Annotated in this window: 117 protein-coding genes and 5 pseudogenes (1 of these 122 only partly in view); 68 read left to right on the top strand and 54 right to left on the bottom strand. The window is 68.7% G+C overall.

Features of this window, described 5'->3' with window-relative positions; genetic code table 11:
* Positions 1–347, bottom strand: the beginning of a protein-coding gene (locus ACWEIJ_RS36740) for an ATP-binding cassette domain-containing protein (protein WP_449841861.1). 541 nt of this gene lie to the left of the window's left edge; the window shows 347 of its 888 coding nt (coding positions 1–347); it begins with the start codon at positions 345–347; its stop codon lies off the left edge, out of view.
* Between the two features lie 155 nt (positions 348–502).
* Here ACWEIJ_RS36740 and ACWEIJ_RS36735 point away from each other — a divergent pair, with 155 nt between their 5' ends.
* From ACWEIJ_RS36735 to ACWEIJ_RS36710, 6 genes are all read left to right on the top strand, one after another.
* Positions 503–844 carry a spore germination protein GerW family protein gene (locus tag ACWEIJ_RS36735; RefSeq protein ID WP_449841860.1) on the top strand — a complete coding sequence of 114 codons (342 nt, stop codon included), beginning with the start codon at positions 503–505 and terminating at the stop codon, positions 842–844.
* Entirely contained in the window at positions 841–1,155 is a 315-nt protein-coding gene (locus ACWEIJ_RS36730) for a hypothetical protein (protein WP_449841859.1), read from the top strand. Before ACWEIJ_RS36735 ends, ACWEIJ_RS36730 begins: the two co-directional genes overlap by 4 nt.
* A gap of 225 nt (positions 1,156–1,380) precedes the next feature.
* Complete coding sequence (locus tag ACWEIJ_RS36725; RefSeq protein WP_449841858.1) at positions 1,381–1,842, top strand: universal stress protein; 462 nt, start codon at positions 1,381–1,383, stop codon at positions 1,840–1,842.
* A gap of 13 nt (positions 1,843–1,855) precedes the next feature.
* Positions 1,856–2,725, top strand: coding sequence for an ATP-binding cassette domain-containing protein (locus ACWEIJ_RS36720; protein ID WP_449841857.1), 870 nt, complete (start codon positions 1,856–1,858; stop codon positions 2,723–2,725).
* A 3-nt stretch (positions 2,726–2,728) separates the two neighbouring features.
* On the top strand, positions 2,729–3,898 hold the full coding sequence (locus ACWEIJ_RS36715; protein ID WP_449841856.1) for an ABC transporter permease: 1,170 nt from the start codon (positions 2,729–2,731) through the stop codon (positions 3,896–3,898).
* Complete coding sequence (locus tag ACWEIJ_RS36710) at positions 3,895–4,992, top strand: ABC transporter permease (RefSeq protein WP_449841855.1); 1,098 nt, start codon at positions 3,895–3,897, stop codon at positions 4,990–4,992. The genes ACWEIJ_RS36715 and ACWEIJ_RS36710 overlap by 4 nt, the downstream gene beginning before the upstream one ends.
* Here the strand turns inward: ACWEIJ_RS36710 and ACWEIJ_RS36705 are convergent.
* Positions 4,949–6,259, bottom strand: a complete 1,311-nt coding sequence (locus tag ACWEIJ_RS36705) for a wax ester/triacylglycerol synthase family O-acyltransferase (protein WP_449841854.1) — start codon at positions 6,257–6,259, stop codon at positions 4,949–4,951. The genes ACWEIJ_RS36710 and ACWEIJ_RS36705 overlap by 44 nt on opposite strands.
* Positions 6,260–6,353: 94 nt before the next feature.
* Entirely contained in the window at positions 6,354–7,052 is a 699-nt protein-coding gene (locus ACWEIJ_RS36700) for a CPBP family glutamic-type intramembrane protease (RefSeq protein WP_449841853.1), read from the bottom strand.
* Positions 7,053–7,064: 12 nt separating this feature from the next.
* On the opposite strand from ACWEIJ_RS36700, the gene ACWEIJ_RS36695 reads away from it, so the two are divergent.
* Together ACWEIJ_RS36695 and ACWEIJ_RS36690 are read left to right on the top strand one after the other, a co-directional pair.
* The gene (locus ACWEIJ_RS36695) at positions 7,065–7,634 is read left to right on the top strand and encodes an acyltransferase family protein (protein ID WP_449841852.1); all 570 of its coding nucleotides are present in this window, start codon (positions 7,065–7,067) and stop codon (positions 7,632–7,634) included.
* A gap of 93 nt (positions 7,635–7,727) precedes the next feature.
* Positions 7,728–8,120, top strand: coding sequence for a hypothetical protein (locus ACWEIJ_RS36690; protein WP_449841851.1), 393 nt, complete (start codon positions 7,728–7,730; stop codon positions 8,118–8,120).
* 56 nt (positions 8,121–8,176) lie between these two features.
* Here ACWEIJ_RS36690 and ACWEIJ_RS36685 read toward each other — a convergent pair whose 3' ends face one another.
* The 3 genes from ACWEIJ_RS36685 to ACWEIJ_RS36675 all read right to left on the bottom strand — a co-directional run bounded on the left by ACWEIJ_RS36685 (position 8,177) and on the right by ACWEIJ_RS36675 (position 10,109).
* Positions 8,177–8,641, bottom strand: coding sequence for a hypothetical protein (locus ACWEIJ_RS36685; RefSeq protein WP_449841850.1), 465 nt, complete (start codon positions 8,639–8,641; stop codon positions 8,177–8,179).
* Positions 8,642–8,731: 90 nt separating this feature from the next.
* Complete coding sequence (locus ACWEIJ_RS36680) at positions 8,732–9,856, bottom strand: Gmad2 immunoglobulin-like domain-containing protein (RefSeq protein ID WP_449841849.1); 1,125 nt, start codon at positions 9,854–9,856, stop codon at positions 8,732–8,734.
* Between the two features lies 1 nt (position 9,857).
* A complete protein-coding gene (locus tag ACWEIJ_RS36675) occupies positions 9,858–10,109 on the bottom strand; it encodes a hypothetical protein (RefSeq protein WP_449841848.1) in 252 nt (83 codons plus the stop codon).
* Between the two features lie 164 nt (positions 10,110–10,273).
* Between ACWEIJ_RS36675 and ACWEIJ_RS36670 the strand changes: the two genes are divergently transcribed.
* From ACWEIJ_RS36670 to ACWEIJ_RS36645, 6 genes are all read left to right on the top strand, one after another.
* Positions 10,274–11,425, top strand: coding sequence for a site-2 protease family protein (locus tag ACWEIJ_RS36670; RefSeq protein ID WP_449841847.1), 1,152 nt, complete (start codon positions 10,274–10,276; stop codon positions 11,423–11,425).
* A gap of 388 nt (positions 11,426–11,813) precedes the next feature.
* A complete protein-coding gene (locus tag ACWEIJ_RS36665) occupies positions 11,814–12,635 on the top strand; it encodes a hypothetical protein (RefSeq protein WP_449841846.1) in 822 nt (273 codons plus the stop codon).
* Positions 12,636–12,868: 233 nt separating this feature from the next.
* Positions 12,869–13,123 (top strand): DUF4342 domain-containing protein, encoded by a 255-nt coding sequence (locus ACWEIJ_RS36660; RefSeq protein WP_449841845.1) that lies wholly within the window; start codon positions 12,869–12,871, stop codon positions 13,121–13,123.
* Positions 13,120–13,773, top strand: coding sequence for a LiaF transmembrane domain-containing protein (locus ACWEIJ_RS36655; protein WP_449841844.1), 654 nt, complete (start codon positions 13,120–13,122; stop codon positions 13,771–13,773). Before ACWEIJ_RS36660 ends, ACWEIJ_RS36655 begins: the two co-directional genes overlap by 4 nt.
* 2 nt (positions 13,774–13,775) lie before the next feature.
* On the top strand, positions 13,776–14,708 hold the full coding sequence (locus ACWEIJ_RS36650; protein ID WP_449841843.1) for a DUF2157 domain-containing protein: 933 nt from the start codon (positions 13,776–13,778) through the stop codon (positions 14,706–14,708).
* 125 nt (positions 14,709–14,833) lie between these two features.
* Positions 14,834–15,055, top strand: coding sequence for a hypothetical protein (locus ACWEIJ_RS36645; RefSeq protein ID WP_449841842.1), 222 nt, complete (start codon positions 14,834–14,836; stop codon positions 15,053–15,055).
* 9 nt (positions 15,056–15,064) lie between these two features.
* Here the strand turns inward: ACWEIJ_RS36645 and ACWEIJ_RS36640 are convergent, their stop codons facing one another.
* From ACWEIJ_RS36640 to ACWEIJ_RS36610, 7 genes and pseudogenes are all read right to left on the bottom strand, one after another.
* Entirely contained in the window at positions 15,065–15,415 is a 351-nt protein-coding gene (locus ACWEIJ_RS36640; protein WP_449841841.1) for a CBS domain-containing protein, read from the bottom strand.
* A 49-nt stretch (positions 15,416–15,464) separates the two neighbouring features.
* Positions 15,465–15,605: pseudogene (locus ACWEIJ_RS36635) on the bottom strand (CBS domain-containing protein); the annotation flags it as partial.
* Between the two features lie 54 nt (positions 15,606–15,659).
* Positions 15,660–17,054 carry a DUF4389 domain-containing protein gene (locus ACWEIJ_RS36630; RefSeq protein WP_449841840.1) on the bottom strand — a complete coding sequence of 465 codons (1,395 nt, stop codon included), beginning with the start codon at positions 17,052–17,054 and terminating at the stop codon, positions 15,660–15,662.
* Complete coding sequence (locus tag ACWEIJ_RS36625; protein WP_449841839.1) at positions 17,051–17,536, bottom strand: universal stress protein; 486 nt, start codon at positions 17,534–17,536, stop codon at positions 17,051–17,053. Before ACWEIJ_RS36625 ends, ACWEIJ_RS36630 begins: the two co-directional genes overlap by 4 nt.
* 73 nt (positions 17,537–17,609) lie before the next feature.
* Positions 17,610–18,170 (bottom strand): CBS domain-containing protein, encoded by a 561-nt coding sequence (locus ACWEIJ_RS36620; RefSeq protein ID WP_449841838.1) that lies wholly within the window; start codon positions 18,168–18,170, stop codon positions 17,610–17,612.
* 78 nt (positions 18,171–18,248) lie between these two features.
* Entirely contained in the window at positions 18,249–19,127 is an 879-nt protein-coding gene (locus ACWEIJ_RS36615) for a universal stress protein (RefSeq protein WP_449841837.1), read from the bottom strand.
* A gap of 104 nt (positions 19,128–19,231) precedes the next feature.
* Positions 19,232–20,347, bottom strand: a complete 1,116-nt coding sequence (locus tag ACWEIJ_RS36610; RefSeq protein ID WP_449841836.1) for a lycopene cyclase family protein — start codon at positions 20,345–20,347, stop codon at positions 19,232–19,234.
* Between the two features lie 250 nt (positions 20,348–20,597).
* Here ACWEIJ_RS36610 and pflB point away from each other — a divergent pair, with 250 nt between their 5' ends.
* From pflB to ACWEIJ_RS36590, 4 genes are all read left to right on the top strand, one after another.
* The gene (pflB, locus tag ACWEIJ_RS36605) at positions 20,598–22,850 is read left to right on the top strand and encodes a formate C-acetyltransferase (RefSeq protein WP_449841835.1); all 2,253 of its coding nucleotides are present in this window, start codon (positions 20,598–20,600) and stop codon (positions 22,848–22,850) included.
* A complete protein-coding gene (gene pflA / locus ACWEIJ_RS36600; protein WP_449841834.1) occupies positions 22,847–23,578 on the top strand; it encodes a pyruvate formate-lyase-activating protein in 732 nt (243 codons plus the stop codon). Before pflB ends, pflA begins: the two co-directional genes overlap by 4 nt.
* Positions 23,579–23,600: 22 nt before the next feature.
* Positions 23,601–24,815: a wax ester/triacylglycerol synthase domain-containing protein gene (locus ACWEIJ_RS36595; protein ID WP_449841833.1), complete on the top strand. Its 1,215-nt coding sequence runs from the start codon at positions 23,601–23,603 to the stop codon at positions 24,813–24,815.
* Positions 24,816–25,004: 189 nt separating this feature from the next.
* Positions 25,005–25,268 carry a hypothetical protein gene (locus tag ACWEIJ_RS36590; protein WP_449841832.1) on the top strand — a complete coding sequence of 88 codons (264 nt, stop codon included), beginning with the start codon at positions 25,005–25,007 and terminating at the stop codon, positions 25,266–25,268.
* Positions 25,269–25,511: 243 nt separating this feature from the next.
* On the opposite strand, the pseudogene ACWEIJ_RS36585 reads toward ACWEIJ_RS36590, so the two are convergent.
* From ACWEIJ_RS36585 to ACWEIJ_RS36575, 3 genes and pseudogenes are all read right to left on the bottom strand, one after another.
* A pseudogene (locus ACWEIJ_RS36585) lies at positions 25,512–25,897 on the bottom strand (zinc-binding dehydrogenase).
* Between the two features lie 245 nt (positions 25,898–26,142).
* Positions 26,143–26,295, bottom strand: a complete 153-nt coding sequence (locus ACWEIJ_RS36580) for a hypothetical protein (RefSeq protein ID WP_449841831.1) — start codon at positions 26,293–26,295, stop codon at positions 26,143–26,145.
* A gap of 1,058 nt (positions 26,296–27,353) precedes the next feature.
* A complete protein-coding gene (locus ACWEIJ_RS36575) occupies positions 27,354–28,445 on the bottom strand; it encodes a nucleotide disphospho-sugar-binding domain-containing protein (protein ID WP_449841830.1) in 1,092 nt (363 codons plus the stop codon).
* Positions 28,446–28,612: 167 nt separating this feature from the next.
* Between ACWEIJ_RS36575 and ACWEIJ_RS36570 the strand changes: the two genes are divergently transcribed.
* Both ACWEIJ_RS36570 and ACWEIJ_RS36565 read left to right on the top strand, forming a co-directional pair.
* The gene (locus tag ACWEIJ_RS36570; protein WP_449841829.1) at positions 28,613–29,548 is read left to right on the top strand and encodes an IS5 family transposase; all 936 of its coding nucleotides are present in this window, start codon (positions 28,613–28,615) and stop codon (positions 29,546–29,548) included.
* Positions 29,549–29,626: 78 nt separating this feature from the next.
* Positions 29,627–30,132 (top strand): annotated as a pseudogene (locus tag ACWEIJ_RS36565) (IS5 family transposase); the annotation flags it as partial.
* Positions 30,133–30,498: 366 nt separating this feature from the next.
* Here the strand turns inward: ACWEIJ_RS36565 and ACWEIJ_RS36560 are convergent.
* Together ACWEIJ_RS36560 and ACWEIJ_RS36555 are read right to left on the bottom strand one after the other, a co-directional pair.
* Positions 30,499–31,248: an integrase core domain-containing protein gene (locus tag ACWEIJ_RS36560; RefSeq protein ID WP_449841828.1), complete on the bottom strand. Its 750-nt coding sequence runs from the start codon at positions 31,246–31,248 to the stop codon at positions 30,499–30,501.
* 7 nt (positions 31,249–31,255) lie between these two features.
* A complete protein-coding gene (locus ACWEIJ_RS36555; RefSeq protein WP_449841827.1) occupies positions 31,256–31,570 on the bottom strand; it encodes an integrase in 315 nt (104 codons plus the stop codon).
* Positions 31,571–31,622: 52 nt separating this feature from the next.
* On the opposite strand from ACWEIJ_RS36555, the gene ACWEIJ_RS36550 reads away from it, so the two are divergent.
* The gene (locus tag ACWEIJ_RS36550; protein WP_449841826.1) at positions 31,623–31,757 is read left to right on the top strand and encodes a hypothetical protein; all 135 of its coding nucleotides are present in this window, start codon (positions 31,623–31,625) and stop codon (positions 31,755–31,757) included.
* A 348-nt stretch (positions 31,758–32,105) separates the two neighbouring features.
* Here the strand turns inward: ACWEIJ_RS36550 and ACWEIJ_RS36545 are convergent, their stop codons facing one another.
* The 6 genes from ACWEIJ_RS36545 to ACWEIJ_RS36520 all read right to left on the bottom strand — a co-directional run bounded on the left by ACWEIJ_RS36545 (position 32,106) and on the right by ACWEIJ_RS36520 (position 37,114).
* Positions 32,106–32,582 carry a Wadjet anti-phage system protein JetD domain-containing protein gene (locus ACWEIJ_RS36545; RefSeq protein ID WP_449841926.1) on the bottom strand — a complete coding sequence of 159 codons (477 nt, stop codon included), beginning with the start codon at positions 32,580–32,582 and terminating at the stop codon, positions 32,106–32,108.
* Positions 32,583–32,591: 9 nt separating this feature from the next.
* Positions 32,592–33,233, bottom strand: a complete 642-nt coding sequence (locus ACWEIJ_RS36540; protein ID WP_449841825.1) for a hypothetical protein — start codon at positions 33,231–33,233, stop codon at positions 32,592–32,594.
* A gap of 124 nt (positions 33,234–33,357) precedes the next feature.
* Positions 33,358–33,774, bottom strand: coding sequence for an SbcC/MukB-like Walker B domain-containing protein (locus tag ACWEIJ_RS36535; RefSeq protein WP_449841824.1), 417 nt, complete (start codon positions 33,772–33,774; stop codon positions 33,358–33,360).
* 84 nt (positions 33,775–33,858) lie between these two features.
* Positions 33,859–34,002 carry a hypothetical protein gene (locus ACWEIJ_RS36530; protein WP_449841823.1) on the bottom strand — a complete coding sequence of 48 codons (144 nt, stop codon included), beginning with the start codon at positions 34,000–34,002 and terminating at the stop codon, positions 33,859–33,861.
* Positions 34,003–34,231: 229 nt separating this feature from the next.
* On the bottom strand, positions 34,232–36,031 hold the full coding sequence (locus ACWEIJ_RS36525; RefSeq protein WP_449841822.1) for an ABC transporter ATP-binding protein: 1,800 nt from the start codon (positions 36,029–36,031) through the stop codon (positions 34,232–34,234).
* Positions 36,032–36,562: 531 nt separating this feature from the next.
* Positions 36,563–37,114: a hypothetical protein gene (locus tag ACWEIJ_RS36520; RefSeq protein ID WP_449841821.1), complete on the bottom strand. Its 552-nt coding sequence runs from the start codon at positions 37,112–37,114 to the stop codon at positions 36,563–36,565.
* Positions 37,115–37,764: 650 nt separating this feature from the next.
* Between ACWEIJ_RS36520 and ACWEIJ_RS36515 the strand changes: the two genes are divergently transcribed.
* The 4 genes from ACWEIJ_RS36515 to ACWEIJ_RS36500 are packed head-to-tail and all read left to right on the top strand — an operon-like array spanning position 37,765 to position 41,871.
* The gene (locus tag ACWEIJ_RS36515; RefSeq protein WP_449841820.1) at positions 37,765–40,992 is read left to right on the top strand and encodes an AfsR/SARP family transcriptional regulator; all 3,228 of its coding nucleotides are present in this window, start codon (positions 37,765–37,767) and stop codon (positions 40,990–40,992) included.
* Between the two features lie 34 nt (positions 40,993–41,026).
* A complete protein-coding gene (locus ACWEIJ_RS36510; protein WP_449841819.1) occupies positions 41,027–41,257 on the top strand; it encodes a hypothetical protein in 231 nt (76 codons plus the stop codon).
* Positions 41,254–41,586: a hypothetical protein gene (locus tag ACWEIJ_RS36505; protein WP_449841818.1), complete on the top strand. Its 333-nt coding sequence runs from the start codon at positions 41,254–41,256 to the stop codon at positions 41,584–41,586. The genes ACWEIJ_RS36510 and ACWEIJ_RS36505 overlap by 4 nt, the downstream gene beginning before the upstream one ends.
* 30 nt (positions 41,587–41,616) lie before the next feature.
* The gene (locus ACWEIJ_RS36500; protein ID WP_449841817.1) at positions 41,617–41,871 is read left to right on the top strand and encodes a hypothetical protein; all 255 of its coding nucleotides are present in this window, start codon (positions 41,617–41,619) and stop codon (positions 41,869–41,871) included.
* Here ACWEIJ_RS36500 and ACWEIJ_RS36495 read toward each other — a convergent pair.
* Positions 41,864–42,859 carry a cytochrome d ubiquinol oxidase subunit II gene (locus ACWEIJ_RS36495; RefSeq protein ID WP_449841816.1) on the bottom strand — a complete coding sequence of 332 codons (996 nt, stop codon included), beginning with the start codon at positions 42,857–42,859 and terminating at the stop codon, positions 41,864–41,866. The two genes, ACWEIJ_RS36500 and ACWEIJ_RS36495, sit on opposite strands and share 8 nt — an antisense overlap.
* Positions 42,856–44,193: a cytochrome ubiquinol oxidase subunit I gene (locus ACWEIJ_RS36490; RefSeq protein ID WP_449841815.1), complete on the bottom strand. Its 1,338-nt coding sequence runs from the start codon at positions 44,191–44,193 to the stop codon at positions 42,856–42,858. Before ACWEIJ_RS36490 ends, ACWEIJ_RS36495 begins: the two co-directional genes overlap by 4 nt.
* A gap of 138 nt (positions 44,194–44,331) precedes the next feature.
* Here ACWEIJ_RS36490 and ACWEIJ_RS36485 point away from each other — a divergent pair, with 138 nt between their 5' ends.
* Complete coding sequence (locus ACWEIJ_RS36485; RefSeq protein ID WP_449841814.1) at positions 44,332–44,637, top strand: STAS domain-containing protein; 306 nt, start codon at positions 44,332–44,334, stop codon at positions 44,635–44,637.
* Between the two features lie 4 nt (positions 44,638–44,641).
* Here ACWEIJ_RS36485 and ACWEIJ_RS36480 read toward each other — a convergent pair whose 3' ends face one another.
* The 4 genes from ACWEIJ_RS36480 to ACWEIJ_RS36465 form a co-directional block, all read right to left on the bottom strand.
* A complete protein-coding gene (locus ACWEIJ_RS36480; protein WP_449841813.1) occupies positions 44,642–45,397 on the bottom strand; it encodes an STAS domain-containing protein in 756 nt (251 codons plus the stop codon).
* Entirely contained in the window at positions 45,394–45,783 is a 390-nt protein-coding gene (locus ACWEIJ_RS36475; protein ID WP_449841812.1) for an STAS domain-containing protein, read from the bottom strand. The genes ACWEIJ_RS36480 and ACWEIJ_RS36475 overlap by 4 nt, the downstream gene beginning before the upstream one ends.
* Positions 45,784–45,924: 141 nt before the next feature.
* Positions 45,925–46,272, bottom strand: a complete 348-nt coding sequence (locus tag ACWEIJ_RS36470) for a hypothetical protein (protein ID WP_449841811.1) — start codon at positions 46,270–46,272, stop codon at positions 45,925–45,927.
* 39 nt (positions 46,273–46,311) lie between these two features.
* The gene (locus ACWEIJ_RS36465; protein ID WP_449841810.1) at positions 46,312–47,721 is read right to left on the bottom strand and encodes an amidase family protein; all 1,410 of its coding nucleotides are present in this window, start codon (positions 47,719–47,721) and stop codon (positions 46,312–46,314) included.
* Positions 47,722–47,882: 161 nt separating this feature from the next.
* Here ACWEIJ_RS36465 and ACWEIJ_RS36460 point away from each other — a divergent pair, with 161 nt between their 5' ends.
* Positions 47,883–49,664, top strand: a complete 1,782-nt coding sequence (locus ACWEIJ_RS36460) for an N-acetylglutaminylglutamine amidotransferase (protein WP_449841809.1) — start codon at positions 47,883–47,885, stop codon at positions 49,662–49,664.
* Here the strand turns inward: ACWEIJ_RS36460 and ACWEIJ_RS36455 are convergent, their stop codons facing one another.
* The gene (locus tag ACWEIJ_RS36455; RefSeq protein WP_449841808.1) at positions 49,665–51,047 is read right to left on the bottom strand and encodes a glutamate--cysteine ligase; all 1,383 of its coding nucleotides are present in this window, start codon (positions 51,045–51,047) and stop codon (positions 49,665–49,667) included.
* Positions 51,048–51,193: 146 nt separating this feature from the next.
* On the bottom strand, positions 51,194–51,574 hold the full coding sequence (locus tag ACWEIJ_RS36450; protein WP_449841807.1) for a hypothetical protein: 381 nt from the start codon (positions 51,572–51,574) through the stop codon (positions 51,194–51,196).
* A gap of 172 nt (positions 51,575–51,746) precedes the next feature.
* On the opposite strand from ACWEIJ_RS36450, the gene ACWEIJ_RS36445 reads away from it, so the two are divergent.
* The 11 genes and pseudogenes from ACWEIJ_RS36445 to ACWEIJ_RS36395 all read left to right on the top strand — a co-directional run bounded on the left by ACWEIJ_RS36445 (position 51,747) and on the right by ACWEIJ_RS36395 (position 61,496).
* Positions 51,747–52,955, top strand: coding sequence for a glycosyltransferase (locus tag ACWEIJ_RS36445; protein ID WP_449841806.1), 1,209 nt, complete (start codon positions 51,747–51,749; stop codon positions 52,953–52,955).
* Between the two features lie 45 nt (positions 52,956–53,000).
* Positions 53,001–54,756, top strand: a pseudogene (gene ctaD, locus ACWEIJ_RS36440) (aa3-type cytochrome oxidase subunit I).
* Positions 54,757–54,759: 3 nt separating this feature from the next.
* A complete protein-coding gene (locus ACWEIJ_RS36435; RefSeq protein WP_449841805.1) occupies positions 54,760–55,017 on the top strand; it encodes a DUF3040 domain-containing protein in 258 nt (85 codons plus the stop codon).
* A gap of 142 nt (positions 55,018–55,159) precedes the next feature.
* On the top strand, positions 55,160–56,278 hold the full coding sequence (locus ACWEIJ_RS36430) for a cytochrome P450 (protein ID WP_449841925.1): 1,119 nt from the start codon (positions 55,160–55,162) through the stop codon (positions 56,276–56,278).
* A gap of 70 nt (positions 56,279–56,348) precedes the next feature.
* Positions 56,349–57,083: an esterase/lipase family protein gene (locus tag ACWEIJ_RS36425; protein WP_449841804.1), complete on the top strand. Its 735-nt coding sequence runs from the start codon at positions 56,349–56,351 to the stop codon at positions 57,081–57,083.
* A 16-nt stretch (positions 57,084–57,099) separates the two neighbouring features.
* Entirely contained in the window at positions 57,100–57,399 is a 300-nt protein-coding gene (locus ACWEIJ_RS36420; RefSeq protein ID WP_449841803.1) for a hypothetical protein, read from the top strand.
* Positions 57,400–57,483: 84 nt separating this feature from the next.
* On the top strand, positions 57,484–58,383 hold the full coding sequence (locus ACWEIJ_RS36415) for an SDR family oxidoreductase (RefSeq protein ID WP_449841802.1): 900 nt from the start codon (positions 57,484–57,486) through the stop codon (positions 58,381–58,383).
* Positions 58,384–58,420: 37 nt separating this feature from the next.
* Entirely contained in the window at positions 58,421–58,948 is a 528-nt protein-coding gene (locus ACWEIJ_RS36410; RefSeq protein ID WP_449841801.1) for a hypothetical protein, read from the top strand.
* 49 nt (positions 58,949–58,997) lie between these two features.
* Positions 58,998–60,467: an aminotransferase class I/II-fold pyridoxal phosphate-dependent enzyme gene (locus ACWEIJ_RS36405; RefSeq protein WP_449841800.1), complete on the top strand. Its 1,470-nt coding sequence runs from the start codon at positions 58,998–59,000 to the stop codon at positions 60,465–60,467.
* 1 nt (position 60,468) lies between these two features.
* The gene (locus ACWEIJ_RS36400) at positions 60,469–60,657 is read left to right on the top strand and encodes a hypothetical protein (protein WP_449841799.1); all 189 of its coding nucleotides are present in this window, start codon (positions 60,469–60,471) and stop codon (positions 60,655–60,657) included.
* A gap of 257 nt (positions 60,658–60,914) precedes the next feature.
* A complete protein-coding gene (locus ACWEIJ_RS36395; RefSeq protein WP_449841798.1) occupies positions 60,915–61,496 on the top strand; it encodes a DUF2231 domain-containing protein in 582 nt (193 codons plus the stop codon).
* 1 nt (position 61,497) lies between these two features.
* On the opposite strand, the gene ACWEIJ_RS36390 is transcribed toward ACWEIJ_RS36395, so the two are convergent.
* The 5 genes from ACWEIJ_RS36390 to ACWEIJ_RS36370 form a co-directional block, all read right to left on the bottom strand.
* The gene (locus tag ACWEIJ_RS36390; RefSeq protein ID WP_449841797.1) at positions 61,498–61,785 is read right to left on the bottom strand and encodes a hypothetical protein; all 288 of its coding nucleotides are present in this window, start codon (positions 61,783–61,785) and stop codon (positions 61,498–61,500) included.
* Positions 61,786–61,860: 75 nt separating this feature from the next.
* On the bottom strand, positions 61,861–62,100 hold the full coding sequence (locus ACWEIJ_RS36385; protein WP_449841796.1) for a hypothetical protein: 240 nt from the start codon (positions 62,098–62,100) through the stop codon (positions 61,861–61,863).
* Between the two features lie 25 nt (positions 62,101–62,125).
* Positions 62,126–62,290, bottom strand: a complete 165-nt coding sequence (locus tag ACWEIJ_RS36380; protein WP_449841795.1) for a hypothetical protein — start codon at positions 62,288–62,290, stop codon at positions 62,126–62,128.
* Entirely contained in the window at positions 62,287–63,099 is an 813-nt protein-coding gene (locus tag ACWEIJ_RS36375; RefSeq protein WP_449841794.1) for an MBL fold metallo-hydrolase, read from the bottom strand. Before ACWEIJ_RS36375 ends, ACWEIJ_RS36380 begins: the two co-directional genes overlap by 4 nt.
* Positions 63,100–63,101: 2 nt before the next feature.
* Positions 63,102–63,296: a hypothetical protein gene (locus ACWEIJ_RS36370; protein WP_449841793.1), complete on the bottom strand. Its 195-nt coding sequence runs from the start codon at positions 63,294–63,296 to the stop codon at positions 63,102–63,104.
* Positions 63,297–63,891: 595 nt separating this feature from the next.
* Here ACWEIJ_RS36370 and ACWEIJ_RS36365 point away from each other — a divergent pair.
* Positions 63,892–64,341 (top strand): DUF4383 domain-containing protein, encoded by a 450-nt coding sequence (locus ACWEIJ_RS36365; protein WP_449841792.1) that lies wholly within the window; start codon positions 63,892–63,894, stop codon positions 64,339–64,341.
* On the opposite strand, the gene ACWEIJ_RS36360 is transcribed toward ACWEIJ_RS36365, so the two are convergent.
* Complete coding sequence (locus tag ACWEIJ_RS36360; RefSeq protein ID WP_449841791.1) at positions 64,338–65,162, bottom strand: UbiA family prenyltransferase; 825 nt, start codon at positions 65,160–65,162, stop codon at positions 64,338–64,340. The genes ACWEIJ_RS36365 and ACWEIJ_RS36360 overlap by 4 nt on opposite strands.
* Positions 65,163–65,192: 30 nt before the next feature.
* On the opposite strand from ACWEIJ_RS36360, the gene ACWEIJ_RS36355 reads away from it, so the two are divergent.
* Genes ACWEIJ_RS36355 through ACWEIJ_RS36340 form a run of 4 tightly spaced genes read left to right on the top strand, consistent with a single transcriptional unit; the run spans position 65,193 to position 68,901 of the window.
* Positions 65,193–65,888, top strand: coding sequence for a methyltransferase domain-containing protein (locus ACWEIJ_RS36355; protein WP_449841790.1), 696 nt, complete (start codon positions 65,193–65,195; stop codon positions 65,886–65,888).
* A 3-nt stretch (positions 65,889–65,891) separates the two neighbouring features.
* A complete protein-coding gene (locus ACWEIJ_RS36350) occupies positions 65,892–67,034 on the top strand; it encodes an acyl-CoA dehydrogenase family protein (RefSeq protein WP_449841789.1) in 1,143 nt (380 codons plus the stop codon).
* Positions 67,031–68,068 carry a type III polyketide synthase gene (locus ACWEIJ_RS36345; RefSeq protein ID WP_449841788.1) on the top strand — a complete coding sequence of 346 codons (1,038 nt, stop codon included), beginning with the start codon at positions 67,031–67,033 and terminating at the stop codon, positions 68,066–68,068. Before ACWEIJ_RS36350 ends, ACWEIJ_RS36345 begins: the two co-directional genes overlap by 4 nt.
* Before the next feature lie 11 nt (positions 68,069–68,079).
* The gene (locus ACWEIJ_RS36340) at positions 68,080–68,901 is read left to right on the top strand and encodes an SDR family NAD(P)-dependent oxidoreductase (protein WP_449841787.1); all 822 of its coding nucleotides are present in this window, start codon (positions 68,080–68,082) and stop codon (positions 68,899–68,901) included.
* 20 nt (positions 68,902–68,921) lie between these two features.
* On the opposite strand, the gene ACWEIJ_RS36335 is transcribed toward ACWEIJ_RS36340, so the two are convergent.
* The 5 genes and pseudogenes from ACWEIJ_RS36335 to ACWEIJ_RS36315 all read right to left on the bottom strand — a co-directional run.
* Positions 68,922–69,422, bottom strand: a complete 501-nt coding sequence (locus ACWEIJ_RS36335; RefSeq protein WP_449841786.1) for an MBL fold metallo-hydrolase — start codon at positions 69,420–69,422, stop codon at positions 68,922–68,924.
* A 390-nt stretch (positions 69,423–69,812) separates the two neighbouring features.
* The gene (locus tag ACWEIJ_RS36330; protein WP_449841785.1) at positions 69,813–71,216 is read right to left on the bottom strand and encodes a glucuronoxylanase; all 1,404 of its coding nucleotides are present in this window, start codon (positions 71,214–71,216) and stop codon (positions 69,813–69,815) included.
* Positions 71,217–71,387: 171 nt separating this feature from the next.
* Positions 71,388–71,558: a hypothetical protein gene (locus tag ACWEIJ_RS36325; protein WP_449841784.1), complete on the bottom strand. Its 171-nt coding sequence runs from the start codon at positions 71,556–71,558 to the stop codon at positions 71,388–71,390.
* A gap of 287 nt (positions 71,559–71,845) precedes the next feature.
* Positions 71,846–72,547 carry a cold shock domain-containing protein gene (locus ACWEIJ_RS36320; RefSeq protein WP_449841924.1) on the bottom strand — a complete coding sequence of 234 codons (702 nt, stop codon included), beginning with the start codon at positions 72,545–72,547 and terminating at the stop codon, positions 71,846–71,848.
* A 30-nt stretch (positions 72,548–72,577) separates the two neighbouring features.
* A pseudogene (locus ACWEIJ_RS36315) lies at positions 72,578–72,781 on the bottom strand (cold-shock protein); the annotation flags it as partial.
* Positions 72,782–73,011: 230 nt separating this feature from the next.
* On the opposite strand from ACWEIJ_RS36315, the gene ACWEIJ_RS36310 reads away from it, so the two are divergent.
* Together ACWEIJ_RS36310 and ACWEIJ_RS36305 are read left to right on the top strand one after the other, a co-directional pair.
* On the top strand, positions 73,012–74,271 hold the full coding sequence (locus ACWEIJ_RS36310) for an FAD-dependent monooxygenase (RefSeq protein ID WP_449841783.1): 1,260 nt from the start codon (positions 73,012–73,014) through the stop codon (positions 74,269–74,271).
* A 25-nt stretch (positions 74,272–74,296) separates the two neighbouring features.
* A complete protein-coding gene (locus tag ACWEIJ_RS36305; RefSeq protein WP_449841782.1) occupies positions 74,297–74,971 on the top strand; it encodes a TetR/AcrR family transcriptional regulator in 675 nt (224 codons plus the stop codon).
* A gap of 249 nt (positions 74,972–75,220) precedes the next feature.
* Here the strand turns inward: ACWEIJ_RS36305 and ACWEIJ_RS36300 are convergent, their stop codons facing one another.
* From ACWEIJ_RS36300 to ACWEIJ_RS36285, 4 genes are all read right to left on the bottom strand, one after another.
* The gene (locus ACWEIJ_RS36300) at positions 75,221–75,643 is read right to left on the bottom strand and encodes a hypothetical protein (RefSeq protein WP_449841781.1); all 423 of its coding nucleotides are present in this window, start codon (positions 75,641–75,643) and stop codon (positions 75,221–75,223) included.
* 5 nt (positions 75,644–75,648) lie between these two features.
* Positions 75,649–77,139 (bottom strand): hypothetical protein, encoded by a 1,491-nt coding sequence (locus tag ACWEIJ_RS36295; RefSeq protein WP_449841780.1) that lies wholly within the window; start codon positions 77,137–77,139, stop codon positions 75,649–75,651.
* Between the two features lie 84 nt (positions 77,140–77,223).
* Positions 77,224–80,007, bottom strand: coding sequence for a BTAD domain-containing putative transcriptional regulator (locus tag ACWEIJ_RS36290; RefSeq protein WP_449841779.1), 2,784 nt, complete (start codon positions 80,005–80,007; stop codon positions 77,224–77,226).
* 31 nt (positions 80,008–80,038) lie between these two features.
* Entirely contained in the window at positions 80,039–83,200 is a 3,162-nt protein-coding gene (locus tag ACWEIJ_RS36285) for a BTAD domain-containing putative transcriptional regulator (RefSeq protein WP_449841778.1), read from the bottom strand.
* On the opposite strand from ACWEIJ_RS36285, the gene ACWEIJ_RS36280 reads away from it, so the two are divergent.
* From ACWEIJ_RS36280 to ACWEIJ_RS36260, 5 genes are all read left to right on the top strand, one after another.
* Positions 83,172–83,900, top strand: coding sequence for a hypothetical protein (locus tag ACWEIJ_RS36280; RefSeq protein WP_449841777.1), 729 nt, complete (start codon positions 83,172–83,174; stop codon positions 83,898–83,900). The two genes, ACWEIJ_RS36285 and ACWEIJ_RS36280, sit on opposite strands and share 29 nt — an antisense overlap.
* A gap of 277 nt (positions 83,901–84,177) precedes the next feature.
* On the top strand, positions 84,178–85,779 hold the full coding sequence (locus ACWEIJ_RS36275) for a S8 family peptidase (RefSeq protein ID WP_449841776.1): 1,602 nt from the start codon (positions 84,178–84,180) through the stop codon (positions 85,777–85,779).
* Positions 85,780–85,805: 26 nt separating this feature from the next.
* The gene (locus tag ACWEIJ_RS36270) at positions 85,806–86,402 is read left to right on the top strand and encodes an RNA polymerase sigma factor (protein ID WP_449841775.1); all 597 of its coding nucleotides are present in this window, start codon (positions 85,806–85,808) and stop codon (positions 86,400–86,402) included.
* The gene (locus tag ACWEIJ_RS36265) at positions 86,399–86,866 is read left to right on the top strand and encodes a hypothetical protein (RefSeq protein WP_449841774.1); all 468 of its coding nucleotides are present in this window, start codon (positions 86,399–86,401) and stop codon (positions 86,864–86,866) included. The genes ACWEIJ_RS36270 and ACWEIJ_RS36265 overlap by 4 nt, the downstream gene beginning before the upstream one ends.
* A gap of 32 nt (positions 86,867–86,898) precedes the next feature.
* Complete coding sequence (locus ACWEIJ_RS36260; protein WP_449841773.1) at positions 86,899–89,337, top strand: CHAT domain-containing protein; 2,439 nt, start codon at positions 86,899–86,901, stop codon at positions 89,335–89,337.
* 165 nt (positions 89,338–89,502) lie between these two features.
* Here ACWEIJ_RS36260 and ACWEIJ_RS36255 read toward each other — a convergent pair whose 3' ends face one another.
* Entirely contained in the window at positions 89,503–91,113 is a 1,611-nt protein-coding gene (locus ACWEIJ_RS36255) for a hypothetical protein (RefSeq protein ID WP_449841772.1), read from the bottom strand.
* A 742-nt stretch (positions 91,114–91,855) separates the two neighbouring features.
* Between ACWEIJ_RS36255 and ACWEIJ_RS36250 the strand changes: the two genes are divergently transcribed.
* The 7 genes from ACWEIJ_RS36250 to ACWEIJ_RS36220 all read left to right on the top strand — a co-directional run bounded on the left by ACWEIJ_RS36250 (position 91,856) and on the right by ACWEIJ_RS36220 (position 99,136).
* The gene (locus tag ACWEIJ_RS36250; protein ID WP_449841771.1) at positions 91,856–93,622 is read left to right on the top strand and encodes an alpha/beta hydrolase family protein; all 1,767 of its coding nucleotides are present in this window, start codon (positions 91,856–91,858) and stop codon (positions 93,620–93,622) included.
* Positions 93,619–93,765 (top strand): hypothetical protein, encoded by a 147-nt coding sequence (locus ACWEIJ_RS36245; protein ID WP_449841770.1) that lies wholly within the window; start codon positions 93,619–93,621, stop codon positions 93,763–93,765. The genes ACWEIJ_RS36250 and ACWEIJ_RS36245 overlap by 4 nt, the downstream gene beginning before the upstream one ends.
* A gap of 78 nt (positions 93,766–93,843) precedes the next feature.
* Positions 93,844–95,739, top strand: a complete 1,896-nt coding sequence (locus tag ACWEIJ_RS36240) for a RiPP maturation radical SAM C-methyltransferase (protein ID WP_449841769.1) — start codon at positions 93,844–93,846, stop codon at positions 95,737–95,739.
* Positions 95,723–96,376 (top strand): DUF5825 family protein, encoded by a 654-nt coding sequence (locus ACWEIJ_RS36235; RefSeq protein WP_449841768.1) that lies wholly within the window; start codon positions 95,723–95,725, stop codon positions 96,374–96,376. The genes ACWEIJ_RS36240 and ACWEIJ_RS36235 overlap by 17 nt, the downstream gene beginning before the upstream one ends.
* Before the next feature lie 9 nt (positions 96,377–96,385).
* Positions 96,386–97,570, top strand: a complete 1,185-nt coding sequence (locus ACWEIJ_RS36230; RefSeq protein ID WP_449841767.1) for a cytochrome P450 family protein — start codon at positions 96,386–96,388, stop codon at positions 97,568–97,570.
* Entirely contained in the window at positions 97,563–98,816 is a 1,254-nt protein-coding gene (locus ACWEIJ_RS36225; RefSeq protein ID WP_449841766.1) for an MFS transporter, read from the top strand. The genes ACWEIJ_RS36230 and ACWEIJ_RS36225 overlap by 8 nt, the downstream gene beginning before the upstream one ends.
* Before the next feature lie 62 nt (positions 98,817–98,878).
* Complete coding sequence (locus ACWEIJ_RS36220; protein WP_449841765.1) at positions 98,879–99,136, top strand: methyltransferase domain-containing protein; 258 nt, start codon at positions 98,879–98,881, stop codon at positions 99,134–99,136.
* 65 nt (positions 99,137–99,201) lie between these two features.
* Here ACWEIJ_RS36220 and ACWEIJ_RS36215 read toward each other — a convergent pair whose 3' ends face one another.
* Together ACWEIJ_RS36215 and ACWEIJ_RS36210 are read right to left on the bottom strand one after the other, a co-directional pair.
* The gene (locus tag ACWEIJ_RS36215) at positions 99,202–100,413 is read right to left on the bottom strand and encodes a DUF1501 domain-containing protein (RefSeq protein ID WP_449841764.1); all 1,212 of its coding nucleotides are present in this window, start codon (positions 100,411–100,413) and stop codon (positions 99,202–99,204) included.
* Positions 100,410–101,624: a DUF1800 domain-containing protein gene (locus tag ACWEIJ_RS36210; protein WP_449841763.1), complete on the bottom strand. Its 1,215-nt coding sequence runs from the start codon at positions 101,622–101,624 to the stop codon at positions 100,410–100,412. Before ACWEIJ_RS36210 ends, ACWEIJ_RS36215 begins: the two co-directional genes overlap by 4 nt.
* On the opposite strand from ACWEIJ_RS36210, the gene ACWEIJ_RS36205 reads away from it, so the two are divergent.
* A complete protein-coding gene (locus ACWEIJ_RS36205; RefSeq protein ID WP_449841762.1) occupies positions 101,592–102,092 on the top strand; it encodes a thiazolylpeptide-type bacteriocin in 501 nt (166 codons plus the stop codon). The genes ACWEIJ_RS36210 and ACWEIJ_RS36205 overlap by 33 nt on opposite strands.
* 52 nt (positions 102,093–102,144) lie before the next feature.
* Here ACWEIJ_RS36205 and ACWEIJ_RS36200 read toward each other — a convergent pair whose 3' ends face one another.
* Positions 102,145–102,753 (bottom strand): TetR/AcrR family transcriptional regulator, encoded by a 609-nt coding sequence (locus ACWEIJ_RS36200; protein WP_449841761.1) that lies wholly within the window; start codon positions 102,751–102,753, stop codon positions 102,145–102,147.
* A 282-nt stretch (positions 102,754–103,035) separates the two neighbouring features.
* On the opposite strand from ACWEIJ_RS36200, the gene ACWEIJ_RS36195 reads away from it, so the two are divergent.
* The 8 genes from ACWEIJ_RS36195 (at position 103,036) to ACWEIJ_RS36160 (ending at position 107,914) form a co-directional block, all read left to right on the top strand.
* Entirely contained in the window at positions 103,036–103,581 is a 546-nt protein-coding gene (locus tag ACWEIJ_RS36195; protein WP_449841760.1) for a hypothetical protein, read from the top strand.
* Entirely contained in the window at positions 103,581–103,799 is a 219-nt protein-coding gene (locus ACWEIJ_RS36190) for a DoxX family protein (RefSeq protein WP_449841759.1), read from the top strand. Before ACWEIJ_RS36195 ends, ACWEIJ_RS36190 begins: the two co-directional genes overlap by 1 nt.
* Complete coding sequence (locus tag ACWEIJ_RS36185) at positions 103,793–103,954, top strand: DoxX family protein (protein WP_449841758.1); 162 nt, start codon at positions 103,793–103,795, stop codon at positions 103,952–103,954. Before ACWEIJ_RS36190 ends, ACWEIJ_RS36185 begins: the two co-directional genes overlap by 7 nt.
* 410 nt (positions 103,955–104,364) lie before the next feature.
* Positions 104,365–104,682 (top strand): rhodanese-like domain-containing protein, encoded by a 318-nt coding sequence (locus ACWEIJ_RS36180; protein ID WP_449841757.1) that lies wholly within the window; start codon positions 104,365–104,367, stop codon positions 104,680–104,682.
* A gap of 13 nt (positions 104,683–104,695) precedes the next feature.
* Positions 104,696–106,081, top strand: a complete 1,386-nt coding sequence (locus tag ACWEIJ_RS36175; protein ID WP_449841756.1) for an MBL fold metallo-hydrolase — start codon at positions 104,696–104,698, stop codon at positions 106,079–106,081.
* Entirely contained in the window at positions 106,078–106,650 is a 573-nt protein-coding gene (locus tag ACWEIJ_RS36170) for a rhodanese-like domain-containing protein (protein ID WP_449841755.1), read from the top strand. Before ACWEIJ_RS36175 ends, ACWEIJ_RS36170 begins: the two co-directional genes overlap by 4 nt.
* A gap of 4 nt (positions 106,651–106,654) precedes the next feature.
* Positions 106,655–107,533, top strand: coding sequence for a sulfite exporter TauE/SafE family protein (locus ACWEIJ_RS36165; RefSeq protein ID WP_449841754.1), 879 nt, complete (start codon positions 106,655–106,657; stop codon positions 107,531–107,533).
* Positions 107,534–107,647: 114 nt separating this feature from the next.
* Entirely contained in the window at positions 107,648–107,914 is a 267-nt protein-coding gene (locus tag ACWEIJ_RS36160; RefSeq protein WP_077011095.1) for a metal-sensitive transcriptional regulator, read from the top strand.
* A gap of 368 nt (positions 107,915–108,282) precedes the next feature.
* Here the strand turns inward: ACWEIJ_RS36160 and ACWEIJ_RS36155 are convergent, their stop codons facing one another.
* The gene (locus ACWEIJ_RS36155; protein WP_449841753.1) at positions 108,283–108,690 is read right to left on the bottom strand and encodes a nuclear transport factor 2 family protein; all 408 of its coding nucleotides are present in this window, start codon (positions 108,688–108,690) and stop codon (positions 108,283–108,285) included.
* A 966-nt stretch (positions 108,691–109,656) separates the two neighbouring features.
* Here ACWEIJ_RS36155 and ACWEIJ_RS36150 point away from each other — a divergent pair.
* Positions 109,657–110,034 (top strand): helix-turn-helix domain-containing protein, encoded by a 378-nt coding sequence (locus tag ACWEIJ_RS36150; protein ID WP_449841752.1) that lies wholly within the window; start codon positions 109,657–109,659, stop codon positions 110,032–110,034.
* A 425-nt stretch (positions 110,035–110,459) separates the two neighbouring features.
* On the opposite strand, the gene ACWEIJ_RS36145 is transcribed toward ACWEIJ_RS36150, so the two are convergent.
* A complete protein-coding gene (locus ACWEIJ_RS36145; protein ID WP_449841751.1) occupies positions 110,460–110,690 on the bottom strand; it encodes a hypothetical protein in 231 nt (76 codons plus the stop codon).
* A 113-nt stretch (positions 110,691–110,803) separates the two neighbouring features.
* Here ACWEIJ_RS36145 and ACWEIJ_RS36140 point away from each other — a divergent pair, with 113 nt between their 5' ends.
* Positions 110,804–111,232 (top strand): ATP-binding protein, encoded by a 429-nt coding sequence (locus ACWEIJ_RS36140; protein ID WP_449841750.1) that lies wholly within the window; start codon positions 110,804–110,806, stop codon positions 111,230–111,232.
* 423 nt (positions 111,233–111,655) lie between these two features.
* Here the strand turns inward: ACWEIJ_RS36140 and ACWEIJ_RS36135 are convergent, their stop codons facing one another.
* Positions 111,656–112,261, bottom strand: coding sequence for a hypothetical protein (locus tag ACWEIJ_RS36135; protein WP_449841749.1), 606 nt, complete (start codon positions 112,259–112,261; stop codon positions 111,656–111,658).
* Positions 112,262–112,605 lie beyond the last annotated feature (344 nt).

The following is a 112,605-nucleotide window of genomic DNA, read 5'->3' as shown; positions in this document are numbered from 1 at the left end:
AGCTCTGCGCGGCGGCGCGCGTCCAGCCCGCCGCGCAGCCTGCCGAGCAGGTCGATCACCTCGCCACCGGTGAGGTTAGGCCAGAGCGTCACGTCCCCCGGCACGTACGCCAGGCGCCGGTGCAACGTCGCGGTGTCCCGCCAGGGGTCGCCGCCGAGCAACGTGACGCTGCCCGCGTCGGCGCGCAGCAACCCGAGCAGGATGCGCAGCGTCGTGGTCTTGCCCGCGCCATTGGGCCCGAGGAACCCGTGCACTTCACCGGCGCGGACGGTCAGGTCGAGACCGTCGAGTGCGGTCGTCCGGCCGAACGCCTTGCGCAGGCCGGACACGGAGATCACTGCTGTCATGGCTCGACGGTAGGGAGCCCGCCGCTCGCGCCCGAGTGCCTTCGGACACCACCGGGGCCGAGGCCTGGTCCCTGCCGCCCGAGGACTTGAGGCCCTGTCACGCCACGCGGCCCGGTCCGACGCTGGCAGGAGGAAACGAACTTCCAGGAGCGGTGATGAAGATCGATGAGCTGATCGCGAAGACGAGGGACTCGCTAGAGGCGAAGAAGGTCTACGCCGAGCCGTACGAGAAGGACGGGATCACCTTGATCGCCGCCGCCACGGTGGCCGGCGGCTCGGGCGGTGGTACGGGACGTGACGAGAAGGGCCAGGAAGGCGAGGGTGGCGGCTTCGGCGTCAACGCGAGGCCCACCGGCGCGTTCGTCATCAGCGACGGCAAGGTCCGGTGGGAGCCGGCGATCGACGTGAACCGGCTGGTCGCCACCGGGGGCACGGTCGCCATCGCCGCTCTGTTCGTGGCCCTGCGCATCGTCAAGGCGAAGACCCGGCCGCGATGAAGGCGAAACTGTGGCTGCTTCTCGTCGCCGTGGCACTGGCCGCCACGGCGTGTGCGGCTGGACCGAACGTGATGTCGCATGTGGACGGTGGAATGCTGGCCGGGTTCTGGAAGGGGCTGTGGCACGGCCTGATCTATCCCGTCACGTTCATCATCTCGCTGTTCACCGACCGGGTGAGCATCTACGAGGTGCACAACAACGGGAACTGGTACGACTTCGGCTTCGTCGCCGGCATCGGGCTGCTGCACATGCTTCTCGGCGGGCATCGGCGCCTTCCGAAGCGGCGGCGCGAGCCTTCCGCCGCGTCGTGACGATCGGCCAGGCCATAAGTCCCTGGCACGAACGGGACCCATCCTCGAAGGTGGGTCTCGCGTCGGCGCGCAGGACGCAGATGTCACAGTCGAACACCCGCGCGCCGGCGCCCTCGAATCCCCAGTGGACGATCCCTTCCGCGCACAAGCCAGGGACGAAAGCCCCTGCGCCGCGCGTTCCCCGCACAGGCACGCTGAGTGGCACATCTCACCGAGGAGCCACTCATGAACTCCCCGTCCCGCATCGTCGTCGGTGTCGACGGATCGCCGGCCGCGAAAGCCGCACTCGCCTGGGCCGTCCAGGAAGCCAAGCGCACCAACGCATCCGTACTGGCGTTGTCCGTGTGTCAGCTCAGCCAGTCTACGGGCGCCGGTGCCAGTCCGTTCACCAGCAAGCACCGTCACGAACTCGCCGCCGCCGTGGAGGAGCTCGGCACGGCGGTCTGCGGCGTGCGCATCGACCAGGAGGTGCCGTACGGGCAGCCAGGCCCGACACTCGTGGCGCGTTCGGCCGATGCGGATCTGCTGGTCGTCGGGGACCACGGGTACCGCAAGGCAGGTGTGCTGGTGCTGAGCTCCATCACGACCTACTGCCTCAGAAACGCCCGCTGCCCCGTGGTCGCCGTACCGTCGGAGGGAGCGCGCCATGACGGTCCTCTCATGCTCCGGCCTGAAAAAGCGGTTTGACGAGATTCTGGCCGTGGACGACGTGTCCTTCACGATCGCGGAGGGCGAGACCTACGGCCTGCTCGGTCCCAACGGCGCGGGGAAGACGACCACGATCTCGATGATCACCGGCGTGCTCGAACGCGACGCCGGCGAGGTGGTCGTCGACGGTACCGCGATGTCGACGCACGCCATCGCCGCCAAGCACCTGGTCGGCTACGTGCCGCAGGAGCTCGCGCTCTACCCGGACCTCACCGGCCGGGAGAACCTGCGGTTCTTCGCGAGCCTCTACGGCGCCGCCAGGGAACGGGTCGATCACGTGCTCGACGTCGTCGGGCTGACGGAACGCGCCGACGACCTCAGCCGTGAGTACTCCGGTGGGATGAGGCGGCGGCTCAACGTCGCGATCGGGCTGCTGCACGAACCGCGGCTGCTCGTGCTCGACGAACCCACTGCGGGGGTGGACCCGCAGAGCCGCAACCAGATCCTCGAGAACGTCCGCACCCTCGCCGCGCAGGGCATGGCGATCCTCTACACCACGCACTACATGGAGGAGGCTGAACGCCTGTGCGACCGCGTCGGCGTGATCGACTCCGGCCGGCTGATCGCCGAGGGCACAAGGCGCGAACTGGTCGAACGGCTCGGCGAACGCGACCGGGTCTCGCTGCAGCTGGACGGCGATCTCACGCACGCCACCGCCGTGCTCGGCGCCATCACGAACGTGCGAAGTGTGGCACCGCACGAACACGGCCTCGAACTCGTGGTCGACGACGCGCGGGAATGTCTCCCCGCGGTGCTGTCGGCGATCTCCCTCAACGGCGTCGTGGTGCGGTCGGTCGAGGTGACCGAACCGAACCTCGAAACCGTGTTCCTGCACCTCACCGGCAAAGCGCTGAGGGAGTGAGCCGTGCGCCACGCACTGCTGATCGCCGCACGCGACCTGCGCGAGCGGGCCCGTGACCGCACCGCCTACGTGCTCGCGATCGTCCTCCCCCTCGGGCTCGCCGGCGTCTTCACGCTGATCCTGGGCAACATCAGCGGCGACAGTCAGCTCTTCACCTATGCCGTCGCGGACGGCGACCGCGGTGTGGTCGCCCGTGCGTTCACCGACGACGTGCTGCGGAAGGCGGCGGCCTCCGGTGCGATCGAGCTGCGCACCGTCTCGTCCGAGCGGGAGGCCAGGGCGCTGGTGGAGAGCGGCACGGCCACCGCGGCGTTCCTGCTGCCCACCGGGCTCACCGAGGACGTCCAGGCAGGGCGCGCCGCGCGGATCGAGGTCGTCGGCGACGTCGACGCACCCACCGGCACCGACATCGCGCGATCGCTCGCCCAGGCCTACACCGACCGGCTCGCCGCGGTCCGCACCTCCATCGCCGCGACCGTCCACTCAGGAGTGTCGACGCCGCCCGCCGAGCTCGCCGCGGCTGCGGCCACCTCCTTGCCGCAGCCCGTGGTCGCCGAGGACACCACCGGCCGCAGGCAACTCGACGCGAAAACCCAGTACGCGGCGGGCATGGCGGTGTTCTTCCTGTTCTTCGCGGTGCAGCCGGGAGTGACCGGGCTGCTCGACGAACGCCGCAACGGCACCCTCGCCCGGCTGCTGGCCGCACCGGTGCGCCGCTCGTCGATCCTCGCGGGCAAGCTGCTGACGAGTGTGGCCGTCGGTGTGGTGAGCATGACGGTCCTCATCGTGGCCAGCTCCCTGCTGATGGGCGCGCACTGGGGACATCCCGTCGGAGTCGCGGCGCTGGTCCTTTCCGGTGTGCTGGCCGCGACCGGCGCGATGGCGGTCGTCGCGGCCATCGCGAAGACGTCCGAACAGGCGGGCGGCTGGCAGGCGATCGTCGCGATCGTGCTCGGTGCGCTCGGTGGCGCGTTCTTCCCGGTCACGCAGGCGGGTGGGCTGCTGGAGAAGCTCAGCCTGCTGGCGCCGCACCGGTGGTTCCTGCGCGGGCTCGCGGACCTAGCGGGCGGTGGTGTCGCCGCGGTGCTGCCGTCGATGGCGGCCATGGCCGTCTTCGCCGCGGTGACGGGTGCGGTCGCCCTGCTGTTGTTCCGGAAGGTGGTGCGACCGTGAAGGTCCTCTCGATCGGCTGGATGAACGTGCACCGCGCACTGCGCGACCGCACCGGCCTGTTCTTCCTCGTCGCACTGCCGCTGATGCTGGTGTTCGTCATCGGCGCGGCGTTCGGTGGCGCGACGACACCCGTGGTCGGGGTGGTGGGTGACGCCGGCGCGCTGAGCACCGATCCCGCGGTGCGGGTGCGGGCCTTCCCGGACGAACCGGCTTTGCGCACGGCGGTGGAACACGGCGAGATCAGCGCCGGACTCGTGCGGACAACGGGCGACACCCCTCGGCTCCTCGCCCGCGCCGACCGCACGGGCCAGCAGCTGCGGATGCTCGTGACCACCTCCCTGACCCGCGAGGCCAACCGGCTCGCGGCGGGCGAGTTCGTCGCCGCGCGGACCGGGCTGGACCGCGCCACCGCGCTGTCCCTTGTGGACTCCGCCCGCGTCGCACCGGTCGAGGTGCGCGTGAGCACCGCAGGTCAGGCGCTGTTCCCGGAGGGCTACTCCGGGTTCGACCTCGGTGCGGCGAACCAGCTCATCGTGTTCACCTTCCTCAACTCGCTCACCACGGCGGCGTTCCTCGTCGAGACCCGAAGGCTCGGCGTGACCCGCCGCATGCTCGCCACCCCGACGTCCACACGGGTGATCGTGACCGGTGAAGCACTGGGCCGCGTCGCGATCGCGTTGCTGCAGGGCCTGATCGTGCTCCTCGGATCAGCTTTGCTGTTCGGCGTCCGCTGGGGTGACCCGCTCGCCGCCGCGGCGTTGTTGTCCGCCTTCGCGCTCGTCTCCGGCGGAGCCGGGCTGCTGCTCGGGGCGATCTGCCGCACCCAGCAGCAGACCACCGGCGCCGGCATCCTGCTCGGGCTGAGCCTCGCCGCGTTCGGCGGATGCATGGTGCCGCTCGAGTTCTTCAGCCCCGTGCTGCGGAAGCTGGCGTTCGCGACCCCGCACGGCTGGGCGAACGACGGTTTCAGCGCACTGACCAGACGTGGTGGCGATCTGCTCACCATCGCACCGAACCTGGCCGTGCTGCTCGGATTCGCCGCCGTTCTCTTCAGCTTCGGTGCGTGGACGCTGCGTCGCGCCGTGACGCGGTGAGGAGCTCGGCGAAGGCCTCGTGCACCGCGTCGGCCAGCACGTCCACGTCGGAGGTGCTGGCGCGGTCCGCGGTGATGCCGATCGCCAGCCGATCGGTGTAGGACAGCACCGCGATGCCGGTCCGGATGCGAACGGCGATCGGGACGTACGGCAGGATCTCGACGATCCGGCGCCCCAGCACTCGCAGCGGCTCGCGAGGGCCGGGGACGTTCGTGGTGACGGTGACGATGCTGCGCTGCGGCATCATGGCGCCGAGCCGCACGCTCCACGCGAGCGGCGCGAACGGCTCGTGCCTCGCCAGCTGGACCAGTGCGTGTCCGGACTCGGCCTGATGCCCCCGCTTGGCGTCGGTGAAGCGCTGGTGCACCAGGGAAAGCGCCTCGACCGCGGTCCCGGCGTCGACCGGCAGGAACGCGAGCCGCAGGCTGACCTGGTTGTCCAGCCGCCGGTCACCGCGGACCGACACCGGCACCATGGTCCGGATGCTGTGCGCGGACGGGCGTTCGCCGCGTTCCAGCAAGAGCACGCGGTACGCCTGGCTGACCGCCGCCAGCACGACGTCGTTCACCGTCACCCCGAAGGTGCGGGCGACCTCCTTCACCTCGGGCAGCGAGGCTCGCACCACCCGGTAGAGACGAGGTGAGCCGATCTGCCCGAAGAGCGACGACGGGCGCACCGGCAACAACGACAGCGCGAGCGACAGAATTCCACCTGCCAGTGCCAGCGGTGCGCGAACCACGTTCGCCAGCAACGAAAAAAGGCTCGCGGAGGAACCACCGCCAGGAGGCTCCGGCGCGGGCACCTCGCCGTACATCACGTCGTACATCATCGTGCCGCTCACACCGTCCGCCATGCAGTGGTGCACCTTGGCCAGGACGGCCCACCGCCCCTCGGCAAGGCCCTCGACGACCCAGTACTCCCACAACGGGCGGTCGCGGTCCAGCCGTTGCCCCATGATCCGCGCGACCAGCGCGCACAACTCCGCGTCACCGCCCGGCGTGGGCAGGGCGGTGCGGCGCACGTGGTAGGTGAGGTCGAACGACGGATCGTCCTGCCACGCCGGTGTGCTCAGATCCAACGGCGTGCGCACGAGCTTCTGCCGGGCACGGGGCAGTACCGGCAGCTTCGCGCGCATCAGCGCGAGGAACTCGTCGTGGCCCGGCGCAGGTCCTTCGACGACCGCGACCGAGGCGATCGCCAGTGAGGCGTGCGGGTCGGCGTCCTCCACCTCGAGGAACGCGGCGTCCAAGGGGCTGAGCTGGTCCATTCCTCCAGTGCAGCACCAACGGATTCCGCCGCCCACGGCCCTGCGTCCCGCCGCCCGCGAGCCCTTCGGCCCTGCCCGCGCGGGCCTGCCCCGATCACGCTGAGGACAGGACGTACCAGGCGACGAGCACGCCGCCGGAATTCGTCGCGAGATGCACGAGGGCGGGGGCGAGCACGCCGCGGCCGGTGTGCCGCCACCACAGCAGCACCACACCGGCGATCGCGGCGGCCACCACGGCAACCGACGAGACGAGGACCAGCGACGCATCGCCGAACACCGCGCTCACCGCGGCGTTGTGCGTCAACGCGAGTGAGGGAAGCACGTGCCACAGCCCGAAGAGCGCCGACGCCCCGAGCACCGGTCCCCAGCGCCAGCGGTCGCCACCGCCGAGCAGCGCGGGCAGCACGCCGCGGAACGCGATCTCCTCCAGCAGCACGGTGCCCAGCGGGATGCGGATCAGCACCACCCACAGCACGGAACTCAGCGCGAGGCCGGGCATCCGGCCGTCGTGGAAGAACGACCTGAGCGCCGGTACCACCAGAGCGATGCCGAACCCGAGCGCCACCACGGCGAGGCCCGCCAGGCCGAAGAGGCCCGCCCGTCGCAGGTGCGCGCGGTCCAGCCCGATCGCGGCGGCACGAAGCCCGGACCAGCGCGCGAGCCCGACCAGGCAGGCCGCGGTGACGAGGCCGCACAGCGGATAGGCCCATCCGGGCAGGACGCGGTTGGCGAGGGTGGTGGCCAGGACGAGCAGCAGGACTGCGGCGGTCAGCGCCGCGACGCGACGACTCATGATGAGTCCAGTATGCGCCCGCGCGACGAGTACCTGGACTGGCTGCGGGCGACCAGCCTCGTGGTGGTCGTGGTGTGGCACTGGGCTTTCACGATTCTGCGCTGGACACCGGCCGGTCCGGTGCCGACGAGCCCGCTCGGTTTCCTGTCCGGCGTGTGGATTCTCACGTGGCTGCTTCAGGTGCTGCCGATGTTCTTCTACGTCGGCGGCTGCGTGCACAGCGGTTCGTGGGCCCGCGACCGCGACCAGGGCGTCGGCCACTACGTGTGGCGTCACGTCCGCCATCTGCTCGTTCCAGCGCTGCTGCTCGTGCTCACCTGGGTGGTCCTCGGAGCGGTGTCCTGGGCGATCTTCGGGCTTTCCTGGATCCACGACGTGGTGCTGCTGGTCGTGAGCCCGCTGTGGTTCCTCGGGATCTACGTCGTGCTCATCGCACTCGTGCCGGTGAGCTCCTGGCTGCACCGCCGGTTCGACGTGCTCGTGCCCGTCTGGCTCGGCGGGATCGCCATGGCCGTCGACGTGCTGCGGTTCCGCTACGGCCTGCCGTCGATCGGCTGGGTGAACATGCTCGTCGTGTGGTAACTCGCCCATCAGGCCGGCTTCTTCCACCACCGGCTGACCCGGCGCACGGGATGGGCTCTGCTCCTCTGCGGGCTGTTCGGCCTCGTCGGCCTGGTGTTCTCCGGGCTCTACCCGGGATCGATGGTCGGTGTGCCCGGCGACCGGCTGTCCAACGTCGGACCGCCCACGTTCGTGATCGTGGCGTTGCTCGTGTTCCAGATCGGCTTCGCGGTGGTCACCCGCCCACTGGTCGAACGCGTTCTCGCCGGCACGGCAGCACGGCGGGCGGTCGCGGTGGTGAACTCGATCGCGCTGCCGCTGTTCCTGTTCCACAGCACGGGGATGGCACTGGCCAGGGTGTCCGGGTTCCTCCTGCTCGGCGGGCAGATCTCCGACGACCGCGCCCCCGACCTGATCTGGTGGCTGCAGCGTCCGCTGGCGGTCCTGGTGCCACTGCTGTTCACCCTGCCCGTGATCGTCCTCTTCGGACTACGGAGGCGCACGTGAGCTCACGGACCATCCCCACCTGGCGCAAGCTCGCCTGGGCCGCCTGGCGTCCACCGTCAGATCCCCAGTTCTACGGTGAGCTGGACCTCGACGCGACCGCGTTGCTCGCCTACCTCGACCACGTCCGCGAGGTCAGCGGTACGCGCGTCACGATCACACACCTCGTCGGGCGTGCGGTGGCCCACGGACTCGTGCAGGTGCCTGAGCTGCGGGTGCGGGTGGCGTTCGGGCGGGAGTACGAGCGTGAGACCACCGACGTCTTCTTCATCACCTCGGTGGAGAACGGCAAGGAGCTCAGCGGCGTCAAGATCACCGACGTCGAGCACAAGTCCGTCGTGGAGGTCGCCGACGAGCTCACCCCGAAGGCACGCCGCGATCGCCGCGGGCACCGATCCCGAGTTCGGCAGGAGCAAGGCGTTGCTGGGACGGCTGCCGATCTGGCTGTTGCGCCCGGTGATGAGGTGCGGAGCGGTGAGGTGGTGGCCCGCCCCGTGCTCGGTGTCACGGCGACCTTCGACCACCGGTACGTCGACGGCTCGCAGGCGGTGCGGTTCGCGGCGGCAGCGCGGGAGTACTGCGCCGAGCCGCGCGCATTCGAACCGGTGCGACCGTCAGCTCTGCACGGTCGCCGACGGTTCCGCTGCGCCGGCGAACGCCACCGGCACCGCGGTCGTGAGAACGACATCGCCGTTCGCCGCGGACTCCTCCTGGAACAGGATCCAGCCGTTGCCACCGTTCGGCGACGTGAAGGTGATCTGCCCGGAGAAGGGGCGCAACGCGTCACCGCCACCGGTGACGAACCCGCGGCCGATCTCGGCCCTGGTCTTGTCGGTGAGCACCCGCACGGTGACGTTGCCCTCGAACACGTGCGCCCGGCCGGTGACGGACACCGGCGAGCGAACCACGTCACCGCTCTTGGGCGTATCGACCTGGATGACGTCCGCACGGGTGCTCGTCACGGCCCACCGGTCACTCAACCGCTGCAGCGACACGACCGTCGGCAGAGTCGTGACCGGTCTGGTGTCGTCGTTCGGGCTCGCCGGGTAGCAGACGAGCTCGGCCAGTCCGTTGCCCGTGCGGTGGAACGGCCCGCCGAAGACCACCCGCATCCCGGCGTACTGGATCAGGAAGAGCCTCGCCGCGGCCACCGCCTCGGCCTCGTCGCCCAGCCCCGGCGGGGTCAGCTGCAGCCACTGGTAGAACGATGCGACGTCGCCGTCGAACGAGTACACGGTGGACTTCACCGTCAGGAACTGCCGCAGGGTGGTGTCGAGCTCGGCGAGCAGTGCCGCGCTGCCGAAGCTGGAGCTCGCGTTCGGGATGACGTTGCGGAAGTCGTGGAAGTCCACGTGCGCGACGCCGTCCGCCACCCGCACGCTCTTCAGGGAGTGCGCAGTTCCCGGCACGAACATCGACCAGTAGCCGTCTGCCCGTTCCGCCGCGGTCGGACCCGGCAGCAGCTCGTTCAACGCCGCTGTCGCGACCGCGGCCGTCTTCGGCACCGAACGCGGTACCGCGACGACCTTGCCCGGATCACCCGGCGTGCCTCGGTGGAAGTACACGAGCAGGTTCGTGGTCCCGGCACTCGAGGAGGCCGGTGCGGAGGTCGGGGTCGTGGAGGTCGGCGCCGCCGGTTCCGTTCTGCTTCCCCGCAGGGTGATCAGCACGGCGACGAGCCCCAGGACGACCGCGGTGGCGGCCACTCCGGCGATGACGATCTTCGTTCGCCTGGTCATGTCAGGCCGCCGCGAACGAGCGCAGAACCTGGGCACCGGAGGCGGTGAGCACTGCCGGTGCCGGTGTGCCGAACGCCGCCTCACGAGCAGGGCGGAACAGCCCACCGGTGAACAGCTCGACCGTGGCGGTGAAGTCACACCACAGGCCGTCGACGCTCAGGCTGGGGGTGCGTCCGCACACCAGCTCGCCACGTCCGTCCGCGATCGCCTGCAGCATGGCCCGGTGCCTTGCCGTGTAGCCGTTGGTGGTCATTTCCGCTCCCCTTCCTCCGCGTTTCCGGCGACTGAGGTGAGCCTGCTCTCAGTCACTTCCCAGGGCGCAGAACCCAAGGTGGGCAGCAGTCAGGGACCATTGCCGCGAACACGGCGGACCTCCGTCTCTGCTCCGGCGTGGACCCCGCTCGCGACGCTGGACCCATGAACACCGGACTGCCTTCGGTTCCACTCGGGCGGCTGCGCGGGATCGCGATCGGCGCGCACTGGTCGACGCTCGTGGCGGTGATGGTGATCGCCCAGGTGGTCGCGATGTCCGTGCTCCCGCAGGCGGCACCGGGCCACGCGGGGGTCGTCTACTGGACCGCCGGTGTGCTCTCCGCGCTGGCGTTCATGCTGTCGCTGCTGGCCCACGAGCTCGCACACGCCCTGGTCGCGCAACGGTTCGGTGTCGGGGTCGACCGCATCGACCTGTGGTTGCTCGGCGGCGTGTCGCGCCTGTCGTCCGCGCCGCGCAGCCCGCGAGCCGAGTTCATGATCGCCGTGGCCGGTCCGGCGGCGAGCGTGGTCGTCGCGATTCTCGCGGGTGCGGCCGGCATCGCGCTCGGCACGTGGGGCGCCCCCGCGCTCATCGCCTCTCCCCTGCTGTGGCTGGCGGTCACCAATGGCGTGCTGGCCGTGTTCAACTTGGTCCCCGCCGCACCGCTGGACGGCGGCCGGGTGCTCGCGGCAGCGGTGTGGTGGCGCACGGGCGACGAGCATCGCGGTACCAGGTCCGCAGCCGTCGCGGGCCGGGTGTTCGGTCTGGTTCTGGTGGCGTTCGGGCTGATGCAGGTGTTCGCCGGCGCGTTGTCCGGACTGTGGCTGGTGCTGCTCGGTGCCTATCTGACGGTCAGCAGCGCGGCGGAACAGTCCGCGGACGAGATGACACACCGGCTCGGCGGCGTGCGCGTGCGGGACGTCATGACGCCGGATCCGCCCGTCGCGCCGGGGTGGTGGACCGTGCGGACGTTCTTGGACGGCCTCGTCTCCGGCCCGCACCGGCTGGTGTTCCCGGTGGTGTCGTTCGAAGGTGTCGTCGTGGGCGTCATCGGCCTCGCGGAGCTCGCCCGTGTGCCGGACCCGCTCAACACCCGGATCGGCGACGTGTGCCGCGCACCGTCCGGGACGACGGTCGCGTCTCCCGACGAGCAGTTGCTCGACGTGCTTGGCCGAGCGCAGCTCAGGCAGGGGCGGGAGGTCGTGCTCGTCCTGCGCGACCAGCATCTCGTGGGTGTCGTCGGTTCCGAGGACGTGGCGTGGGCGCTCGAACTGTCGCGCAGCGTGCCGATCGACCGGCGCGAGGTGACATCGTGAGGTTCGGCGATCGCACTCAGGCAGGACGCCTCCTGGCGGCACGCCTCGGCCATCTGCGTGACCAGAACGCCGTTGTTCTGGCCGTACCGCGTGGTGGCAGTCGAGGTGGCGGACGCGCTCGGCGCACCGCTGGACGTCGTCCTGGTCCGCGAGCTCGGACTGCCGTTCCAGCCGGAGGTCGCCGCGGGCGCCATCGGCGAGGGCGGGGTGCGCGTGTTCGACCGTCGCGTGCAGCGGCTGTCCGGCGTGACCAAGTCGGAGCTCGTGACCGTCGAGCACGAGCAACGCCGGGAGCTCCTGCGCAGACTGCGCCGCTACCGGCTCTCGTCGCAGACCCGGCTCAAGGGGCGCACGGCGATCGTGGTCGACGACGGTGTGCCCACCGGACGTGATCAGTCTGCTGCGCCAAGACGCCAACGAGGTCGTGGCGGTCACGACACCACCGGAGCTCGACGCGGTCGGCCGGCATTACGACGACTTCCGGCAGGTCAGCGACGCCGAGGTCATCCGCGCGCTCACGCCGCCCGCCACGAGCTTCCCTCCCCTCGGCCGCGGCGCGCGGCAGCGCTCGATCGAGGTGCCGGTCGGCCGCGTGCGGCTGGAGGGTGACCTGGCGGTGCCGGAGCATCCCATCGCGAGCGTGGTCTTCGCCCAAGCCGGTGTCAGCGCCGGACACAGCTCACGCACCCGCCACCTCGCGGCCGAGCTGAACCGTGCCGGGGTGGCGACGGTGCTGGCAGGGCTGCTCACCCACGACGAGGAGCTCGACCGCGCGGCCGTGTCCGACGTCAACCTGCTCGGCCACCGGCTGACCGCCGTCACGAGATGGGCTCGTGGCGAAGCGAACCACCGGCTGCTGCCGGTCGGCTGCTTCGGGACGGGCAACGGTGCCGCGGCCACGCTCGGGGCCGCCGCCGATCCGCGCAGCGACCTGTGCGCCGTGGTGAGCCTGAGCGGACGGCTGGACCTCGCCGAGCCGTGGCTCGGCGAGGTGCGCCCACCGACGTTGCTCGTAGCCGGCAGCGCCGACGAGCAGGGCATCGCACTGCACGAGCGCCTCGTTCCACGGCTGCGGTGCGAGCACCGGCTCGTCGTGGTGCGCGGCGCAACCGAGCGGTTCGAGGAGCCGGACGCGCTGGACACCGTCGCCCGGCCGGCGCGCAACTGGTTCACCGGCCACCTCGAGTCGTCCGCACGGCCCAGCGCGTGATCGCCGCGCTCCCGCTCGCCATCTGTGGGTTGCCCGATCGTCACCGAAGGGTCCGGAGGGGATTTTCATCGGGGTTCTCGGCTGCACAGGCCGAGTCCGCCGCACGAGTCTGCACAGATCGTCGGCCACCTCGCCCTCACGCGGCAGTGGCCGACGGCCCCGCACACATGACCGAAGGTCACTGCCCTGCGGCCACGCGCAGGGAGATCGTGGTGGTGGAAGGGAGACGAACAATGTCCATCGAACAGAAGTCCGAGACCCGCCTGCGCGGCGACGCACTCGTCGAGAAGGCCAAGCAGCTCATCCACGAGGGCAACGTCCGGCGCCTGATCATCAAGAACGACAAGGGGCACACCGTGATGGAGGTCCCGGTCACCGCCGGTGTGGTGGCCGCGATCGCCGCACCGGTCGTGACGGCCGTCGGTGCCATCGCCGCGCTCGCGAGCGACTGGACCATCGAGGTCGAACGCCAGGGAGAGCAGCTGTGAAACCCGTGCGGCTGTGGGTCGGGCTGGTGCTGCTCGCACTGGGCGCGTTCGGCATCCTCGACGCGCTCGGCGTGCTCGACTCCGGGCCGGTCATCGCGGACTGGTGGCCCCTGGCGGTGGTCGTGCTCGGCCTTGTCGCCATGGTCGCCGAACGGCGGGTGTCGCTCGGCCCGGTCGTGATCGTCGTGCTCGGCCTCGTGCTGCTCGCCGGCACGCTCGACTGGACGACCGGGGACCTCCTGCTGCCCACGGTGCTCGCCGGGGTGGGTGTCGCAGTGCTCATCGGCCTGCGCCGGCACCACGGATCCCGCACTCCCATCGCGATGTTCGGTGGTGCCAGCACGAAAGAGCGGTCGAAGCACCTGCGGCACGCCGACGTCTCAGCCATCTTCGGAGGCGCGACGCTCGACCTCCGAGAGACGCACATCGACACAGACGCGGACGTCGACGCGTTCGCGCTCTTCGGCGGAGTCGACGTACTCGTGCCGGAAGGCTGGCGTGTCTCGGTCGGCGGGCTACCGTTCATGGGCGGCATCGACGACAAGACGAGCAACGACGGGCGCGAGCTTCCCGATGACGCACCTGTGCTGACCGTGAACGGCACCGCGCTGTTCGGTGCCGTCGTGGTGGCGAACCAGCCGAAGGAGTGACCATGGCGGTGACCGCACGTCAGAAGCAGGCGCTGCACGCGCTGACGGTGCGAGGAATGCTGTCAGCAGAGCAGGAACAGGCCGTGATCGCGGCTCTCGAGGACACCGGCGTGCCGCCGCGGTTCGGCGACCGCCTCGCGGAGGTCGCCGCGTACCTCGGCGGCGGCCTGGTGCTCGGCGGCGCCGTTCTGGTGCTCGGGGTGTCCTGGGAGGACCTCACCCGGCTCGCCAGGGGCGGCGTGCTCGGTGCCACCACCGCGAGCCTCGTGGTCGCCGCCTTCGTGGTGGCGGGCGGGATTCCCGCGGTGCGGTCCGTTGCGCACCGTCGACGTCGTGTGGTCAGCACGTTGTTCTCGCTCGCTGCCGTGACCGCGGCATTCACCGCGGGCACGGCGGCGAGCTCACACCAGGTCGTGGTGGGTACCACGACGGGTCTGCTCGTGGCGGTCGCGGCCTACGCCGTAGTCACCACGGCGCTGGGTTACCTGGTCCTGGCGGCGGGAGCGATCCTCACGGTCATCGCGTGGATCACCGAACTGGCGCCCGACAGCGCGCTCTCCAGCGGCGCCGCGCTGTTCGCGCTCGGGTTGGCAGGGCTTTTCCTGTCCCTTGTGGACGTCCTGAGGCCGATCCAGCTCGCGCTCGCCGTCGGTGCCGCCACGGCGCTGTTCGGTGCGCAGCAACCATTGGGAGGCGATGCCCCGATCGCCTACGCACTCACCGCGTGCCTCGCGTTCGTCTGCTTCGTCATCTACTTCGGCGTGCGTTCAACGGTTCTGCTCGTCGCGGGTGTGATCGCGACAACCATCGTGGTTCCAGAGCTGGTGTGGGACCTCACCGATGGCGCTGTGGGCGGTGGTGTGCTGCTGCTCGTCGCCGGCGCGGTGCTGCTCGCGACGAGCATCGGCGGCAGGTGGATGCGTCGCACACGGTGAGATTCGGCCGCTTGGGCAGGTACCGGCACGGCAACGGACTTCTGGCACGAGCAACTCTCGAAGATCAGTGGTGCCCGCTCTCCTCACGGCCGCGGGCCTTCGTCACGCTCCGCAGTGATGATGTCGTGTTCGGTCTCGACGGAAACGACACGGCCTGCCTGGGAAACGACTGGGCCGACGGCGAAGCAGTCGTCGACACCCTCAACGGGAAAGCTGGTGACGACACGCTTCTGGGCGACGACGGCCCAGACCCGTCCGGACTGGACGTCCGCGACGGCGGTGCCGGCCCGGCCGACCGCTGCGACTCGCGGTTCGGGTCGCTGTCCAACCGCGAGATCATCTTCTGAGGGCACGTCTCAGGCCGGGGACGCGCACGGCTGCACCACGACGAAACGTACCCCCGGCACGGATGCCGCGAGGTCTCTCGCGACCAGCTCCTCGCCGTGGTTGTGGAAGACACCCAGAACCGTGGCTGCACCACCCAGCACCACGACATCCCACGGGCGAGCACCGAGGTTGTCGCACAACGAACTCGCGATCGCCTCGTCTTGCGGTGTGAGCGCGCGCAGCAGGTCCTCTCGGCTCACCACACCGACCACCACGCCGTCGCAGACCACCGGCAGTGAACGGTAGTGGTGGCCGCACAGCTGCCCGGCCACCTCCCCCACCGGTATGTCGGCGTCCACGGCCACCGCGCACGGGTTCATCGCTCCGCACCCGTTGTGCGGTACGCCGCGCCCGCAGCTGTTCACGCAACAGGTCTTCTCCGGACACCACACCGGCCAGCTCGCCGTTGTCGCCGATCACCGGCAGAGCGGCGAATCCGTGCTCCGCCACGAGGGCCGCGGCCTCCTCCGCCGTCGTCCGCGGCGACACCGTCAGCGCCGGCGCGGACATCACGTCGAACGCCCGCACCCGAACCACCTCCCGCGGCCAAGCTGTTCACAGACGCTACGGCGTCGGTCCCGTTGGGACCGCAGACGTTCCGTCGCGCCGGGATCGACCGGCGTTCAGCGCAGCCACCAGCATCAAGGCCAGCCCCAGCAACACCATCACGCCGCCACCGACGATCAGCCCGATCGAGACCGGCCGGAGTGCGGGCACCTCGGCCTGCGCCGCGAGACGGGTGTCAACCACCCGTGAGCGGTCGGCGTTCAGCACCACCGCCGTCCAGTTGCCCTGCTCGGCCCGCCAGGTCACCTGGCCGGTGCCGGAGGCCGCCCAGAAGTTCTGTGCGGCGGGATCGGCGGGCGCACCGCCACCGCGGTGCAGGTAGGTCACCCGCGACTGAACCATGCTCACCTCGTCATGCTCCACAGCGGACAGATAACGCGTGACGTCGTCCGTCCTGGCGATCCCGATGAAGACATCGTCGTCCGCCTTCACCCGCACCTCGCCGAGCCAGCTGTCCGCGAGGCCCCAGTCCGCGTCCGTCCAGCGCAGTTCCACCGTGCCGAACTCCAGTGCGTAGCCCGTGCCGTGAAACGACTCCGAACCGGTGCTGAGGAACCCGGCCGCGTCGCGTTGCGTCGAGTCGGCCCAGAGCCCGAACCCGCCGGTGCCGCCGATCGCACCACCGGTGATCAGGAGCAGCGCCCCGATCACCACCGAGACCACGCGCCCCGGTGTCCAGCCGCGGTGCTCGGGGGCGGGCGTCGGCGCCTGGTCGATCGTCGTCGTGCCCGGTTCGTCGCCGCCGGTGTCGAACCGGAACGGCGGGTAGGCGTCGGTCATCAGCCCGGCGTAGGCGGCCACGCGCAGCGCCCAGCGGTCCATGCCGAGCACGAAGTCGAACAGGCTCTTCGGATACCGGCCGGTGAAGAGCAGCGCCACCCCGGCGAAGAAGACCAGCAGACCGATCAGGCCGCCGCCCGAGTTGCGGATCGTCTCGCCTGCCTGGTAGGTGATGTACGTACTGCCACCGACGAAGAACCCCACGATCAGGTAGTGCGGGATCGCGAGCAGCCACCACTTCACCAGCACCAGACCTCGGGACAGGTGTTCCGGGTAGGCGATGTCGAGCGTCGCCGGGTAGTCCGGCTCGGCGCCCAGGCTGAACGGCGGATAGCGGTCCGTCGCCAGCGCGCCGTAGGTGTAGTAGGCGACGCGCCACGACCAGCGCAGCACGCCGACGTTGAAGTCGAACAACACGCGCGGATAGCGGCCGGTGAACAGGATCGCGAAGAAGGCCACCACGCTGAACACCACGAACCCCAGCCACAGGAACGCGAGCACCAGGTAGTGCGGAATCGCCAGGAACCACTTCACCAGCCACAACCATCGGCTCAGGCCTGGGTCGAGCCGTGCGTGCACCTGCACCGGATAGCCGGTGGCCGCCGCAGTCATCGTTGCCTCCCTGCTTCTTGTCGCTCGCCGTGTGCCCGCGGATCGGCACCGGTGGCCTTGACCACGACCACGGGACAGCTCGCGTGGCGCACGCAATAGGCGCTGACCGAACCCAGGAGCAGCTCGGCCGCGGCGCTGTGTCCTCGGTTGCCCACGACGAGCATCCGCGCGTCCCGGGACATCTCGACGAGCAGCCTCTTCACGTCACCTTCGATGAGAACCCGCCGCAGGTCCACGTCGTCGACGTCCGCCGTCGCCGCGCCGAGCACGGACCTGTTCTCCGCCTCGATGCCGGCCGGGTCCAGCCCGGATTCAGCCGCTCCAGGAGCCATCATCACGCCGTAGTCCATGTGCCACACCGAGACGGCGTCGATCGGGCAGTCGAGCCGGCGCGCTTCGTCAACGGCCCAGCGAAATGCCGCCGCGCCGGCCGCGGACCCGTCCACGCCGACCACGATCGGATGAAGTTCTTTGTCGCTCATGTACTTCAGCGTCTCGGGGAGCGTGCTCACCGGTCAGTGGCCCGGGGCCTGCCCTGCTCGGGACCTTCGTCCCTCAGGAGGCGACCCGCGCCGCCCGCACGCCGGGCACCGTGCGCACCAGGGCCTCGACCACCCGGCGCTCGGCCATGTCCGCGAACGGTCCGGACACCCTGACCTCACCGTCGGCCACCGACACCGTCCATCGTGGACTGCCGCTGTAGGACCGCAACGCCGCGTCCACCCGCGCCGCGAGCACGGCGTCCTCCGGGGTGAGGATCCGCAGCAGGTCGCTGCGGCTCACCACTCCGACGAGCCGCTGCCCCTCCGTCACGATCGGCAGGCATCTCAGCCGTTGCGACAGCATGGTCGTGGTCAGTTCCGCCGGTGTCGCCGACATCGGCGCACTGATCACGGACTTGCGCATCACCCGCGCCACCGGCCCGTTCCCGGTCTCCGGGGTCATGCCGGCCAGCAACAGGTCGGCACCGGACACGATCCCCACCAGCCTGCCCTCGTCGTCCACCACGGGCAGGGCCGAGAACCCGTGATCACCCAGCAGCGCACTCGCCGCGCGGACCGTCGTGGCCGGGTTGACCACGACCGCCGGGCTGGTCATCACATCTGCAGCGTTCATACCGCTGAGCCTCGATCGTCGGCGTCGGCTCGGGCAGTGCGGTTGGCCATCACGTGGTGGTGACGTAGGTCCCGGCCGTCACTTCGCCGGGCGGACGATCGCCAGCGGACAAGGAGCGTGGTGCACGAGCGCCTGGCTCGTCGAGCCGATCAGCATGCCCGCGAACCCACCGTGCCCGTGACTGCCGACGACCAGCAACTGCGCCTCTGCCGCGTACCGCATCAACGCCCGCGCCGGCCGATCGCGCAGCACCACGCGACGCACCTCGACATCCGGGTACTTCTCCTGCCAGCCGGCGAGCCTCTGCGCGAGCAGCCTCCGTTCGTCCTCCTCGACCTGCGCCCAGTCGACGGCGATGCGCGACACGTTGTACGCGGTGTCGACGGTGAAGTCCTGCGAGGTCATGACCGCGACCAGCGCCACACCGCGGGTGGAGGCCTCGTCGAACGCGAACGCCAGCGCCGCCTCGCTCGTCGGCGAACCGTCCACGCCGACGACGACCGCACCGTGCGGCGTCTCCGTCCCGCGCACCACGACCACCGGGCTGTGCGCGTGTGCTACCAGTGCCACCGCCGTGGACCCGACGATCAATCCCGTGACGGTGCCGAGTCCCCGTGAGCCGACGACCACGAGCCGCGCCTTCGTCGATTCCTCGACGAGCAGGCCCGCCGCGCCACAGCACAGGATGTCGGTCGTGATCTCCACGTCCGGCGCCGTCGCACGGGCAGCGGCGGCCGCCTCGGTAAGCCAGCCCCGGACCTGCTCCTCGATGGCGTGCCGCACCTCGTCCCCGGTGACCAGGAGCTCCGGATAGTCGCTGGCGGGCAGCATGAAGCCGTGCACCAGGCGCAGCGGCACGTGATGCCGGGCGCACTCGGCCGCCGCCCAGCTGACCGCGGCCAGCGCGGAAGCGGAGCCGTCGACGCCCACCACGATCGGCGCGGAAGGGGATTTCACGCTGTCACCACTGGAAGTTCCTCGCATGTGATACACGATTCGCCCGGCGAGGTGACCTCGGCAGAGCGAACCTGCTCACCCCGTCCGGGCCCTTGGACCCTGCGTCAGCGGGCGAGACGCTGCCGTGCGGCCGCGAGGTAGGTCGCCGCCGGCATCCCCGCGAACAACTGCAGCTCCTGCGGCACAACGGTGTCCTCGTCCAGGAAACGCAGTGCGGGTTCCGCCGTGCGGTAGCGGAACAACGCGCCGAACGCCCGCTCCAGCTGGGCCGGTTCGCGGGTCACGACGTCGAGCAGCACGCCGTCGAACAGCCGGAACCTCGCCGGTGTACGCGGCAGGTCGAACGGGTGACCGTGCCGCTGCATGGAGTCGGCGATCGCCGCGCTGTCCCGCTGGACGCGCTGATAGGCGAAGCCCGTCGAGGCCTTCAGCAGACCGCCGCGTGCTCCGATCGTCAGCACGTGGCCGTGCTCTCGCAAAGTCTGCGCGGCACGCAACGGCAGAACCGCGTGTTCCTCCCGCTCGATCTCGTAGTGGCAGGCACCCGCGACCTCCTTCAGATACTCCGCGATCGCCCCTCGCTGGGCAGTCTCGGCTGATGGCGTTCCCGGAGCGGCGAACGACGTGTGTTCGACCAACGCGTGATGAGCGTCCTCGGGCAGCACGTAGACGAAACTCGCCCCGTGCACCTGGGAGGTGCGGAAGTCGAACAATGTCGGGATCTCCGGGTCGAACACCGGCCGTTCGCTCGCCACCCGCCAGCCGCGGAACACGAGCTCGCCATCCGGTGACGGCTCGTCCGGCGGCCCGATCACGCTGTCGAACACCCACCTCGCACGCAGGAACTGCCCGTCCACGGTCAGCCCACCGTCGGTGAGGCCATCGACGTGCCCTCGCTGGTACGTGAAGTGCCGCAAGGGATCGGTGTATCTGCGGACCACGGCGGCGAGGTCCACACCCCGCACGACGCGATAGCGATACCGGCCGAGCCGCAGGACGGTCGTGCGGCCGTTCACGTGCACCCGGATCTTGTCGAACCACCGGCTGGCCGCCGCGTCGAGCAGACCGGGCCTGGAACTCCACGACGCCCAGGTCATGGCCTCCAGCGGACGACTGCCGTCATCGATCACGACCACCGGGTGCCGGTGGTCCGCGACAGCGAGGTGCGCCGCGAGACTCAGCCCGCTCATCCCTCCGCCGACGATCACGATGCGCGTCATCCCACCACTCTCAGCGCCGATCCCTCGCGCGGAAACGGCATTGCGCCCAAAAAGGTGAGGACCATCGTCCCTGCACGGCAACCGGCAACTCGACGACCCGGCTCCAGGCCGGCTGCGTCCAACGATCTGGCCATGACCCGGGACCTTCGACGCTCGTACAACAGGTCCGCGGCCCCTGCGCGCCGGCGACCACGACGACAAGCATGAAATCGGGATGCACCCAGACGCACCAGAGAAAGGCGCAACTTCGATGACGGCGACAGCGCAACGCGCGACCGACACCGCCTGGCGCGGATTCCGGCACGGGCCGTGGTGCGACGAGATCGACGTGCGTGGCTTTATCCAGGCCAACTACTCCCCGTACCAGGGCGATGCCGAGTTCCTGACCGGCCCGACCCCGCGCACGTCCGCGCTGTGGCAGCAACTGACCGCGATGTTCGTCGAGGAACGCGCCCGCGGCATCTACGACGTCGACGCGCGTACTCCGTCGTCGATCACCGCGCACGCACCCGGCTATATCGACCGCGACCACGAGATCATCGTCGGGTTGCAGACCGACGAACCGCTCAAGCGCGCGATCATGCCCCAGGGCGGTCTGCGCATCGTCGAAGCTGGCCTCAGCACCTACGGCTACGAGCTCGACTCTCAGGTGCGGGAGATCTTCACCCGATACCGCAAGACGCACAACGACGGCGTCTTCGACGCTTACACCGCCGAGATCCGGCGAGCCCGCAAGGCAGGCGTCATCACCGGACTGCCGGACGCCTACGGCCGCGGCCGGATCATCGGCGACTACCGCCGTGTCCCGCTCTACGGCACCGATCGGTTGATCGCGGCGAAACTGGCGGAACGCGAAGCACTCGACGAGTTCTGGTCCACAGAGGACGTCATCAGGGATCGAGAGGAACTCGCCGAGCAGCTTCGCGCGCTCGAGGAACTGCGGCGGATGGCGGCCTCCTACGGTTACGACATCTCCGGACCCGCCACCTCCGCCCGCGAGGCGGTGCAGTGGCTGTACTTCGCCTACCTCGCCGCGGTGAAGGAGCAGAACGGCGCCGCCATGTCGCTGGGCCGCACCTCGACGTTCCTCGACGTCTACCTCCAGCGCGACCTCGACGAGGGCAGACTGACCGAACTCCAGGCCCAGGAACTCGTCGACGACCTCGTGATCAAGCTGCGGATCGTCAGGTTCCTCCGCACGCCGGAGTACGACCAGCTGTTCTCCGGCGATCCGACCTGGGTCACCGAGTCCATCGGCGGCATGGGCTCCGACGGCCGCCCGCTCGTGACCCGGACGAGCTTCCGGTTCCTGCAGACCCTCCACAACCTCGGCCCCGCGCCCGAGCCCAACCTGACCGTGCTGTGGTCGCCGCGGCTGCCCGAGGGCTTCAAGCGGTTCTGCGCGAAGGTCTCCGTCGACACCAGCTCCATCCAGTACGAGAACGACGAGCTGATCCGGCCGCGTTTCGACGACGACACCGCTATCGCCTGCTGTGTCTCGGCCATGCGCGTCGGCAAGCAGATGCAGCTGTTCGGAGCCCGCGTCAACCTCGCCAAAGCCCTGCTCTACGCCATCAACGGCGGCCGCGACGAGATGTCCGGTGCTCAGGTGGCACCGGCCTACCCCCCGATCACGTCCGAGTACCTCGACCCGCGCGAGGTGCGCGCCGCGTTCGACCGGATGACCGACTGGCTGGCCGAAACCTACGTCGAGGCGCTCAACATCATCCACTACATGCACGACAAGTACGCCTACGAACGCATCGAGATGGCGCTGCACGATCACCCGGTCCAGCGACTGCTCGGCTGCGGCATCGCCGGCCTCTCGGTGGTCGCGGACAGCCTGTCCGCCATCGAGCACGCCCGCGTCCGGGTGATCCGCGACGAGACCGGCCTCGCCGTCGACTACGCCGTCGAAGGCGACTTCCCCAAGTACGGCAACAACGACGACCGCGCCGACGCCATCGCGGTGGAACTCGTCGAGACCTTCATGAAGAAGGTCCGGCAGCACCCCGCACACCGCCGCGCCGTGCACACCCAGTCCGTGCTCACGATCACCTCGAACGTCGTCTACGGCAAGCACACCGGCAACACCCCGGACGGCCGCCGAGCCGGCGAACCGTTCGCCCCCGGCGCCAACCCGATGAACGGCCGCGACCAGCACGGCCTCGTCGCCGCCGCCCTCTCCGTCGCCAAACTCCCCTACGACCAGGCACAGGACGGCATCTCGCTCACCGCCAGCATCACGCCCACCGGCCTCGGCCACACCCCGGACGAACAGGTCACCAACCTCGTCGGCGTCCTGGACGCCTACACCGACGCGGGCGGGTTTCACCTCAACGCCAACGTCCTCAACCGCGAAACCCTCCTCGACGCCATGGCACACCCGGAGAACCACCCGCAGCTCACGATCCGGGTGTCGGGCTACGCGGTGAACTTCATCCGCCTCACGCCCGAACAACAGCGCGACGTCATCAATCGCACCTTCCACGAGTCGCTGTGAGCACCACCGGCTCCGTCCACTCCTGGGACATCGCCACCGCGGTCGACGGACCGGGCACCCGCTTCGTGCTCTTCCTGAGCGGGTGCCCGCTGCGCTGCCTGTACTGCCAGAACCCCGACACCTGGCACATGCGCGACGGCCACCGCATGACCGTCGACGAGGTGGCGGCGGAGATGACGAAGTACGTCCGGTTCATCGAAGTCGCCGGCGGCGGCATGACCATCAGCGGCGGCGAACCCCTCCTCCAGCCCGCCTTCACGGCCGCGGTCTTCCACCGCGCCAAGGAACTCGGCCTGCACACCGCCCTCGACACCTCGGGCTTCCTCGGCTCCCACGCGTCGGACCCGCTGCTCGCGGACACCGATCTCGTCCTGCTCGACATCAAGTCCTGGGACCCGACGACCTACCGGCACGTCACCGGCGGCGAGATCACACCCACGCTCGAGTTCGCACACCGCTTGTCAGGGCTGGGCAAGCCGATGTGGATCCGGTTCGTTCTCGTCCCCGGCCACACCGACGCCGTGGACAACGTCGAGGGCATCGCGTCCTTCGTCAGCACCCTCGACTCGGTCGAGCGCGTGGAGGTCCTCCCGTTCCACAAGCTCGGCGCGCCGAAGTACGCCGAACTCGGCATCCCGTTCCCGCTGCAAGACGTACCCCCACCGAACACAGCGCTGATCCAGCGGGTCCGCAACCAGTTCTCCGACTGCGGCGTGCCGGTGCACTGACTCCGACGACAAAGGAGATCCGTTGATCGACCGGACAAGTCCCGACGACGTGATGTCGCTGGACTCAGGCATGCAGGTCGGCGCAGTGATCGTGCTGGAACGGGATCCGGGCGAGCTCGAATCCCTGCTCGCAGAACGCATCCGCACCGTTCCGCGGCTGCGGCGACGGCTGATCAGGACACCGTTCGGCTGCGGCCGTCCCGTCTGGGTCGACGACGCCGACTTCGACCTCACCGAGCACATACACCGGGTGGCCTGCCCTGCTCCCGGCGACGAGACAACGTTGCTGGACATCGCCTCCACCCTCGTGACTCGTCCGCTGCCCCTCTCGTCACCGCTCTGGTCCGCGACGCTGGTCACCGGGCTGGAGTCGAACAGGGCGGCGCTGATCCTGGTGTTCCACCACGTGTTGTCCGACGGCATCGGCGGCCTCGCCGTGCTGGCCAACCTGGTCGACGGCGCACCTCACACCGAGACCGCGCCATTTCCCGTTCCCCCGCCAACCCGCCGCGAACTGGCCAAGGATGCCTGGCTGAGGTTGCCTGGGCACGTCTCGTTTCCCAGGCTGCAGTGGCCATCACTCGGTACCCGCTGCTCCCTGAACCAACCGACCGGCCCACGGCGGCAGCAGACCATGGCACGAACCAGCATGTCCCGATTGCACACCGCCGCACACCGCTGCGAAGGCACGGTCAACGACGCCTTCCTCACCGCCGTCATGGGTGCACTGGGCACGGTGCTGGCCAGACGCGGTGACCACGTCGAGGAGCTGATCGTCTCGATCCCCGTGTCGACGCGCCGCTCGACCACGGCCGCACACCTCGGCAACAGCACCGGCGTCCTGCCCGTCACGCTGCCGACCGGCGGCGATCACTGGTCACGACTGACCCGAATCGCCACCATCACCAAGTCGCACAAGAGATCGGCCACCTCGGCCGCACCCATCTTCCGCACGTTGAAGCTGCTCGGCGCCGCGGACTGGTTCATGAACCACCAGCGCATGGTGCACACCTTCGCGACCAACGTCCACGGCCCCGATCAACCCCTGCGCCTGGGCAGCGTGGCGGTCGTCGGCCTCATCCCGTTGTCCGCCACCACCGGCAACGTCACCGTGGCCTTCGCAGCCCTGTCCTACGCCGACACGTTCACCGTGACGATGGTCGCCGATCCCGATCATGTACCAGACCTGCTCGAGTTCACGACGGCGCTGCAAGCCGAGCTCGACCTGCTCAGGTGACGGTCACCCCGCCGCCGCGGTGCCGGCGACGACGCGGGTGCTGCCGCTCGAACCGGCTGAGGCCGCACCGGCTCGGCGAGCAGGCGCCCGCCGCGAGGGCCCCTGTCACAACGTGACCTTGTGTCCTGGAAGGACTGCTCCACACGACGGAGAGTGTGGGCGTTCACCTGGCCCCACAGGAGGCACCCGATGCAGCAGACCGGCGCGGTCCGGACCCCAGTCGCCATCGCACGGTACTTCGACGAGGTGGTCGACCGGCTCGCCCGCGAGGGAATCGACGTCGCCCATATCGTCCTGGATCTCACCCCCGCCCGGCCGATGCGCGGCCAGCTGGTCATCGATCGCGGTCGTGTGCTGCGCTGGGGTGAGGACCTCGGCTGGAGCAACGGCCTCAGAACCACCAGCCCGTCCGCACACACCCGCGAAGTCGCCGGACTGCTGGAGAACCTGTGAGGTTGCGCCTGTGGGGCACCGGCGAAGCCCAGCAGGTCACGGCGGCAGCCAGACCCTCAGGCCCCCCGCCGGTACGTACTCGGCACCACCCTTGAGGGTGGCGGCCTTCCGGGTACAGACGACTGATCACCGTGCTACCCGCGGAGCCACGTCACAGCTCGAACACCAGCCGGGCGGGCACCCGGCCGTTGAGCACGTCGTCGAAGGATTCGTTGATCTGGTCCAATGAGCGTGTCTGCGTGATCACCCTGGCGCGCCCGGCCGCGTGCAGAGCGAACACCTCGGCCAGGTCCGCGCAGGTGCCACGATCGAGCCGATGACCGAGATGCCGCCGAGCGCGGTGTCGAAGATCGGGACCGTGATGGCGGCGTCGTCCGCGGGCAGCGCGACCACCACCAGCCGACCACCGCGGCGGAGTGACCGGTACGCCTGAGCGAACGGCTTCGGCGCCGATGCCAGCACCTCGGCTACGTCGGCACCGCCACCTCGCGGATGGCCTCGACCGGATCGGTCTCCGCGGCGTTCACCAGGTGGTCCGCACCGAGTTCCCCGGCGAGGTCGAGCTTGCTCTGCTCGATGTCGACGACGGTCACGAGACCACCGACGAGGCGCGCGTACTGCACCTCCATGTGCCCGAGGCCCCCGATGCTCGTTCGTCTCGCCGTGCGTGTTGCTCGCCCCGTCGAGCGTGCGGGCCGGGCCCGCTGTATCACTGAAAGAGGTGAAGGGGTGCCCTTGCGCCCTGTGGCAAACTGCCAGTGCGGCTGGACTTAATGAGTATCGGAACCGCAGGGCACCAGCCTGCCGTGAGCTGGTGAGTACCAGGTCAGGGGGCAACCTGACCTGGTACTCACCTTGAGTGGAGAAGTAGGAACTAGTCGCCGCTGGAGCCAAACCACGGAGCGACGAGATCCATGATCCACTCTGAGAGGAGCCTGACCCCGATCGCGCGGGTCAGGCTTTCCTCATGAAAGCCCTTGTTCCGACGCAGACGTCGCGACTCGGACTTCTTCTTGCCCTTCTTCACGAGCACCTCCCTGACTGACCAGGGGACCTTCCGATGGAAGACCTGGTTCCTCCGGCCAGCTGAGCGGAGGATCCAGCGGTACTTGCCTGAACGTTGTACCCCACGATTCAGCACCTTGGGAGATTTGTACCGCAGCCGGGGTAGCGAAAACCGCCGCCGATCCGGTGCGACTACGCTTCGTGAAGATGACGGTCCGCGTCACCCATGCTTGCTCCCGGAAGCCCAGGCACGCGGACGTCGAGCAGCCTCGCTCCGTCCGGTTCAGTCGCAGTACGTGTCGAATAGCCAGTCATTCGAGTGAACCCGGAAATGAGCAGTACAGCGTTAAGACCTCGGAAACCCGAGGTCATACTGCATTAAGCTACTTCGAACTCGTTCAGCAGCGGCTGCAGACAGCGCTGGCCTCGAGCAAGGGCCAACGTGCTTAACAGCCCGTTCACCGTCTGGGAGGGCGACGAGGTCCATGGGCGTAGAGCGGTGGTCACCGGAGTCTCGGTCCGACTGGACAGCCTGTTCACCCACGCTGGCAGGCCGTTGCCGTTCGGTGCTGGTCCTGCTGGACAACGCGTCGTCTGCGGACCAGGTCCGGCGCTGCTGCCGTCTGCTGGGCCACACGGGGTGCTTGTGACGGCGCGGCGACCGGCCGTGGCTGCGCACGGTCGCGGTGACCGGAACGCTGCTGGCGGTCGGTGGCGCACCGTTCGTCCTCAGTGGACAGTGGTGGGGTCCCGCTCGTATGGCCCGCAGGTGAAGGAGTCCCACGAATCGTCGAGGGACTGGAACACGATGCCCCAGGGCAGGTCCTCGATTGGGGAGCCTTCCTCCGGCTCGCTGATGATCACACCACCCCATGTTGGGTCCTCCTCGGTCCGTGCCGTGTCGGGGCAATGTCTACCGCGCACGCTCAGACCCCCGTCGCCGCCCCTCGGTGTTAACCGGCCCGTTCTCCCGCCGTGGCCGGGGCGTCCGGCTGAATACGTCCGGACACATTTCGGTCGCAAGGCCTGCCAGCGCTCCGGCGCGCTGAGCTCGGTCGGGGCCCAGATCACCAAGCCGGATCAGCTCACCAGCGCGACGAGCTTCGACACCAGCTCCGATGGCAGGGGGCGTGCGGCGTTCTCCGCGCGGAGTCGCTCGCACGCCGCCCTGATCTCCTTGTCCTCCAACAGCTTCGTGAGATGCGAAGCGTCCACGGTGGTGTCTTCGAGCCACAGGCCGATACCAGCGTCGCGGACGAGTGTCGCGTTGTCGAACTGGTCGGCGGCGTGCGGAAGCAGCAACTGCGGCACTCCGGCGGCCAGCGAGGTGAAGGTGCTGCCGGAGCCGCCGTGGTGCACGATCGCGTCGCAGTGCTCCAACAGGGCGTTCAACGGGATCCACTCAACGAGGCGCACGTTCTCCGGCAGCTCGCCCAGTTCCGCGACGTCGGAGTCGCCGAGCGCGAAGATGAATTCCGCGTCGATCTCCTTGGCCGCCTCGACGATCTGGCCCAGCGCGCCGACGGACATCAGGCCGACCGCGGTGCCGAGGGTGACGCACACCCTCCGCCGTTCCCGCTTGGCGAGCAGCCACCCCGGCAGCACCCCGCCCGCGTTGTACGCGACGTAGCGCATCGGCCACCCGATCTGCGGGGTCCCGAGCCCCTCGGTGGCGATGTCGATGATCGCGTCGGCCTCGGTCGGCCGCGTCACGCCATGCCGGTCGTAGGCGTCGGTGTACTTGGCGTACAACGCGAGCTCGTCGGTCCCGCGCGCCGAACCGAAGTTGTGCTGCACGGCGGGAATTCCGAGCTTCGCGGCGATGAACGGGCCCGCGGAGTCCATCTGCCCGAAGACCACCAGGTCCGGCCGCCAACCCTGGGCGGCGGCGAGCATCCCCTCGGTGAGCCGGTCGCCGAGCGCGGCGAACACCCGCGCGACGAGCTCCATCGCCCGCCGCGGGTCCTCCACGAACAGCTCGTGGATCGAGGCGAAGTCCCCGAACCGCTCGTTCTCCCGCACTGTAGTCCCGAAGAACTTCATCATGTCCAGCCCCGGCGCGGCCTCCACCGCGGGCAGCCCAGCTTGCGCGGCGCGCTCGACGACGTCACCGGTGCTGGCGACCAGCACGTCGTGCCCCCCGGTCCGCAGCGCCCAGGCGAGCGGGATCATCGGAAACAGGTGGCCAAGCCCCGGCGATGACGAGAAAAGAACTCGCACGACTTCCTCCCTGGGAGTCTGTTGGCGAATGGTGTGGGCTGGTCGTGAGCGTGAGGGCATGAAGGTGGGGTTTCTGGTAATCGAGATGCACCACCAACTTGATCACCAAAAGCCCCAGGATGTCTGTCTACCGTGTCGAGGCCGCGAAGGCGAGTTGTGGCGTGTCTGGTTGCGCATGTCGTGACCGGACACGTCGGTATCCGTCTGATCTGACCGATGAGCAGTGGCAGGTGCTGGAGCCGCAAGCGCGGGCGGTCATGGCCGAGTTGCGCAAGAGCCCTGCCGGAGCGCCAATGAAGCATGACCTGCGTGCGATGGTGGACGCGATCGGCTATCTGACCCGCTATGGCATCGAGTGGCGGGCGTTGCCGGCCGACTTCCCGCCCTGGGAAGCGGTGTATGCGTTCTTCGAACGGTGGAGGAAACGGGGCCTGCCGCAGCGTCTGATCGACCGGTTGCGGGGACGCATCCGGATCGCATGTGGCCGGGCCGAGTTGCCTGCCGCAGCGGTCATCGACGCCCAGACCGTGCGCGGTGCCGACACCGTGGCAGCCGACGGCGCCGGCTATGACGCGGGGAAGAAAACCAAGGGACGTAAGAGAAACATTGCCACTGACTGCCTCGGACTCCTGCTAATGGTGACCGTCACCTCCGGCGGCATGCAAGACCGCGACAGCGCCCACCGGCTGCTGGCACTGCTGCGCGAACACTTCTCCACCATCACCCTGGTCTGGGCCGACGGCGGCTACGCCGGACGCCTCGTCACGTGGGCCAAAGCCGTGCTGTGCCTGACACTCACCGTTGTCAAACGCACCGACGACATCAAGGGCTTCGTGGTACTGCCCCGCAGATGGGTCGTCGAGAGAACGTTCGGCTGGCTGACCCGCCATCGACGCCTCGTCCGGGACTACGAACGCCGACCAGAACACCACGAAGCCATGGTGTGGTGGGCCACCGTCACGATCATGACCCGCCGCCTAACCCGAGAACTCTCCGGCGACCCACCACCAGCACGCTGGGGCCAGCCCAGACAACCCAGCTCAACCACGGCATGACCATCTACCAACAGGCTCTAAGAACTCATAACATAATGATCTTGGGATGCTGGTGATCGTCGGGGCGTTGACCTTGGTGTGAAGAAGGGTGAGCAGCTTCCGTGGATCGTATCCGACGAGTTGTGGGCGCGGATCGAGCCGCTGCTGCCGGTGGTACCACGCCGCTCCGACCATCTGGGACGCAAGCGGCTTGACGACAGCAAAGTGCTGTGCGGCATCCTGTTCGTGCTCTACACCGGTATCCCGTGGGGGTTCCTGCCCCAGGAACTCGGCTTCGGCTCCGGCATGACCGCCCAGAGGCGACTGCGGGACTGGCACCAGGCTGGCGTCTGGCAACGGCTGCACGAGGACCTGCTCGCCGAGCTCAACGCCGCGGACGCGCTGGACTGGTCGCGAGCGGTGATCGACGGCTCGCACGTACCCTGAAGGGCGGCCCAAACAGGGGCGAGCTCGGTCGACCGTGCCAGAACGGGCTCGAAGCACCACCTGATCACCGAAGGACGCGGCATCCCGCTGACCGTTTCGCTGACCGGTGGGAACGCAGCGACGTCACCCGGTTGATACCGCTGATCGACCGGATCCCTGTGCGTGCCGAAAACTACGTCCATGCTGGTCAAGCGACGTGCCGGCACTCGCGAAGTACTCCACCGAGGACGAAGAGGCTGTCGAACACCCGGACACGGTCGAAGGACGGACGTCGCCTACTGACTCCGAGTCCGAAATGCCTTCAACTGCCATCGTTCTCGTCGCACAACATCACGAACTGTCGGCAGTCGAGTTGGCGACCCAGCGAGCGACAAGCTCTGTCCGGCAACCAGATGGACCAGCTCAACCACGTCGCCTCCACCACCGGCAACAACCCACAACCCGACTCGCTGATCATCCGGCTGCACACCGAAACCGTGGTCCTGTGGGGTGCCAAAATCCGGCCCAGGAGCCTGACCTGCGCATCACGCTGCTGCAGGTTCGTACTCGTTGATCAGTCCACCTAGTACTCGCCGACGACGCACGGACCTGCAGCGTGGCTCTGCGATTGGGTGATCGGGTCGTGGTGGAGTGTGGTGTCGCGCTCGGTGTGGTCGCCGGTGGTTGTAGTGGGAGACGTAGCGGTTCAGCACTGACTCCAGGTGCCGCTCGTTAATGATCATCAGCCGATCCGTTAGCTCTCGCCTAACGGTGCCAACAAACCGTTCCGCATAGCTGTTAGCCCGCGGAGACCTCGGCGGGATCTTCACAGCGTCGATGCCGGCGTCCGCGAGAACGGAATCGAACGACGTCGTGAACTGGCCGGCCCTGTCACGAACCAGGAAGCGAAACTCGCTGGCCCGAGCACCCAGCTCCATGAGGAAGTTGCGAGCCTGCTGTGTAGTCCACCGGCCGTCAGGGTTGGTGGTAGTGCCAAGAATATGGACATAGCGGGTGCCGACCTCCATCACGAAGAACACATACACCCGCTTCAATGTGACCGCGCAGTCGACGTGGAAGAAGTCGCACGCCAGCATGCTCGCCGCCTGAGCACGCAGAAACCGCCGCCACGACGTGTCGGTATCTCGAGTCGGCGAGGGTGGTACCTGTAGACGCTTCAGCACCCGGCGAACAGTCGACACGGCCGTCCGGTGGCCGAGCTTGAGCAGTTCACCTTGGATACGGCGGTAACCCCAGCCGGCGTTCTCCCGCGCCATCCGCTCGATCAATGCCACGACAGTCTCATCGACCCGCGGCCGCCCAGTCCGGTTCAGGTGGGTCCACTTTCTTCGCGACCAAGCGCCGATGCCACCGCAGCACGGTGCCCGGAGACACCAACCGGTGCTCTCGCAGCCACACCGGTAACCGCCGCGCCAACGCGGCCAGCACCGCACGATCAGCCCAATCCAACCGCGGACGGCGCTGACCCCGACGCAACACCGCGACCTCATGCCGCAACACCAGCAACTCGACGTCCTTGACCGCCGAGGACCGGCCGAGCAAAACCAACCAGCCACCCAGCTGAACTAGGACGAGGTACAACAGTCGCAGCGCCACGCCCACGATCATGCCCTCAGAACGACAGAACCTGATTACCGCAGATCAGCGTATGAGTGCGGAGTTCTGGCACGCCCCACAGCTCAACGACCGCGCCACCTACCCGCCGGAACGGCTCACCGCGATGGCGCGCTTCATGGTCAGCACCTTCTTCGACCGCTACCCCACAGTCTCCACGAAGTCATGACCAGATCGGCACAGCGATGCCCTGCCGAGACCGCGATGCCGCCCTTGCACTGTCGTCAGCGCAACCTGGCGTCCCTCTTCGAGGAGTCCAGCCGAAATCCACAGTGGAGGGAAGGTCCGTCATCTCCAGCGCTTCCCTCAGGTGTGGATGACCCTTGTCGTCAATGCGGCGCCTGATCGCACGCAGATCGGCGTCACCAAGAGCGCGGACGGCGAGGGCGAGACGTGGTGCGGTGTGCGGACCGGCCAGAGCCGCCTCTACCTTGCGCACGCCTCAGTCATCGCCTGGAGCGCAAGCGCACCCTGCCCGAGGCGCTGCTCGGGCGACGCGGCAACCAACAGCATTGCGTTAATCGGAAACTGCGGCGAGCCTGGTGGCGAGAGTGGGGATCACACGGTCGTAAACAGCCAGTTCCTCTTGTTCGACGCGCTCGCCTGTAGTCGAAATCGTTGTCGCCAGCGCCCTCAGGCGAGGTGGTCCGGTCCTGCTCAGCTGCACTGCGCGTTGCTGCCAGTCGTGTCGCTTCGCGTCCGAGTCGCGCCGTTTACGCGCAGCGCGCCACAGGTCCGGTTCCATGCCCACTGGGTGCACGTCACGGCCAGTCTCGTTCATGACGTTGGCTATGATCTCGATGCCGCTCGGGTCGAGATCACACCATGCCGCCAACGTCCAGTCGTGCCTGCGGATGAACTCGATCAGGCCGTGGCTGGCGAATCCCTTGATCCATACGCACAGCCAGCTCTCGTGCACGTCGGTGTTGGTGCACACCTGGTTGAAGTTCTCGTCGTTCTCGATCAGCAGCAGCCCGCGTGGCGATCCGTCCAGCTGCCGAGCTTAAGGGCTCCGCGCCGGCAGACTCACCCACGGCGATCCGGTGCGGGCATCGACGACGACGTCCTCGAGCTTCCAGGCAAGCGGACCACGCAACCTGATCTCGGTGTCCACCAGCTCCACCGCCTCGTCGAACGGCAGCGGGATCAGGTTCTGGAACGCCATGCGGCCGGCATCCGTCCAGGTCTTGGCTCCTCCGAATGCGGAGGCAGCAAGACCTTTCTCCGGTGTGATCAGGCCCTTGTCGTGGCGTGGCCACCACTTCGCCGCAGCCCTGATTCCCGATTCGTAGCTGCTCCATGCGCCAGCGAGGGTCCGCGTGCCGGCTGGGACTCTGTACGTGGTGGAAGAGTCCAACTGGGACAGCAGCAGGTACTCGTCCGCGAGTTGGGGCACGGGCCGCATCACGTCGAGCAGAGCCACACGCGCCTGGGCAACGGCCTTGCTCGCCGCCTCGTCCCGCAGGCGCTTGGCCTCCGACCTGGTGACCACGTCTCCGAACACTCCGGTCACCAGGTCCTCGAGCGTCATCGTGAAGCGGCTCGCCACCAGGCGTTGCTGAGCGCGGCGCAGGTTCACGGACACGGCCGTGACCACGCCTTCACCGAACAGTTCGATGACCTCCCGGCGTTCGTCGTCGGTCAACGGGAATCTTTTCAACGAGAGCGCACGTTCTGCTCGGCCACCGTTGACCAAACGGTCACGCAAAGCCCGCAGGACTTTCCGCGGACCTGGTAGCTCCGTCCACTCCCACAGCTCCGGATCGAGCTCACCCATCGAACAGCGTGTCCTCGTCCGAGATGACCTGCGCCGGCTTCAACGCGGGATCCTGGAGTTCGCGGCTGCGATGTCCGTCCCAGACGAACGGCGTCGTCAGGACGCCCTCGACCGCCGGGTCGCGGTACAGGCTGTAGGTCATCAGACCTGGAACCTCGGCGTGGAACCCCCACTCGTCGTGGCTCGCAAGCACGAAGTCGAGATCGAGGTCGGTGAGTAGCTTCATGCAGCTCCCCCGCATCTCCGCGTCGATTCCGGCGAACGCCTCGTCGAGGTACACGGGCCTGGGCGCCGTCGTCGCGGCCGCCTCGTAGTGAGCGGCGGCCGCGACGAACAGCGGCAGTTGAAGCATGACGGCCTTCTCGCCACCGGAACCCTGCTGGTGCTTGCTGTCGGTCAGTCGGCCCACTTCTCGGCGCTCGTCGTACGGACCTGGAGGTGGAACTTTGACCACTTCCGATAGTCCAGAGCCTCACGCAGGTGCTCACGCCAGTCACAGGCCTTGTCCGCCGGTCAGCCGTGGCACGCGGATCCCTTGCAGGACAGGGATGAATTGCGGCCTGCCGTGACGGTGCCCGGCGGTCAGCAGGATCGACAGCGGCTTCTGCCCCTGTTCACGGCTCAGATGCAGTTTCATGGTCCATCCGCCGCGCGAGCGGCCCAGCGCGTGATCGTCGGGCTCGCTGATGATCCCGCCCGGTGGCTCGGCCTGCAGATCCCCAAGCGCGGCTCCACCCTGACGCCGCCGACCTGCGGCAGGACTCCGCGTCCTCGCCTCGCTGTGGGTGTCAAAACACGGCCGCCGCAGCCTGACCTGTACACCAGGCGCGTGGGTTCGTACTCGTTGATCAGTCCGCGAGGACTGATCAACGAGTACCGACCGCCTCGTCGAGGAAGCCACCGGACTGGTGGCGCCACAGCTTCGCGTACGTCCCGCCCACGTCGAGCAGTTCCGCGTGGGTGCCCTGTTCGACGATCCGGCCCCGGTCGAGCACGATCAGCCGATCCATCCGCACGACCGTGCTCAGCCGGTGTGCCACGACGATCGCGGTGCGGCCCTCCATGAGCCGCCACAGCGCCTCTTGGACCAGCACCTCGCTCTCCGAGTCCAGCGCACTGGTCGCCTCGTCCAGCAGCAGGATCGGCGCGTCACGCAGGATCGCGCGGGCCAGCGCGACCCGCTGCCGCTGTCCGCCGGACAGTTTGACGCCGCGTTCGCCGACCATCGTGTCGAACCCATCGGGCAGCGCGTCCGCGAACTCCGTCACGTGCGCGGCATGCGCGGCACGGTAGATCTCGGCGTCCGTCGCGCCTGGCCGTGCGAACGCGATGTTCTCGCGCAGCGTCCGGTGGAACATGGCCGGCTCCTGGGGCACGTACCCGATCAGGCCGCGCAGGTCGGCCTGACTCAGGCGGGCGATGTCCTGGCCGCCGATGAGGACGCGGCCCTGATCGACGTCCATCAGCCGCAGGAGCAACCGGGTGAGCGTGGTCTTGCCGCCGCCGGAGCGGCCGACGAGCCCTATCCGCGTGCCCGCCGGGATGTCCAGGTCGAGCCCGTCGAACAGCAGCTCACCGCCGCCGTGCGTGAACACCACGTTCTCGAACCGGACCTGGGAGTCCTTCACCCGCAACGGTTCCGGGTGCACCGGGTCGAGCACGACCGGCGGGTCGAGCAGCAGTTCGGTGAACTGAGCTGCCTCGGTGAGCGCACTCTCCACCTGCCGGTAGATCTGGTTGAACTCGAACATGATCCGCGTCGCGTTCCCGAAGTAGGCGAACGTCACCACGATCGCCTCCACACCGAGCCCATCACTGACTCCGATCGCGACCACGAGGCCGAGCACGTTGGTGAGCACGGACAGCGGCGCGATCACGGTGTCGATGCGCAGGTTGTTGTAGTCCCACGACCGCAGTGCCAGCGTTCGCTGCTTGGCGGCACGGGTCCGGTGCTCCGCGCCCTCGCGCCGCTCGGCGGCGAACGCCCGCACCGTCTCCATGTTCGTCAGCGTGTCCGAGACGTGGCCGGACACCTGGGCGATGGCGGCCTCGCGCTCGTCGACCAGCCGCTGGCGTTGGCGGATGAGCGGCGCAACCACGCATCCCGTGACCAGGATCAGGCCGATCAGCACCGCGACGAGCATCGGGTTGTAGCGCCACAGCACGATGCAGGCGAAACCCAGCGGGATGATGTTGGCGAAGATCTTGAAGGCCAGTGTGTCCACGAAGTCCTCGAAGCGGAACGCGAAGCTGAGCACCCGTTTGGTCAGCGACCCGGCGAAGTTGTCGTGGAAGAACGCCGCGTCCTTCTCCAGCAGTTCATCCATCGCGAATGCGGACAGGTTCTCGATCCCGCGGCCGTCCACGCGGTTGAGGCAGTGCAGGCCGATGCGCCACAACAGTTCCGAGAGCAGCATGAAACCGGCGAAGGCCAGCACGTACGGCAGGACGGAGCCGAGGCTTGTGCCGCCACCGCCCGCAAGCTTTCCCACGAGCCCGCCCACCGCCAACGGCGCGAGATAGAGCTGACACGTGACGCCCAGCGCGGGCGACACGAGTGCGCCCGCGGTGATGAATCCGTGGCGCCGCAGTTCCTTCCCGTACAAGCGCAGGGCGAGCGGCACCGCGTTCTTGCGGACGGGCCTTTCCGAACCTGGCACTACCATCCGCCCCCTCCGGCACCTCGGCTTCCTCATGCTGCCGCAAAGGGGCGGATGGCAGCGATCGAATATCGCCGCGTGGACACGGCCGCCGGAGTGACTCGCGACGATGCGGTCGCGATCTCTGCGAGGTTGCCGGAAATCGCGTCCGCAAAGGTCAAGCGGCATGCCGATACTCGTGGAGGACTCCACCGAGCCGGTCTCGTCGGAGTACCGCGAGCCGTTCGATCCGGTCAGGTCCAAGGGGGTTGGAGTCGGGCTCGCAGGGCGCTGCGGCGGCGAGGGACCTGTGGGTGCGGTGCCGGTTGTAATACTGCTCATACTCGCGCAGCGCGTGCCGGTTCGGCCGGGGACCTCTCTTGTCCCCAGAGGCTTACCTCCGACCACAGCACCACGCACCCAGGCGGCTTGTTTGAATTCTAAAGTATGCTGGACCGGGTGCGCCGATCGACGATCTGCGTGTGCACCCGGTCCAACTTACTACCGCCCCAGTACTGTGGTTCGCGAGGATTCAAACGAGTGCCGCCATGGGGGGTATTAGCAGTTTTGCGGGAACTGGGCGGGACGCAAGACCTGCCAGTTGCTCCACGAACCGCCGTTCCAAGCGCGATAATAGTCGTTGAGAACTCCGTTGACGGGGACGCCGAGAACGGCTATCTCCGGCCGATCGACCCCGTTCTGGTAGAACCAGACCCGACTGTTCGCGACCCCGCCAAAGTCGAACCAGGGGCTCCATGACCAGTCGTCCTGCTGGTAGATCACGTACACGTGATGACCGCCACCGATGACGAACCAGGCGTTACGACCGTTCGTCCAGTGCCACATGGACATGGCACATCCGCGGTAGAACCACCCCTCGCTTGCCGACGAGCTCGGCCTCCAGGTGCAAATGCTGCCGGGTGAACTGCCATCGCAGTGCGCCCCCATGTCCTCCACGCCGTTCGGGTAGATGTACACCCAGTAGTTGCTGTCGGCCGCCTGAGGGGGCGTCGCCGCGAACGCGGTTTGCGCGCCGGTCACGGTGACCATCGACGCCAGGAAGGCAATCACCAAAAACCAGCTGCCCCGGCCGATCCGTCTCAGCATCATTGTCGATCCTCCATTGTCTCGTTCCAGTCACTTGAGTACAGCCCACGGCGACCACATACTCCGGCCCAATGGGGCTCGTAGCGGCCCACCTGGCCGCTTCCGTAGACGACAATCTGTGGCTACCAGGGATTATCGCGATCCATCGTGACACCACTCGCTGCGTAGCCGCCCATTGAGCGTCAACCAGTCCACGAACCCGGCGCGAGCTCCTCGCTTGCATAAATCCTATGATCAGTTCCTACGCAGAATAGGGATTCTCGACCGTCAGGCCAATGTGCAGTAGCGCCACGACACAAAAATGTCAGACGTGTGGAGATGGCCCAATTACACCCGAGAAGAGGTTGGTTTCGAAATCATCAATCGATCCCTTCATGACTTGGTCACGGGAGACGTCCAGCTGCTCACACTCGGCGCTGTCGGGGTTGGCGCAGGCGCTCTCGCGGCGGCCTGCGGCTCTGACCAGGTGGTTGAACATCCCGCGACTTCTGCTTTCCGTGCTTCGGAAGGCAAAGCTCACAGCGCGACCTTGAAAAAACCTTGCTTGCCTGGGTTCTCCTGCTTCGGGCCACGTCTGCGACCCAACCCCGGTACCGTCGACACGTCCGGCGGTCGTGGGCTGCCGCGACGAACTCACGACCGGGGGGCCGCGGGTGATCGAGTTCCGCTTGTTGGGGCCGGTCGAGCTGCGCAGTGGTGACGAACAGCTCGACCTGGGCGCGGCCAAGCAGCGCTGCGTGCTCGCGGTGCTGCTGATCGCCGGCCGGAGCGGTGCGACCGTTGACGCCCTGATCGAGCGGGTGTGGGGAGACGAGCTTCCCGACCAGGTCCGCGCGTCGCTGTACAGCTACCTCGCCAGGCTGCGTGCGATCCTGCGGAAGGCTGATCCTTCGGGGGCCACGTCGGTGCGGCGTCGCCCAGGTGGTGGGTATTGGCTCGATCGTCCCTGCGCCGTGGTGGACATGGACGAGCTGGCCGACTTGGTCAGCGCCGCTGGCCGGTGCGATGATCCGGCCGAACGGGCTCGCCTGCTCGACTCCGCTGTCGAGCTGCGTCGCGGAGTCCCGCTCGAGGGGCTGAGCGGGTTGTGGGCCGAACAGGTTCGCGAGCATCTCGATCGTCAGCACCTGGCCGCGCTGTCGGACTGGGCCGACGCGGTGAGCACGGCGCGCAGCAGTGCCGAGGTCGTCGAGCGGCTGTCGGCGGGTCTGATCACGCACCCGCTCGCCGAACCGCTGGCCGAACGGCTTCTGGTCGCGCTGCACGCCACGGGGCGGACCGGCGAGGCTTCTCACTGGTACGAGCGGTTCTGCGCCAGGCTCGACGCGGAGTTGGGCGCAAAGCCCAGCGCACGGCTGCGGGAAGTCCACGAGCGGCTACAAGGTTCACGCTCCGGCCGCGGCGCACCCGCTCGTTCGGCCGGGCCGCCGATCCCCGCGCAGCTGCCACCGGTTGTGGGCACTTTCACCGGCCGGGCGGACTACCTCCGCGAACTCGACCGGCTCCTCGGCCGGAACACCGGCACCGCGGCGCGCGGGTCCCCGTTCCTCGCCGCGATTTCCGGGATGCCGGGCGTGGGCAAGTCCGCGCTCACGATCCGCTGGGCGCACCACGTCGCCGACCGCTTCCCGGACGGGCAGCTGTTCGCCAGCCTCGACGGTCACGGCCCCGGACGGCCACGGGCGCCGGTCGAGGTGCTCGCCGGCTTCCTGCGGGCGCTCGGTGTACCCGCGCATCAGATCCCGGAGGACGAACCGTCCGCAGCCGCGCTGTACCGGTCTCTCCTGGCCGGCCGGCGGATCCTGGTACTCCTGGACAACGCCGTCGACGCCGCGCAGGTCCGGCCGCTGCTGCCCGGAGCGACCAGGGCCGCTGCCCTGGTGACCAGCCGGGCAGCCCTCACTGGTCTGACGGCCACCCACGGCTGCACCCTGGTCCGCCTGCGGCCGATGTCCGCCGCCGAGGCCACGGCCCTGGTCTCGGCCATGCTCGGCGAACACCAGGCAAAGCAAGAGCACCAGGCGATGCAACGGCTGGTCGCGTACTGCGCCGGACTGCCGCTGGCCCTGCGGATCGCGGCCGCCAGCATCGTCGCGGACCCCGATGAGGGCGTCGCGCGCTACGTGGCCCGGCTCGACGAGCCGGAAGCCCTCGCCAACCTGGCGGTGCCCGGCGACGACGAGGTAGCTGTGCGCGTCGCGTTCGATCGATCCTACGAGGCACTGGACGACGCCGTCCGCAGGGCGTTCCGCAGGCTCGGCCTGTTCGCCGGCCGATCGATCGGCCTGGCCGCGGCGGCGGCGCTGTGCGGCACGGGCGTGGACGCGACCGAGCGGCTGCTTCGTCGTCTGGTCGAGGCGCAACTCGTCGAGCGTCTGCCGAAGGAACGATTCGCCCTGCACGACCTGCTGCACCGGTACGCCGCCGAGCGAGCGGCGCGCGAAGACACCGAGACGGAGCGTGGTGCGTCGCTCGCCCGGCTCTACGGCTGGTATCGCGGGACAGCGGACGCGGTGGCGCGCATCGCCTATCCGGTCATCGTCCGGCTGGCTCTTCCGGAACCTCCGGCGGACGCGCCTGCGCCGCTCACGTTCGCCACTCCCGCCGCCGCGCTCGACTGGACCGACGAGGAGTGGCCGAACCTCGTGGCGCTGGTGTCCAGGGCGAGCTCCGACGGTCTGCCCGACCAGGCATGGTTCCTCGCCGACGCCATGCGGGGCTACCTGATCCGGCGCAAGTACCTACACGACTGGGCCACGGTGGCGAGTGCCGCGTTGGCTGCCGCCGAATCCTGCGGCGATCAGCGGGCCGCGGTCGCCGCACACGCGTCGCTCGGTGTCCTGGCCAGCGTGCGATCGGACGGGCAGGCGGCGACGCGCTCATATCGCCGGATGCTCGAGGGTGCGCGGGCAACGGGCTGGCGTGATGCCGAGGCCGGGGCGCTGGGCAACCTCGGCTTGACCTTGCATCACCGCGGTCGTCTCCACGAAGCCGCCGCACGCCATCGGGAAGGACTGCAGCTCGCGATCGAACTCAGGGAGCCCACGCGGGAGAGCGGGTCCCGTCATAATCTCGGGCGCGTGCTGCGGGAGCTGGGGCAGCCGAAACAAGCGTTGCGCGAGCACCTCGCGACCCTGCGGCTACACCGTGCCACTGGCGTCGAAGGCTACGCCGACCTGCTGCTCAACCTCGGCCTCGACCACTGGCAGTTCGGGGGATACCGGCGTGCCGAGTACTGGTTGAGCCTCGCACTCACCGAATTTCGCGCGCTCGGCGATCAGGCGAGCGTCGTCGTTGCCAGTGGCCGGCTCGCCCAACTTCTGGGCGAAACGGGGCGGATCGCCGAAGCGACCGGCCTCGCCGACCAAGCCATGGACCTCGCTGCTCGTTCGGACATCGAGGACAGCAAGGTGGTCGCGGTGCAGGCGCGGGCCGACTGCCATCGATATCGCGGTGAGCCGGACGCGGCCCGGCACGCCTATCGGGAGGCGGCGCAGCTGGCCCGCCAGATGAACTATCCGCTCGGCGAACTCGAGGCGACAGCCGGGCTCGCATTCCTCGACGGCGCTCCTGACGGTTTCCGTGCCGCGTTGCCGAAGGCGGCGGAGCGGAGGATCTGGGAGTGCCGGCTCCGGCTCGGGCTCGCGGCCGCGCTGCTGAGCCAGGCCGACGTGGCCGCCGCGGAGGCCGAAGTCTGGACCGCGGAACTGCTCGCCGAAGAGACCGGCCATCTGCCGGGTACAGCCCGAGCCCACATCATCAGCGCCGCGATCGCGCAACGACAGGGCCGGCACCAACTGGCCCACGAACACCAGCACGCGGCCCAGGCATTGTACGCGGCGATGGCGATAACACCCAACGCGCCGAGCACATCGTGGTAACCGCTTACGACCGCGCAAACACCACGAATCAGCTTTGGCCAGCGGGTTTGTTTCCTGGAGCCTGCCAATCAGCCCCGGCTCCGGGGCGCTCGGCGCGCAGCACGCGCGGTTCCGGAGCGACTACGGGCACCACACGGTCGAGGCGACCCGCCCCGATCTCGTCCGGCAGCCGTTCGAAACGATCATCCCGATCGGCTGGGCGGCGGTGGTTGCGGCCCTGACCGTTCGTTTGCTCGGTGTTTCGGCGGGTAGCCAAGCCGCGTGAGCACAGACGAACTCCCTCTGCCCGACTACGACCAGCTCGCTCTGGGAGACCTGAGGCACCGGATCCGCTCGCTCACCGAGAAGGATCTTCGTGCGGTCCTCGGTCACGAGCGCGAGCACGGCAACCGCCTGCCGGCGCTGCAGCTGCTCGAGGCACGACTGGCTGAGCTCGCCGACGGCGCCACTCCCACGGGAGTCGACCAGCGCGGCGCGCCCGGCGCCAGGCAAACGCCGACCGAGCCTTCGGCGTCTCCCGCGCACTCGCCCGACGACCACACTCCGCTGCGACACGGTGTCCACGGACAGACTCCGGCACGCGGACGCGACTGACGCCGGTACCGACAACGTCCACTTGAGACGATGGACTCCGCCATGCCTTCGACACCTTGCCCCGACCGCGGTTCGGTCGTCACCTACCTCAATCCGGATGCGCTGCATCCCGCCGCCGTCCTCAGCGGCGTGGTTCTCGGGGCGCACGTGACCGATCCGGAGACCTCTCATCTGTGGGTGCCGGTGATGTTGCCCGACAGCACCGTTCTGGTGCTGGACACCGTGCACATCATGCAGGTCGAGCCACCGGCCCGTCCCCGCCGAGGGCCGGAGCCCGCTACCTGACGGACCGTTGGAACAGCACGTAGAGGTAAGCCAGCGAGGGAACCAGGACCAGTGCTCCCGCGCCCAGCGCGACGAGCAACGCGACGAGGGTGGTGCGGCCGGTTGCGGCCTGGTCGACGGTCAGGGATGGCAACAGCACGTACGGGTACTGCCCCACCGCCCAGCCGATCAGAATCGCGGTGACGGCGAGAGCCGAGGCGATCCTGGCGACGGTGTAGCGGCGCACCAGCAGGAGAGCGAGTGCGCCGAGCCCCGCGACGACGGACAACACCACGGCGGGCAGACCGCGTCCGGTCAGTCCGGTGAACAACAGCGGTGCGTCGGCGTGGAGTACTGCGATCCCTGCCAAGCCGACCGCACCTGTGACAGCCGCGGTCACCAAGGCGCGCAAGCGAAACACGTCAGCCAGGTCGTGTTCGCCGTCGCGGCGCGCGTCGCCGCACAGGAACACCGCTGCCAGATAGGCGCAGACCAGCACGGCGAGTGTGCCGCCCAGCAGCGAGGTGGGGTTGGCCCAGCTGGCCAGCACGTCGCCCTCGGCGATGCCCGGCGGCACGCGGCCGGAGGCGACACCGCCGACCACGGCGCCGAGGAAGAACGGTGTCAGCAACGAGGACAACGCGAAGGCCGCGCCGAAGAAGCGGCGCATTCCCGGTGTGCTGACGCTCTTGCGGTAGGCGAAGGCCGCGCCGCGGGCGATCATGCCGAACCCGGCCAGCGTGAGCGGGATGTACAGGGTGGTCACGGCGGCGGCGAACGCGCCGGAGAACCCGGTCCACAGCACCACCAGCACGAAGATCAGCCAGACGTGGTTGGCCTCCCAGACCGGGCCGATCGAGCGCTCGATCCGGTCCCGCACCCTGTGCCCGCGTTCGGTGCCACCCGCCAGCAGGTCCCACACGCCGCCGCCGAAGTCCGCACCGCCGAACAACGCGTAGGCGACCAGCCCCGCGAACGCCGCCCCGAGCACCACTTCCGCGAGTGTCACCGCTGCTCCTGTGGCACTGGTGTGTCCTGGTCCCGAGCGAGCCTGCGCAGCACGACCACCGTGAAAGCGGTGAGCACGGTGTACACGCCCACCACCGCCACCAGGCCCCAGCCGAGACCTGGCGCCGGGCTCACGGCGTCGGCGGTGCGCAGGATGCCGTAGACGACCCACGGCTGCCTTCCGACCTCGGTGGTGATCCAGCCCGCCTCCATCGCGATCACCGCCGCCACACCCGATGCCGCGACGGCTCGCAGGAACCACGCTGTGTCCGGCAAACGACGCCGACGCCACCACACCAGGCCGTACCACGCGGCTAGCAACAGCAGCGCGGTCCCGATGCCGACCATGGCGTTGTAGGCCAAGTGCACGACGTTGACCGGTGGCCGTTCGTCGGCCGGCACCTCCTCCAGACCTGGCACCACACCGTCCGGGTCGTGGTGGATCAGCAACGACAGCGCGTACGGGATCTCCACGGCGTAGTGCAGCTCGTCGTCGCGGTAGATGCCACCGATCGACAACCCGGCACCGGAGGTCGTCTCGTACTGGCCCTCCATCGCGGCGAGCTTCGCCGGCTGGTTGTCCGCGACCACGTTCGCGATCCAGTCCCCCACACCGATCTGCACCGGTGTGGCGATCGCGGCAACGGTCAGCGGGATCAGCAGCCCGGCCCGGTGGTAGCGGTCGCGGCGGCCGCGCAACATGCCCACCGCGTACACCGAGGCGATCAGGAAGCCCGTCACCATGAACGCCGCCAGCCACATGTGCACGAACTGCGCCCAGGTCGACGGGCCGAACATGGCGGCCCACGGCCGCGCGTCGACCACGTCGCCCTGCTCGTCGAGCCGGAACCCTGTGGGGTTGTTCATCCAGGCGTTGGCGGAGACCACGCAGAACGCGCCCACGACACCCGCCGCCACCATCGGCAGCGCGCTGAGCACGTGTGCCCGCGGCGACAACCGGTTCCAGCCGAACAGGTACACGCCGACGAAAATCGCCTCCACGAAGAACGCGAACCCCTCCAGCACGAACGGAAAGCCGAACACCTCACCAAAACGGCCCATCAGCCCCGGCCAGAGGATCCCCATCTCGAACGACAACAGCGTGCCGGACACCGCACCGGCGGCGAACAGCACGCCCATCGCCTTGGCCCACTTGTGCGCCAGGGCCGTCAGCGCTTCGTCACCGCGCCGGTGGCCGCGCCACTCGGTGAACACGACGACCGCCGGGAACGCGATGCCGAAGCAGGCGAACACGATGTGCCAGCCCAGCGACAACGCCATCTGCATGCGCGCCGGATACAGGTTTCCGCTCGCGTCGGCCAGGAACTCCAGCACGCCCCTCCTCGGATCACCCTTTGACCCGTGCGGCATACCCGCCGTCGCAGTTCTCAACCTCGCTGCGCCGAAGCCATATTCGAGCGAACACCGGGTATTCAGCGCCATCGCGTCTCGCGCGACCAGGGGTGGTGCACCATGTTGAGGATCCGTGTCACCGGTACGTCTGCGGCGAAGACCGAGCTGGAGGTGACCGGGCTGCTGGACGTGACGGGTTCGGCCGCGCTGCTCGCGAAACTGGACCGGTTGATCAACGAGGGGCGGCACCACCTCGTCCTCGACGTCTCCGGAATCACCTTCTGCGACTCCACCGGGATCAGCGCGCTGGTCCGCAGCCGCGCGAGGGCCGTCGAGATGACCGGGTCCCTGCGGCTGGCCTCGCCCAGCCCGGAAGTCCGGCGAGTTCTGGGCCTCACCGGCCTCACGCGCATGTTCGAGAAGTGAGCGGCTAGGCCCTGCCGCCGGAGGTGACCAGGACCGCCCACACCGTCTTCCGGTGTTCGATCTCGTCCGCGACGCAGCCCCACGTCTTCGCGAGCTGTGCGACCATCCGCAGACCTTTCCTCGCCCGGACGGGGTCTAGTCCGGGATCGGCGAGCACGACAGGAGCCGGGCTGTCGTCGCCGACGGCGACGGTGAGGCGGTCGTGCCGCAGTTCCAGGCGAAGACGTGCCTCGGAACTCGTGTGCTGGATCATGTTCTGCACCAGCTCTGAGGCGACGTGCACGGCGTCGTACGTCAAGACGTCCGGCAAGCCCCATTCACCGCACGTCCGGCGCACGAAACGGCGGGCGTCGTGCGGGCCTCCGGGATGGTGTGCCAGCACGACGAGCGCACGTTTGCGAGGTGCCGGGCGGTCGACGTTCGCCAGCGCCTCGTCGACGTCGGCGAACACCGTCACGTACCGGCGGATGGGTGCGCGGCGGAGAGTTGCGGCATGAGCGGGACCGGTCGCCACGAGCACGGGCACCGCGGGCCAGTCGCTGATGCGCAACGACACGGTCGTGAAGACGCTCAGGACGCTCGTGGTCCCGATGGTGACGTCGCTGAGGTCCACGATCAACGCCCGCGGTACCTCGACCGCGTGTTTCAGCATGCAGTCCCGGAGCCGCGCGTAGGTGGAACGATCGAGCACTCCGCTCGGCCGGATCACCACGCAGTGGCCGAGCAGGTCGGCGTCGAGCGTCAGTTGGTCCGCGGTCATCGGTCCGCGTCCGCCGGGACGACGATGCTGGTCACCGCCTCCGAAATGGACCGGCTCATCGGCAGGTACGTGTCCAGGCCGCTGATCTCCATGGCCCGCAGCACAGGGTGCGTGCTCGCGACGACGCGGAGTGCGATGGCGCGCCTGAGCGCTGTCTCGCGGGCCCGTACGAGGATGTTCAGGCCGGTCGAGCCGATGAACTCGACGTTCGTCAGATCGACGACGACCGGGTTCGACGCCGTGTCGAGGCACGAGAACAGTGGATCGCCCACCAGGTCTCCCGTGCTGCCGTCGATTTCGCCGGTCATCCGCACGACGACGACTGCCCCGAGGTCTTCGATGCTGACGGAAGCCAGGTCGTCCGGGGTGAAACGTGCGTCAGCCATACGGCCCTTCTCCGGGAAGCGGAGCACATGAGCCGGGCTGTTTGTTCAACCCAAACCGCAGCAGGTCTGCTGCGACTCCGACCATATTCCTCTGGTGCGGGTACGTCGACTCCCCAGACGGGTCAGTCGGACGGACCAGCCTCACAGGTCGGCGGCACGCCTGCGGTCAGCCTCGGCGGCGGCGCGGTGCTGAGCAGCCGCGGCGCGGTGCTCCGCCGCACCGCTGCCACCCCGTTCCGCCGCCTGCGCATGGACCTCCGCTGCTCGTTCGTGTGCGGCAGCGGCGCGGTTGAGGCTCTCGCCGAGGCTCTCCCGTGCTTGAGCAGCGTGGGCCTTGGCCTCGGTCAGTGCGGCCACAGCCGTTTCGGCGTCTTCCGGGGTCGACGCCCTGCCGACTCGTGTTCTGAGCTGGGCGCGACGTGACGCCAGCTCGCGGATGCGCTCCGCCGCGCCGTGTGCCCTCGATCTTGCCCGCTCCCCGGACGCCATGGATCAGCGTCTCGCCCTTCCGGGCGCGGCACAAGTGCGTCAGGGTGTCGTCGGCAGGTACGCCGGCGCTCGCCGGGCCTGCGCCGCGTCTTCGAAGGCCGCCGCGATCCGCAGCAACGCCTCGTCCGTCCCGTGCCCGCCGATGAACGACATGCCGATCGGCAGCAGACCGGCGAACCCGGCCGGGACGGTGATGCTCGGGTAACCCGCGACCGCCGCGGGCAGAGCTGTGCGGGGACCGGCCGGGTCGCTGCCGCGGGCCGGCCACGCCGGACCGTTGGTGGGCGCCATGATCACGTCCAGCCGGTGGGCCGCGAGCACCTCGTCGACGGACCGGCGCGCCAGGGCGATCGCGGTGCGCCGCCGGCCGAGGTAGGTGGGATCGGTGAGTGGCGGTGCCTTCTCGGCGTCGTGGAACAACTCCTGGCCGAACAGGGCCAACTCGACCGGGTCGGTCTCGTTGAACTCGATCAGCTCGCGCATCGTGCGCGGCGCGCCTGGCCGGGTGCGGAGGTACTCCTCGAGGTCGTGTTTGAACTCGGCGAGCATCGCGGGCCGGTCGGCCGCCTGGATCTGGTCCTGGTACGGCAGGTCCACGTCGACCGTGGTCGCGCCGTGAGCGTGCAGGACGTACACCACCGACGCCACGAGCCCGTCGAACCCGGCCCTGCGCCACACCCCGACCCGCTTGCCCCGCAACGAGTCCGGCGTGAAGGAGTCGATCTGGGCGCCTGCCATGACCGCCGTCAGGATCGCGGCGTCCACGACGTGCCGCGCCATCGGGCCGGCCGTGTCCCTGCGAGTGGTGATCGGCACGATGCCGGCGTTGCTGATCCGGCCGGGCGTCGGTTTGAACCCGACGACACCGGCGTGTCCGGCCGGGGACACGATCGAGCCGTTGGTCTCGGTGCCGACCGCGACCTGCGCCAGCGACGCCGCCACCGCCACGGCCGATCCGGACGACGAGCCGCACGGCGTGCGGTCCAGCACGTGCGGGTTGGCGGTCTGACCGCCCGCCGCCGACCAGCCCGACGTGGCCCACGGGGAGCGGAAGTTGCCCCACTCCGTCATGTTGGTCTTGCCCAGCACGACAGCCCCTGCCGCGCGGAGGCGCGCGACCACCTCGGCGTCGGCGGTGGGCGGCACGCTCAGTGCCCGTGACCCAGCGGTGGTCGCGAGGCCAACGGTGTCGATGTTGTCCTTGAGCAGCACGGGAATGCCGTCCATCGGCCCGTGTGACCGTCCGCGCGCCCGCCTGAGGTCGCTCTCCTGCGCCTGACGCAACGCGGTCGGGTCGACCGCGAGCACCGCGCGTAGCAGCGGGTCCACGTCCGCGATGCGGCGCAGGTAGGCGCGGGTCAGATCGGCCGACGTGAGCGCACCGGCCGCCATCCAGCGCGCGAGCGACGGGATCGTCGCTCGGTCCAGGTCGGTGGCCAGGAGTTCCACGGCTCCATTGCCGGGTTCGCGACCCGCGCGCGTCAACCTGCAAACGAGCGACACAAACGTGCTTTTGCTCACACACGCGCTCAACTGCAGGTCAAACATGATCGTCGGCATTCGGGGTATTCGGACGGCACCTTGTCAGCCGAGTCGTCCGAGGAGAGGCCATGTGTGGAATCGCCGGAGAGGTCGTAGCCGACCAGGCGAATCAGCCGGACGTCGGCGCGGTGGAGCGCATGACCCGGTCCATGTGGTCGCGCGGACCGGATGGTTCCGGCCACTGGTCCGAAGGACGGGTGGCGCTCGGGCACCGAAGACTGTCGATCATCGACCTGTCCGACGCCGGCACGCAGCCGATGGTCGACGACGAGCTCGGGCTCGCCGTGGTGTTCAACGGCTGCATTTACAACTACCAGGAACTGCGGGACGAGCTGTCGGACAGGTACCGCTTCAGGTCGACCAGCGACACCGAGGTGATCCTCAAGGCCTACGACCGCTGGGGTGAGCGGTTCGCCGAGCACCTCGTCGGCATGTTCGCCATCGCGCTGGTCGACCGGCGGCGCGACCGAGTGCTGCTGGTCAGGGACCGGCTCGGCATCAAGCCGCTCTACCTGACCGAGGTACGTGGGCGAACGCGGTTCGCGTCAACACTTCCCGCGCTGCTGGCGGGCGGGGGCGTCGACACCGAACTCGACCCCGTCGGACTGCACCACTACCTGACCTGGCACTCCATCGTTCCCGCACCGCGCACTGTCCTGCGCGGAGTGCGCAAGCTGCCGCCCGCCACGATCCGCGTGCTCCAACCGGGACGGGCGCCGCGCGACCACGTTTATTGGCAGCCCTCGTACTCAAGGCGGCCCGAGCATGCGAACTGGACCGCGCAGGACTGGCAGCAGGCGGTCCGGGAGGCGTTGCAGCTCGCGGTCCGGCGCCGCACGGTGTCCGATGTGGACGTCGGTGTGCTGCTCTCCGGCGGGCTGGACTCCAGCCTCCTGGTGGCGCTGCTCGCCGACGAGGGGCAGCAGCCCAGCACCTTCAGCATCGGTTTCCGCGACCGCGACGGTGTGGACGGCGACGAGTTCGCCTACTCGGACGTGGTCGCGCAGAAGTTCGGCACGGACCATCACCAGCTGCGCATCGGCGACGAGCAGATCGCCGCGGCGGTCGAGCACGCCGTGGGGGCGATGAGCGAGCCGATGGGCAGTCACGACGTCACCGCGTTCCACCTCGTGTGCCGCGAGGTTTCCCGGCACGTCAAGGTCGTGCAGTGCGGCCAGGGCGCCGACGAGGTGTTCGCCGGCTACCGCTACCACCAACCCGCGGCCACTGCGGCACGCCATCAGGCCGCCGGCGTGTTCGTGGACGCGTTCCACGACCTCGGCCACGACGAACTCGCGCAGGTCCTGCACCCGGACTGGTTCGCCGACCACGACGTGAGCGGCGACCTGATCACCCGGCACCTCGCGGCTCCCGGTGCGGAGACGGCGCTGGATGCCGTGCTGCGAACCGACACGCATCTGCTGATGCCCGACGACCCGGTCAAGCGGGTGGACAACATGGCGATGGCGTGGGGCGTCGAGGCGCGCGTGCCGTTCCTCGACCAGGACCTCGTGGAGCTGGTCGCGGCGTGCCCGCCGGAGCTGAAGTCAGGTCAGGACGGCAAGGGGATCCTCAAGGACATCGGGCGCGACCTGCTGCCCGTCGAGGTGGTCGACCGGCAGAAGGGGTACTTCCCGGTGCCGGCCCTCACCCAGCTCGACGGCGAGGTCCTCGACCTGTTGCGCTCGGCCATGAGCTCCCCCGCCGCACGTCGTCGCGGTGTGCTGCGCCGCGAGTACGTCGACGCTCTGCTCGCCGACCCCAACGGCAGCGCCACCAAGGCAGGCGGGAACGAGCTGTGGCACCTCGGTGTGCTGGAGCTGTGGCTGCAGCAGCACGGCATCGGCTGATCAACCCGCCGTGGGCAGGGACGTCTCCGGACGCACGCGCAGCGGCAGGAGGTTGTCCATGGCGGTCGCGTGCAGCATGCGCGCGACCGTCGCACTCGCCACCACGCTGATCGGCACTCCCCGATCGAGTCCGAGCTCGCGGATCCTGGCGAGCGCGGTGATGCCGGACGAACCGAAGAACACGACCTCCGACAGGTCGACCACGACCTCCTCCGCGCCCGCCTCCAACGCCTCCGCACAGCGCCGTTCGAGCTCGTCGCTGTTCGACATGTCCACCTCGGCGCCCATCCTCACCTCGACGACGCCCTGTGCCGGCCGATCCACCGCGTCAAGATCGAGCAAACCCAGCAGAGCCTCCGTCTCGCCGTCGCGGAACGCTCGCCGCTGCCGGTCCGCACCACAGCCGTGCCTGTCCAGCAGCTGCAGGCCTCGTTCCACCGCAGGTAGATCACCGTTGGCTTCGAGAATCGGCTTCAGCTGCGCCATCAGCAGGTCGAGTTGCTGCCTCAGCGGCAGCGACTGCCCCGACAGCACGTCCAGAGCGTGCCCGGCGAGGCCGTCCCTGGCCGCTCGCCAGCAGGACTGGCGCAGGATCTCGGCGGGAACCGGCACCGCCTCCACACCGCGTTCGGCATCGGCCACAGCCTTGGTGACCAGAGCACGCACGACGGCCGCCAGCAGCACCGCGTCGTCCACGCTCGCAGCGACGTCCGAGACACGGACCTCCACGGTCGGCCATTGATCGGAGGGCCGGACGTCCCAGTAGATCATCGCCGGATCCAGCGCGGTACCCGCTTCCAGCACCGTGCCGCACACGGCCTGGTAGTGCTGCCACGACGTGAAGAACGGCGGCGGGCCCGACACCGGCCAGCGCGACCACACCATCGAACGCCAGCTCGCGAACCCGGTGTCCACGCCGCGCGAGAACGGCGAGTTGGCGGTGATCGCACCGAGCAACGGCAGCCAGGGCCGCACGTGGTTGCAGACCTGCACCGCGGTCTCCCGGTCGGGCACGGCGACGTGCACGTGGCATCCGCAGATCAGCTGCTGCGCCGCGAGGGCGCCGAACTCACGGGCGATTCGCCGGTAGCGCAGATCGTCCGTGACCACGCCGGTCGTGTCGCCCAGCGGTGGAGCGCCGACGGCGATCGCCCGGCAGCCGGCTTCGCGAGCGGCCCGCGCGACCGTCCGCCGCAAGCCCAGGAGTTCACGACGCACCTGCTCAACGTCACCGCACACCGACGTCTTGGTTTCGACCTGCGTACCGGTCAGCTCGTGCTCCAGCTCCAGCCCGAACACGTCACGCGCGACCGCGACGACCTCGTCCGCGCGGTTGACCGCGGCCCCGGTCACCGGGTCCACCAGGAGGAACTCCTCCTCCACGCCGACAGTCGGACCGCACGCGGCCGTCGATGATGTCCGTCCCACGTCTCACCGCCTTCAGTGACCGCCACCCGAAGTGGCGCCGGCGCACTGCTTCACCGGTGGATGCCCTGGCCGAATACCCGCACCTACCTGCACGAAACGTGTCAGCCGCGACGGTCCACTTCGGATCGGAGGGCAGCATCGCCGGAAGCGCGCGACCACGCGTAGAGCCACGCGGCCTCCATCGCGGCATCGAGCAGATAAGTCTTCGCGATGCGCCCCTTGGGCACGTAGACGAGGTCGATCGCCAGCAACGTGACCGCTGTGGCCAGCCCGAGCGTCCGCGCATGTTGCCATTGACCCGCCGCCGACCTGGTCTGCGCCCAGCCGATCCCCATCAGCAGCCCAGCGGTGGTGCGTTGCAGCCAGCGGTCCTCCTTGTGGCCGAACACGGCTTCGAAGGAGCGTGCACTCACCATCGGCCAGAGCCCGCCCGCGATGTTGAACAGACCGTGAGCCCGGGCCAATGCGGAACCAGTCGCCATGCAACCCAGGTACCCGCTGCAGGTGTGCGCAATCTGGCGGTTCCAGCGTTGCCGGGAGGGTTTCAGAGCCGGTGACACGGGTAGCCTCGTCATTCACAGTAGCGACCGGTGACTCCGAGTTGACCAAGCAGCTCGCAAACGTGCTTGTCGAACCTCATCAGCTGGAGTGATCATGAAGATCGCGATGGTGTTCGCCCACGCGGGCTCCCTCGGCGTGGCTTGGAGGTCTCACATCGCCGGGCTCTCGTCCGCCTTGGGCCGACATGGGCACGACGTGACGGTGTACACCCGAAGGGACGACCCGGACGTGCCCGGCCGAGTGCGCACAGATCCCGGTTACGAGGTGGTGCACGTGCCCGCCGGACCGGCGGTGCCGCTCGCGGACGCGGACTGCTTGCCCCACACCGGTGCTTTCATCTCGTTCCTCCTGGAGGAATGGGCATCCTCCCCGCCGGACGTGGTGCACGGGCACGGATGGATGTCGGGCATGGTCAGCGTGCTCGGTGGGCGGCGGGCTCGAGTTCCGGTGGTGCAGACGTTCCACTCGCTCGCGGCGGTCGAGCGGCATCATCGCGTGAGCGACACCGGACCGGAAGAGCGCGGCAGGATCGAGTTGCTGGTCGGGAAGGAGGCCGCGCACGTCGCGGCGGTCAGCTCGGACGAGATGGCCGAACTGATCAAGGCAGGAGTGGACCGAACGAAGATCTCCGTGGTTCCCGAGGGCGTCGACATCGACAGGCTCACACCCGAAGGCCCTCAGGCAGGGCGCGGCCAGCTGTACCGCGTGCTCACGACGGCACCGTTGCTGCGGTACCGGGACGTCGAGGCCGTCATCACGGCGTTCTCCAGTCTCGACGAGGCCGAACTCGTGATCGCCGGAGGCACGGAGAGCGGACGACTGCACGACGGTCCCGAACTCGTGAAGCTGCGCGACCACGCCGAGCATCTCGGTGTCGGAGACAGGGTCGTGTTCGCCGGCGCGGTGGCGGACTCGGCGAAGCCCGCTCTGTTGCGGTCGGCCGACGTCGTCATCTGCGCGCCGTCGTACGAACCGTCGGGTGCGGTCGCGATCGAGGCCATGGCGTGCGGTGTGCCGGTCGTCGCCACCGCGGTCGGCGCGCTGGCCGATGTCGTCGTGAACGGCGTGACAGGCCTGCTCGTGCCGCCAGGAGAACCGGACGGCCTGTCCCGGGCGCTGCGCTCCCTGGTGCTGGACGACACGCTGCGCAACGAGTTCGCGGTGGCGGGCCGGGACCGCGTCACCGCGCGGTACTCGTGGAGCCGCGTCGCGGAGGACGTCCTGCGCGTCTACGCACGGGCCGGTGCGGATTCGTCCGGACGGACGGGCGTTGGCGAGTGTCACGTGGATTCTGCGGGGTAGCCCCGGCGCTGCGCGGCACTTGCCGTGCGGTGCCTAAGGGGGACCATGACCACGCTGAGGCCCACACCGGTCATCGCGCACCCGACGCCGGCCACTCGGGGCCGCAAGGGCGCCGCGTTCCTGAAGCTGCTGAACACCACCGACCACAAGCTGATCGGGATCATGTACATGGTCACCTCGTTCGGCTTCTTCATGGTCGGCGGCGTGATGGCGCTGCTGATGCGCGGCGAGCTGGCGCGGCCGGGCCTGCAGTTCCTGTCCAACGAGCAGTACAACCAGCTCTTCACCATGCACGGCACGGTGATGCTGCTGCTCTACGCGACGCCGATCGTGTTCGGGTTCGCCAACTTCGTGGTGCCGTTGCAGATCGGCTCACCCGACGTGGCGTTCCCGCGCCTGAACGCCTTCTCCTACTGGCTGTTCCTGTTCGGCGGCCTGATCGTCGTCGGCTCGTTCATGACCCCGGCGGGTGCGGCGGACTTCGGCTGGACCGCGTACACGCCGCTGTCGAGCGCGACGCACTCCCCCGGCATCGGCGGTGACCTGTGGATCTCCGGGCTGGTCGTCAGTGGTCTCGGCACGATCCTCGGCGCGGTCAACATGATCACCACCATCGTGTGCCTGCGCGCGCCGGGCATGACGGCGTTCCGGATGCCGATCTTCACCTGGAACATCCTGGTGACGTCGATCCTGGTGCTGGTGGCGTTCCCGATCCTCACCGCGGCGCTGCTCGCACTGCTCGCCGACCGGCACTTCGGCGCGCACGTGTTCGACCCGGCCAACGGCGGCGCCATCCTCTGGCAGCACCTGTTCTGGTTCTTCGGCCACCCCGAGGTCTACATCGTGGCGCTGCCGTTCTTCGGGATCGTGTCGGAGATCTTCCCGGTGTTCAGCCGCAAACCGATCTTCGGCTACAAGGGTCTGGTCTACGCGACCATCGCGATCGCGTTGTACTCCGTGGTGGTGTGGGCGCACCACATGTTCGCCACTGGTGCGGTGCTGCTGTTGTTCTTCTCCGCCACCACGTTCATCATCGCCGTGCCCACCGGCATCAAGTTCTTCAACTGGATCGGCACGATGTGGCGAGGCCAGCTGACGTTCGAGACCCCCATGCTGTTCAGCCTCGGGTTCATCGTGACGTTCCTGTTCGGCGGCCTGTCCGGCATCCTGCTCGCCTCGCCGCCGCTGGACTTCCACGTCACGGACACGTACTTCGTCGTCGCGCACTTCCACTACGTGCTGTTCGGCACGATCGTGTTCGCCACCTACGCCGGCATCTACTTCTGGTTCCCGAAGATCACCGGCCGGATGATGAGCGAACCGCTGGGCAAGCTGCACTTCTGGACCACGTTCCTCGGCTTCCACGGCACGTTCCTGGTCCACCACTGGCTCGGCAACCAGGGCATGCCCCGCCGCTACGCCGACTACCTGCCCACCGACAACTTCACGTTCCTCAACACCTTCTCCACCATCGGATCGTTCGTGCTCGGGCTGTCCGTGCTCCCGTTCGTGTACAACGTCTTCCGCAGCCGCCTGTACGGCGAACCGGCCGGTGGAGACGACCCGTGGGGCTACGGCAACTCGCTGGAGTGGGCGACGACCTCTCCGCCGCCCCGGCACAACTTCCACGAGCTGCCCCAGGATCCGGTCGGAGCGGCCGGCGTTCGAGTTGCACTATCCGCACATGGTGGAGCGCATGCGGGAGGAATCCCACGTGTCCATCACGAAACGCGGTCCCGCCGGCATCGACGAGACCACCGACGAGGTGCTCGCGCCGACCGATCGCGAAACGAAGCACTGAGCCGTGGACCCCGCCCGCGAGCTCAGAGAACTCCGGCGCATCGAGCACCGGCTCACCGTCGAGGACCCGGACCTGGCCGCGACCTTGAGCGCGCACGGCTCCACGCCGCGAACGGCGAACCGTCGATGGGCGCGGTTCGCCGTCGACGCCCTCGGTGCGGCCTGCGTGATCATCGGTGTGCTCACTGGCCTGTTGACGTTCGTCTTCGTCGGTGTGGTGGTTCTCATGGTCGGCGCGTGCCTGCACGTGACTCGCGTTTGAAGCGCGACGGAGTGGGCACAGGCAACGTATGGGAATGCGAGGTCACCGCTTGGACCAGTCGTTGCGGCTCCTGCTCGAGGGTTACGCCTGGATGCCGGGTCTGCGGCGCAGTAGCGGCAGCGATGTGGTGCGGACACGTGTCATGGGTCAGCCCGCTCTCGGGTTGTGCGGACCGGAAGCCGCGCAGTTCTTCTACGACGAGAAACACGTGCAGCGGCACGGCGCGATTCCCAGCCCGGTGCTGAGCACGCTGTTCGGTCATGGCGCGGTGCACACGCTGGACGGTGACGCGCACCGGCAGCGCAAGAGCTTCTTCCTGTCACTGGTGAACCCGGAATCGGTCGCCTCGCTGACCGCCTGTGTGGCCGCCGCGTGGGAGGACACGGTCATCGGGTGGCGGGCAGGCCACGACGTCGTGCTGTTCGACCAGGCCAGCCGGGCGCTGACCGCGGGTGTGCGCCGCTGGGCCGGCATTCCGGTGGGCACCCACGACGTGGCCGAACTGGCTGCCGACCTGGTGGCGATGGTCGACGGGTTCGCCACGGCCGGTCCCCGGCACTGGCGTGCCCGCAAAGCCCGCAAGCGCCGTGAGGCCTGGCTCGGGGCGCTCGTGCGACAGGTGCGCGACAACGAGCTCGACGCACCACCAGGATCAGCACTGGACATCGTCGCCCGGCACCGTGACGCGGACGGCGAGCTGCTCGATCCGCACACCGCGGCGGTGGAACTGCTCAACGTGATCCGGCCGACGGTGGCGGTGTGCTGGTTCGTCGCCTACGCCGGGCACGCGCTGCACCGCTGGCCACAGCACCGGGATCCGCTGCGGGAAAGCGGCGACTTCGCTGTCGCGTTCGCGCACGAGCTGCGCCGGTTCTACCCGTTCGCGCCGTTCCTCGGAGGCCGTGCCGCGCAGGACCTGACGTGGCAGGGCGAGCATGTGTCGGAAGGTTCCCTTGTCCTGCTGGACCTCTACGGCCAGAACCACGACAGTCGCTTGTGGACGGACCCGTACCGGTTCGACCCGCGGCGGTTCCTCGACCGCGAGATCGGCGCCTGGGACCTCGTGCCCCAGGGCGCCGGCGATCCGCACACCGGGCACCGCTGCCCAGGCGAACCGTTCACCGTCGCACTGCTCGCCGAGCTGTGCACCCGCCTGGCCTGCCTCGAGTACGACGTGCCCGACCAGGACCTCACCATCTCGCTGAGCAGGATTCCCGCGCGCCCACGCAGCGGCTTCCGGCTCACGCCGCGCCAAACGTGACTCTGTCCGTGTTTGTCTCCGCTCTGCCGGGCTAAACAGGACGATGAGTGCTGTTGGACAACTGCGATCCTTGGCACGCGAAAACGTCGCCGTCGCCGCTCTCACGATCCCCCGCCTGCTGCGCCATTCGGTGTGGCGGGACGTGAATCCTCACGAAGGCGCCGGACTCGGCGTCGTGCTGGTGCCCGGTTTCGGTGCGAGCGACTTCAGCCTCGCTTTGGCCACCACCTGGCTGCGCGACCGCGGTTACCTGCCGGTCGGAGCCGGTGTCGGGTTCAACGTGGGCTGCACGTCCGAACTGGTCGACCGCGTCGAACAACGCCTGGAGGAACACGCCGAGGCCACCGGAGGCCCGGTCGTGCTGCTGGGACAGAGCCGCGGCGGCGGACTCGCCCGCCTCGCCGCCGCCCGCCGCCCCGACCTGGTGCGCGGGCTGGTGATGCTGGGCAGCCCGGTGCTCGACCCGATGGGCGCCCACCCGCACGTGCTGCTCGCCGCCAGGGCGTTGGCGGGGCTGTCGGCGATCGGCGTGCCGGGGTTGATGGACGAGGACTGCCTCTCGGGCACCTGTTTCGAGGACAACGTCGCCGCGGCCACCGCGCCGCTGCAGATGCCCGCGGTGTCGGTGTACTCCAAGTCGGACGGAATCGTGCCGTGGCGGCTGAGCCTCGACCCGTCCGCCGAGCACGTCGAGGTGCACAGCACCCACACCGGCATGGGGCTGGACCCGGACGTGTACCTCGCCCTGCGGCCGCGCCTGGCCGGCTGGGCCGCGGAAAGGTTCGACCTGCGCGATGCCGGCTGACGAACACCTTCTCCGGATGGCCGAAGAGGTGTTCGGCTGGACCGAACTGCGCCAGGAGCAACTGCACGCGTTCACCGACGCCAGGATCGAGTACCTGTTCCTCTCCCGAACAGCTCGCGAACGCCGATCGATCCAGCGGCTGCACCAGGCGCGGCCGTCGTTGTTCGTGGTGGACGAGGCCGACTGCGTGCCGGCCCGACTACCTCCGGCTGCGGCACGTGATCGAACGACCGGGCACACCGGCGGTCCGACATCGCGATCACAGACCTTGCCCGACGGCTGGACCGCTCCCGCAGGAAGGTCACCAGTGTGGTGAACCTGCTTCAGAACGCGGGTTGAACATCGCCCGCACGGGAACACCTGCGGTGCCGAAGTTCCACTCGTCGCGAGGTGACCGCACATGTCCGCAGACCAGTACACCCGCCAAGACCCGCGGGAGCAGTACCCGCGCCCCGGTCACCAGGAGGGCCAGGAGCAGCCGCATCCCGGCACCGACAGGCACATGGGTCCTGAGCCCGACCACGGTGAGCGCACCTACCGGGGCAGCAACCGCCTGCCCGACGCCAAAGCAGTGATCACCGGTGGTGACTCCGGCATCGGCCGCGCCGCCGCGCTGGCCTTCGCTCGCGAGGGCGCAGACGTGCTGCTCTCCTACCTGGAAGAGGAACAGGCCGACGCCGAGCGCACCGCGGAGCTCGTGACCGACGCCGGTCGGCAGGCCGTGCTGGTGCCCGGTGACCTGCGCACCGAAGACGCTTGCCGCGAACTCGCCAAGCGCGCTGAAGAGGAGTTCGGGCGCATCGACGTCCTGGTGAACAACGCGGCCTACCAGATGGCGCAGAGCGACGGCCTGCTCGGCATCAGCAGCGAGCAGTTCGACCGGGTGTTCAAGACCAACATCTACGCGATGTTCTGGCTGTGCAAGGCGGCGGTGCCGCTCATGCGTCCTGGCTCCACGATCATCAACACGTCGTCGATCCAGGCGTTCATGCCCTCGCCTCCGCTCATGGACTACGCGGCGACGAAGGCCGCCATCGTCAACTTCACCAAGTCCCTCTCTGCCGACCTCATCGGCAAGGGCATCAGGGTCAACTCCGTCGCGCCCGGTCCGGTGTGGACACCGCTGATCCCCGCGACGATGCCCGCCGAGAAGGTCGACGACTTCGGTGCGCAGACGCCGATGGGCCGTGCCGCACAACCGGCGGAGCTGGCGCCGGTCTTCGTCTTCTTCGCCTCGCAGGAGTCCAGCTACATCACCGGCGAGGTCCTCGGCGTCACCGGTGGCCAGCTGCTCACGTGAGGCGTTCATCCGCTTTTCGCCAGGCAATCCCACGGCCATGCCAAATGACCTGCCCTTCGAGGAGCCACAGAGCCGGCTGACCCCGGAAGAGCTCGCGGACATCGCCAAGGCCGTCGCCAACCAGCCAGCGCTCTGGGAGGACGAACTGCGACAGACCACAGCGGAACGCACCTACTCCGAGGTCTTCACCAACGAGCACCTCGGCGTGTGGGCGATCTCGTGGATGGCCGACGGTCACGACACGGGGTTCCACGACCACGACCGGTCCCGCGGCGCGGTCCACGTCGTCAGCGGGTGCATCCGCCACGAACACCTGCGGCTCGGCGAGCGGCCCACCGGAACGGCGGTGGACGCGGGCGGGACGTTCTGCTTCGACGACACCTTCATCCACCGCATGCGCCGTGAACCCGGCGCGGGGCCGACGATCACCATCCACGCCTACTCCCCGCCACTGCTGCAAACCGGCCAGTACGGCGAGAACCACGACGGTCTGCTGCACCGCACCCCGACCGATGCCGAAGAGCAGCTCAAACCCCACGGACACCAAGGCACCCCGACCGGCTGAAGCGTTGGGCGATCTGGTTTTGCGCTCCTCGTCGTGGCAACTCTCCTATATGGACCAGAACAGGGCACCGGTGCTGGAGGCGTTGCAGGCGTTCCGCGAGTGCGGTTACACACCGTTCAACCCACCCGGCCACCGCCAGGGCCGCGGCGCGGACCCCCGCGTGCTGGAGATCCTCGGTGAAGCCGTTTACGCCGCCGACGTCATCTCGGTCAACGGCCTGGACGACCGGCTCAACCGGCAGGGCGTGATCGAGAAGGCCCAGCAGCTGATGGCCGAAGCCGTCGGCGCCGAGCAGGCGTTCTTCTCCACCTGCGGCAGCTCGCTGTCGGTCAAGAGCGCCATGCTGTCGGTCGCCGGACCGCACGAGAAGATCATCGTGCCCCGCCACGCCCACAAGTCGGTCACCTCGGCGCTCATCCTCAGCGGCGTCTCGCCGGTCTGGCTCTCGCCGCACTGGGACGCCGAACGCCACCTGTCTCACCCTCCAGGCGCGGGCGAGGTGCGGAAGATGTTCGAGGCCGAGCCGGAAACCAAGGGCATGCTGCTGGTGACGCCCAACGACTACGGCACGTGCGGGGACATCCAGGCGATCGCCGACGTGTGCCACGAGTTCGGCAAGCCGCTGATCGTGGACGAGGCGTGGGGCGCGCACCTGCCGTTCCACCCCGAGCTGCCGCCGTGGGGCATGGACGCCGATGCCGACGTGGTCGTCACCAGCGTGCACAAGTCGGGCGCCGCGGTGGAGCAGAGCTCGGTGTTCCACCTGCAAGGCGACCTGGTCGACCCGAACGTCCTCAAGGCCCGCGAGGACCTCCTGGCCACCACCAGCCCCACCTCGCTCGTCTACGCCACCCTCGACGGCTGGCGACGACACATGGTCCAGCACGGCGAGGAACTTCTCACCGCGACTCTCGCGCTCGCCCACTCGACCCGTGCCGCCATCAACGACCTGCCCGGCCTGCGCGTGATGGGCGAGGCCGAGTTCATCGGTGAGGACCTGGCGCACTCGCTCGACCCGCTCAAGATGGTCGTCGACGTGTCCGCGCTGGGCATCAGCGGCTACCAGGCCACGGACTGGCTGCGCGAGCACCAGCGCGTCACCCTCCGCCTGTCCGACCACCGGCGGATCGTCGCCCAGTTCACCCACGCGGACGACCACCGCACCGCGGGCATCCTGCTCGACGCACTCGGCGCGCTGACCAAGGCCGCCGGCGGATTCGAGCCGCCCCCACCGGTGGACCTGCCCTCTCCACAGGATCTGCAGCTGGAGACCGCGATGCTGCCCCGCGACGCGTTCTTCGCCGAGGTCGAACAGGTCGAGGCCGACCAGGCCGTGGGGCGGATCTGCGCCGAGATGATCACGCCCTACCCGCCCGGCGCCCCGGCGGTCCTGCCCGGCGAGGTGATCACCAAGGAGGTCGTCGACTACGTCCGCAGCGGCTTGAACGCCGGGATGGAACTACCTGATCCGGCCGATCCAGAGCTGAAGAGCTTCCGCGTGGTGGCCAGGAAGCCGTGACATGTACGCGGACGACCTGGTGCGGCCGTGGTGGGACGCGCTCGGCGTCGAGGTGCCGCTGTTCGACGTCCACACCCATGTGGGAACGCACGATCCCAGTGGTTTTCCGCCAGGCCGGAGCAGCCGTCTTCCCGATGACCGAACCCGAAGGCTGTCGGGCCGCGAACGACGCGGTGCTGAACGCCTGTAGCGGAGGACTGGTCGCGTTCTGCCGGGTCACGCCCGACGAGCCCGGCGAAGCCCCGCGGTGTGTCGAGGCCGGGCGGCGGGGATCAAGCTGCACCCGGCCAGCGACAAGTTCGAGCTCGGCGACGACCGGCTCGCCTTGTGGTGGCCGGCGTCGGCAACCGAGTGCCCCGGTGGCGCCCGACAGCCGTGGCGACACCCCCACCGGCGTTGCCGGCCAAACCGCCGGGATGGCCGGCACGCGGCGGGGTATCCGCAGCCATGAACCTTCATGACGTGTTGCGCACCGCGGAGAACCTCCGTGCCGCTGACCGGCCGGCGGCAGTGATCGCGGCCGCCGCGCGGCGGCTTTTGCGGTCGTCACGCCTCCGCGAGGTGCTGCGCGGATCGTGGCTCGGCCATCCGCTGCACCCCCTGATCATCACCGTGCCCATCGGAGCCTGGGTGTGCGCGTCGGCGCTGGACGTTCAGGCAGGCAACGAGGACGCCGCGCGCCGCCTCACCGGTATCGGCTTGGCGGCGGCACCACCGACCGTCCTCCTGGGACTCGCGGACTACGACGGGCTGGGGCGGCGGCAGCAGCGGGTCGGGGTCGTGCACGCGGTCGCGAACACCGCCGCGTTGGCCTGCTTCACCGCGTCCTACGCCGCACGACGACGCGAGGCCCACACCGGGGGAAAGCTGCTGAGCCTGCTCGGACTGGCGGCGCTCGGCGTCGGCGGCGCGCTCGGTGGCCACCTCTCCTACGCCCAGGGCGCCGGTGTGTTCCGCTGGCAGAGCCCCGCGGAGGACAGCAACGTGCGCCCCTTCGAGGTGCGCCGTTCCACCCGGCACGTCCGTTGAGTCACTCCACCTGCACGGCGAGCCCGCGGACGGCGAGCACCGTCGACTCCGGACTCTCCGGCAGCACGAACTCGGCGTCGACCGGCTCGCCGTCCCACCGCAGCGGTTCCCGTGCGGCCAGGCGGATCTCTCCGCCTGGCTGGGTGACGGTCGCGCCGTCCTGCTCCAGTACGACGGTCCCGCCGTCCTCGGCTCCGCCGGCGTCCGGCAGCTCGGCGACCAACCGCATGGTGGCGCCGTCGCACTCCCCGATGAAGTCCAGGACCATCGTCTTGGACCGCAGTGTCACTTCGGCGCCGTCAGCGCGGCAGCGAGTTCGCGTCATACGTCAGCCCTACCCGTCCAAGCCAGGATCCAACCTCCGTCACCCGCCCCGGTTGTCGACGGCAGAGCTCAGCGTCGCGGCCACCTCGTCGAGGTCGCGGTCCGTGATCGGCCGTCCTCCGAGACGCTCCAGCAGCTCCTCTCTCGTGACCACGGGGAGGGCGCCGGACGCCACCTCCACGCGGTCCGCCACCACGTAGCGGCCCTCCACCAGCACCAGCGTCGCGTCCGGGCGGTCCGACTGGAGGAGTCTTTTCAGGTCGTCGACGGGAACAGGCATGACGATCGCACCTCCTCGCCTTCGGTCAGCCGTCGTCGCTGAAGCGGCCGCCACCGTCCAGTCCCGCACCCGGACCGCTGGGGTCACTGGGCGCGCGCTCCGACGCCTCTTCCTCGGTGGGCGTCAACGGCGTACCGCTGCCTTCTTCGGCCGCACCACGTTCCACGCCATCATGTTCCGGTTCGGTCACAACGAACTCCTCTCATCGGTCATCGGCAGCGCGAAGGTCTCTCCACGCGCCACCACGTGGATGTCGAACCCGGACCGGCGCCCCGAGATCTCGGCGGTGAAGTCGGACAGCGGTGATTTCATGACCCCGTACTCCTCGTAGTGCACGGGCACGGTGGTGCGCGGCGCGAGCAGTTCGACCAGGTCGGCGCCCTGCTTGCCGTCCATCGTGAGCAGCACACCGAGCGCCTTGGTGCCGCCGAGGTGCACGACCGCGAGGTCGATGCCCTCGAACCGGTTCCGGATCTGCCGCAACGCCGGATGCACCAGCGTGTCGCCGCTGAGGTAGATCCGGAACGGCAGGACGCCCGCTGCCTCCCGGTACTCGAGCATGGTGCCCATGACGGGAGGCAGCAAGCGCCCCAGCGGTCCCAGCGCGTGCCGGCCGGGCAGTGACGTGACGGTCAGCTTCGCCGCGCCACGCGACAGCGTGACGGTCTCCCACGTGCGCAACGGCGCCGCCTCCCGAAATCCTCTGCGGTACAGGCGTTTCGCGGCGTGCGGGGTGGTCAGCACAGGCAGATCACGCGCGAGCTCGCGGCTCGCCACCCGGTCGAAGTGGTCGCCGTGCAGATGGGACAGCACCACGGCGTCCAGCCCCGGCAGGTCCGCGATCTCGATCGCCGGATCGGTGAGTCTGCGCGACACCAGACCCTGGCCGATGTACGTCCACTGTCCTTTGTGGAGGAAATTGGGATCGGTCAGCAGCGTGAACGGGCCGAGCCGGAGCACCGTGGTGGCGTTGCCGACGAACTGCAGCGAGCCGGTCATCGTCAGCCTCGGTCAGGGTCGTCGGAGACCGAGTAGTCCGAGAGGCCCACGTTGCCCGTCGGGTTCGGCTCGGGATGGGCGGACCCGGAGCCGCTGCGCCCCGGAACGGTGTCCGCCTCGTCCGTCCCGGCCTCCTCCAGCGAGGCGCGGCTCGCTTCGTCGTACTCGTGCTCCGGGTCCTGGCGCTCAGTGCTCATGCCGGTCGGCTACCCCGGCACCGCCGCGATGAACGTGCCGGCCGACATCAAAGGCGGAAGACCGCGCGGACGCAGTCGTCCTCCTTCTTCTTGAACAACTCGTACCCAGCACAACGCCTTCACAGCCGACCACCGCCCCCGGCCCGACTCGTCACCAGCTGCAACGCCTTACCCATCGGACCCGGATGCGTGGGCGCCGTGTCGGGCCGGACCACCTCGCCCGCTTCCAGGATCGCCTTCGCCTTGCGTGGACAAGTTCCCGTTGGGCGCCTTGATGAACAAGGGACTGACCGTCCGCGGCGCGCAGCAGCACGGGCAGCGCTAAATCCCGAGGCTGCTCGACCGCATCGCGTCCGGCGAGCTCGTGACCAATCACCTGGCGACGCACGTGATGCCGCTCAGCGAGGGCGCGCGGGGAACAACCAGAGGGCGACACCGGTTCGACTCGACTCGCGCGGGCAACCGGCGAGATCGGTTTCGACGACGTCACCCACGACCTGATCTCCGTGGTCGTACCTGGCTTCCGTTTGCGCGCCAACGGCACGGGTAGCCGGGCACGACCGAAGCACGCCTTCGCTTCCCGCTTGGAGTCGTCATGCCTCAGACCGGAACCGCGGTGCGCACGCCAGTGCAGAAAGCCGCACTGGCAGTCAGCATCGTGTTCGCGCTCGTCGGTGTCGCGGGTTTCATCCCCGGTCTCACAACCGGCTACGACACCCTGCAGTTCGCCGGCCACGAGTCGCAGGCAATGCTGCTCGGAGTGTTCATGGTGTCGATTCTGCACAACATCGTGCACCTGGCGTTCGGTGTCGTCGGATTCCTGATGTCCCGCACGGCACACGGCGCGTACTGGTACCTCGTCGGCGGCGGAATCGTCTACCTGCTGCTGTGGCTCTACGGCCTGGTGATCGACCACGACAGCACCGCCAACTTCGTGCCCCTCAACACCGCCGACAACTGGCTGCACCTGCTGCTGGGCGTCGGCATGGCCGGGCTCGGGCTCGCATTGGGCCGCGGCGCCCGCACCACCAGGCATCGAGGCTAGAGCTCCACTCCCCCAGTGATGATCAGCAGTGCGGCATCGACGACCGCCACCGCGAGCAAGGCGTTGAAGTTCGCCCGCGATCCGGCACGCCGGCCGCGGATCCGGCCGATCAGGAGGATCACGATCGACAACGGCACCGCCACCAGTCCCGCCGTCGTGACGGGACCCGACGGGCCGAACGCGAGGACCACTCCGGTGATCACCGCCAGCGCGGATGCGACGCCCGCGCTGGCGGCCTTGCCGAGCCGGTGCGGCAGGCCGCGCACCCCGGTGGCGGCGTCGTCTTCCAAGTCCGGCAACACGTTGGCGAAGTGCGCGGCGCTGCCCAGCGTAGCGGCGGCCACGATGAGCCACGACGGCGGCCATTCCCCGCCCGGTCCGCCCAGCGTGACGAACGCGGGCAACAGTCCGAACGAAACCGCGTACGGCACAACCGAAATCACCGTCGCCTTCAAGCCGAAGTCATATGCCCAGGCGAAACACAGCATCACGACGTGCACGAAGGTGGCGTCCACGCCGGACAGCAGCGACAACAGAATCGCCGCCACCGCGGCGATGACCGTGGCGACGCCGACCGCCCCGCGGGTCACAGCACCAGACGCGACGGGCTTGTCCCGGCGGCCGACGCCGGCGTCTCTGCCGGCGTCCAGCAGGTCGTTGAGCCAGCCCACGGACAGCTGCCCCGCCAGCACGGCGGCGGCTACGGCGACCACACCGCCGGGAGATCTGCCGGTGGTCATGGCCAGCGCTGCGGCGACCGCGGTGACGGCGAGAGAAGGCAACGGATGACAGGAACGCGCGAGAGCTTCGAGGCGGCCCATGGATCTCCAGTCTGCCAGTCGCAGGCCGACGTGCAGGTCGATCTTGAACCGAACGACCCGGAGCTCTACGAGCGGCTCGCCGTCCAGTGGTGGCAGCCGCGGGGCCCGTTCGCGATGCTGCACTGGCTCGCGGTCGCCCGCGCTCAGGTGATCCCGGCGGCACGGCCCGGTGCGGTCCTGGTCGACCTCGGTTGCGGTGCGGGCCTGCTCGCACCGCACGTCCACGGCTACCGCCACATCGGCGTCGACCTCTCGGAGTCCGGTCTGCGGCAAGTAGAAGAGCACGGCGTCGAAGCGATCCGCGCCGACGTCCTCGCCGTGCCGTTGCCCGACGGGTGCGCGGACGTGGTCGTCGCCGGCGAGATCCTCGAACACGTCCACGACCTCGCCGGTGCGATCGCCGAAGCCTGCCGGTTGCTCAAGCCGGGTGGCCTGCTGGTGCTGGACACGCTCGCCGACACCGCCCTGTGCCGCCTGGTGGCGATCGGAGTCGCCGAACGCGTCGGTCTCGCACCGCGCGGCGTGCACGATCCCGCGTTGCTCGTGAATCGTCACGTACTGGTGCGGGAATGTGCCCGGCACGGTGTGCACCTCGCGCTGCGGGGTATCCGCCCGTCACTGCTCGACCTGCTCGCGTGGTCGGTGCGTCGAAGGTCTTCGGTCCGCATGCTTCCGACCGCGATCACGGCCGTGCTCTTCCAGGGTGCCGGCCGCAAGAAGGGATGAGCCTTGGACCTCCACTCCCTGGCCGAACGCATGTCCAGCCGGGCGGCGCGCTACGACGCGTCCGGTGACTTCCCCGAGGAGGACTTCGACGACCTGCGCGCGGCCGGACTGCTCGGCCTGATGGCACCGCGGCACCTGGGTGGCGCCGGTGCGTCGTTCGCCGACTACACCGACATCGCGATGCAGCTCGGTAGTGGAGCGGGAGCAACCGCGCTGATCTTCAACATGCACGCGTCCGTCACCGGGGCGCTCGCTCACACACCGGACGAGCTGGTGCGGCAGTTCAGCGGGGCGGAGAGCTTCTTCGCCTTCCGCGACCGCGTGCTGAAAGCCGCGGCGGAAGGCGCCCTGTACGCGGTCGCGATGAGCGAACGGGGCATCGGATCCCGGCTGTCCCAGGTCAGAACCTCGTACGAGCGAACGGGTTCGGGCTTCCGCATCAGTGGCGCCAAGACGTTCGTCTCCGGTGCGGGGCACGCGGACGCGTACCTCGTCGCCGCCAGGGACAGCGACTCCGAGGATCCCAAGATCTCCTACTTCCTCGTACCGGCCGGTCCAGGTGTGGACGTGCACCCGACCTGGGACTCGCTCGGCATGCGCGCCACCGCCAGCCACGACCTGCACCTGCGAGTGGAAGTCGGTGAAGACGCGCTCGTCGGCGGCATCGAGGGCGCCGCGCTGCTGCTGGCACAGGTGATGCCGCAATGGCTGGTGGCCTCCTACGCCGCTGTCTACGTCGGCGTCGCTCAAGCCGTGCTGCGCCACGGCTCCGAGCACCTCCGCGAGCGCGGGCTGCACACCCTCCCCATGGTCCGCGCCCGGTTGGGGCGCGCCGACGTCCAGGTGGCCGCGGCGGAGCTGGTCGTCAGGAAAGCCGCCCGGTTCATCACCGAGGCTCCTGGCAGTCCCGAGGCGAACCGCTGGGTGTGGCGGGCCAAGCTGATCGCCGGTGACACCGCAGCCGCCGTCGCGTTCTCCGTGCTGGAGGCGGCAGGAGCTTCCGCCACCCGCCGCGGGCATCCACTGGAACGCCTCTACCGCGACGCGCGGTGCGGCGCGCTGCAACCGGCGACGTCCGACGTGTGCGCGGACTGGCTGGGCGCCGCCGCGATGGGCGACGACCCGGACGAGGTGGCTCGCTGGTGAGCGCGCACATCGCCGGGATCGGCACCGCGCTGCCTCCCGTGGTGGAGCAGGACACGATGTGGAAAGACCACTTCCGCCCGCTCCTTCACGAGAGCAGGGCTGCCGAACGGATCTTCTCGGCAGCAGGAGTGCAGCGCCGGCATGCTGTCGTCAGTCCACTGGACTTCGACGTGTCGGAGTGCACGACCGGCGAGCGCATGCGCTTCTACAACGCGTTCGCGCGAACGTTGGGTCATGAAGCGGTCACAGCCGCCCTCGCCTCGGCACGCCTGGAACCCGCCGACATCGGTCAGCTCACCGTCGTGTCGTGCACGGGATACACCGCGCCGGGACTCGACGTGCAGCTGGCCGCTTCGCTCGGACTGGCCGACGACGCGCAGCGACTGCTGGTCGGGCACATGGGCTGCTACGCCGCCCTGCCCGCGATGGCCACCGTGGCCGACTACGTCAATGCTCATCGGCGCCCCGCGGTGTTGCTGTGCCTGGAACTCACGTCACTGCACGTTCAACCATCCACAACGGATGCCGGTCAGATCGTGTCGCACGCGCTCTTCGGTGACGCGGCCACCGCGGTCGTCGTACGGCCGGACGAGGGCGACCTGGAGATCGTCGCCACCAGCGCCGTCACCGATCCGTCCACAGCGGACCACATGACCTGGACCGTCACCGACCACGGCTTCCGGATGACGCTGTCCCCGCAGGTGCCCGAAGTGCTCGGCAAACACGTGCGAAACGCCGTCGAGCGTCTGCTGGGCGAGCACGGGCTCACCGTGCCCGAGGTGCCTGGCTGGGCCGTACACCCCGGCGGACCGCGCATTCTGGACACCGTCGAGCACGAGCTCGGACTTCCGCCGAACGCGCTCGAACCGTCGCGACACGTGCTGCGCGAACACGGGAACTGTTCCTCGGCAACGGTCCTGATGGTCCTGGACGAACTGCTGCGAGGTACCACCGCGCGGCCGGGCGATCCTGTGGTGGCGATGGCGTTCGGTCCAGGACTGACCCTGTACATCACGCTCTTGCGCGCGAGGTGAGCATGCGATCCGTGGCAGGCACCGTCGTTCTCGTCACCGGAGGCTCCGCCGGCATCGGCAGGATCACCGCCCGGCGGCTCGCGAGGAAAGGTGCGCAGGTCGTGATCTGCGGCCGTGACCAGGAACGGCTCGACGCCGCCCTGGCCGACCTGCCCGATGCGTGGGGCGTCCGTTGCGACGTCACCGAGCCAACGGATCGGGAGTTGCTCGTGCGCACTGTCGTCGAACGCTTCGGCCGCATCGACGCGCTGGTGAACAACGCCGGCCAGGGCCGCGTCGGCAAGCTCACCGACCTCAGCGGCGACCAGGTGACAAGCCTGGTCGACGTCAACTTCACCGCGGTGGCGGAGCTGACCCGGCTGGTGCTTGCGCAGTTCGGTACCCGTGGCGGTCAGGTGGTCATGATGTCGTCCATCGGCGCATGGGTTCCGGTGCCGCCGTTGTCGCTGTATTCCGCCACGAAGGCCGGCGTGCTGGGCCTGGCTCTCGGGCTGCGCCGCGAGGTGCCGCACGGCGTGCGGGTGCACGTCGTCTGTCCCGGCCCGATTCGCACCGAATGGCTCACCCGCGACCTCAACGGCAGGCCCGCCGAGCAGTCCGCGCCACGTCAGCTGTCCGCGGGCTCCGATCCCGAGCACGTCGCCCGCGCGGTCGAGAAGTGCCTGACCGCCAGGATCTCCCGGACCGTGGCCGTACCGCGCTGGTGGGAGATCGCGCGGCTGGGTTCGCTCGCACCGATCAGCCGAGTGCTCGACGCCGCCATCGCTCCTGCCTCGACGGCGATCGTCCGGCTGGCCCGGCGCTACGGCGAGCGGCTCGGTTCATCGTCCTGACGCGGTGGTCCCGCTCGGCTTCAGCGAACTGGGCGCGTCGGGGTGTGCCCCGTCCTCCACGCTGATGCCGAGCCGTTCGACCAGCTCGGCACCGAGCCAGCCGCCGAGACCGCCCCCGAGCAGGGCATGTCGGTGAACGGGCCGAGGTGGCAGGTGCGGGCTGCCTCCAGTGGTGTGAGTCCGTCGCGCAGGCCTTTCTGGGCGGTGGCGAGCACCAGCCGGTAGTACGCCCGGTGCTGGTCGAGCACCGTTGGCAGGGTGTGAGCGTCGATGACGGCGCCGTGGCCGGGCACCACGTGCTGGGGTTCGTACGAGGCGATCCAGTCCAGCGATCGCAGCGCACCTTCCAGGGAGCCCATGAACACCAACGGTGTGACCCGGTGAAAGAGCAGGTCGCCGGCGAACAACACGCGCGTTCCGGGGAGCCAGGCGATCACGTCGCCGTTGGTGTGGGCGGGATGGCTGTCGCTGTGCAAGGTGAGTGCCGTGTGGATCGTCAGGTCCGGGGCGCGTCGAGTCACCGCACCCCAGTCGGGCACGGGGTGCCAGATCGGTGGGCAGCCGTCGATGACGGTGTCGGCTAGGATTGTGCGTGCCGGAAACCGCATCCGTGCAGGTAGGCGGCATGGGAATCGTCGTGGATGTACACGCCGAGACGGCCCTGCGATCTACGGTGAGATGTTTGGTGGCCCCAGAGAAAGTCGTTCGTGGACGCCGCGGAGTCCGCGATCAAGCGGCTCGGCCGCACTCCGCGCGACATGGCCTACTTCACCGCTTCCGATCAGCCTCCGACCCAGATGCGCGTGGACGCGGTGCAGGACTGCGACATCTACGTGCTGATCCCGGCTACCGCTATGGCTGGCCGACGGCACCAGCCACCACTACAGCGCCCTTGCCGTTCGCCGACAGTGTCAGTTCAGGACGAGTGTCATGATGCTGCGGGCAGGCAACTGAGCGTTGAAAGTCCCGTTCGACACGGTGAAGTCGTTGTAGCGAGCGAGGTTCGCGCTCGCATTCGTCAACCAGGTGGAGGCGGTCGCGGACCCGATGTCCCGGATGGTGAACACGTGGTCGAGCGGCGACGTGTTTTTGTTGATGGCGACGATCACGATCCTGGCCCCGCTCTTGTACGCCGAGATGTAGACGTTCGCCTGAGGGTTCGCGGTCGCGGTGATTCGTGAATAACCGGGACGAACCCACTTCGAGAAATGGGCCATGTTGGCGCCGCGCTTGCTGATCTGTCCGTCCTCGCGCATCGGGCCGTAGGAGCGGCGGATGTACCACCACACGTAGGTTTGGAACCGGCCGTCCACCAGCGCGCGGTGGATGTGCTCGCCCACATCGAGCGCCTGTGGCCAAAGATCAGCGGAGTCGGTGCTGTTGGGGTAGTAGACCTCGGTCATCCACAGCTCTTTACCGCTGCCCTTCTCCCGGAAGAGCGGGTAGGGGAAGTCCGCGGTTCGGGTGCCGTAGAGGTGCGCGCCGATGATGTCCACGTTCGCCAGCGCGGCACTGTCGTTGAGAATGGGATCGGAGAAGTTCTTGCGGTACTGGAACGACTCGGGGGCGATGACCCTGGTCTTGATCGCGCCCGCGTTCTCGCGCAGGAATCGGACCATCTCACCGGACGTCCACGCCGTCCATTCCTGCGCGTAGTCCGGCTCGTTCTGGACCGAGATTCCGTACAGATTCACTCCGTTGTTCGCCATGAACGTGACGAAGTCGTTCAGGTGCTGCGCGTAAGCCCCGTAGGAGGAGTAACGCAGCCGCTTGCCTCCGGAGAAGGTCTCCGTCATCGAGGCAGGTGGATTCCACGGCGAGGCGAAGACCTTGGCCCCGAGTTCGACCGCGCGCTTCGCCGTGGCGACCTCACGACTCCAGTTGGCCCGGTCCTCGTGGACGGGGATGCGCAGCACGGAGAACCCGAGCTGCCCGGCACCGTTGCCGAACGCTGTTTCACGCTGAGCGGCGGTGAGGTCGCTGATCCACACGGTGTGGTTCATCCCGCCGAAGCCAAGGATCGTCTGCTGCACGTTCGACGGCTCGACGACCACCGAGGCGGCCGCGGCAGCGGGAACCCCGGCCGCCAGCGCTGGCAGCGCGATGCCCGCCGCCAGCAATGTACGCCGACGTAAGGGATGCGAACCCGCGCTGTCCAAATGCTCTCGCTCTGACGTCATGGCATCTCCGTGAAGTTTGCTCTCGTTCAAGATCGAAATACATCGGATGCCGGGTCGCCCACGCAAAACCGTGCCGACTTCCGGAGTGAGGACAACAACTCTGGGAACGCTCCCGGCAACCAGTACTAACAGCACTCGGGCACCACAGTCAAGGAAGCCAACAATCGAATTCGTCGAACAACAAAAGTTGAGAAGGTCCATACCCTCGGCGGCGCAGCGAGGCTGATCCAGTTGGCCCAGGCACAGGTAGATCAACTAAAGACGACTCGCCGGCCACGGTTGAACGCAAAGCGCAAGGCAATCACTTCACATGATGTTCAGCCCACCTGAGGTGACGCACCTGGAAGTGCCGCCGAACCGTTCCGCGCAATAGGCGTGATTCCAGATCAGCGCGCGGTCCAGCAGTTCGGCGCGAAGCGTCTTGACCCAGCGTTCGATGAGGGAATTCATGCCGGGCATCCGGACACCGGTCGGCACCGTAGCGATCCAGCGGTGCCGAAGATTTTGTCGATCAACGCGGGGTATTCGGCGTCGCGGTCACGAATGAGGAAATTGAGGCGAAGGCGCGGGAGACGGCGAGATAGGCGAAGCGGACCATCACGGCCGCGATCACGCCGGATGACGACCACTACCCATCGATGCCTCTTGACCTGCATGGACGTATTCGTCTGCACGCACGGCGCTACGACCACCGGGCGGTCGAGACGCCGCGGCAGCGCTGCTACGTCGCCCGCTTCGAGGCGTCGTAGGACCGTTCCGGACGGTCAGGCGCGCTCGACGGCGTCGGCCTGCGGGCCCCGGTCGCTCTGCCGGATGCGGAAGCGCACCCGCTCCCCAGCCACCAGGGGCTCACCGGAGACCACTGAGACGTGCACGAAGAGGTCGGGCCCGCCCGAGTCGGGGGTGATGAAGCCGAAACCGCGGTCGGCGTCGTAACGGGCCACCGTGCCGTCGCCGGCGCGGGCTGCGGACCGGGCGGCCGGACGAGCCTGGCTGGGGGCCGCGGCCTCCACCGGCTCGCCCGCGGCCACGAACCGCACCTCACGCGCCTGACGACCCTGGTCCACGGTGACCGTCGTGAACGAGACCCGGTCGCCCTCGACCGGCAAGTACCCCTCGTCGACCAGGGCACGCACGTGCAGGAAGACGTCGCCAGCCCCGTCGTCGGCGGCCACGAAGCCGAACGACTTCTCCTCGTCGAACCACAGAACGGAGCCGTCGGCACCGTCGCCGGCCGCGACCAGAGGGGCCCTGCGGACCCCGGCGTCGAAGCTCAGCGGCACCACGTGCTGCGCCTGCGGCCCCTTCTCCCCCGCGGTGACGACGAAGGCCACCCGCTGCCCGGCCGCGAGGACGCCCCCGGTGACGATGGCGGAGGAGTGCACGAACACCTCCGCACCCCCGCCGTCCGGCACGGCGAACCCGTAGCCCTTGGCCGGCTCGTACCAGGAGACGGTGGCGAGCACGCCCAGGGTCGCGTCAGGCGAGGCGTCGCCGGTGACGGTGACGTGCAGCGCCTGCGGACCGCGGGGTCCCTCACCGGGCTCGAACTCCACCGTCTGGCCCTCGCGCAGCACCCGGGCCGCACCCTCACCCCGCACCTGCGAGACGTGCACGAAGATGTCGGCGCTACCGTCGTCCGGGGCGAGGAAGCCGAAGCCGCGCTCGAGGTCGTACCAGCGGACGGTTCCCTGCTGCACGGTGCACTCCTGGTCTCGCGGGTGGTCGGGGGTCCAGTCTCCCAGGCGCCGCATGTACATGCTGACCCCGACGCCCGGCAGCTCCGCCGTGAGCACATCGCCGAAGTCACCGAGTTCGCGCGCCGTCACCAGCCGTTGCCCGAGTTCGCGGACGTCCTCATCGCGTTTCTCTGCTATGACTCAAGCCACATACTGACCGAATGACCAGTCTGGTCAGTACGCTTCTTCGTATGAGACGAAACGAGAACGGACGTGTCCTGATCGTCGGCATGGGCATCAGCGGACTGGCCACGGCGGCGCGGTTGCGCCGGGCCGGATGGGAACCGGTGATCGTCGAGCGCGCGCCGCAGCGGCGGTCGGGTGGCTACTTCGTTGCGCTGTTCGGCGCCGGCCAGGCGGCCGCGCGCCGCCTGGGCATCCTCGACCACGTGCACGACCGCACGTCGTCGCTGGCCTCGGTGTCCATCGACCGCAAGGGCGGCGCGAGGCCGGGCATGTCGTACTCCGACCTGCCCGGCAGGCCGTGGCTGATGGTGCGCGGCGACGTCGAGGAGGCGGCCTTCGCCGCTCTGTCCGAGGACGTCGAGGTGCGCTTCTCCACCGGCCCCACAACCATCACCCAGGACGCCGGTGGGGTCGATGTGACGCTGCGGAACTCGGCGACCGGCGTCACCACCACCGAGCGGTTCGACCTGGTCGTGGGTGCGGACGGGCTGCGCTCAACGGTGCGATCACTCGCTTTCGGGCCGCACGAGCGGTACCTCAGGCGGATGGGGTTCATGCTCGCCGCATTCGAGTACCCTGGCGTGCCCGCCGGGCTGGCCGCGGGACAGGGGGCGACGTTGCTCGAGCCCGGCCGTTCGATGTGGGTCTTCGGGTTCGCCGACCACAACCCGACGATCCTGCTCAGCTACCGCACCGACGACGTGGACGCCGAGTTCACCCGGCCGATCGGCCACAGCGTCCGCGCGGCTTTCGGGCCGCAGCCGCCCGGCCGCACGCTCGGCTCCGTCCTCGACGCGCTCGACACCACCGACGCCGTCCTGTTCGACTCGGTCGAACAGGTGCGCATGGACAGCTGGCACCGCGGCCGGGTCGTCCTGGTCGGCGACTCCGCCTGGTGCGTGACCCTCTACGCCGGCATGGGGGTGTCCTCCGCGCTGGCCGGAGCCGACGTGCTCGGCACGATGCTCGAACGTCATCCGGGCGACATCGCGACGGCACTGACCGAGTGGGAACGCGGCCTGCGCCCCTACCTCACCCACTACCAGGACGCCGCGCCCGACGACCGGAGGATCTTCGTCCCCGACAACCACGCGCAGATCCAGCTGCGCCGCGCCATCCCGCTGCTCGGCAGGTCGAGGCTCGGCAAGCGGCTCGCCGACCGGATCATGCGGTTCGACGAGATCATCGACTACAAAGGCTCCGACATCGTCGCCAAGATCCTGGGCGAGCCGATCAGCCCCGCGGAGGAGACACGAGTTGCCTGAGTCATCCGGACACCCACCGTCCAAGGTGACACGCGTCCTCGCCGCCGCGGGCGAGCTGGTCCTCTCCCGCGGTAGCAGGGGCGTCACCATCGCCGAGGTGGCGCGCAGGGCCCACATCGGCAAAGGAACCGTCTACCTGTACTGGAAGACGAAGGAAGATCTCCTGCTCGACCTCGTCTGCCGCGACTTCCTCGCGCTCGCCGACGAGACGATCGCGGCCGTCACCGAGGATCCGGACCTGGCGCGCCCTTCCCGGTTGTGCGCGCAGATGCTCCAGGCAACCACCGCGCACCCGTACGTCGGCGCCTTGAGCGGTGGCGACGAGGAGCTGCTCGGCGCCTTGGCCGACGACCCCCGCTCGACCACCTTGCTCGACGCCCTCGGGCCCGACGCGGTCATGCGCCAGATCCTGCCCATCTGGCGCGCGAACGACCTGGCCAGGACCGACTGGCCCCTCGGAGAACAGGCACTCGCGCTCGACTCGCTCATCTCCGGGTTCAAGCTGACCACCACCCGCCGGTCCGCGCCCATGGTCGACGACCCCGAGCGAGTGCTCGCCGCCGCCGTCACCGCTCTGCTCGGGCCGGAACGGGCCACCCCGCAACAGATCCGGGCCACCGCCGCCGCAGGTGTCCGCGACCTCGACGAGAAGCGCGCGGTCGTCGTGGACCTCCTCTCCCAGCCCGCCACGCCCCGGTAGAGCAACTCGCCCTCCGGGTCGGTGGCGGTGAGGATGCCCTGTCCGATGGCGGCCATCAAGATCGGGGTTGATCATTCTTTTCCGCCGTCGAGCCGCAGCAGAAGCCCGCTGCGGTCGGCGATCTCCGCCTGGCTGACTCCCCCTGCCGCGCGCCGGACGTCGTACACGCCCGGCGCGTGCCTTGGGCCGCCCTCTTCCCTGTCAAGGACAACACAACGACTCACCACCATCGGACCTGCAGACCGCGTGCTACAGCGGAGTGCACACCGACGCAATGCTGCCTTCATGGCCTCCACCGGTGCAGCGGAACCTCGAGATCCCATCGCCGGTCAGGACGACGGTCCCGTACTGGTCGGGGAAGCTGGTCGTGACCGAATGGACCACCGTGCCGTTGACGTCGAGAGCCTCGATCAAGAACGGCTTGTTGAACTGGCCGACGCGCACCCGCACCCAGGGCACCACGACCAGCAGTTCGACGTCGATGCCGGGATCGAAGAACTGCAGAGCGCGAACGCCCTTCGTCTGGTTCACGAAGGAGGCTCCCGGCGCGCCGGGGAGGTCCTCGAACGTCATTCCCGCCAACGTGAACTTGGGGCCGAGCACGGTGTCGTCGGGAAAGAGGGCGAAGTCGACGCACCACGTGATCGCTTTGGGTTTTCCCTTGCCGTTCACGCGCCTTACCCCTGTGCTGAGACGAACTCGCCGATGTGGTCCACCTGGCCGTTGCCGTCTCCCCTCGGCGCAGCCTCCGAGAGCTGCGCGGCGTCCAGCACCGAAGGCGGCCCGTCGGTGGGTGGCGTGAACGGCTGAACGGTGCTCATCACACCGACGATCATCGGTCCCGGAGCGGAGACCGTCGTGCCGTCGAAGGTCGACCGGTACCTGCTCGACGACGAGCCACTCCGATGGCTGCCCGACAGGTTGAACGTCAGGAACGACACGTCGGCGCCCAGTGTCGTGGCCTGTGCCGCCCTGTGCAGGTCGCTGGTTCCCCACTTGGCACTCGCCTTGAACTCCGACACCACGAGCAAGGCCGTGGGCAGCAACGGGAACACCCCGGGATTCACGTCGGCACGTCCGGTGGAGTAGTCACCAGGTGCCCTGCCCGCGGTGCTCCACCCGTGCAGCGAGGTCAGCGAAGACCGGTGCCAGCTTCGGCGACGGATCTCGACTCGCCCGAGTTTGAAGGACAGCGTGAGATCCTTGGTCTCGGCGCTGAGGTCGTATTGCTGCGTGGTCGTCGAACCGGCGGCTCCGACCCTCCACAGCCCGAAGTCGATGCCGCCTCCCGCGGCCCAGCTCGCGAACCTGGAGTCCGAGTTGAGCCGCATGCTGCTCGAGTTGATCGTGACCGTGGCGTACTGGTCGGCCGCGGCGTCGGCCATCCAGTTCGCCGGGAACGGCTGGCACAGGTGCCAGTCCGAAGCCGGGTCGACCAGGCTCGACTTCCGCGTCTCCGTGTACACGCGGCGGGCGCTCGCGAAGATCTCCGCCAAGCTCGACTGCTGGTACTGATCCACGGTGGCCAGGGCGGACTCGACAACGCCGGGGCGCGCGGTCTGCAGGTCGTTGTAGGCCTGATCGACCGGATCGCGAAGCAGCGGGCCGATGATCGCCCACTTGCGCTGGTCCTCCGGCTTGGTCAGGTCGTGCTGCAGGTAAGCGGACGTGTACGACGTCAGGGCCGCGACGTACCGCGCTCTCTTGTTCTTGTAGTTGCGGAACAGCGGCGAATCGACCGGAACCGTGATTTGCTTTCCTGTGTCGTCGTAGTCGATGCCGTCGACGGTCAGCACCTTCCACGCCTTCTCGAAGGCCTCCTGGCCGGCCGGGTCCGGAGGTGCTGGACGCACGTTCGCATTGACGATCTCGCCGTACAACTCGTCCACACCACCTCCCGGCGTGTACACAGGTGCGAGCAGCGGCGCGGGATCGACGAGCGTGGAGAAGTTCTCCGCGGCCGCCATCGAACCCGTCGGGTTCTCGGGCGACCACTGGTTCGCGAACTGCGCCTTGTCGATCGCCAGTCCGGGCCACATCATCGCCAGATGTGTTCGCGACCTCTGCAGTGCGGGCCTGCCGTCGCCAACTCCGGGCGGGGCCAGCGTCTGGGAGTCGAACAGCGCGTCGTAGAACGCCTGCAACAGGAACTTCTGGTTAATCGGCACAACAACCTCCTCGTGCGTTGGTGTCGCCGATCAGCCTGCGCGCGAGAACATCGGTGAGCCTTCGGCTGTTCTTGAACCCACAGGTCAAGTCTGTGCGGGATCGAGCAGACCTCGCAGCTTCCTCCGAACATCCGCGGCGTCCGGATGATGAAGATCGTCGAAGATGGCGAGTGCGTCGCTCAGTGCCCGCCGTGCGGCGCCCAACTCCATCTGGGCGACATACGCGTCTGCGAGCCGGGCCAGCGTGGCCGCGATCTCGAAGAGATCTCCGACGTCGCGATAGAGCGTGAGCGCCCGCGTGTAGCACTGGACCGCACGAGCGCTCTTGCCCATGTGGTGGTGAACGTAGCCCAAGCTGTCCCAGGTGACCGCCTGGCCTGCCCACTCATGGAGCTCGCGGTGCCGGGCGAGCGCCTGCTCACACAGCAGCAACGCGCGGCGATGGTTCCCGAGCCGACAGTGCGACCAGCCGACCTGGTTCAGCGCAGCCGCCTCGCCAGCGGCGTGACCACAGGTGCGGAAGATCTCCAACGCCTGCTCGCCGTGCTCCATGGCCACCGTGAACTTGCCTTGTGCGTCGTTCATGAGCGCGAGGTCGCGGTGAATCTCCGCCTGCCCCACCAGATTGCCCCTCTCGGCCTCCAGTGCCATCGCGCTGATCAGATGTGTGTGCGCCGCACCGAAGGAACGCAGCATCGTGAAGGCCTGGCCGAGGCCACGATGTGCGCTCGCCTGTGCGCCGAGGTCTGCCAGCCTGAGTCCAGCGGCGAGAGCCGCACGCCCGGCCGTGATCCAGTCGTGCCAACGTCCCTTGCGGTCGAAGTAGTCCGCCAAGGTCCACGAGATCTCCCAGACGTGGGCGTCGAACCCCGAGCCGGCGGCGACCGTGATGAGCGCTTGCAGGACCGGCGCCTCGGCTTCGAACCACTGCCAGGCCTGACGGTAGTCCTTCATCGTCTCCGGGAGGGTCCCCCGCACCAGAGCAACCAGCTGGATCCGTTCTCGCATGGGACGCAACAACATCGCTGCTGACGTCGCGGTGTGCAGGTAGTGATCCAGCAGGCGGTGCAACGCTTGTCCCCGCTCGGCCGCGGAATCGTCCAACCGGGACTGCTCTGCGGCGTAGGCCCGGATCAGGTCGTGGAAGAGATATCTCCCAGGCCGGTGCTGTTCGATCAGGTGAACGCGCCAGAGCTCCTCGATCGCACTCCCCGCGCTCCTGAGCGTGATGGCAGCCAGACTTGCGGTCGCCGACACCGAGACATCGGGGCCGGGGTGCGTGGCCAACAGTCGGAACACGCGCGCGGCAGGCGGTCGCAGGCGCTGGCACGACACCGAGATGGCCGCCCGGAAACTGATCTGCGGATCGTCGTCGTCGAAAGTGTCCAATCGCGACTGTTCGTTCGTCAGCTCGTCGGTGAGCGCTCGCAACGGGAATCCAGGTTCCATCGTGGCCCTGGCGGCGATCATCGCGAGCGCCAGTGGCAGACATCCCGAACCGGCGATGAGTTCGTCGACGACCTGAGCCTCCGCGTCGACCCGCCGGCGCCCCAGGTGCAGCACCAGCAACTCACGGGACTCCTGGTAGCTCAACGTGCGGACCAAGATCGACCGAGCGCCTTCGCGCGCCACCAGACCGGCCAGACGATGCCTGCTGGTGACGATGACCATCGAACTGCCGACGCCGGGCAGCAACGCCCGGACCTGTTCCTCGTCACGAGCGTTGTCCAGCACCACCAGCACCCGCCTGGTGCTCAGCAGGCTGCGGAACATCGCCGCCAACGCGTCGAGTTCCGCAGGAGCCTGGTCGGGGGAAACACCGAAAGCCGTCAGGAATCCCCGCAAGGCATCCGACGGAAGCAGGGCACGGCCGTCCAGGTCGAAGCCCTTCAGGTTTACGTACATCTGGCCGTCAGGAAAGGCGTCCTGAACGCGATGCGCCCAATGAACCGCGAGTGTGGTCTTCCCGACTCCCGCAGCGCCCGTGACAACCGCGACCACGGGCCCTCGACCGGCGGTCTGCCGCTCGCGGTCGAGCCCGGCGAGCTCGGTCCGCCTTCCCACGAAGTACGGCGTGTGGGCGGGCAGTTGTCTCGGCACAGGCGTGGCGGCCAGGTTCTGTCTCGTTCCGGACGCCGCCGGCGATCCGGTGACCGGCCGCTCGTGAATCTCCCTCACCTGCGGACCCGGATCGACCCCCAGTTCGTCCGCCAGACGCCTGCGCAGCTGCGCGTAGTGACGTTCGGCCTCGGCGTGCCGTCCGCACCGGTGGAGCGCTTGGATGACTTGTCCGGCAAGGCGTTCATCCAGCGGATGGGCGATCGTCTCCTCGATCATCTCGGCCAGGACCTCACTTTCCCGGCCGAGCTTCAGCGCGACGTCGTTGCGGTCGAGCACGGCGCTGAACCGCTCGTCCTCGAGCGTTGTCCTCAGCCCATCGATCCACCGCGTGGACAGCCCGGCGAACGGGGTACCTCGCCACAGGGCGAGCGCGCGTGCGAAGAGCTCCGCGGCCCGCCCGTCGTCCGACGACCTGGCCTCAGCGATCAGGCTGCGGAAGCGGTGCAGATCGAGCGTGTCGGCATCAGCGCTCAGAACGTAACCGGCGCGTTGCCGGGTGACGGTGACTTCTCCTGCGTCGGCGAGCCCGCGGCGCAGCCTGGAAAGATAACCGTACAAAGCATTTCTCTCCCGGTGGGGCAGATCATCACCCCACACCCGGTGCAGGATGCGATCAACCGGCACGGGCCTGCCGACATCGTGCAACAACGCCACGAGCACACACAGCTGTCTTGCGTGCCCCATCATGAGCTCTCGACCGTCAACTCGTACCTCGACGGTGCCGAGCACTCGGAACTCCACCGTCACGGAACCGTCCTAACCCTGACCACTAGGCGATTCAAGGAACCTCGACGCATTGCTGACTTTCGGCCCTGCGACACGGCCGAAGGTCCTCGAACAGTCCCCGCGCTCGCGCCGCCTCGGTCGCTCGGCGCTGCCGCTCGTAGAGTTCGACAGCCCGCTGCCAAGCATGGACGGCTTCGGTGTGCTGGCCGACCGCGTGATACGTGTGCCCGAGCTGCACCAGGGTGTCGGCCTCGGCGTAGGTGTCGCCGAGTTCACGACGACGCACGAGAGCCTGGTGGTACTGCCGCAACGCCAGGTCGTGCCGGCCGGTGTGGTGGGAGATGTACGCGAGGCTGGTCAACGCCTCGGCCTCGCCCTCGGCGTGCCGGTGAGCGCGATGTACCGTCAACGCCTTCCGGCAGTAGGCGCGAGCTCGATGGTGGCGGCCCAGCCGTGCGTTCTGCCATCCCACCGCATCCAGCGCAATCGCCGTCCACACCGGGTTCCTGAGCCCTTCGGACATTCGCAGGGCGCGAACCGCGTGCTCCAGGGCCTCCCGATCGTCTCCTCGCCGGGCACACAGCCACCCCAGGAGCTGCTCGGTGTGCGCCTGTCCGAACACATCACCTGCCGACTCCGCCAGCGCGAGCGACCGCCGTAGGTGCGGCTCGGCGTCCGCGCAGTTGCCCGCCTGTCCCAGCGCATGCCCGAGCAGCCGATGCGCATTGGCCTGTGCCACCGGGTCGTTGAGCCGATCAGCGGCCTCGAGTCCTGCCTGCCACATCGTCATGTGTTCGTGGACTCGCCCACGCCGCCAGTGGAAGACGGTCAGCGCCCAGGCGAGCTGCCAGACAGCTTCATCCCATCTTCGTTGCTGTGCCAGCAGCTGTGCGGCGAGCAGGCACGGGTGGTTGTCCTCGAACCACGCCATGGCAGCCTTCCGCGAGACCAGACGCTGCGGTACCACGCCATCCGCCGGGGAGCCGAGCTCGATGGGCGGGCGATGCCTGTACAGCGATCCGTCTGCCGCGTGCGCGGTGTGAAGGTAGAAGTCGACCAGTCTGCGTTCAGCCTGTCTTCTATCTGGCAGCGCCTCTTCTCGCGAGGCGCGGTCAGCCGCGTACTGGCGCACCAGGTCGTGCATGCGATATCGGCCCGGCCGGTGTTGTTGTACGAGATGTGCGGCGGCGAGCTCGCGCAGCAGTCGCCGGGTGCGGGTCACCGGCAGCGCGGCGAGACTGGAGATGGCGGCAACTCCGATGTCCGGTCCCGCGGCCAGCCCGAGCATGCGCAGCAGTCGCGCCGTGTCGTCGGCGAGGCCAAGACAGGACCAGGAGAAAACGGCGGCCAGGTGTCCGCTGATCTGCGAGCCGCCGTGGCTGTCGACGTCCCGGAGTTCGTCCGCGAGCGCGTGCAACGGCACGGTGGGCCGTGCCGCCGCGCGCGCCGCCAGGATGCTCAACGCCAGCGGAAGACCGGCGCACTGTTGCAACAGCCGCGTGAACGCTTCCGGCTCCGCCGCACAGCGCTCCGACCCGAGTTGTTCGATCAGCAGCTGACGCGCCTCGGCCGGGGCGAGCACGTCGAGCGCCAAGGTCCGCGCTCCACGGGTGATGACGAGACCGCTGAGCTGGCGGCGACTGGTGATCACCACAGTCGGCGTGCAGTCACCGGGGAGCAGCGGGCCCACCTGTTCGGCGTCCAGTGCGTTGTCCAGCAGGATCAGGATCCGCCGGTTCGCGACCAGGCTCCGGTACAGAGCCGCCTGAGGTTCCAGCGTCGCTGGAACCTCGGACGGCTGCACGCCCAAACTCAGCAGGAACCCGCGGATCGCGGTCGACGGAGCCAGCACTTCCCCGGACGGATCAAATCCACGCAGGTCGACGTAGAGCTGCCCATCGGGGAACCGGTCCACGTTGTCACCGGCCCAGCGCACGGCGAGCGAGGTCTTGCCGATTCCGCCCACACCGCCGATGGCGGAGATGACCACGGTGCCACCTCGCCGCTCGTGCGAATCACAGGCGAGGGTCAGTGCGTCGAGCTCGCGAACACGGCCGACGAATCCGGGCGGCGCTGCGGGCAGTTGACGTGGCACCGGCCCACCGGTGGCGACGCGACCGCTGATCGCCGACACGTCGAGGGCCGGGTCCGCGACCAAGATCTGGCGATGCAGCTCGCGCAGTGACGGCCCTGGAGCCGTGTGGAGACGTTCCGCCAAGGTGGACCGGACGCGCTGATACTGGTTCAGGGCAGCGGCCTGGCGCCCGCAGCGGTACAAGGCGGTCATCAGTTGGCCGGCCAGATGCTCGTCGAGGGGTCGCATGGCGGCACGACGGAGCAAGTCCGCCAGCAGCTCGTGGTGCCGGCCGGCACGCAGCCGAATGTCGTCACGATCCAGCTCGGCCAGGTGGCGCTCCGCGTCCAGAGCCTCACGCAGCTCGTTCAGGCGCGGGGCGTCCAGGTTCGCAAAGGCGTCCCCTCTCCACAATCCGAGTGCCTCGTCGAACAGCGCCAGCGCGTCGTCATCTTCCGCGGTGGCACGCGCCTTGGTCGTCAGACGGTGGAATCTGGTCAGGTCGATGCTCGCCGGTTCAACGTGCAGCACGTACCCGCCGGGGTGCCGGGTGATCGTGACTCCTTCCACTCGGGAGAGAAGGCTCCGCAGCCGGGAGAGGTAGCCGTGCAGCGCGTCACGAGGACTTCGCGGCAGATCGACGCCCCAGACGCCGTCCAGCAGTTGGTCCACCGGCACGGGTTTGTTGGGGTTGGCGAGCAGCAGGGCCAGCACACATCGTTGCTTTGCCGGACCGATGTCGACCCGATCGCCCCCGAACCGGACCTCGACGTCACCAAGCAGACGGAACTCGACCATCACCTCGTCCCCCGCAACGCTCGCGGATGGGAGCCACCAGCTTGACCGGGCAGCGGTCGCCGATTCAAGGATTTTCGAAGGAACTGCGAGAACCGGTGGCGCAACCTGGTACGGCACGTTCTGCTCGGTGACTCCCACCTCGGCTTCCGCACGGCGGCCTCCCGATCTTCTCGCACGTCGTCGCGGCCTGAAGCCGCTCAGTCTTGGAGAGGCGGACATGATTGATCCGAATACGCTCGCGTCAGCTCTCAAGTTGGCGGCCACCATCAAGACGACGTTGGACACGGCCGAGTTGAAACGCCGGGTGGAATCCGTGGAGAACGCGGCGGCGATGATCGACAAACGGATCGACGCGGTCCTTCTGATCGACTACCACGCGGCGTTCGACCACCTCTCCGCCGCGCAGCGCGCCGCGACCGAGGCATTGCGCCAATCCGAGCTGAACAACGCCAGGATCGCGTTCGTCCGGCTGACCAACCGGCCGGTCAAGGCATCGGCGAGCGCCGGCGACAAGGAGCTCACGGACGAACAGCTGGTGGCGCTCGGTCACGTGGGGAACTTCCACTACTTCGTGCTGCAGGACGATCCGAAGCAGGCGCTGGCCGAGGCGTACCTGTGCGCGGAGAAGTTTCCACTGCTCGCCGTGAAGATCTTTCCGATGGGAATCTTCTCGCGCGACTACACAGCAGCACTGGGGAAGATCTCCGAGCGAGCTGCCGACGAGCAGGCGGCGGCGCGCACGAGACACGCTGAAGCGAGCGCCCGCTTCCGCGAGAACCGGAAACGGTACCTGCGCGAGATGGCGTGGAAGGCCCCTCTCGCCGGGGGCGCGCTTCTGGCCGGGTTCGCCGCCGCCGTGGTGTTCCCTCCGATGGCAAGCCATGGCATCCAATGGGCCAGCGGAATCATGAGCGGAACGGCTAGCGAGGGCCTGCTGCCACCGCGATTGGTCGTCATCGATCTCGCCGCGCCGGCGATCTCCGAGTTGATGGGCGAGATCAAGGCCGATGCCGCTCAGCGCCTGGCCGCGCTGCGACGTTAGTTCGATCGCCCGTCGAATGCGCACAGCGCCACTCTGTCCACTATGGACAAACGGGTCGGGTGGGACGTGCCGACGTCCGCGCAGGCCTGCGCTGTGTGAGCGCCAGACCACGGCACGCACCGTGTCCCATTCGTGACCGCTGACATGTACTTCGACCGTGAGCACCCATCACTGGAGCTGCATGATGAACGCGAAGAACTACCAGATCACATACCTGAGCAGGGACAGGGCGGCACGGTTGAGCGCGTCCTGGACATCCGACAGTTCGTACGGGTTCATGTCATTGCCCACCGCGGTGCTGTCCAGGCACGACGCCAAGATGCTCGACCCCACCACCGCGTACCAGGTCGGTGACTTCCAGCCGGTTGGCCCCACGGTGTACCGGAAGAACGAACTGCTGATCCAGATGGACAACGCCGATCATCAGCAAGCGGCCATCTCACAGGTGCTGAAGGACGACCTCGGCCTCGTCATGGACCCGGCTCCGCGTGCGGCCAATGGAGCACCTCTGATCTTCCGCGGCGTGCTGAGACCTGACCCGCATCCCGTGGCGGCGCGACCGACAACGGTCGAGACCGACGCGTGGCGCGCCCTCCAGAAGTGGCGGGCAACGGTCATCGAGTCGGGCAACGCCCAGGCGATCGCCGACCTTCGGCAGATCTCGCTGAACTACGTCATGGTGGGGGCATCGATGGGCGGGATCGGTGGCGTGTCGGCGGTCCTGCACGGTGTCCCCGGCGCCATCGGCGGCAACCCCAATCCCGGTACAGACGTCGACGAACTGGGCTATTGGCGCAGACCGGTGTCCATCCGGCTGCCGCGGCCGGAGAGGACCGTCCCCAGATCAGGCCGCCGACCGGTGATCGCGATCTTGGACACGGGCCTCGGCGAGAACGAATGGTTGTCCGTGACCAGGGCGGAGAACGGTGCCTTCGCGACGCCGACGGAGGCGTGCAAGTTCCTCACGGTCGACGGGCTGCTCCAGGACGCCATTTGCACACCGGCCGCGGAGGGAACCACCCCGTCGTACTGGGAAGGCGCCTACACCGCCGAACCGCTCACCGGCTACCTCAGCAGCCACACCGGTCATGCCACCTTCGTCATCGGCGTCATTCACCAGACCGAACCCGACGCCGATGTCCTGTCGATCCGGGTCATGTACAACGACGGGATCGTCTACGCGGATGTTCTCGTGCAGGCGCTCAAGAAGCTGCACGAACGGATCGTGGACGCGCAGGAGAACGGCCGACCTGATCAGATGGTCGATGTGGTCTGCCTGTCGCTCGGCGGCTACCGCGAGGCGGGGCTGGCCGGCGTCGAGTACGACCAACTGACCAAAGCCATCGACGACCTGCGCGAGCGTGGCGTGATCGTCGTGGCAGCGGCGGGAAACTACGCGAGCAGCAGACCGTTCTTCCCAGCCGCGCTCGCGGATCGTCCGGACGACGATTTCCCTCCCGTGATCAGCGTCGGGGCCTGCAACCCCAACGGCACCAAGGCGTTCTTCAGCAATGACGGACCATGGGTGCGGTGCTGGGCGTCGGGCGCGGCGGTCATCAGCACCTTTCCGGAGAACGTCAACGGCAGCAGGACACCGCAATTCCGGGTGACCACGAATGGCGGCAACGAGTTGCTGGCGGTCCGCGAGTCGTTGGAGTCGGACGACTACCGCTACGGATGTGCCGAGTGGAGCGGAACGTCTTTCGCCGCCCCGATGGTGGCGGCCCGAATCGCCTCGTTGCTCATCGACGAGGAAAGTCTGGCCTGTGCGCAGCAAGGCGCTTTCGGACTCGACCTCCGCCAGGAGGATTTTCTCAAGATGATCTTACGCCGAGAAGCTACGCTCATACGGGCGAAGGCGGCGGTGAATAGACTCTGATCAGCGACCGCACAGGCAGGTGTGCCATGCATGACAGCGACGCACCAGGGCGGAGACATGGCCTCCGTGAGCACCGGGATCGAGTTGCCGCGCTGTTCCTCGCGGTACGTGAAGGCAGGCGCGAGTGCATCGACGACCTGGTTGCCGAACTGACGCCGATGCTGTGGCAGGTCGCCCGCGCACAGGGGCTGGATCGTCTGAGCAGCCAGGACGTCGTGCAGACGACCTGGCTGCACTTCCTCAGGGAGATCGAGAAGATCCGAGAGCCTGCGGCTGTCGTGGGGTGGCTCATCACCACCACCAAACGTGAAGCATGGCGGGTGCGGCGTTCCGACCGGACCGACGAACCGCTGGACGGACACGACCTGCCAGACCCTTCGACGTCGCCAGAGGACAGCGCGGTGCTTTCCGACCGGCAGCGCAGGCTTTGGGCCGTCGTGGCGAGTTTGCCGCAACGGTGTCAAACGCTGCTGCGGATCGTCGCGTTCGTTCCGCGGCCCGACTACGGGCCGATCGCAGCGGCGCTGGGCATGGCGCGTGGCGGAGTGGGGCCGACCCGGGGACGCTGCCTGGCTCAGCTGCGAGCGATGCTGGAGGCGGACATCGACGGGAGTTGGAGATGAGCACCAATGGCGCGGCGGAGCCGTTGGACGACAGGGACTTCCTGATTCTCGACAGCATCCGTGATGTGTACTCGGCGATCGACCCGATGCCCGCCGAGATGCTGGAGAACATTCGGTTCGCAGTGGCGGTGGAGCACCTGGATGCCGAAGTCGCTCGCGCCGCCTCGGACCTCGTGGCCGTCACGACCCGCGGCGAGAACCGGGAGCGGCTCGTCACGTTCGAGAGTCCCAGCATGACCGTCATCGTCGGCATCCGGCACAACTCGGACCGCACCACACGCGTCGACGGGTGGCTCACCCCACCGGGCTCGCATCGGGTCGAGCTGCGAACACCGGACGGCACGATCACCACCGAGTCCGACGAACACGGCCGGTTCGCGATGACCGTTCCCAGCACTTCAGGCTACTTCACGGTGAGGCCCGCACGTGGTCGCCCCGTCACCACACCGACGATCGCCTTGTGATGGACCAGGCGACCGTTGACCGGGTGCTCCGAATGCGCGAGATCGGCTCCGGTTTCACGAACAGCGGACGTCCGGCAGCAGGTGCCCGCAAGCTTCGTGCGGCGTTGAAACTCCTCGGCTGGCCGGAGAACGGCCAACCCAGGTGGTTGGCCGGCCGCGTGCTGATCAGTCTGGGCCTGGCCGAGGCGGAGCACGGCGATACCGACGCCGGCCTGCGGTTGCTGGACGAAGCCGAGACCTTGGTCGCGCCGGAGCACCGCGGCATTCTCCTGCAGAACCGGGGTGTTGTGCTGCAACGGGCGGGCCGCCCGGACGAAGCGTTGCCCTTGTTCGACGCGGCGGTCCCGCTGCTGTCCGGAACGCACGACGACTTCACGCTCGCGACCGCGTTGCTGAACCGGGCGACCTTGCGGCTCGGTATCGGACAGGTGCGACTCGCACGGGAGGACCTGCGACGTTGCCAGGAGATCGCCGAGGCCAACCGTTACCACCTGATCAGCGCGAAGGTGGACCACGACCTCGGGTATTGCCACCTCTTGTCCGGTGACATCCCGCTGGCACTGCGAACGCTCGACGCGGCGGCTGCCAGGTACCGTCTCCACGGACCTGACTACCTCCCGGTCGTCGTGATGGACAAGGCTCGGACGCTGCTCGCAGCCGGGCTCGCCACCGAGGCGGAACGGGAACTGGAAGCCGCGTTCAAGCTGTTCCGCCGCGACCGGTTCAGCGTCGACTACGCGTGGGCCGAGCTGACGAAGGCACAGGCGGCGCTCGCCGTCGGCAACCACCGCGACGCCCTGATCTGGTCTCGCCGGGCGGCGCGACGGTTCCGCCGACACGATGACGCCGCGTGGGCGGCAATCGCGGAGATCACCACTCTGCAGGTCGAGCTGATGACTTCGAAGCAACCGGCTGCGCTGGCACCCAGAGCGAACCAGCTGGCGGATCGGCTGCACGGCTTGGGCCTGCGTCATGACGGGGACACCGCGGAGCTGCTGATGGTGCGGGCGCTGCTCGCCGCCGGCCAGATCGGCCTGGCGTTACCCGCAGCAGCCCAGATCGCGCGTCCTGGCCCAGGAGCGCCGCTGGAGAACAGGTTGCTGCGCCAGCTGGTTCAAGCCGAACTGCACGGTGCGCTCGGCAGGCGGAACACGGCGCTGACGCACCTGCGCTACGGCCTCGGGTTGCTCGACCGGCACCGCCGCCGTTTCGGCAGTGTCGAGCTCAGGGCAGGTGTGTCGTTGCTGGGCGCACAGCTCACCCGTGCCGGGCTGGATCTGGCACTGCGCAAGGGATCTCCGCAGCTGGTGTTCGACTGGTCGGAGCGGTGCCGCGCACAGGCGTTCCGGGTTCGGCCGGTGCGGCCACCCACCGACGACGAGACGCGGGAGACACTCGCTGAACTGAGGCAGCTCAACCGTGTCAACCAACGAGCACGTGTCGCACAACTCGAGCGCGAGCTGCGGGAACGCGGATGGCAACAGGACGGGTGTTCCGAGAGCACGGTCCCGGTGTCACTGCGGCTGGTTCACGACGAGCTGCCCGGCACGATGGTCAGCTACATCAATCACGACCACCGGTTGTTCGCGCTGGTCCTGCACGACGGTGAAACAAGGCTCGCAGAACTCGGCGACGTGCGGAACGTCGCGGAGACGGTGCGGCGCCTGATCAGCGATCTGGACGCGATGTCCGGTTGGCACGTGCCCGCACACATCAACGCCGTTCTCAGACAGTCCGCGAACCGGCACCTGGCTCAACTGCAGCAAATCCTCCTCAACCCGTTCCACGACCTGCTCGGTGCCCGCGTCGTGATCATCCCCAGCACCGGGTTGTTCACGATCCCGTGGGGACTGCTGCCGGACCTCCGCGGCCGCGCCGTCTCGGTGGCGCCGTCCGCGTCGGTGTGGGTTTCCGCCCGGCGCACGACCAGAATCGGCTGCGACGGCGGAGAGCTTCTCGTCGCGGGGCCGTCTCTGTTCCAAGCCGAAGCCGAGGTGGACGAGTTGGCACGGATCTATCCGTCCAGCACCCGGTTGACGGGCGAGGACGCGACCGTCGAGGCGACGCTGCGCCAGTTGGACGGTGTCAGTGTCGCCCACCTCGCGGCACACGGTCACCACGAGCCCGACAACGTGCTGTTCTCCCGGCTCGATCTGGTCAACGGCCCGTTGCTCGCCTACGACCTGCAAGGACTCACCAACGCGCCCAAGCACGTCGTGCTGTCCGCGTGCGACGTCGGCCAGACCCAGGTGCGTGCCGGTGACGAGATTCTCGGGCTCACCGCAGCCATGCTGTACGTCGGAACGTCCACCGTGGTCTCCAGCGTCGCGCGCATCCCTGACGACGTCGTGGTCGCGGTGATGAAGGAGTATCACAGGGCGATCGTGGCCGGAAGCGAACCCGCGCAGGCACTCGCTCTCGCCTCGGAGGTGAAACCGCTGGTACCGCTCGTGTGTTTCGGGGCGGGTTGACTCTCGCCGCCCAAGTCCACAGTAGACGTTCAGGGAACAGCACCTGATCATGAACCGGCCGTGTCCGCCACACTCCGCGGACCGCGAGAGCTCGCACTACTCCCCCGACCGGCGAAGTGGCTGGCCGGGGGAGGTAGCTGACCGGCGGTGAACGTCTCCAGGCCCTCAACCCCCAGGACGTTCCACGCGGGACGCCGCGGCGGCGTTGTCGTTGCGAGCCTGAGTCCGGACATCACCGGTCACGCAGACATCGTCACCGGGAAACGCCTCACGCCACACATAGCCGTCAACACAGGTGTGCGGCCCATACGGCCCATCAACCCAACGAGACGGCGCAACAGCGTTGTCCGCCCACACTCGCGCACGAACGTCGCTGGTCACGCAGATGTAGTCGCTGTCATCAGCCTCACGCCACACATAGCCGGCCCGACACGTGTTGGGACCGAACACGAACCGCGCCGGGTTGCGGCGGGAGGCCGCGGCGGCGTTGTCGTTGCGAGCCTGAGTCCGGACATCACCGGTCACACAGACATCGTCACCGGAAAACGCCTCACGCCACACATAGCCGTCAACACAGGTGTGCGGCCCATACGGCCCATCAACCCAACGAGACGGCGCAACAGCGTTGTCCGCCCACGCTCGAGTTCGGACACTGCCGGTCACACACACCTTGTCGCCAGGCCCGGCCTCGCGCCACACGTACCCCATCAAGCACCGTTCGATGATGTCGCTGGTGATGGTGACGTTCGCAGTGATACCGCCGGTCGCCCCCACGGTCACCGTCACACCGCTCGCACTGAACGACTGAACCAGCGCACGCGTGCCGTCGAGCTTGCGTTGCAGGTAAGGGGTTCCGTCGCGAACCTCGTGCACCAGCACGACATCACCCGGGATTCCCGCGCTCCATCCCGTCCGCTTGCGATATTCCACCGTGTAGTAGTGGAACGGATCGGCGGGATCGAACGGAATGCGCACCAGCCGGGGACCGGACGCGGCGGGCGTCTCGAGCGGCACCAGCGACACCACGCCGCTGCCCACGCCGTCGGCACCGAACGTCCGGACCGCGCCGCGTGGCAACCATCCCAACTCGTCACGGTGATAGGCGCTGAGTCCGACCGCGCCGACGCCGAACCTCCCGGCCGGTGTGGAGTAGACGTTCATGGCGCTCATCTCGTCCCACGGGTCGTCGTACTCACCAGGGGACGACCAAGGCGCGTTCTGATACGTCATGTCGTTTGAGAACGAGTGGCCCAGCCCGTATCCGTGGAGCATCTCGTGCGCAGCGAAGCCCACGTTCCAGGCGCCGGGGTCGAGGACGACCCGGCTTCCCGCCGCACCCGAGTCGACCCAGTCGTTCAGCATCACCGCGGTGCGATGTCCGGGTGATACGGCATAACCGGCGGACGCCGCTGTGTTCACGCAGTCCTGGATGCGGGCGTCCCGGCTCTTCGGTCGCTCCTCGTCCAGTGTGTGCGGCATGGTGAACCATCCACGCACCGCAGAGCCGCCGAGCGTGACGCGGCCGCCCGACTGGTCAGCGAAGTAGTCCGCCAGACCACCGAGCCCCAGCCCCACGTCGGTGAGGAACTCCCGGAAGAACTGCGCGTCCGCGGGCTCCTGCGGCTTGTCGGCGAACTTGCACAACAACACCGACCATCCCGTGCTACCTCGTATCGGGACCGCGTCCGCCGCCATCGGCTGAAGAACGCTCGCAGTGGTCGCGAGCAACACCAGTGATACGAAGGCAGCCCTGCGCTTCCCCTGTTCGACGGACATGATTCTCCCTCACAACGCTTCGTCAGCGGGGACGATGGTCGAGGGATCGTCGGGATTCCTTCGGAACTCCTTGAACCCCGTGCACACGGCAAGGGCAGCATCGGGGTACTTCGAGTGGGCGCTGCGACTGCCCGCACCTCAGCACGCTGATCATCAGCACAACATCGTGCGCGACAGCCGCATCGTCGACGATCCCAGACCGCCGGGAGCAAGGACACGACGAAGTCGCGCCGGTCCTGGTCAGGTAGCCGGCACGATGACCGGGCCGGCCGAGGGCAGGTACGCGTTCCTGACCGATGAGGTGCCGAGGATCTTGTCGAGCTCCGCCACCACCGCCTCCTCGTGGGCATGCGCTCGTTCCCCGCAGGCAGCACGACCTGAGGGCCGATTGACAGGCATTGGAAGAACGGATCCGCCTACACAATTTCGCTATGAACGGCGCTATTTCCAGCCCACCGCGCAACAATCGACGGCCCATCCCGGCCCGAACCAGCGCACCCAGTCCGAGGACGTGCTCTTTTGGCTCTGCGAAAGGGCACCAGGGGTTGGACCGAACGGGCGATGCCAGCCGCGAGACAAGTGGACTATTTTCGCATTGTTGGCCAGTTGAGGGGACGGGGGCAGCATTTGATCTTCGCTGGGCGACCGGCAATTCACGCTGCTTCGCCAATGTTTTCACCTGTTCACCGTTAATCGGATTTCGGGTGGTGTGCTGAATGAGCTTGCCGGAATTCGATCGCCCATGAACCAGGCCGGCGTTGTTGATGAAGCCCTCGCGTTGGGGGTGCCGGTGTTCGCCTCGCTCGACGGCACACGCGCGGTGCGGATCGGCGAGGTGGCCGGCCTGCCGCAGGTGCTGGCCTGGGACGTACCGGCGCAGCGTGGCCAGGTGCTGACCGGGTCGCCGGACGGGGTCGACCTCGCCGAGATCGAGCCGGACGGCAGGCACGTCTGGTGGTTCGAAGCGTTGCAGTGGCAACGCGTTCCGTTCGACGGCGGGGTCGCCGAGGCCGCCATGGGCGGTGTGCCGGATGGACGGATGCACGGGATCGCCTTCGACAGCACCGGTTCTCGCGCGGCGGTGGCGGTCGGGGACGGCGATCGCACCGAGGTGTACGTCGGAGTGCCAGGGCGGCAGGCCCGGCACCTCGTCTCGGTACCCGGCCACCTGGAACTGGTCGACATGACCGCGGACGGCCTGGTGGTGCTCGCCGGACGGCCTGACGGTCCGGACGCGGTGTGCCTGTGCGCGCCGGACGGCGTGCTGACCCGGTTGCCGGTGCGGCAGGGCGAGTCGTGGTGGCCCATGGAGCTCCATCCCGACGGGCGGCTCCTCCTGGTGCTGCGGCGCGGCGAGGAGTACCTCCTGGCCACGCGGCAACCTGGGCACCGAGTACGGGTCGAGGACTGGACGGCGGCGGACACCGAGATCTCCGCCCGGTGGTACGGGGACCGCGTTCTGACACAGCAGGACCGAGCCGGACGCAGCACGCTGCGGCTGGTCGATCTGGCCGCACGGCGAAGCCGGACACTGTCCATTCCGGACGGAACAGTGCTGGAGGTGTCCTGCGCGCCGGACGGACTGATGCACTGCCTGTGGAGCAACGCCGACACTCCGCCCCAAGTCCTGACGATGGACCCGGCCAGGGCGAATGAGCCGGTGCCACGTCCTGCTCCCCCACCGGATGCCCCGCGCCGCAGGGAGATCGCCACGAGCCGGTCGTACGGCGACATCCCGAGCTTCCTGGCCACGCCACACGGCACCGGACCGTGGCCCACCCTGTTCCTGGTGCACGGCGGACCGGCCACGCACGACCGGGACTGCTTCGATCCGCGCGTCGAGGTGCTGGTCCGGGCCGGGTTCGCCGTTGTGCGCACCAACTACCGGGGTTCCACCGGGTACGGCGCCGCGTGGAGGGACGGCTGCGGGCACCGGGCCGGCCTGGCCCAGATCGAGGACCTCGGCGCGGTGCGGGACCACCTGATCGCCGAGGGAGTCGCCGATCCGCGCCGGGTGGGGCTCTCCGGCTACTCGTGGGGTGGCTACCTGGCGCTCCTGGCCGCGGGCGCCCAGCCGGACCTGTGGGCGGTGGCGCTCGCCGCGTTCCCCATCGCCGACTATCCCGCCGCGTACCACGCCACCACCCCGGCGCTGCGGGAGATGGACGAACGGCTGTTCGGCGGCACGCCGGCGGAGGTGCCGGACCGTTACCTCCGAGCCTCTCCGATGTCCTATGTGGACTCTGTGCGCTGCCCGGTGCTGCTCGTCGCCTCGCCGACTGACGACAAGTGCCCGGCAGAGCCGGTGCGCCGCTACGCGGAAGCCCTGGCACGGCGGGGAGTCCGGCACGAGCTGGCCTGGATCGGCGAGGGCCACCACAGCCGGGACAGCGCAGACCACACAGCGGTACTGGCGTTGATGCTCTCCTTCGCCCGCGACGCCCTGGCCGGTCCGGTGCCGTCAGGGTTCACAGAAGAAAAGACAGGGGAAGGAGGTGCAGAGACATGAGAAGGCGCAGCGTGCGCAACGACCCGATCAGCAGCAGTGAGCGGGACCGTGGCGCGGTCATCGTCAGGTTCCAGGTCGACTTGGACAAGGCGGTACCCGTGGCGGTCACCCCGCCGAGCGCAACCGCGGAACCCCGCAAGTAGTCCCGGCTGACGGTGTCGTCATGGGGCGACGGCCGCGCCCCGGACGGCACCCGAAACCACGAACGCGAAGGGAAGCCCATGCGTCTGCTCCTGGTGCACATGCCATGGGGTGCGATCAACGTGCCGTCGCTCGCACTGGGTATCACGCAGACGGTCGCCGCACGCGCCGGGCACGAGGTGAGTGTCCGCTACGCGAATCTCGACTTCGTCGACTGGGTCCACGAGCAGACCGATCTGCGCGAACTGTTCGGCGCGGCCCAGTACGAGTACTACGCCGCGGAGTCGTACTTCCAGTGCGCGGGCGACTGGGTGTTCTCGGGCGCGCTCTACGAAGGCGAGGTCCGGCCTGGTTCCGACGAGCACTTCCTGGCGCAGCTCGCCGACTCCGGGGCCTCGCCGGAACAGATCGCCGTCACCAAGGCGTTGCGGGCGGTCGCGCCGCGGTTCGTGTCGTGGCTCGCCGACCGGTTGCTGGCCGACGCCCCGGACCTGGTCGGGTTCACCACGACCTTCCAGCAGAACACCGCGAGCCTGGCGGTGGCTCGGCTGCTCAAGCGGCGGGCGCCCGAGACCAGGGTGGTCTTCGGCGGCGCCAACTGCGACGGGGTTCAGGGTGCCGCTCTGCACCGCAACTTCCCGTTCCTGGACTACGTGGTGCGCGGTGAGGGCGAGGCCGCGTTCCCGCAACTACTCGGCGCCCTGGCGGAGGGCCGTGAGCCTTCGGGCATCGGCGGGCTGTGCTGGCGCGACGGCAGCGGGGTCTCCACGGCCAATCCGATGTCGCATCACCCGTTGCCGCCCGCCGCCATGGCGACACCCACCTTCGACGGCTTCTTCGACCGTCTCGCCGAGTCGGTCGCGGCGACCTGGATCGAGCCGACGCTGGTCGTGGAGGGCTCGCGCGGCTGTTGGTGGGGTGAGAAGCACCACTGCACGTTCTGCGGGCTCAACGGGTCGTTCATGCAGTTCCGCAGCAAGCCGCCGGCTGAGTTCCTGGCCGAGCTGCTGAGCCTGTCCGCGCGGCACCAGTTGCTCGACTTCGTCGTCGTGGACAACATCATGGAGATGGGCTACCTGGACAGCGTCCTGCGCCCGCTCGCCGAGTCCGGCTACCAGCTCCGGCTGCACTTCGAGATCAAGTCCAACCTGCGCCGCCACCAGTTCCAGCAGCTGGCCGATGCCGGCGTGGTGCAGGTGCAGCCCGGCGTCGAGAACCTCAGCACACACGTGTTGCGGTTGATGGACAAGGGAGTCAGCGGCTGCCAGAACGTCCGAGCGCTGCGGGACGCGCAGAGCGCCGGCGTCACCACCAGCTGGAACTACCTCTACGGGTTTCCCGGTGAGTCCGAAGAGGACTACACCTCGATCCTCGAGCAGCTGTCGATGCTGCACCACCTCGACCCGCCGCTGGGCGCGAACCGGATCGTCCTCGAGCGGTTCAGCCCCTACTTCGACCGGCCGGAGCTGGGTTTCGCCGACAGGAGGCCGGCTCCGCAGTACCAGGACCTCTACCGCCTGCCCGACGAGGAACTGGCCGATCTCGCCTACTTCTTCGCCACCCCACCGCGAGGCATCGGTGAGGAGCTCGCGGGCAGGCTCGCCGCGGCACTGGACGAGTGGACGGACCGGTTCCCGCTCAGCAGGCTCACGTTCACCGACTTGACGGACCGGATCGTGCTCGTCAGCGAGCGATCCGAGTACGACTGGACGGTGCTGGAGCTGACCTCTCCCTTGCATCGCACGGTGTTCGGCCTGCTCGACCAGCCACGTACCGAACGCTCACTGGTCGAACAGACCGGCGCCGACCTCGCGACCGTCCGCGCGTTGCTGGCCGGCTGGGCACGGCTGGGTCTGGTGTTCACCGACGACGGCCGCTACCTGCAGGTCGCTGTCGAGGCGCACAACCAGGTCCTGCAACGCGTCGCACATCGGCACTCGACCGCGCGGAAGAGGCTCCATGCTGTCGGCGACTGACTGGACCGGGCCGGCGGCGTCGCTGCTGGCCTGGCGCGACCACCACCCGGAGGCGATGGCACTGCCGGGAATGGCTCTCGGCGTCCGCGAGCTGGACACCGACCGTCGCCGGTGGGTCGAACGGCTCTACAGCGAAGGCGTTCGCGCGGTGGAGATCAGCGAACCGGTCGACCTGTGCGCGCATGCCGGCGCACGCGCGGCCGGGGCGCTGATGCTGGTCCGCGAGCTCACCGTGGCGGGCATCGAGGTCCGGTGGCGGGCCCGGTGCCCGGACGGGTACAGGTGCGCTGACCGTTACGCCCACCTGCACCCGCCGCAGGAGGTGCTCGGCGCGCCGACCGCCGTGACCGACACCTGGCGGGACACGTTCTTCCCGTGCAAATGCGTCTTCCGCAGGGGGCCGGGTTTCACCGAGGTGCGCGACCGGCGCCGCGGCACCCTGGAGATGTTCACCATCGACGAGCCGCGGTACCTGGCCGCGATAGAGGCGATGACCGATGGCGTGCCGGTCCACGAGATCGCGCCGGACGTGCTCGCCGAGCTCGCCGCCGCCGACCTGGTCGCCGAGCACGCCGGGCACGTGTGGTGGCTGCCGTCCCGCGTCCACCGCTGGCCCTTCCCACCGCTGGTCGTCTAGGAGACCCGAATGTCAGCTGCCGACACCCTGCCGCCGTACGTCGTCGATCCGTACCCGACGCTGGCGCGGATGCGCGAGGCCTCACCGGTGTCGACGGTGCAGACCCCGGAGGGCGTCCCGATCTGGATCGTCACCCGCTACCACGACGTTCGTGCCGGGCTCGCCGATCCGAGGCTGCGCCAGGACGTGCGACGGGCACAGGCGCTGGCCAGCCGGAGGGTGCAGGGGCTCGAGCTCGGCGCGGACGTGGTGCACATGCTCAACAGCGATCCGCCCGACCACACCCGGCTGCGCCAGTTGATCCACAGTGCGTTCACCCCGCGCCAGGTGGCCAGGATGCGCCCGATGATCGAGCGGATCATCGGCCACCTGATCAGCGAACTGTCCGGGAAGGACACCGCAGATCTGGTGCGGGACTTCGCCTTCCCGCTCCCCGTGATGATCATCTGCGAGCTGCTCGGGTTCCCGGCCGAGGACCGCGACAGCTACCGGAGGTGGTCCACGGCGATCCTCACGGACGGCGGTGAGCTGGGTTTCGAGCAGGCGATGACGGAGATGACCGAGTACCTGTCCGCCCTGATCACCCGCCGCCGCACGGACCTGGGCGCCGACATGCTGAGCGACCTGATCCTCGCGGGCGACGAAGGGCAGATCTCCGAGCGGGAGATCGTGGCGATGGTGTTCCTGCTGCTCATCGGCGGGCACGAGACGACGGTGAACCTGGTGGGGACGTCGATGCTCGCGCTGCTGCGGGAGCCGGAGCAGGCGGCCTGGTTGCGAACCCGGCCGGAGGCGATGCCCGGTGCGGTGGAGGAGCTGCTGCGCTTCGAGTCGCCGGTCCGGATGGCGACCCTGCGTTTCACCACGGAACCGGTGCTGGTCAGCGGCGCGGAGATCCCCGGCGACGCACTCGTGCTGCTGTCACTGGGCGCGGCCAACCGGGATCCGGCCCGATTCCCCGAACCCGACCAGCTCAGGCTCGATCGCGGCGATCCCGGCCACCTCGCATTCGGCCACGGCATCCACCGCTGCCTGGGTGCGTTCCTCGGCAAGCTGGAAGCCGAACTGGCACTGTCGGTGCTGCTGCGGAACTTCCCGGACATGGCGATCACTGCGGACGTACGGGATCTGCCGTGGCGCAACACGATCATGTTGCGCGGCCTGGAGTCGCTCCCGGTGGCGCTCCATGGCTGACACGCCCGAACAGACCGCGACCCGGTGGTGGCACAGACCTGCGCTGTCCCTCGCGCCGCTGCGGACCCGAGGCTTCCGCTACCTGTTCCTCGCCGAGTCCATCTCGGAGTTCGGCAACGGTTTCCACGTCGTCGGGTTGCCCTGGCTGGTCTACACGCTCGGCGGGGACAACCGGCAGCTCGGCCTGGTGGTCGCCGCCTACGGCCTCTGCCGGCTGGTCACCACGCCACTGGGTGGGCTGTGCACCGACCGGTTCGGTGCCTGGCGGGTGATGATGGTGTCCGACCTGGCCAGGGGCCTGCTCAGCGTGGTCCTGGCAGTGCTGGCCGTGACCGGCCCGCCGGGAACGGCGCGGCTGGTCCTCATCGGAGCGCTGGCCGGTGCGCTCGGCCTGTTCGCAGGGCTGTTCCAGCCGGCCGCCTGGGCCATCACCCCGACCCTGCTGCCGGCCGAACAGCTGACCGCCGGCATGGCGCTCAACAGCACCGTCACCTTCGCCGCCGGCCTGGCCGGTCCAGGAGTGGCGGGCTTGCTGGTGGTGGCCACCGGTCCGGCCGTGGCGTTCGCCGTCGACGCCGCCACGTTCCTGGTGTCCGCCGGGTTCCTCGCCGCGATCGGAGCCGGCCTGCGCGACCGGGCCACCCCGCCGCGCGGTTCGGGTGTCCCCCGCGGCTTCTTCGCGCTGCTGCGTCAATCTCCGTTGCTGCGCAACGTTCTGGTGGTCACCGTGGTCGCGAACCTGACGTTCGGCGGGATGTCCAGGGTGGCCTTGCCCGCGCTCGCCGCCGAGGACTTCTCCTCCGGTGCGATCGGGCTCGGCGCGCTGGTCGCCACCTTCACCGCCGGCTGTCTGGTGGGTGGCCTGGTCGCGGCCGGCCTCACCGGCGTGACCCGGCGCGGCGCGGTCGCGATGGGCAGCGGTGTGGTCATGGCGCTGTCAGTGCTCATCGTGCCGCTGGCCGGCATCGCCGGGGCACTCGTGTTCCTGTTCCTGGCCGGCGCCGCCAGCACGGTCACCAACGTCATGATCGTCACCGTGGTTCAGCGGGGTACTCCCACCGAACTGCTCGGCCGCACCATGTCCGCGATCGTCTTCTGCGCGCTGGGCCTGTTCCCCGTGTCCGTCGCCGCCACCGGCTTCGTCACCGACCGCTTCGGCCCCACCACCGTCTTCCTCGCCACCGGCGCCCTTCTCCTGCTGGCCTTCGCCTTCGGCCTCACCCGCAAGGAGATCACTTCGAGGTGATCGCCAAGGCCGGCTTGAGTTTTGACCCCTGAGTGGCCGGTCGACGCCCTGGTTGATCATGGGTGAAGCCTGGGGTACCAAAACCGGGTCACCCGGCCTGCGGCACGACCACCCCGCCTGCCGGTGTACCGGCGGGAACGGCCGGCGACATTCGTGCGGCCGACGCGGTGCAGCTGCCGTTCGGTGTCGACGATTTCGGTGCCGCGTGGGCGTTCGAGTCGTTGCTGCACATGGATCGACCCAAGGCGTTGAGTGAGCTGACCGGGGTCGTCCGTCCGGAGGCTGCGGCCGGACTCGCAGGGTGCTGCGGCGGCGAGTGATCGGTGAGTTCGGTGCTCGTTGTAATTGTGCGTGCCGAAACTACTTCCAAGGCCATTTGAACTGATCACTGAGCCGTGAACAGCCCGTCGACGCGGCCGGAGTGATCAGGCAGGACTTTGCCGGGGTCGGTGCCGAGAACGTCGGCGAGCACGGTCGCGTAGACGTCGCGGAAGTCGGTCGTCTGCTTGAGATCGCCGTTGTCGAGGTCGGACAGGCTCGGCTGCGCGCCGAAGAAGCCGTGCTTCACCTTGTCCCCCAGGACGAACACCGGCCCGGCCGTGCCGTGGTCGGTGCCGTCGCTGGCGTTGGCCTGCACGCGACGGCCGAACTCCGAGTACACGAGCACGACAGCCTGCTTACCCCGGTCGGTCTTCTTCATGCGTTCGACGAACTTCGTCAACGCCCCGTCCAGCTCGGTGAGCAGCCGTTGCTGCGTGCCGCGTTCGTCGGCGTGCGTGTCGAAGCCGCCGAGCGACACCGAGTACGCCCGCGTCGGCACGCCCGCCTCGATCAGCGACGCGACGAGGTCGAGCTGCCCAGCGAGGGCGCCGGTCTTGCTCGTCTTGTCCGTCTTGCTGCTGTGCGCGCCGAACACCTTCACGGCCTCGTGCAGGTCGGCGATCGACTTCGACGCCCGTGCCTGCCACGGTTCCTCGCCGGTGACCGGCTTGCCGAGCATCGCGAACGCCTCGCCGAGCCGGCCCTTCGGCAGGGCGAGGCCGCCAAGCGGGAACGACGCGGCGGCGGTTTGCGCGCCCGCCAGCATCGGTGGCAGCACGGGTTCCACGGACAGCGCCCGCAACGGGTTCGCGCCGGTCGCGTCGAGCCACCGGCCCAGCCAGCCGGTCGGTACGGACGACTTCGGCGACGCCGTCTGCCAGATCGCCATGGAACGGAAGTGGCTGTGGTCTGGCGTCGGGTAGCCGACGCCGCGCACGATCGCGAGACCCTGTCCGTCCCACAACCCCTTCAGGCCCTTCATGCCGGGGTTGAGGCCGAGGCCGTCGCCGAGGTCGAGCACCTCCTCGGGCTTGTACGCGAGGTCGGGCCGGGCGTCCTGGTAGGCGTGGTCGGACGCCGGGACCACGGTGTTGAGGCCGTCGTTGCCGCCGTAGAGGGTCACGACGACGAGCACGCCCGCCTTCGGGTCGAGTGGGTCGTGCACCGCGGCGCTCATCAGGTCGTCCCAGTTCACCCTGGTCGCGCCGAACGCGAGCGCGCCCGCGGCGGTCACGCCGGAGAACGCGAGGAACCGGCGCCGGGTCATCCTGTTCATGTGCTCACCACGTATTCCGGTGCGCACGCGGCGATGGCCACCGCCTGCGCGGGGTTCGACGCCACGCTCTGCCACGCGGCACGGGAGCGGTCGGACCACCTGTCGACGCCGAGCACCGCACCGGGGTCCGAGCCGGCCAGCTGGGCGTGCGACGTCACGAGCTGGGCGAGTTGCAGGCGCGACACACCCGACGCCGTGGTCAGCCAGGCGCCACCGGCCGCCCAGCCCCCGACGCTCGGCGGCTGGAACGGCACCTGGCCCATGCCACGCAATCCGCTCAGCAGCTTCGCCTGCGCCTGCTCGTCCAAAGTGGATGGACGAACGCCAAGAGCGCGCATCAGCCCGGCAAGCCACTCGACGGGTTGTTTCACCAGCGTCGTCGCGGGATCACGGAACGCCGGTTCCGTCACGATCGCCCGCAGAGACGACCGGACGTCCTGCGCGGCAACGAGCCTGCCGAGCACGTCGTCACCCGGCGGCGCCGACGACACGAGTCGCGCCCACAGCCGGGACGCGACGAACTTCGGCGACTCCGGCCGGGCGAGCACGAGGTCGGCGAACGAGGCAGCGTCGAACTTCCCCTTCTGGCCGAGGATCTGCTTCTCGCCGCTGTCGTGCCGGTTCGCGGCGAACTGCGCCTGCGTGCCGCCGTCGCGCTTCACCGTCCACCCGGTCAGCGCACGGGCGGCCTCGCGCACGTCGTTCTCGCTGTAGTGCCCGATTCCGAGGGTGAAGAGCTCCATGAACTCACGCGCGAGGTTCTCGTTCGGCGTGCCCTTGCGGTTGGCGTTGCCGTCAAGCCACACGAGCATCGCCGGGTCGGTGATCATCGCCTTCGCGAGCGGAGCGAACGGGCCGAGCGCGAGCTGCCGGAACGTCTGGTTCTGCGCCAGCATCAGCAACGGGCTGCGCACCTTCTGTTCGCTGGTCGCGAAGTGCCCGTGCCAGAACCACGTCAAGCGCTCGACCGCCGGCGTGGTCGTGGCCACCATCCGGTCGAGCCACCACAGCACGAGCTTCTTCTCGTCGTCGGCACGCTGCTGGGTCGCCTTCTTGTCGAGCGGCGTGAGCTGCGGCGGAGCGGGTCCGTCCGGCGCGGCCGGGCCGAGCAGGCGGTCGAGAGTCGCGTCGAAGCCGAGGTCGAGGTCGCCTGGCCGAGGGCCGAAGCCGAGGCGGTCGTGCAGCCTGCGCACGGCCATGCGTTCGTCCATGGCCCGCAGCATGTTCCCTTCCGCACAGCGGGGCCACCGTTCACAGCCTTCTTTCAGGATTCGCTCAGGCTCAAGGCCCGCTCCAACGGGTGGAGGAAGCTCGCGGCACCGCCTTCCCACACCAAAGGTGCAAAACACGTGCTGGATCTGACGTTCGAGGTGGACGATCTGGACCTCCGCGAGATCGCGGTGACCTCGATGAGAGACGCCGTCGCACTGCCGGAGTCCGGCAACTCTTGTTCCTGTGGCAGCTCGTCCGGCTGCTGCCAGCATCCACCCGGCGGACTTCCACCGCCGGGTGGCGCTGCCGCTGCATCGCGACGTCCACAACGGACATACGCCGCGTCCGGCACTGCTGGCCGTCCTCAAGCACCAACTTGCCGGTCAAGCGTGTGGCCGGAGCAATGCGCAGGTCTGCTTGGGGCCCTGCCCTGCGTTTACGGCTGCGGGGAGCCCTTCCCTCGGTGATGCCCTTCCGTGCGCGCCGACCGCATCCGTGTCGGCAGTGGTCCAGCCGCTGTCAGGACGCGCTCGGCCCCGTCCGGGGTTCGAGGAGAGCGAGGGCGAACTCGAACGCCCGATCGGCCCGCGCGCGGTCTCCCGAGACGAGAAGATCGAGCTGAAGCCCCCGTATCTGAGCCAGGAGGAGGGTGGCCAGGGCGGACGCGTCCTCGGGTGCCCACCCGTCCTGCCTGAGCCACCCGGAGATGAAATCGACGTCGTCCAGCATCGGCTGCGTGAGCTCCCCGCCGTCGCCCGACTGCCACCCCCTGCTGGCGACCATTTCGAACAGGAGCAGGAACTGCCGCTGCTCCTTCGGCTCGCAAAGCCGTCGCCAGGTGATCCTCAGCAGTTCTGCCGTCGACCCGGCTTCCTGGAGTTCGCTGTCGGCGGCCACCTGGGCGAAGAGATCGGTGCGGATCTTGTCCACTACGCACTTGATCAGCTCGTCCTTCGACGAGAAGTGGCGCAGCAGCGTCGCATGGGTGACCCCCAGCGCCTGGGCCACCGGACGCAGCGACAGGCCGGCGATGCCGTGATCGAGGACGTACTCGGTCGCCGCGGCCAGCAGCTCTGGCCGCCGGTGCTGAAACCGGAGGGTCCGCCCGTCGACGCGCTCGGAACTCATCGGCTGCCGTCCTCACTCCGCAGGCCTGGTGTCGATTAAGCGTACCAGACGGTTGTCCTAACCGAGTGGTACTGCTACTTTCTCGTGCACCGGAGCCTCCCCGGCGGTCGAGCCCCCTGAAGGACGACGATGACTGATCAAAAGTTCGTGAGCATCGCTGATCTGGGACTGTTCACCGGTGTCCCGCATCAAGGATCTGCTGCCGACCCGCGCGATGGCCCCTTCGTCGAAGCCCGGTGTCTGGCCGCAGGGTGAGGCCATCAACGGGTAACGAGCGCATTCGTGTTCACCATCCCCGCAGCCCGCACTGGCGGACGAGCACGGGCACTGCTGCTCGTCCTGTGCGGCACGATCTTCCTCGGCGGCATTGATGTCGCCATGCCGGCCGTTGCCGTCCCCACCATCCGCGCCGAGCTCGGCCCGACCACCGGCACCGCGGCGTGGGGCATGAGCGGCTACGTGTACGCGGCGATGTTCCCGGGCCTGCTCCTCGCGGGTATCGCCTTCGCCCTCACCTGCGGTCCGCTCACCATCGCGGCGACCGACCGCGTGGCCGAGCAGGAGCAAGGCCTGGCCAGCGGGCTGTTCTGCACGTTCACCCAGTTCGGCTCGGCGGTCGGGATTTCCGCGGTGTGCGGGATCGCCGCCTCACCGGGCGCGGTGCTGGACGCCTACCGCACGCGCTCGTCGCCCCGGCGGCCATGGTGCTGCGGAGAGCGGCGGTCTCCGTCTTCGGCCTGCGCAGCGCCAGGACCGCCGGCCAACACAACAGCACGGCTGTTGGCGCGGCCTGACCCCTTCCATCCTCAACGCAGATCGGACAATTGATGAACATCGTGCTCTGGGTCCTGCAGGCAGCGCTGGCCGCCGTTTTCCTCAGCGCGGGCCTGCCGAAGATCGCCAAGCCGAAAGAGGAACTCGTCGCCCCCATGGGCGAATGGGTCAACTCCTTCCCCGCCTCAGGCCTCAAGCTCCTCGGCCTGGTCGAGGTTCTCGGCGCCATCGGCCTGATCGTTCCGCCGCTCGCCGGAATCGCCCGGTGCTGAGCCCGCTCGCGGCCGCCGGCATCATCGTGATCATGCTCGGCGCCATCGTGGCCCACGCGCGAGAGTCAGCCGGGTCCAAGATCGCCATGAACGTCGTCCTGGCCGCGCTCGCGGCCGTCGTGGTGTGGGGACGCTTCGGACCATACGCGTTCTGAACGGACGCAAGGTCGACGTGATCACCCAGGACGACCATCACGCCGCTGCACTTCGCCGTCGGGTGTGGCGCCCCAGAGTTGAGTCCACAGTGGCCATTCATCCGCGGCGGCCCCGCGCGGTGCGTCACGGGTTCGACCGGCCACCGGGCGCTGCCGTGAACAGGAGCGGCGCCGGACGCGCGGCGGCTTCGCTGCGAGAGCTGAGACCTCCGCAGGCGGGAAGAACTACCCGGCGACCTCGCGGTCGACCACGGAGTCCAGGCGGCCGATGAAGGGGCCGCCGATTTCTTCAAGGTTGTGGACGGCCTCGTGGACCGCAACCGCGGTCACAGATACCCCCGGGGGTACCTGTGCTACGTTTCAGATATACCCCCTGGGGTATCCGACCTTCAGGAATTCAAGGAGCTGATGTGACCTCCGAGATCGACCAGAACGGCTTCGCCGCCCGCCTCTCCCAGGGAAACGCCTTCGTGCTCGACGTCCGCGAGGCCCGCGAGTACCGCGCGGGTCACGTCCCTGGCGCCCGGAACGTGCCGCTGAGCGTGCTGCCCGCCCGCGTTGCGGAGCTGCCCGATGACCGGCCCGTCTACGTCATCTGCCAGTCCGGCGGTCGCAGCGCGCAGGCCACCGACCTCCTGCGCGCCGTCGCGATCGACGCCGTCAACGTGCTCGGCGGCACCGGCGCCTGGATCGGCTCCGGCCGTCCCGTCGAGACCGCGAAGGCATGAGGGGAGCGAACCGATGATCACCGTCCTCCCCGTCGACACGCCGGGACTCGGCGACCGCACCTACCTGGCCCACGACGGCGAGGTGGCCATGGTGGTCGACCCGCAGCGCGACTACGACCGGGTGCTCGGCCTGGCGCGGGCCGCGGGCGTGCGCATCACCCATGTCTTCGAGTCCCACATCCACAACGACTACGTGACCGGTGGCTGCGAACTCGCGCGGGAGGTGGGTGCGCAGTACCTGCTCAACGCCGACGACCCGGTCTCCTTCGAGCGGGTCGGCGTGCGCGACGGCGACGTCGTCGAGGTCAGCGACCGGATGTGGGTGCTGGTTCTGCACACTCCGGGCCACACCCACACCCACCTGTCCTTCGCGCTGTCGGAGGGCGGTGAACCGTTCGCGGTCTTCACCGGCGGCTCGCTGCTCCACGGCTCCACCGGCCGGCCGGACCTGCTGGGCCCGGACCACACCGACGCGCTGGCGCACGCCCAGTGGCACTCGGCCCGCCGCTTGGCGAGCGAACTGCCCGATGCCACCGCCGTCTACCCGACGCACGGTTTCGGCAGCTTCTGCTCGGCGACCCAGTCCGCCGCCACCGCCGGCACCATCGGCCAGGAGAAGCTGTCCAACCCGGCACTGACCCAGGACCTGGACAGCTACGTCGAGGAACTGCTCGCCGGGCTCGACGCGTACCCGGCGTACTACGCGCACATGGCCCCTATGAACTCCGCCGGACCGGGCAGGCCGGATCTCTCACCGCCGGCCGAGGCCGACCCGGCGGAACTTCGGCGCCGCATCGCGGACCACGAGTGGGTCGTCGACCTGCGCAGCCGCACCGCGTTCGCGGCCGGGCACGTCGCGGGCACGGTGAACTTCGGACTCGACGGACAGTTCGTCACCTACCTCGGCTGGCTCATCCCCTGGGGCACGCCCGTGACGCTGCTGGGCGAGACCCCCGAGGACGTCGCGGAGGCGCAACGCGAACTGGTCCGCATCGGCATCGACCGCCCGGCCGCGATGGCCACCGGCCGGCCAGAGGACTGGGCGGGCGGCGCGCCGTTGCGCCGTTATCACACGGCCACCTTCGCCGACCTCGCCGCCGAGTCGGCCCGGAACCCGGGGACCGTCGTGCTCGACGTGCGCCGGAACCAGGAGCGCGCCGAACAGCACATCACCGGCTCCACGCACATCCCGATCCACGAAGTGCTCGACCGCCTCGACGAGATCCCGGCAGGCCCGGTCTGGGTGCACTGCGCCGGTGGTTACCGCGCAGGTGTCGTGGCCGCCCTGCTCGACGCGCACGGGATCGACGTCGTCGCGATCGACGACACCTTCGACAACGCCCGCCCGGCCGGTCTCCCCCTCACCTCCGCCCAGGAGCACCAGGAGATCCGCGCATGACGCAGCACTTCGGCACCGTCGACAGCCCATCGCTGCGCGAACGTCTCGGCGACGCCGGCCCCACCCCACGCCTGATCGACGTCCGCACGGCCGCGGAGTTCGAGGCCGGGCACATCCCCGGCGCGGTCAACGTGCCGCTGGACGTGCTCAAGCATCGGTTGGACGACCTCCGCCCGCTGCTGCGCGGCCAGGACATCGTCCTGGTCTGCCGATCGGGGCTGCGCGCCGGCCGGGCTCAGGAGGCGTTGGCCACAGCCGGCCTCGGCGCCAGCTCGGTGCTGGCCGGCGGCATCCTCGACTGGGAGCGGACCGGCGGCGAACTCGACCGCGGCCGGCCGGAGTGGGAACTGGAACGCCAGGTCCGGTTCGTGGCCGGCGCACTGGTCCTCGCCGCCGTGCTCGCCAGCGTCGCCGTGCCTCAGGCCAAGTGGCTGGCGGCTCTCGTCGGCGCCGGGCTGGTCGCCGCCGCGGTGTCGAACACCTGCGCCTTGGGCATGGTCCTGGCCAGGATGCCGTGGAACCGGCGCCGCGGCGACTTGCAGCTCCACCTGCTCGCCGGGGACCGGTGACCCGATGCTGACGCTGACCGTCGCGCTCGCCGTCGTCGTCGGGATCGCCTTGGGCCTGCTCGGCGGCGGCGGGTCGATCCTCATGGTGCCGCTGCTGGTCTACGTGGCGGGCATGAACGCCAAGGAGGCCATCGCCGCCTCCCTCGTGGTCGTCGGCGTGACCTCGGCGGTCGGCGTCCTCGGACACGCCCGCACGCGACGGGTCCGCTGGCGCACCGGCCTGCTGTTCGGCCTCGCGGGCATGGCCGGCGCGTTCGTGGGCGGACTGGTCGGCGGCCACCTGCCCGGCCGGCTGCTGCTGGCCGCGTTCGCGGTCATGATGGTCGCCACCGCCGCAGCCATGCTGCGCGGCCGCAGGCACGTCGCCCCGGCGTCCGCGCCCACCGACCTGCCGGTGGGCCGGGTGCTCCTGGACGGAACCGTCGTGGGCCTGATCACCGGTCTGGTCGGCGCGGGCGGCGGTTTCCTCGTCGTCCCCGCCCTGGCGCTGCTCGGCGGCCTGCCCATGTCCGTCGCGGTCGGCACTTCGCTGCTGGTCATCGCCATGAAGTCGGCCGCCGGACTGACCGGCTACCTGGCCGTGGTGCCGATCGACTGGGCGCTCACCGGTGCGATCACGGCCGCCGCGGTCGTCGGCAGTCTCATCGGCAACCGGCTGGTGGCCCGGATCCCGGCGGACGCGCTGCGCCGGGGGTTCGGCTGGTTCGTGCTGGCCACGGGAGCCTTCGTGCTGGCCCAGCAGGCCCCGGACCAGCTGCGCGTCCCCGCGCTCCTCGCCGTCGCCGGCATCGGCGTCGCCGTGGCCACCTGCCTGGGGTTCGCACCCCGCTGCCCTCTGCGGCGCATCGGCACCACCGGATCCCGTGCGACGGCCGGGACGTGAGCCGGACGCGGCGCGGGCCCGGAATGTCCACGGCCCGCGCGGCGCTGCACCATTGCAGTACCCGCCGGGGTATCTCCCCCCCCCCCCCCCGGCGCCGAGGAGAGGATGAGCGGCATGCAACTGGAGAACGCCCAGGTCGTCGGCGACGTCATCAAGCGACTGCGCCGCGCCGAGGGCCAACTGGCCGGCGTGATCCGGATGCTGGAGGCCGGCCGGGACTGCGAGGACGTGGTCACCCAACTCGCCGCCGTCTCACGCGCCCTGGACAAGGCCGGCTTCGCCATCATCGCCACCGGCCTGGAGCAGTGCATCACCGCCGGTGAGAACGGCAACACCCTCGACCGGGCGAAACTGGAAAAGCTCTTCCTCTCCCTGGCCTGAGCGGACCTGCCGCCGCGCCGGTCGACACCGGCCGGTCGCCAGTGTCCTGGCTAGAACTCCTGACTGTCCCAACCAGAACACCAAGGTGCCCCGGCCAGAGAGTGCACTTGTCACAGCCGGGCGGGAACGGACGCCGGACAGAGCGAACCGACCCTCCTTCTGCCGAGCAGACAAGAGGGCCGCTTCACACGTAACGTGGCCGCCCGGAAAGGACGACGACCTTCCGGCCGTACGCCGCTGTACCGCGGACCACGACGATGACCTCGTCGTCGGTCCGCAGCTTGTTGAACACCAGCCCGTGCAGGCGCTCAGCGAAACCCGCGTCCCCGCGGGACAGTTGCGGAACTCCCGTACCCGTGGTCCTGCCCTCACCCGACGACGAGTTGGCGCGACTCGTGCCAATGGATGAATCGCCAACCAGCGTCAGTCCGGCGCAGAGCGGCCGAGAGCCGTGAGTCGCCGGCGAGCGACTCGCTGGAGTCCTTGAACTCGACCGTGGTGTGGCCCCTCCAGTAGACGAGCGCGACATCGCCGAGCACAGCAACGTCGCTGCTGAACTCACGCCCTTCGACCCGGTCGACGACTGCCGGAAGCCGGCGCCAGTAGTCGACGATCGCGTCCCACGTCGTGAAGGCGGCTTCGATCTCCTCCGGCTGATAGACCAGGTGCTCGTAGCCGTCGTCCCACAGATCTTTCAGCGCCTCGAGATCCAACGCCTGCATCGCCTGGGAGAAGGCCGTGCACGCGGCGCGGACTGCCGTCTCGTCGTCAGTCATCAGTGTCCTTGTCGTGTCAGTCATCGTCGCCCTTCAAGGGGTCACGACCGATGCGGAGGCTCCGGCTTCGGTGCGTGCAAAAGTAGCAGTACCACTCGGTTAGTACAACCGTTTGGTACGCCTAATCGGCCGGACAAGCGGAGGAGGACGACATCTGATGAGTTCCGAGCGCATCGACGGGCGGACCCTCCGGTTTCGGCACCGGCGGCCGCAACTTGGTCGAACACCCACCTCGCTGACAGGCCGGATGTGACCCACGCGCGCCGTGTCGGCGACCGGCACAGGCCGCGGCCAACAGGCCTATGTCACCTGGTCGAGCAAATCTGCACTCGCCGAGGTAGACATTCACCTCCTCCGGCATGTAGGGTTCTCCACGTCTTTGAGAAAGAGAACGTCATATCGGCACGGGAGATGACGAACTACCCGTGAGTCAGAGCAGGACGGTCGAACGAGCCGGAACCGACCAGCAGTAAGGGGTTCCGGCGGACGACCAGGGGCAGTCGGCAGAGCAGTACCGGAAGCAGGACCGCAGTACGCACGACCCCGGAGCCGACAGCCGCAAGCGCAAGACGCAGTACCGCAGCAAGTGCCAGACGGTGGCTTGCCGGAGCCGATCTGCAGAACTGGCCCCGGCGGGCCGCCGAGGCCAGTCGGCAAGCATGAACAACGGGTGCAACAGGCCCGGCGCCGACGGCCGCGCAAGAACAGAAGAGTCAGGTACCAGAGGAGAAGGGAAGGGTTGCACACCATCGGATCGCCCGCTTCAGGCTGAACTCCGCCGGGCGGGTACCGCAGTTCCATCGTGATTGGCAGGTGGTCTTCGGTTAAGCACAAGCAACGATCCCCGCAGTACGTCATGCGGACAGAAGGAGTCGGCCTCACGGCCGGCTGATGGAAGTGAAACCCGCAAACCCTTGGGGCCCCGGTGCTATCGCGCACCGGGGCCCCTCGTGATGCGAAGGCACGATGACCCCAGAGACACCCCAGCCAGAACCCACCCAGCCGCACACCGCGGCCGACAACCTCGACGACGACCACTACCCCGCCTACACCATGGGCCGGGCCGCGGAAATGCTCGGCACCAGCGCGGCATTCCTGCGCAGCCTCGACGAAGCGAAACTCATCGAGCCGCAACGCTCCGCCGGCGGACATCGCCGGTACTCGCGCACCCAGCTCCGGCTGGCCGCCCGAGTCCGCGCACTGGTCGACGAGGGCATCGGCCTGGACGCCGCCTGCCGGATCGTCACACTGGAAGACCAGCTCCACGAAGCCAGGAGCCTCAACACGCAGACGCCACCCCCGCACAACCCCGACGAGCCGTACCCGCCCCTGCAAGGCGTGTGACCGTGCTGCCGACGCAGGCCTTCCGAAGCGCTTCTCGAAGTAGCCCTTGCGCTCCCACAGCGCAGCCTGCCGCGTAGGCCGACGACGTGGCGCAGGAGGTCTGTCTCGCAGTGCCCTCCTGCCTCGAAGTCGGCCTCGACGGCGCCGCCTTCAGCGGCACCCCCGCCCCGCGGGCTCCTCCGTCGTGATCTACTGGAATTCGATCAGCGGCCCACCACTCGCGCCGCCGCCGAAGCGGTTGTCGCCGGAAGGATCGATGCGAACGCGCTGGGCGCAGAACGCGGGGAGCCCACGTGAGCCGGATGCGATCTCAGCGCTCTGCGGAACCTCGTTGGGTCGGCACCGGTTCCTGAAACAGGTTCGTCCAGGACGGCTGTTCGGGGACAAGGCAAAAGATCATTCTCATCGTTGGGTATCGGCGAGCTTCAGCGGTTGGACGGGGGGAACTGCCCGCCCGCACTGCCAAGTGCGATGAGATCGGTGTACTGGTCCTGCCACGAACGCTCCGTGGCGAGCAGGTCAGCGAGCAGCTGGACCCACTGCGCGTCCACGGGTGGCGTGGCACCTGCGGCCAGATGGCGTGCGGTCTCCTCGCGGGCTTTGAGCCACTCGGACAGCGTCGGCCCGAGTGCGGGGCCGCCCTGTTCATCGGTCATCACCTGACAGTACTGCGCGCCATCGCGAGTGACAGCTCGTAATGCGTGTTGACCGGCCGCAATCGGGTGCACGACCTATTGCCCGTGCACGCACCGAGACGACGGAGGGACTTGTGACAGCGTCTTCCAACGGGCATCGCGGGTTGATCCTGAACGTGGACTTGAGCAGCGATGCGACGCCACCGCTCGGCGATCTGCGGCGGTCTGTGCGGCAAGCACTGTCCCATCTGGACACTGACTGCGTGGAAGACGCCGAGTTGCTTGTCACAGAACTCGTCAGCAACGCCTACGACCACGGCACGCCGCCCATTGGCCTCCGCGTGTGCCAACTGCCGAACTCGGCACTGCACATCGACGTTGAAGACGGTGCCCGGACGCATCTCCCCCGGCTACGAGCCTCCTGTCCGGACCGGGAACGTGAGCGTGGTTTGGTTCTGGTGGATCAGCTGGCCCGCGGTTGGGGCTTCGACGTGACCGCGAAGAGCAAGGTCGTGTGGGCGGAGATGAACTGCCGGGCGTTGAGTCCGGTCGGGCGCGGCTGATCCGGTCGAGCCCGTCGTCGACGACTACGTCGGTTCGGCTCCGCAGGCAGGGCAGCCGACCGCCGCGTACACGGCCTGGACTGGTCCCGGCCGGTGCTACCACCGGGCGATCCGCACTGACCTGCGGTCAGACGGACCTCCCCTCTCCTCGGGTCGGCCGCGGTCGTGCCCTTCAACCTTTCCACGCGCCTGACCACGGCCCTCACGGAGCCGGAAACCACACCGCGGCCAGCGGTCACCGACGTCGTCTCACACCGTTGCAGCCACCTGGCGATGCCGGTCGACAGCTCACACCCTTCGACCACGACCTGAGTCCACAGTGGTCGATGCTTCGAGAACAAGCCCAGAGGATTGATCATTCTTTGGTCGCGTGAAGAGCGACGGTGACGGAGGCGAGAACCCCCGTCACCGCCATGACAGCTGTCAGCAGACGTGCACAATGTCGATCTTGTCGTTGGCGTTGCCGCCGTCGGCCGAGGTGTCCCTCGACAGGTCACGCAGGTAGTGGCCGGAGTTCAGGGCGATGACGAAGTTCCAGTTCCTGGAGTCGTTCGGATCGCCACTGCCGGAGTAGTTGTAGAAGCGTGACTGCACGCCACCGGACTGGGCGTTTCTGATCGACGACACCTGGTCGTTCCACGACCGCCCGTCCGGCATGTGGTAGTTGCCGAGGTTTTCGTTGCGGCAAGCCTCGAAGCTGATCTGGTACCCGCCGAAGTTGGCGTGTTCGCTCAGGCACAGCCAGTGGGTGGCACACCCCAGAACGGAGTTGACCTGTACCGGCACGCTGATCCTGACGCCCTTGCCGACCTCGACGACGTTGGTGGTGATCCGGTGCGATCCGGGGTTCAGCCGAAGCACGGCCTGGACGTCCTGCTCGACACGAGCGTTCGTGCTGACGACACCCACCGTTCCCTCGTCGGTGTTGTGGTCAGGTGTGGTTGCCAAAGCCGGAGCGCCCGTCAGCCCCACCACCACAGCTGCGCCGGCAGCCGCCAGGCCGATCGCCCGTCTGATTGTCGATGCCATGTCCACGCCTCTTTTGATCGATGGTCGTTGTGCGGTCAGATGAGGCGGCCCGCCCCCTTGCGACCTCGCTCGGACCGCCTCGGGTTTCACGGTGGGCGACCGTTCGTGTGAACTGCTGCCAGGTTTCTGCATTGGCCTGGTCAGTGCGCTACTCCTGAGCCGAGGCAGATGGCGGGCCAGGGAGCGGGTATGGCCGTGGAGATCGCTTTGCTGGGCGAGGTGTCCGTGTGCGTCGACGGCCGGCAGGTGGTGGGCCTGACCCGTTTTGACGGACATCTGAGATCAGGGGTTTGCCCCTGGAAGGATGTCCTTATGAAGACCACGGGCTCGGACAAGCCCCGGCG

It is taken from the genome of Lentzea sp. NPDC004789, from assembly GCF_053601075.1.
Note: the sequence above shows the minus strand (reverse complement) of the source record. Positions and strands in the feature narration are given on the sequence as shown.

Coding starts and splice junctions, on each gene's coding strand:
- ACWEIJ_RS36735 (WP_449841860.1), top strand. CDS start 503: ATGAAGATCGATGAGCTGATCGCGAAGACGAGGGACTCGCTAGAGGCG.
- ACWEIJ_RS36730 (WP_449841859.1), top strand. CDS start 841: ATGAAGGCGAAACTGTGGCTGCTTCTCGTCGCCGTGGCACTGGCCGCC.
- ACWEIJ_RS36725 (WP_449841858.1), top strand. CDS start 1,381: ATGAACTCCCCGTCCCGCATCGTCGTCGGTGTCGACGGATCGCCGGCC.
- ACWEIJ_RS36705 (WP_449841854.1), bottom strand. CDS start 6,259: ATGGACCAGCTCAGCCCCTTGGACGCCGCGTTCCTCGAGGTGGAGGAC.
- ACWEIJ_RS36700 (WP_449841853.1), bottom strand. CDS start 7,052: ATGAGTCGTCGCGTCGCGGCGCTGACCGCCGCAGTCCTGCTGCTCGTC.
- ACWEIJ_RS36695 (WP_449841852.1), top strand. CDS start 7,065: ATGCGCCCGCGCGACGAGTACCTGGACTGGCTGCGGGCGACCAGCCTC.
- ACWEIJ_RS36680 (WP_449841849.1), bottom strand. CDS start 9,856: ATGACCAGGCGAACGAAGATCGTCATCGCCGGAGTGGCCGCCACCGCG.
- ACWEIJ_RS36675 (WP_449841848.1), bottom strand. CDS start 10,109: ATGACCACCAACGGCTACACGGCAAGGCACCGGGCCATGCTGCAGGCG.
- ACWEIJ_RS36670 (WP_449841847.1), top strand. CDS start 10,274: ATGAACACCGGACTGCCTTCGGTTCCACTCGGGCGGCTGCGCGGGATC.
- ACWEIJ_RS36660 (WP_449841845.1), top strand. CDS start 12,869: ATGTCCATCGAACAGAAGTCCGAGACCCGCCTGCGCGGCGACGCACTC.
- ACWEIJ_RS36650 (WP_449841843.1), top strand. CDS start 13,776: ATGGCGGTGACCGCACGTCAGAAGCAGGCGCTGCACGCGCTGACGGTG.
- ACWEIJ_RS36640 (WP_449841841.1), bottom strand. CDS start 15,415: ATGAACCCGTGCGCGGTGGCCGTGGACGCCGACATACCGGTGGGGGAG.
- ACWEIJ_RS36630 (WP_449841840.1), bottom strand. CDS start 17,054: ATGACTGCGGCGGCCACCGGCTATCCGGTGCAGGTGCACGCACGGCTC.
- ACWEIJ_RS36625 (WP_449841839.1), bottom strand. CDS start 17,536: ATGAGCGACAAAGAACTTCATCCGATCGTGGTCGGCGTGGACGGGTCC.
- ACWEIJ_RS36620 (WP_449841838.1), bottom strand. CDS start 18,170: ATGAACGCTGCAGATGTGATGACCAGCCCGGCGGTCGTGGTCAACCCG.
- ACWEIJ_RS36610 (WP_449841836.1), bottom strand. CDS start 20,347: ATGACGCGCATCGTGATCGTCGGCGGAGGGATGAGCGGGCTGAGTCTC.
- pflB (WP_449841835.1), top strand. CDS start 20,598: ATGACGGCGACAGCGCAACGCGCGACCGACACCGCCTGGCGCGGATTC.
- ACWEIJ_RS36590 (WP_449841832.1), top strand. CDS start 25,005: ATGCAGCAGACCGGCGCGGTCCGGACCCCAGTCGCCATCGCACGGTAC.
- ACWEIJ_RS36575 (WP_449841830.1), bottom strand. CDS start 28,445: ATGATCCCGCTCGCCTGGGCGCTGCGGACCGGGGGGCACGACGTGCTG.
- ACWEIJ_RS36570 (WP_449841829.1), top strand. CDS start 28,613: ATGTCTGTCTACCGTGTCGAGGCCGCGAAGGCGAGTTGTGGCGTGTCT.
- ACWEIJ_RS36550 (WP_449841826.1), top strand. CDS start 31,623: ATGAGTGCGGAGTTCTGGCACGCCCCACAGCTCAACGACCGCGCCACC.
- ACWEIJ_RS36530 (WP_449841823.1), bottom strand. CDS start 34,002: ATGAAACTGCATCTGAGCCGTGAACAGGGGCAGAAGCCGCTGTCGATC.
- ACWEIJ_RS36525 (WP_449841822.1), bottom strand. CDS start 36,031: ATGGTAGTGCCAGGTTCGGAAAGGCCCGTCCGCAAGAACGCGGTGCCG.
- ACWEIJ_RS36520 (WP_449841821.1), bottom strand. CDS start 37,114: ATGATGCTGAGACGGATCGGCCGGGGCAGCTGGTTTTTGGTGATTGCC.
- ACWEIJ_RS36500 (WP_449841817.1), top strand. CDS start 41,617: ATGGACTCCGCCATGCCTTCGACACCTTGCCCCGACCGCGGTTCGGTC.
- ACWEIJ_RS36485 (WP_449841814.1), top strand. CDS start 44,332: ATGTTGAGGATCCGTGTCACCGGTACGTCTGCGGCGAAGACCGAGCTG.
- ACWEIJ_RS36480 (WP_449841813.1), bottom strand. CDS start 45,397: ATGACCGCGGACCAACTGACGCTCGACGCCGACCTGCTCGGCCACTGC.
- ACWEIJ_RS36475 (WP_449841812.1), bottom strand. CDS start 45,783: ATGGCTGACGCACGTTTCACCCCGGACGACCTGGCTTCCGTCAGCATC.
- ACWEIJ_RS36470 (WP_449841811.1), bottom strand. CDS start 46,272: ATGGCGTCCGGGGAGCGGGCAAGATCGAGGGCACACGGCGCGGCGGAG.
- ACWEIJ_RS36460 (WP_449841809.1), top strand. CDS start 47,883: ATGTGTGGAATCGCCGGAGAGGTCGTAGCCGACCAGGCGAATCAGCCG.
- ACWEIJ_RS36450 (WP_449841807.1), bottom strand. CDS start 51,574: ATGGCGACTGGTTCCGCATTGGCCCGGGCTCACGGTCTGTTCAACATC.
- ACWEIJ_RS36445 (WP_449841806.1), top strand. CDS start 51,747: ATGAAGATCGCGATGGTGTTCGCCCACGCGGGCTCCCTCGGCGTGGCT.
- ACWEIJ_RS36430 (WP_449841925.1), top strand. CDS start 55,160: ATGGGTCAGCCCGCTCTCGGGTTGTGCGGACCGGAAGCCGCGCAGTTC.
- ACWEIJ_RS36420 (WP_449841803.1), top strand. CDS start 57,100: ATGGCCGAAGAGGTGTTCGGCTGGACCGAACTGCGCCAGGAGCAACTG.
- ACWEIJ_RS36415 (WP_449841802.1), top strand. CDS start 57,484: ATGTCCGCAGACCAGTACACCCGCCAAGACCCGCGGGAGCAGTACCCG.
- ACWEIJ_RS36410 (WP_449841801.1), top strand. CDS start 58,421: ATGCCAAATGACCTGCCCTTCGAGGAGCCACAGAGCCGGCTGACCCCG.
- ACWEIJ_RS36405 (WP_449841800.1), top strand. CDS start 58,998: ATGGACCAGAACAGGGCACCGGTGCTGGAGGCGTTGCAGGCGTTCCGC.
- ACWEIJ_RS36400 (WP_449841799.1), top strand. CDS start 60,469: ATGTACGCGGACGACCTGGTGCGGCCGTGGTGGGACGCGCTCGGCGTC.
- ACWEIJ_RS36395 (WP_449841798.1), top strand. CDS start 60,915: ATGAACCTTCATGACGTGTTGCGCACCGCGGAGAACCTCCGTGCCGCT.
- ACWEIJ_RS36385 (WP_449841796.1), bottom strand. CDS start 62,100: ATGCCTGTTCCCGTCGACGACCTGAAAAGACTCCTCCAGTCGGACCGC.
- ACWEIJ_RS36375 (WP_449841794.1), bottom strand. CDS start 63,099: ATGACCGGCTCGCTGCAGTTCGTCGGCAACGCCACCACGGTGCTCCGG.
- ACWEIJ_RS36370 (WP_449841793.1), bottom strand. CDS start 63,296: ATGAGCACTGAGCGCCAGGACCCGGAGCACGAGTACGACGAAGCGAGC.
- ACWEIJ_RS36365 (WP_449841792.1), top strand. CDS start 63,892: ATGCCTCAGACCGGAACCGCGGTGCGCACGCCAGTGCAGAAAGCCGCA.
- ACWEIJ_RS36360 (WP_449841791.1), bottom strand. CDS start 65,162: ATGGGCCGCCTCGAAGCTCTCGCGCGTTCCTGTCATCCGTTGCCTTCT.
- ACWEIJ_RS36310 (WP_449841783.1), top strand. CDS start 73,012: ATGAGACGAAACGAGAACGGACGTGTCCTGATCGTCGGCATGGGCATC.
- ACWEIJ_RS36275 (WP_449841776.1), top strand. CDS start 84,178: ATGTCATTGCCCACCGCGGTGCTGTCCAGGCACGACGCCAAGATGCTC.
- ACWEIJ_RS36270 (WP_449841775.1), top strand. CDS start 85,806: ATGCATGACAGCGACGCACCAGGGCGGAGACATGGCCTCCGTGAGCAC.
- ACWEIJ_RS36265 (WP_449841774.1), top strand. CDS start 86,399: ATGAGCACCAATGGCGCGGCGGAGCCGTTGGACGACAGGGACTTCCTG.
- ACWEIJ_RS36260 (WP_449841773.1), top strand. CDS start 86,899: ATGCGCGAGATCGGCTCCGGTTTCACGAACAGCGGACGTCCGGCAGCA.
- ACWEIJ_RS36255 (WP_449841772.1), bottom strand. CDS start 91,113: ATGTCCGTCGAACAGGGGAAGCGCAGGGCTGCCTTCGTATCACTGGTG.
- ACWEIJ_RS36250 (WP_449841771.1), top strand. CDS start 91,856: ATGAACCAGGCCGGCGTTGTTGATGAAGCCCTCGCGTTGGGGGTGCCG.
- ACWEIJ_RS36245 (WP_449841770.1), top strand. CDS start 93,619: ATGAGAAGGCGCAGCGTGCGCAACGACCCGATCAGCAGCAGTGAGCGG.
- ACWEIJ_RS36240 (WP_449841769.1), top strand. CDS start 93,844: ATGCGTCTGCTCCTGGTGCACATGCCATGGGGTGCGATCAACGTGCCG.
- ACWEIJ_RS36235 (WP_449841768.1), top strand. CDS start 95,723: ATGCTGTCGGCGACTGACTGGACCGGGCCGGCGGCGTCGCTGCTGGCC.
- ACWEIJ_RS36230 (WP_449841767.1), top strand. CDS start 96,386: ATGTCAGCTGCCGACACCCTGCCGCCGTACGTCGTCGATCCGTACCCG.
- ACWEIJ_RS36225 (WP_449841766.1), top strand. CDS start 97,563: ATGGCTGACACGCCCGAACAGACCGCGACCCGGTGGTGGCACAGACCT.
- ACWEIJ_RS36215 (WP_449841764.1), bottom strand. CDS start 100,413: ATGAACAGGATGACCCGGCGCCGGTTCCTCGCGTTCTCCGGCGTGACC.
- ACWEIJ_RS36210 (WP_449841763.1), bottom strand. CDS start 101,624: ATGGACGAACGCATGGCCGTGCGCAGGCTGCACGACCGCCTCGGCTTC.
- ACWEIJ_RS36200 (WP_449841761.1), bottom strand. CDS start 102,753: ATGAGTTCCGAGCGCGTCGACGGGCGGACCCTCCGGTTTCAGCACCGG.
- ACWEIJ_RS36190 (WP_449841759.1), top strand. CDS start 103,581: ATGAACATCGTGCTCTGGGTCCTGCAGGCAGCGCTGGCCGCCGTTTTC.
- ACWEIJ_RS36175 (WP_449841756.1), top strand. CDS start 104,696: ATGATCACCGTCCTCCCCGTCGACACGCCGGGACTCGGCGACCGCACC.
- ACWEIJ_RS36170 (WP_449841755.1), top strand. CDS start 106,078: ATGACGCAGCACTTCGGCACCGTCGACAGCCCATCGCTGCGCGAACGT.
- ACWEIJ_RS36165 (WP_449841754.1), top strand. CDS start 106,655: ATGCTGACGCTGACCGTCGCGCTCGCCGTCGTCGTCGGGATCGCCTTG.
- ACWEIJ_RS36160 (WP_077011095.1), top strand. CDS start 107,648: ATGCAACTGGAGAACGCCCAGGTCGTCGGCGACGTCATCAAGCGACTG.
- ACWEIJ_RS36155 (WP_449841753.1), bottom strand. CDS start 108,690: ATGACTGACGACGAGACGGCAGTCCGCGCCGCGTGCACGGCCTTCTCC.
- ACWEIJ_RS36150 (WP_449841752.1), top strand. CDS start 109,657: ATGACCCCAGAGACACCCCAGCCAGAACCCACCCAGCCGCACACCGCG.
- ACWEIJ_RS36145 (WP_449841751.1), bottom strand. CDS start 110,690: ATGACCGATGAACAGGGCGGCCCCGCACTCGGGCCGACGCTGTCCGAG.
- ACWEIJ_RS36135 (WP_449841749.1), bottom strand. CDS start 112,261: ATGGCATCGACAATCAGACGGGCGATCGGCCTGGCGGCTGCCGGCGCA.